This window comes from Lysinibacillus sphaericus OT4b.31 (assembly GCF_000392615.1).
Lineage (GTDB): Bacteria > Bacillota > Bacilli > Bacillales_A > Planococcaceae > Lysinibacillus > Lysinibacillus sphaericus_B.
In genome coordinates, this window is sequence record NZ_KB933398.1 from 3,325,048 (window position 1) to 3,440,390 (window position 115,343).

The 115,343-nt window shown below is 37.0% G+C and carries 111 protein-coding genes, 5 pseudogenes, 1 riboswitch and 1 other annotated feature (2 of these 118 only partly in view); of the genes and pseudogenes, 37 read left to right on the forward strand and 79 right to left on the reverse strand.

The features are described 5' to 3' along the window. From lon to H131_RS15310, 4 genes are all read right to left on the reverse strand, one after another. A protein-coding gene (gene lon, locus H131_RS15295; RefSeq protein WP_036130484.1) for an endopeptidase La crosses the window boundary here: on the reverse strand, window positions 1–763 show its 5' end (the start). Its footprint begins 1,562 nt before the window's first position; only the first 763 of its 2,325 coding nucleotides appear in the window; the start codon lies at window positions 761–763; the stop codon falls past the left edge of the window. Between the two features lie 225 nt (window positions 764–988). Then, window positions 989–2,260 (reverse strand): ATP-dependent protease ATP-binding subunit ClpX, encoded by a 1,272-nt coding sequence (clpX, locus tag H131_RS15300; protein WP_010860076.1) that lies wholly within the window; start codon window positions 2,258–2,260, stop codon window positions 989–991. A gap of 578 nt (window positions 2,261–2,838) precedes the next feature. Next, a complete protein-coding gene (tig, locus tag H131_RS15305) occupies window positions 2,839–4,128 on the reverse strand; it encodes a trigger factor (RefSeq protein WP_010860077.1) in 1,290 nt (429 codons plus the stop codon). Window positions 4,129–4,241: 113 nt separating this feature from the next. Further along, complete coding sequence (locus tag H131_RS15310) at window positions 4,242–5,231, reverse strand: DUF3196 family protein (protein ID WP_010860078.1); 990 nt, start codon at window positions 5,229–5,231, stop codon at window positions 4,242–4,244. Window positions 5,232–5,446: 215 nt separating this feature from the next. Here H131_RS15310 and H131_RS15315 point away from each other — a divergent pair, with 215 nt between their 5' ends. The 8 genes from H131_RS15315 (at window position 5,447) to H131_RS15355 (ending at window position 13,162) form a co-directional block, all read left to right on the forward strand. Beyond that, complete coding sequence (locus H131_RS15315) at window positions 5,447–5,911, forward strand: hypothetical protein (RefSeq protein WP_036130488.1); 465 nt, start codon at window positions 5,447–5,449, stop codon at window positions 5,909–5,911. Between the two features lie 454 nt (window positions 5,912–6,365). Beyond that, window positions 6,366–7,208 carry a DUF2785 domain-containing protein gene (locus H131_RS15320; protein ID WP_036130491.1) on the forward strand — a complete coding sequence of 281 codons (843 nt, stop codon included), beginning with the start codon at window positions 6,366–6,368 and terminating at the stop codon, window positions 7,206–7,208. Window positions 7,209–8,152: 944 nt separating this feature from the next. Next, window positions 8,153–9,067: a cytochrome aa3 quinol oxidase subunit II gene (gene qoxA, locus H131_RS15325; protein WP_010860080.1), complete on the forward strand. Its 915-nt coding sequence runs from the start codon at window positions 8,153–8,155 to the stop codon at window positions 9,065–9,067. Window positions 9,068–9,094: 27 nt separating this feature from the next. Further along, window positions 9,095–11,038, forward strand: coding sequence for a cytochrome aa3 quinol oxidase subunit I (gene qoxB, locus H131_RS15330; protein WP_010860081.1), 1,944 nt, complete (start codon window positions 9,095–9,097; stop codon window positions 11,036–11,038). Window position 11,039: 1 nt separating this feature from the next. Beyond that, complete coding sequence (gene qoxC / locus H131_RS15335) at window positions 11,040–11,639, forward strand: cytochrome aa3 quinol oxidase subunit III (RefSeq protein ID WP_036130494.1); 600 nt, start codon at window positions 11,040–11,042, stop codon at window positions 11,637–11,639. Next, window positions 11,639–11,920 carry a cytochrome aa3 quinol oxidase subunit IV gene (gene qoxD / locus H131_RS15340; protein ID WP_010860083.1) on the forward strand — a complete coding sequence of 94 codons (282 nt, stop codon included), beginning with the start codon at window positions 11,639–11,641 and terminating at the stop codon, window positions 11,918–11,920. Before qoxC ends, qoxD begins: the two co-directional genes overlap by 1 nt. A gap of 436 nt (window positions 11,921–12,356) precedes the next feature. Further along, on the forward strand, window positions 12,357–12,533 hold the full coding sequence (locus H131_RS15350; RefSeq protein ID WP_196228893.1) for a hypothetical protein: 177 nt from the start codon (window positions 12,357–12,359) through the stop codon (window positions 12,531–12,533). Continuing rightward, window positions 12,530–13,162 carry a DUF6612 family protein gene (locus H131_RS15355; RefSeq protein ID WP_230491858.1) on the forward strand — a complete coding sequence of 211 codons (633 nt, stop codon included), beginning with the start codon at window positions 12,530–12,532 and terminating at the stop codon, window positions 13,160–13,162. Before H131_RS15350 ends, H131_RS15355 begins: the two co-directional genes overlap by 4 nt. 426 nt (window positions 13,163–13,588) lie before the next feature. Here the strand turns inward: H131_RS15355 and H131_RS15360 are convergent, their stop codons facing one another. Further along, the gene (locus H131_RS15360; protein WP_010860084.1) at window positions 13,589–14,011 is read right to left on the reverse strand and encodes a universal stress protein; all 423 of its coding nucleotides are present in this window, start codon (window positions 14,009–14,011) and stop codon (window positions 13,589–13,591) included. 23 nt (window positions 14,012–14,034) lie between these two features. Next, window positions 14,035–15,099, reverse strand: coding sequence for a PQQ-dependent sugar dehydrogenase (locus tag H131_RS15365; protein ID WP_010860085.1), 1,065 nt, complete (start codon window positions 15,097–15,099; stop codon window positions 14,035–14,037). A 162-nt stretch (window positions 15,100–15,261) separates the two neighbouring features. Between H131_RS15365 and H131_RS15370 the strand changes: the two genes are divergently transcribed. Further along, window positions 15,262–15,468, forward strand: a complete 207-nt coding sequence (locus tag H131_RS15370) for a hypothetical protein (protein ID WP_036130503.1) — start codon at window positions 15,262–15,264, stop codon at window positions 15,466–15,468. 115 nt (window positions 15,469–15,583) lie between these two features. Then, on the forward strand, window positions 15,584–15,784 hold the full coding sequence (locus H131_RS15375; RefSeq protein WP_036130506.1) for a hypothetical protein: 201 nt from the start codon (window positions 15,584–15,586) through the stop codon (window positions 15,782–15,784). Between the two features lie 197 nt (window positions 15,785–15,981). Here the strand turns inward: H131_RS15375 and H131_RS25020 are convergent, their stop codons facing one another. The 3 genes from H131_RS25020 to H131_RS15385 all read right to left on the reverse strand — a co-directional run bounded on the left by H131_RS25020 (window position 15,982) and on the right by H131_RS15385 (window position 17,607). Continuing rightward, window positions 15,982–16,143 carry a hypothetical protein gene (locus H131_RS25020; RefSeq protein WP_196228894.1) on the reverse strand — a complete coding sequence of 54 codons (162 nt, stop codon included), beginning with the start codon at window positions 16,141–16,143 and terminating at the stop codon, window positions 15,982–15,984. A 227-nt stretch (window positions 16,144–16,370) separates the two neighbouring features. Beyond that, window positions 16,371–16,784 carry a YugN family protein gene (locus H131_RS15380; RefSeq protein ID WP_010860086.1) on the reverse strand — a complete coding sequence of 138 codons (414 nt, stop codon included), beginning with the start codon at window positions 16,782–16,784 and terminating at the stop codon, window positions 16,371–16,373. 613 nt (window positions 16,785–17,397) lie between these two features. Beyond that, window positions 17,398–17,607, reverse strand: coding sequence for a hypothetical protein (locus tag H131_RS15385; RefSeq protein WP_036130509.1), 210 nt, complete (start codon window positions 17,605–17,607; stop codon window positions 17,398–17,400). 281 nt (window positions 17,608–17,888) lie between these two features. Between H131_RS15385 and H131_RS15390 the strand changes: the two genes are divergently transcribed. Continuing rightward, window positions 17,889–18,893: a nucleoid-associated protein gene (locus H131_RS15390; protein ID WP_010860087.1), complete on the forward strand. Its 1,005-nt coding sequence runs from the start codon at window positions 17,889–17,891 to the stop codon at window positions 18,891–18,893. Window positions 18,894–19,092: 199 nt separating this feature from the next. Here the strand turns inward: H131_RS15390 and H131_RS15395 are convergent, their stop codons facing one another. Next, complete coding sequence (locus tag H131_RS15395) at window positions 19,093–19,566, reverse strand: ASCH domain-containing protein (RefSeq protein ID WP_010860088.1); 474 nt, start codon at window positions 19,564–19,566, stop codon at window positions 19,093–19,095. Window positions 19,567–20,113: 547 nt separating this feature from the next. Here H131_RS15395 and H131_RS23835 point away from each other — a divergent pair. Continuing rightward, complete coding sequence (locus tag H131_RS23835; RefSeq protein WP_080647678.1) at window positions 20,114–20,251, forward strand: YjcZ family sporulation protein; 138 nt, start codon at window positions 20,114–20,116, stop codon at window positions 20,249–20,251. 449 nt (window positions 20,252–20,700) lie between these two features. Here the strand turns inward: H131_RS23835 and H131_RS15405 are convergent, their stop codons facing one another. Next, on the reverse strand, window positions 20,701–21,225 hold the full coding sequence (locus H131_RS15405) for a DUF2812 domain-containing protein (protein WP_010860089.1): 525 nt from the start codon (window positions 21,223–21,225) through the stop codon (window positions 20,701–20,703). Window position 21,226: 1 nt separating this feature from the next. After that, a complete protein-coding gene (locus H131_RS15410) occupies window positions 21,227–21,538 on the reverse strand; it encodes a PadR family transcriptional regulator (protein ID WP_010860090.1) in 312 nt (103 codons plus the stop codon). Window positions 21,539–22,062: 524 nt separating this feature from the next. Between H131_RS15410 and H131_RS15415 the strand changes: the two genes are divergently transcribed. After that, entirely contained in the window at window positions 22,063–22,263 is a 201-nt protein-coding gene (locus H131_RS15415; RefSeq protein WP_010860091.1) for a cold-shock protein, read from the forward strand. Window positions 22,264–22,503: 240 nt separating this feature from the next. Here H131_RS15415 and H131_RS15420 read toward each other — a convergent pair whose 3' ends face one another. The 5 genes from H131_RS15420 to H131_RS24575 all read right to left on the reverse strand — a co-directional run bounded on the left by H131_RS15420 (window position 22,504) and on the right by H131_RS24575 (window position 25,095). Further along, window positions 22,504–22,704: a hypothetical protein gene (locus tag H131_RS15420; protein ID WP_036130517.1), complete on the reverse strand. Its 201-nt coding sequence runs from the start codon at window positions 22,702–22,704 to the stop codon at window positions 22,504–22,506. 433 nt (window positions 22,705–23,137) lie between these two features. Further along, the gene (locus tag H131_RS24570) at window positions 23,138–23,299 is read right to left on the reverse strand and encodes a YfzA family protein (protein WP_155242466.1); all 162 of its coding nucleotides are present in this window, start codon (window positions 23,297–23,299) and stop codon (window positions 23,138–23,140) included. Between the two features lie 306 nt (window positions 23,300–23,605). Then, a complete protein-coding gene (locus H131_RS15430; protein WP_036130519.1) occupies window positions 23,606–24,151 on the reverse strand; it encodes a BA5345 family protein in 546 nt (181 codons plus the stop codon). Window positions 24,152–24,264: 113 nt separating this feature from the next. Continuing rightward, window positions 24,265–24,492: a hypothetical protein gene (locus tag H131_RS15435; RefSeq protein WP_036130522.1), complete on the reverse strand. Its 228-nt coding sequence runs from the start codon at window positions 24,490–24,492 to the stop codon at window positions 24,265–24,267. 405 nt (window positions 24,493–24,897) lie between these two features. After that, on the reverse strand, window positions 24,898–25,095 hold the full coding sequence (locus H131_RS24575) for a hypothetical protein (protein WP_080647679.1): 198 nt from the start codon (window positions 25,093–25,095) through the stop codon (window positions 24,898–24,900). A gap of 398 nt (window positions 25,096–25,493) precedes the next feature. Here H131_RS24575 and H131_RS25025 point away from each other — a divergent pair, with 398 nt between their 5' ends. Beyond that, window positions 25,494–25,664, forward strand: a complete 171-nt coding sequence (locus H131_RS25025) for a hypothetical protein (protein WP_196228895.1) — start codon at window positions 25,494–25,496, stop codon at window positions 25,662–25,664. A gap of 656 nt (window positions 25,665–26,320) precedes the next feature. On the opposite strand, the gene H131_RS15445 is transcribed toward H131_RS25025, so the two are convergent. The 5 genes and pseudogenes from H131_RS15445 to H131_RS15465 all read right to left on the reverse strand — a co-directional run bounded on the left by H131_RS15445 (window position 26,321) and on the right by H131_RS15465 (window position 30,832). Beyond that, window positions 26,321–28,627, reverse strand: a complete 2,307-nt coding sequence (locus H131_RS15445) for a glycoside hydrolase (RefSeq protein WP_036130525.1) — start codon at window positions 28,625–28,627, stop codon at window positions 26,321–26,323. A gap of 75 nt (window positions 28,628–28,702) precedes the next feature. Further along, window positions 28,703–28,915, reverse strand: a complete 213-nt coding sequence (locus tag H131_RS15450) for a hypothetical protein (protein ID WP_036130528.1) — start codon at window positions 28,913–28,915, stop codon at window positions 28,703–28,705. A gap of 524 nt (window positions 28,916–29,439) precedes the next feature. Next, window positions 29,440–29,589, reverse strand: coding sequence for a hypothetical protein (locus H131_RS25030; protein ID WP_036130531.1), 150 nt, complete (start codon window positions 29,587–29,589; stop codon window positions 29,440–29,442). A 297-nt stretch (window positions 29,590–29,886) separates the two neighbouring features. Then, window positions 29,887–30,325: pseudogene (locus H131_RS25480) on the reverse strand (transposase); the annotation flags it as partial. Between the two features lie 183 nt (window positions 30,326–30,508). After that, window positions 30,509–30,832 (reverse strand): hypothetical protein, encoded by a 324-nt coding sequence (locus H131_RS15465; protein WP_080647683.1) that lies wholly within the window; start codon window positions 30,830–30,832, stop codon window positions 30,509–30,511. Between the two features lie 297 nt (window positions 30,833–31,129). Here H131_RS15465 and H131_RS15470 point away from each other — a divergent pair, with 297 nt between their 5' ends. The 6 genes from H131_RS15470 (at window position 31,130) to H131_RS15490 (ending at window position 35,205) form a co-directional block, all read left to right on the forward strand. Then, window positions 31,130–31,519: a hypothetical protein gene (locus H131_RS15470; RefSeq protein ID WP_036130534.1), complete on the forward strand. Its 390-nt coding sequence runs from the start codon at window positions 31,130–31,132 to the stop codon at window positions 31,517–31,519. Between the two features lie 370 nt (window positions 31,520–31,889). Next, window positions 31,890–32,009, forward strand: a complete 120-nt coding sequence (locus H131_RS23860; protein WP_080647684.1) for a YjcZ family sporulation protein — start codon at window positions 31,890–31,892, stop codon at window positions 32,007–32,009. A gap of 335 nt (window positions 32,010–32,344) precedes the next feature. Next, the gene (locus H131_RS15475) at window positions 32,345–32,890 is read left to right on the forward strand and encodes a GrpB family protein (RefSeq protein ID WP_010860094.1); all 546 of its coding nucleotides are present in this window, start codon (window positions 32,345–32,347) and stop codon (window positions 32,888–32,890) included. Window positions 32,891–33,201: 311 nt separating this feature from the next. Next, window positions 33,202–33,393, forward strand: coding sequence for a hypothetical protein (locus tag H131_RS15480; protein WP_036130536.1), 192 nt, complete (start codon window positions 33,202–33,204; stop codon window positions 33,391–33,393). A 485-nt stretch (window positions 33,394–33,878) separates the two neighbouring features. Next, window positions 33,879–34,079 (forward strand): tyrosine-type recombinase/integrase, encoded by a 201-nt coding sequence (locus H131_RS25485; protein ID WP_010860095.1) that lies wholly within the window; start codon window positions 33,879–33,881, stop codon window positions 34,077–34,079. Between the two features lie 340 nt (window positions 34,080–34,419). After that, entirely contained in the window at window positions 34,420–35,205 is a 786-nt protein-coding gene (locus H131_RS15490; RefSeq protein WP_230491859.1) for a hypothetical protein, read from the forward strand. Between the two features lie 31 nt (window positions 35,206–35,236). On the opposite strand, the pseudogene H131_RS24580 reads toward H131_RS15490, so the two are convergent. The 6 genes and pseudogenes from H131_RS24580 to H131_RS15515 all read right to left on the reverse strand — a co-directional run. Further along, a pseudogene (locus H131_RS24580) lies at window positions 35,237–35,320 on the reverse strand (SAM-dependent methyltransferase); the annotation flags it as partial. Between the two features lie 96 nt (window positions 35,321–35,416). Further along, window positions 35,417–36,529, reverse strand: a complete 1,113-nt coding sequence (locus tag H131_RS15495) for a response regulator (protein WP_010860096.1) — start codon at window positions 36,527–36,529, stop codon at window positions 35,417–35,419. After that, complete coding sequence (locus H131_RS15500) at window positions 36,529–39,585, reverse strand: hybrid sensor histidine kinase/response regulator (RefSeq protein ID WP_036130539.1); 3,057 nt, start codon at window positions 39,583–39,585, stop codon at window positions 36,529–36,531. The genes H131_RS15495 and H131_RS15500 overlap by 1 nt, the downstream gene beginning before the upstream one ends. 275 nt (window positions 39,586–39,860) lie before the next feature. Continuing rightward, a complete protein-coding gene (locus H131_RS25490) occupies window positions 39,861–40,268 on the reverse strand; it encodes an S-layer homology domain-containing protein (protein WP_230491860.1) in 408 nt (135 codons plus the stop codon). Window positions 40,269–40,282: 14 nt separating this feature from the next. Then, window positions 40,283–40,558: a hypothetical protein gene (locus H131_RS25495; protein ID WP_036130545.1), complete on the reverse strand. Its 276-nt coding sequence runs from the start codon at window positions 40,556–40,558 to the stop codon at window positions 40,283–40,285. Between the two features lie 222 nt (window positions 40,559–40,780). After that, the gene (locus H131_RS15515; RefSeq protein ID WP_036130547.1) at window positions 40,781–42,589 is read right to left on the reverse strand and encodes a methyl-accepting chemotaxis protein; all 1,809 of its coding nucleotides are present in this window, start codon (window positions 42,587–42,589) and stop codon (window positions 40,781–40,783) included. Window positions 42,590–43,394: 805 nt separating this feature from the next. Here H131_RS15515 and H131_RS23870 point away from each other — a divergent pair. Next, on the forward strand, window positions 43,395–43,541 hold the full coding sequence (locus H131_RS23870; protein WP_010860099.1) for a YrzI family small protein: 147 nt from the start codon (window positions 43,395–43,397) through the stop codon (window positions 43,539–43,541). A gap of 528 nt (window positions 43,542–44,069) precedes the next feature. Here H131_RS23870 and H131_RS15520 read toward each other — a convergent pair. Beyond that, entirely contained in the window at window positions 44,070–45,662 is a 1,593-nt protein-coding gene (locus tag H131_RS15520) for a HEAT repeat domain-containing protein (RefSeq protein ID WP_036130549.1), read from the reverse strand. Between the two features lie 675 nt (window positions 45,663–46,337). Further along, window positions 46,338–46,754, reverse strand: coding sequence for a group I intron-associated PD-(D/E)XK endonuclease (locus H131_RS15525; RefSeq protein WP_010860100.1), 417 nt, complete (start codon window positions 46,752–46,754; stop codon window positions 46,338–46,340). Between the two features lie 419 nt (window positions 46,755–47,173). Between H131_RS15525 and H131_RS15530 the strand changes: the two are divergent. Together H131_RS15530 and H131_RS15535 are read left to right on the forward strand one after the other, a co-directional pair. Next, a pseudogene (locus H131_RS15530) lies at window positions 47,174–47,897 on the forward strand (SDR family oxidoreductase). A 103-nt stretch (window positions 47,898–48,000) separates the two neighbouring features. Next, window positions 48,001–48,663 carry a hypothetical protein gene (locus H131_RS15535; RefSeq protein WP_036130551.1) on the forward strand — a complete coding sequence of 221 codons (663 nt, stop codon included), beginning with the start codon at window positions 48,001–48,003 and terminating at the stop codon, window positions 48,661–48,663. Window positions 48,664–48,742: 79 nt separating this feature from the next. On the opposite strand, the gene H131_RS15540 is transcribed toward H131_RS15535, so the two are convergent. The 6 genes from H131_RS15540 to rph all read right to left on the reverse strand — a co-directional run bounded on the left by H131_RS15540 (window position 48,743) and on the right by rph (window position 53,265). Continuing rightward, on the reverse strand, window positions 48,743–49,435 hold the full coding sequence (locus tag H131_RS15540; RefSeq protein WP_010860101.1) for a YqjF family protein: 693 nt from the start codon (window positions 49,433–49,435) through the stop codon (window positions 48,743–48,745). A 69-nt stretch (window positions 49,436–49,504) separates the two neighbouring features. Beyond that, window positions 49,505–49,663 (reverse strand): DUF2639 domain-containing protein, encoded by a 159-nt coding sequence (locus tag H131_RS23875; protein WP_010860102.1) that lies wholly within the window; start codon window positions 49,661–49,663, stop codon window positions 49,505–49,507. A 121-nt stretch (window positions 49,664–49,784) separates the two neighbouring features. Next, window positions 49,785–51,248 carry a protein adenylyltransferase SelO gene (locus H131_RS15545; protein ID WP_010860103.1) on the reverse strand — a complete coding sequence of 488 codons (1,464 nt, stop codon included), beginning with the start codon at window positions 51,246–51,248 and terminating at the stop codon, window positions 49,785–49,787. 159 nt (window positions 51,249–51,407) lie between these two features. After that, window positions 51,408–51,908 carry a metallophosphoesterase gene (locus tag H131_RS15550; RefSeq protein WP_010860104.1) on the reverse strand — a complete coding sequence of 167 codons (501 nt, stop codon included), beginning with the start codon at window positions 51,906–51,908 and terminating at the stop codon, window positions 51,408–51,410. A 12-nt stretch (window positions 51,909–51,920) separates the two neighbouring features. Beyond that, window positions 51,921–52,514: an XTP/dITP diphosphatase gene (locus H131_RS15555; RefSeq protein WP_010860105.1), complete on the reverse strand. Its 594-nt coding sequence runs from the start codon at window positions 52,512–52,514 to the stop codon at window positions 51,921–51,923. 1 nt (window position 52,515) lies between these two features. After that, window positions 52,516–53,265 (reverse strand): ribonuclease PH, encoded by a 750-nt coding sequence (gene rph, locus H131_RS15560; protein WP_036130554.1) that lies wholly within the window; start codon window positions 53,263–53,265, stop codon window positions 52,516–52,518. Between the two features lie 177 nt (window positions 53,266–53,442). Between rph and trhA the strand changes: the two genes are divergently transcribed. Continuing rightward, complete coding sequence (gene trhA, locus H131_RS15565) at window positions 53,443–54,084, forward strand: PAQR family membrane homeostasis protein TrhA (protein ID WP_010860107.1); 642 nt, start codon at window positions 53,443–53,445, stop codon at window positions 54,082–54,084. Between the two features lie 93 nt (window positions 54,085–54,177). Here trhA and racE read toward each other — a convergent pair whose 3' ends face one another. The 7 genes from racE to H131_RS15600 form a co-directional block, all read right to left on the reverse strand. Then, on the reverse strand, window positions 54,178–54,975 hold the full coding sequence (racE, locus tag H131_RS15570; RefSeq protein WP_010860108.1) for a glutamate racemase: 798 nt from the start codon (window positions 54,973–54,975) through the stop codon (window positions 54,178–54,180). Between the two features lie 10 nt (window positions 54,976–54,985). Continuing rightward, entirely contained in the window at window positions 54,986–55,438 is a 453-nt protein-coding gene (locus H131_RS15575) for a MarR family winged helix-turn-helix transcriptional regulator (RefSeq protein WP_010860109.1), read from the reverse strand. 74 nt (window positions 55,439–55,512) lie between these two features. Further along, a complete protein-coding gene (locus tag H131_RS15580; RefSeq protein WP_004226437.1) occupies window positions 55,513–55,734 on the reverse strand; it encodes a helix-turn-helix domain-containing protein in 222 nt (73 codons plus the stop codon). A gap of 194 nt (window positions 55,735–55,928) precedes the next feature. Continuing rightward, complete coding sequence (locus H131_RS15585; protein WP_010860110.1) at window positions 55,929–56,387, reverse strand: acyl-CoA thioesterase; 459 nt, start codon at window positions 56,385–56,387, stop codon at window positions 55,929–55,931. Window positions 56,388–56,810: 423 nt separating this feature from the next. Next, complete coding sequence (gene sdhB, locus H131_RS15590; protein ID WP_010860111.1) at window positions 56,811–57,590, reverse strand: succinate dehydrogenase iron-sulfur subunit; 780 nt, start codon at window positions 57,588–57,590, stop codon at window positions 56,811–56,813. 14 nt (window positions 57,591–57,604) lie between these two features. Beyond that, entirely contained in the window at window positions 57,605–59,350 is a 1,746-nt protein-coding gene (gene sdhA, locus H131_RS15595) for a succinate dehydrogenase flavoprotein subunit (RefSeq protein WP_010860112.1), read from the reverse strand. A 64-nt stretch (window positions 59,351–59,414) separates the two neighbouring features. After that, window positions 59,415–60,029 carry a succinate dehydrogenase cytochrome b558 subunit gene (locus tag H131_RS15600; protein WP_010860113.1) on the reverse strand — a complete coding sequence of 205 codons (615 nt, stop codon included), beginning with the start codon at window positions 60,027–60,029 and terminating at the stop codon, window positions 59,415–59,417. A gap of 272 nt (window positions 60,030–60,301) precedes the next feature. Between H131_RS15600 and H131_RS15605 the strand changes: the two genes are divergently transcribed. Then, window positions 60,302–60,736, forward strand: a complete 435-nt coding sequence (locus H131_RS15605) for a YslB family protein (protein WP_010860114.1) — start codon at window positions 60,302–60,304, stop codon at window positions 60,734–60,736. Window positions 60,737–60,890: 154 nt separating this feature from the next. On the opposite strand, the gene H131_RS15610 is transcribed toward H131_RS15605, so the two are convergent. From H131_RS15610 to zapA, 15 genes are all read right to left on the reverse strand, one after another. Continuing rightward, a complete protein-coding gene (locus H131_RS15610; protein ID WP_010860115.1) occupies window positions 60,891–62,117 on the reverse strand; it encodes an aspartate kinase in 1,227 nt (408 codons plus the stop codon). 368 nt (window positions 62,118–62,485) lie between these two features. Continuing rightward, a riboswitch (Lysine riboswitch) is annotated at window positions 62,486–62,664 on the reverse strand. Between the two features lie 40 nt (window positions 62,665–62,704). Continuing rightward, window positions 62,705–64,495 (reverse strand): excinuclease ABC subunit UvrC, encoded by a 1,791-nt coding sequence (uvrC, locus tag H131_RS15615; protein ID WP_010860116.1) that lies wholly within the window; start codon window positions 64,493–64,495, stop codon window positions 62,705–62,707. A gap of 87 nt (window positions 64,496–64,582) precedes the next feature. Continuing rightward, window positions 64,583–64,894 (reverse strand): thioredoxin, encoded by a 312-nt coding sequence (gene trxA, locus H131_RS15620; protein WP_010860117.1) that lies wholly within the window; start codon window positions 64,892–64,894, stop codon window positions 64,583–64,585. A gap of 133 nt (window positions 64,895–65,027) precedes the next feature. Next, complete coding sequence (locus H131_RS15625; RefSeq protein ID WP_036130560.1) at window positions 65,028–66,386, reverse strand: amino acid permease; 1,359 nt, start codon at window positions 66,384–66,386, stop codon at window positions 65,028–65,030. A 58-nt stretch (window positions 66,387–66,444) separates the two neighbouring features. Beyond that, window positions 66,445–66,678, reverse strand: a binding site (T-box leader). A 190-nt stretch (window positions 66,679–66,868) separates the two neighbouring features. Then, complete coding sequence (locus tag H131_RS15630) at window positions 66,869–67,846, reverse strand: electron transfer flavoprotein subunit alpha/FixB family protein (protein WP_010860119.1); 978 nt, start codon at window positions 67,844–67,846, stop codon at window positions 66,869–66,871. Window positions 67,847–68,211: 365 nt separating this feature from the next. After that, window positions 68,212–68,985, reverse strand: coding sequence for an electron transfer flavoprotein subunit beta/FixA family protein (locus H131_RS15635; protein WP_010860120.1), 774 nt, complete (start codon window positions 68,983–68,985; stop codon window positions 68,212–68,214). A 108-nt stretch (window positions 68,986–69,093) separates the two neighbouring features. Continuing rightward, window positions 69,094–69,867, reverse strand: a complete 774-nt coding sequence (locus H131_RS15640; protein ID WP_010860121.1) for an enoyl-CoA hydratase — start codon at window positions 69,865–69,867, stop codon at window positions 69,094–69,096. Between the two features lie 14 nt (window positions 69,868–69,881). After that, the gene (locus tag H131_RS15645) at window positions 69,882–70,463 is read right to left on the reverse strand and encodes a TetR/AcrR family transcriptional regulator (RefSeq protein WP_036131589.1); all 582 of its coding nucleotides are present in this window, start codon (window positions 70,461–70,463) and stop codon (window positions 69,882–69,884) included. Window positions 70,464–70,737: 274 nt separating this feature from the next. Continuing rightward, window positions 70,738–72,429, reverse strand: coding sequence for a long-chain-fatty-acid--CoA ligase (locus tag H131_RS15650; RefSeq protein ID WP_010860123.1), 1,692 nt, complete (start codon window positions 72,427–72,429; stop codon window positions 70,738–70,740). A gap of 869 nt (window positions 72,430–73,298) precedes the next feature. Beyond that, on the reverse strand, window positions 73,299–74,240 hold the full coding sequence (locus H131_RS15660) for a nuclease-related domain-containing protein (RefSeq protein WP_036130565.1): 942 nt from the start codon (window positions 74,238–74,240) through the stop codon (window positions 73,299–73,301). Window positions 74,241–75,032: 792 nt separating this feature from the next. Continuing rightward, the gene (locus H131_RS15670; protein ID WP_010860124.1) at window positions 75,033–75,446 is read right to left on the reverse strand and encodes a DUF350 domain-containing protein; all 414 of its coding nucleotides are present in this window, start codon (window positions 75,444–75,446) and stop codon (window positions 75,033–75,035) included. 170 nt (window positions 75,447–75,616) lie between these two features. After that, entirely contained in the window at window positions 75,617–77,983 is a 2,367-nt protein-coding gene (locus H131_RS15675; RefSeq protein ID WP_036130572.1) for an endonuclease MutS2, read from the reverse strand. 18 nt (window positions 77,984–78,001) lie between these two features. Then, window positions 78,002–79,711, reverse strand: a complete 1,710-nt coding sequence (gene polX, locus H131_RS15680) for a DNA polymerase/3'-5' exonuclease PolX (RefSeq protein WP_010860126.1) — start codon at window positions 79,709–79,711, stop codon at window positions 78,002–78,004. A gap of 218 nt (window positions 79,712–79,929) precedes the next feature. Next, complete coding sequence (locus tag H131_RS15685; RefSeq protein ID WP_010860127.1) at window positions 79,930–80,475, reverse strand: CvpA family protein; 546 nt, start codon at window positions 80,473–80,475, stop codon at window positions 79,930–79,932. A gap of 5 nt (window positions 80,476–80,480) precedes the next feature. After that, complete coding sequence (gene zapA / locus H131_RS15690; protein WP_010860128.1) at window positions 80,481–80,741, reverse strand: cell division protein ZapA; 261 nt, start codon at window positions 80,739–80,741, stop codon at window positions 80,481–80,483. A 136-nt stretch (window positions 80,742–80,877) separates the two neighbouring features. Between zapA and rnhC the strand changes: the two genes are divergently transcribed. Together rnhC and H131_RS15700 are read left to right on the forward strand one after the other, a co-directional pair. Next, window positions 80,878–81,804: a ribonuclease HIII gene (gene rnhC / locus H131_RS15695; RefSeq protein WP_010860129.1), complete on the forward strand. Its 927-nt coding sequence runs from the start codon at window positions 80,878–80,880 to the stop codon at window positions 81,802–81,804. Window positions 81,805–82,055: 251 nt separating this feature from the next. Next, the gene (locus H131_RS15700; protein WP_010860130.1) at window positions 82,056–82,565 is read left to right on the forward strand and encodes a helix-turn-helix domain-containing protein; all 510 of its coding nucleotides are present in this window, start codon (window positions 82,056–82,058) and stop codon (window positions 82,563–82,565) included. Window positions 82,566–82,773: 208 nt separating this feature from the next. Here H131_RS15700 and H131_RS15705 read toward each other — a convergent pair whose 3' ends face one another. The 4 genes from H131_RS15705 to H131_RS15720 form a co-directional block, all read right to left on the reverse strand. Beyond that, complete coding sequence (locus tag H131_RS15705) at window positions 82,774–84,744, reverse strand: methyl-accepting chemotaxis protein (RefSeq protein ID WP_051112154.1); 1,971 nt, start codon at window positions 84,742–84,744, stop codon at window positions 82,774–82,776. A 375-nt stretch (window positions 84,745–85,119) separates the two neighbouring features. Then, entirely contained in the window at window positions 85,120–87,537 is a 2,418-nt protein-coding gene (pheT, locus tag H131_RS15710) for a phenylalanine--tRNA ligase subunit beta (protein WP_036130579.1), read from the reverse strand. 12 nt (window positions 87,538–87,549) lie between these two features. Then, window positions 87,550–88,587, reverse strand: a complete 1,038-nt coding sequence (pheS, locus tag H131_RS15715) for a phenylalanine--tRNA ligase subunit alpha (RefSeq protein WP_010860133.1) — start codon at window positions 88,585–88,587, stop codon at window positions 87,550–87,552. Window positions 88,588–88,998: 411 nt separating this feature from the next. Then, window positions 88,999–89,763 carry a TrmH family RNA methyltransferase gene (locus tag H131_RS15720; protein WP_010860134.1) on the reverse strand — a complete coding sequence of 255 codons (765 nt, stop codon included), beginning with the start codon at window positions 89,761–89,763 and terminating at the stop codon, window positions 88,999–89,001. Between the two features lie 499 nt (window positions 89,764–90,262). Between H131_RS15720 and H131_RS15725 the strand changes: the two genes are divergently transcribed. The 3 genes from H131_RS15725 (at window position 90,263) to H131_RS15735 (ending at window position 95,340) form a co-directional block, all read left to right on the forward strand. Continuing rightward, a complete protein-coding gene (locus H131_RS15725; protein ID WP_010860135.1) occupies window positions 90,263–91,888 on the forward strand; it encodes a DNA cytosine methyltransferase in 1,626 nt (541 codons plus the stop codon). A 73-nt stretch (window positions 91,889–91,961) separates the two neighbouring features. After that, window positions 91,962–93,110 carry an FRG domain-containing protein gene (locus tag H131_RS15730; protein ID WP_010860136.1) on the forward strand — a complete coding sequence of 383 codons (1,149 nt, stop codon included), beginning with the start codon at window positions 91,962–91,964 and terminating at the stop codon, window positions 93,108–93,110. Further along, window positions 93,091–95,340 carry an AIPR family protein gene (locus tag H131_RS15735; protein ID WP_036130583.1) on the forward strand — a complete coding sequence of 750 codons (2,250 nt, stop codon included), beginning with the start codon at window positions 93,091–93,093 and terminating at the stop codon, window positions 95,338–95,340. The genes H131_RS15730 and H131_RS15735 overlap by 20 nt, the downstream gene beginning before the upstream one ends. A 96-nt stretch (window positions 95,341–95,436) precedes the next feature. Here the strand turns inward: H131_RS15735 and H131_RS25500 are convergent, their stop codons facing one another. The 3 genes and pseudogenes from H131_RS25500 to H131_RS15750 form a co-directional block, all read right to left on the reverse strand. After that, window positions 95,437–96,003, reverse strand: coding sequence for a GGDEF domain-containing protein (locus tag H131_RS25500; RefSeq protein ID WP_230491861.1), 567 nt, complete (start codon window positions 96,001–96,003; stop codon window positions 95,437–95,439). A gap of 423 nt (window positions 96,004–96,426) precedes the next feature. Continuing rightward, a pseudogene (locus H131_RS15745) lies at window positions 96,427–97,184 on the reverse strand (alpha/beta fold hydrolase). Window positions 97,185–97,366: 182 nt separating this feature from the next. Next, entirely contained in the window at window positions 97,367–98,716 is a 1,350-nt protein-coding gene (locus tag H131_RS15750) for an FAD-binding oxidoreductase (protein WP_010860139.1), read from the reverse strand. A 193-nt stretch (window positions 98,717–98,909) separates the two neighbouring features. Between H131_RS15750 and H131_RS15755 the strand changes: the two genes are divergently transcribed. From H131_RS15755 to H131_RS15760, 3 genes are all read left to right on the forward strand, one after another. Continuing rightward, window positions 98,910–100,328 carry a glycoside hydrolase family 18 protein gene (locus H131_RS15755; protein WP_036130586.1) on the forward strand — a complete coding sequence of 473 codons (1,419 nt, stop codon included), beginning with the start codon at window positions 98,910–98,912 and terminating at the stop codon, window positions 100,326–100,328. A 139-nt stretch (window positions 100,329–100,467) separates the two neighbouring features. Further along, window positions 100,468–100,626: a YfhD family protein gene (locus H131_RS24585; RefSeq protein ID WP_155242467.1), complete on the forward strand. Its 159-nt coding sequence runs from the start codon at window positions 100,468–100,470 to the stop codon at window positions 100,624–100,626. Window positions 100,627–100,638: 12 nt separating this feature from the next. Next, the gene (locus H131_RS15760) at window positions 100,639–100,830 is read left to right on the forward strand and encodes an H-type small acid-soluble spore protein (RefSeq protein ID WP_010860141.1); all 192 of its coding nucleotides are present in this window, start codon (window positions 100,639–100,641) and stop codon (window positions 100,828–100,830) included. A gap of 113 nt (window positions 100,831–100,943) precedes the next feature. Here the strand turns inward: H131_RS15760 and H131_RS15765 are convergent, their stop codons facing one another. The 3 genes from H131_RS15765 to H131_RS25505 form a co-directional block, all read right to left on the reverse strand. Then, window positions 100,944–103,115 carry a bifunctional diguanylate cyclase/phosphodiesterase gene (locus tag H131_RS15765; RefSeq protein WP_230491862.1) on the reverse strand — a complete coding sequence of 724 codons (2,172 nt, stop codon included), beginning with the start codon at window positions 103,113–103,115 and terminating at the stop codon, window positions 100,944–100,946. A 209-nt stretch (window positions 103,116–103,324) separates the two neighbouring features. Continuing rightward, window positions 103,325–103,762 carry an RNA polymerase sigma factor gene (locus H131_RS15770; protein WP_230491863.1) on the reverse strand — a complete coding sequence of 146 codons (438 nt, stop codon included), beginning with the start codon at window positions 103,760–103,762 and terminating at the stop codon, window positions 103,325–103,327. Continuing rightward, window positions 103,714–103,860, reverse strand: coding sequence for a hypothetical protein (locus H131_RS25505; RefSeq protein WP_230491908.1), 147 nt, complete (start codon window positions 103,858–103,860; stop codon window positions 103,714–103,716). Before H131_RS25505 ends, H131_RS15770 begins: the two co-directional genes overlap by 49 nt. 237 nt (window positions 103,861–104,097) lie before the next feature. On the opposite strand from H131_RS25505, the gene sspI reads away from it, so the two are divergent. Continuing rightward, window positions 104,098–104,307, forward strand: coding sequence for a small acid-soluble spore protein SspI (gene sspI, locus H131_RS15775; RefSeq protein ID WP_010860143.1), 210 nt, complete (start codon window positions 104,098–104,100; stop codon window positions 104,305–104,307). A 77-nt stretch (window positions 104,308–104,384) separates the two neighbouring features. Beyond that, the gene (locus H131_RS15780; protein WP_010860144.1) at window positions 104,385–105,764 is read left to right on the forward strand and encodes an FAD-binding oxidoreductase; all 1,380 of its coding nucleotides are present in this window, start codon (window positions 104,385–104,387) and stop codon (window positions 105,762–105,764) included. 145 nt (window positions 105,765–105,909) lie between these two features. Here H131_RS15780 and H131_RS24590 read toward each other — a convergent pair. From H131_RS24590 to H131_RS15805, 6 genes and pseudogenes are all read right to left on the reverse strand, one after another. Then, window positions 105,910–106,078 (reverse strand): annotated as a pseudogene (locus H131_RS24590) (IS5/IS1182 family transposase); the annotation flags it as partial. 324 nt (window positions 106,079–106,402) lie between these two features. Beyond that, window positions 106,403–107,248 (reverse strand): ABC transporter ATP-binding protein, encoded by an 846-nt coding sequence (locus H131_RS15785; protein ID WP_036130589.1) that lies wholly within the window; start codon window positions 107,246–107,248, stop codon window positions 106,403–106,405. Further along, on the reverse strand, window positions 107,245–108,246 hold the full coding sequence (locus H131_RS15790) for a FecCD family ABC transporter permease (protein ID WP_036130593.1): 1,002 nt from the start codon (window positions 108,244–108,246) through the stop codon (window positions 107,245–107,247). The genes H131_RS15785 and H131_RS15790 overlap by 4 nt, the downstream gene beginning before the upstream one ends. Window positions 108,247–108,260: 14 nt before the next feature. Then, the gene (locus H131_RS15795; RefSeq protein ID WP_036130597.1) at window positions 108,261–109,400 is read right to left on the reverse strand and encodes an ABC transporter substrate-binding protein; all 1,140 of its coding nucleotides are present in this window, start codon (window positions 109,398–109,400) and stop codon (window positions 108,261–108,263) included. Then, window positions 109,397–109,999 carry a hypothetical protein gene (locus tag H131_RS15800; RefSeq protein WP_036130599.1) on the reverse strand — a complete coding sequence of 201 codons (603 nt, stop codon included), beginning with the start codon at window positions 109,997–109,999 and terminating at the stop codon, window positions 109,397–109,399. Before H131_RS15800 ends, H131_RS15795 begins: the two co-directional genes overlap by 4 nt. 2 nt (window positions 110,000–110,001) lie before the next feature. Then, window positions 110,002–110,628: a hypothetical protein gene (locus H131_RS15805; protein ID WP_036130601.1), complete on the reverse strand. Its 627-nt coding sequence runs from the start codon at window positions 110,626–110,628 to the stop codon at window positions 110,002–110,004. Between the two features lie 230 nt (window positions 110,629–110,858). Here H131_RS15805 and H131_RS15810 point away from each other — a divergent pair, with 230 nt between their 5' ends. Together H131_RS15810 and H131_RS15815 are read left to right on the forward strand one after the other, a co-directional pair. Continuing rightward, window positions 110,859–111,491, forward strand: coding sequence for a hypothetical protein (locus H131_RS15810; RefSeq protein ID WP_036130604.1), 633 nt, complete (start codon window positions 110,859–110,861; stop codon window positions 111,489–111,491). Next, entirely contained in the window at window positions 111,491–112,099 is a 609-nt protein-coding gene (locus H131_RS15815; protein ID WP_036131599.1) for a hypothetical protein, read from the forward strand. Before H131_RS15810 ends, H131_RS15815 begins: the two co-directional genes overlap by 1 nt. Before the next feature lie 161 nt (window positions 112,100–112,260). On the opposite strand, the gene H131_RS15820 is transcribed toward H131_RS15815, so the two are convergent. The 5 genes in view from H131_RS15820 to H131_RS15840 are tightly spaced (at most 26 nt apart) and all read right to left on the reverse strand, a layout consistent with a single transcriptional unit that may run on beyond the window. Then, window positions 112,261–112,773 carry a GNAT family N-acetyltransferase gene (locus tag H131_RS15820; RefSeq protein ID WP_010860148.1) on the reverse strand — a complete coding sequence of 171 codons (513 nt, stop codon included), beginning with the start codon at window positions 112,771–112,773 and terminating at the stop codon, window positions 112,261–112,263. Window positions 112,774–112,790: 17 nt separating this feature from the next. Beyond that, entirely contained in the window at window positions 112,791–113,498 is a 708-nt protein-coding gene (locus tag H131_RS15825; RefSeq protein ID WP_036130607.1) for an amino acid ABC transporter permease, read from the reverse strand. A gap of 12 nt (window positions 113,499–113,510) precedes the next feature. Then, window positions 113,511–114,215 carry an amino acid ABC transporter permease gene (locus tag H131_RS15830; protein WP_010860150.1) on the reverse strand — a complete coding sequence of 235 codons (705 nt, stop codon included), beginning with the start codon at window positions 114,213–114,215 and terminating at the stop codon, window positions 113,511–113,513. A gap of 26 nt (window positions 114,216–114,241) precedes the next feature. Continuing rightward, complete coding sequence (locus tag H131_RS15835) at window positions 114,242–115,066, reverse strand: transporter substrate-binding domain-containing protein (protein ID WP_010860151.1); 825 nt, start codon at window positions 115,064–115,066, stop codon at window positions 114,242–114,244. A gap of 18 nt (window positions 115,067–115,084) precedes the next feature. Further along, a protein-coding gene (locus H131_RS15840) for a glutaredoxin family protein (RefSeq protein WP_010860152.1) crosses the window boundary here: on the reverse strand, window positions 115,085–115,343 show its 3' portion. It continues 20 nt past the right edge of the window; the window shows 259 of its 279 coding nt (coding positions 21–279); the start codon falls outside the window, past its right edge — the gene reads right to left on this strand; its stop codon occupies window positions 115,085–115,087.

Sequence of the window (115,343 nt, forward strand, 5' to 3'; positions counted from 1 at the left end):
TGCGTAATTCTGCAACCTCACCAGTTTTCCCTTCACGATCCCCTAGCTCTGTTTGAATCGCCTTCATTTGTTCACGTAGGTAATATTCTTTTTGCGTACGCTCCATCGATTGCTTAACTTTTGTATTAATTTTCTTTTCTAGATCAAGTACCTCTTGCTCATCATGTAGGCGGATTATTAAATGGTCTAAACGTTTTTTCACGCTTAGCATTTCCAATACTTCCTGTTTATCAGCGATCTTAATTGGCAAATGCGACGCAATAATGTCTGCTAAACGACCGGGCTCTTCGATGTCAGTAACAGTATTAATTGTTTCTGTGGTAATTTTATTGGAGGATTTTGCGTATCTTTCGAAATACGTTAACAACGTCCGCATTAAAGCCTGTGTTTCAACATCTTTATTTGCAGTTTCTTCCTTGACATCAATATCAACAACAGTATATTTTTCTAACGCTTGATAGTTAGACCATGTTGCGCGTGTTACACCTTCCACTAAAATACGAAGTGTACCATTCGGTAATTTTAGCATTTGCTTTACGTATGCCATTGTACCAACTGCATATAAATCTTGTTCTTCCGGCTGTTCATCATGCATTTCTTTTTGTGTTACCAATAAAATCAATTGGTCCTCTAACATTGCTTGTTCCAGCGCTGCTACAGAACGATTTCTACCCACATCAATATGTAACACCATCGAGGGGTATACTAAAAGTCCACGTAAAGGCAATAATGGTACATTTGTTGTTTTTTGTATTGTCACCATGCGGGTATTCACCTCCGTCAAAATTTTGTTTACAATCCCGCGTTACTAGTATGTGTCTAAATAATGGATTCACACTATCTAATCAAACGAGCCAAAAATTTCATTCATTTACAGTTGGCTTTATGTATGAATAAAAAGCTGACTGTCGATATGTGCGAATATTGCACAATCGAAGTCAGCTAAGTTACTCTTTATCTCATAACAATAGACAGCCAAGTCTGTTCATTATGCTGAAGTTTTTGTGTCGCTACCTTCATCGAGTTCAGTGCCATCTTCAAGAAGCAATTTCGGTTTTTCTTTATCCGTAATTGTTTTTGCTGTAATGATACATTTTTTCACGTCATCACGTGATGGTAGTTCGTACATTACTTCTAGCATTGTTGACTCAATAATTGAACGAAGACCGCGTGCACCTGTTTTACGTTCAATTGCTTCTTTCGCAATTTCAGAAAGGGCACCTTCATCAAACTCAAGCTCAACACCATCTAGCTCAAGCATTTTTTGATATTGCTTCGCTAGTGCATTTTTTGGCTCGGTTAAAATTTGTACAAGCGCCGTCTCGTTTAATTGTTCAAGACTGGCAAGTACTGGCAAACGACCAATGAATTCCGGAATAAGACCAAATTTCAGTAAATCCTCTGGAATCAGCTTCGCCATTAATGAGCCTTCATCCACTTCTACTTTATTTGGATCTGAACCGAAGCCAATTATTTTCTCGCCTTGACGGCGTTTGATAATAGATTCAATACCATCAAATGCACCACCTACGATGAATAAAATATTTGTTGTATCGATTTGTAAAAACTCTTGGTGTGGATGCTTACGTCCGCCTTGCGGTGGCACACTTGCAACAGTTCCTTCTAGAATTTTCAGAAGTGCCTGTTGAACTCCTTCACCAGAAACATCACGAGTAATCGATGGGTTTTCTGATTTTCGTGCAACTTTATCGATTTCATCGATATAGATAATGCCTTTTTCTGCACGTTCAATATCATAGTCTGCTGATTGGATTAATTTTAGTAAAATATTTTCTACGTCCTCACCTACATAACCAGCTTCTGTTAAAGAAGTAGCATCCGCAATTGCGAAAGGAACGTTTAATATACGCGCTAGTGTTTGAGCTAATAATGTTTTACCGCTACCAGTTGGGCCGATTAACACAATGTTCGATTTTGCTAACTCTACATCATCAATCTTACTATTCGTATTGATGCGTTTGTAGTGATTGTAAACCGCAACCGCTAAGGCTTTTTTAGCACGTTCTTGTCCAATTACATACTCATTTAAAATCGATAAGATCTCTTTTGGTTTCGGAATATCTTGGAATTCGATTTCTTCCTCTACACCTAGTTCTTCTACAACGATTTCAGAACAAAGCTCGATACATTCATCACAAATATAAACACCAGGACCTGCAACTAGTTTACGCACTTGTTCCTGTGGCTTTCCACAGAATGAGCATTTTAAATTGCCTTTTTCATCATTAAATTTGAACAATATGTTTCACCCCTATTCAAGCAACAATCTTACAAGATTATTGAACCATTATCAAATAAATTGACTGCATCAATTACGCTTCCGCCTAATTACGTCGGTATTTTGAATTTGTACTAGGCCTGTAAGACCCAAACCAGTTAGCCGCCTACATCGTATGGAAACAACACAATTAGCTAACATTCTAAAATAACACCTTCAAAAAACGTAATATCCGCTTGTGGCTTAACTTCATTCAGCAGGGGTTTGTTATTCATCATTTGATGGAAAACCCTTTGATATTCACTCCCACTATGAGCAGGTAGAATGTCTCGGTCTCGTATGATACTTATCGTTTGCAGTAAAGACAACTTTTGTGTAAACGATTCATTTTCGAGAAAATCTGCTGAATGAAGTTAAAATTTAGCATCGTGTGATAAGTCAAACAACAATACTATGTATAAGAAAGAGTATTAAGGCTCTTGCCTATCCCTTAGAGCAGGCTTTAGCTTAGATTTAAAAATTTATATGTGATAAAACAAGGCACGGTAAAATGCCGTACCTTGTGTCTTATAAATTCACTATCTAGTTACCAAAAAATCTTATTCAGTAATTTTAGCGTTTTCTACTAAAAATTCAACTGTTTTTTGAATTTTAATGTCATTTTCAAGAACTGCAGTGCCGCCTAAAGCGCCAGTAATTTGTTCTTTAGTCATGTTGAATTGAGCAGCCATTTTTTCTAATTCCGCTTCAATATCAGCTTCAGTTGCTTCAATTTTTTCAGCTGCAGCGATTGCTTCAAGTGTTAAAGAAACACGTACACGGCTTTCAGCTTCTTCTTTCATTTGACCACGTAAATCTTCTTCTGTTTGACCAGAGAATTGGTAATAAAGGTCTAAGTTCATACCTTGTGTTTGTAAACGTTGACCAAACTCTTGTAGCATACGATCAGTTTCAGAATTTACCATACCAGCTGGTACTTCGAATTCTGCGTTTTCTGCCGCTTTTTCCACTAATTCGTCACGTAGTGTAGCATCTGATTCTGCTTGTTTTTGTGTAGCAGTTTGCTCTTTAATTTTTGCACGTAATGCTTCTACGCCTTCTACTTCTGGATCTAATTCTTTCGCAAACTCATCGTTTAGTTCTGGAAGAACTTTTGTTTTTACTTCTTTTACAGTTACTTTGAAAGTAGCTTCTTTTCCAGCTAATTCTTCAGCGTGGTATTCTTCTGGGAAAGTAACAACTACGTCTTTTGCTTCGCCAGCTTTTAAGCCTACAACTTGCTCTTCAAAGCCAGGGATAAATGAACCTGAACCGATTTCTAGTGGATAGTCTTCGCCTTTACCACCTTCGAAAGCTTCCTCACCTACAAAACCTTCAAAGTCGATAACAGCTGTATCGCCTTCAACAATCGCTTCGTCTTCTTTAATTTCAAGTTCAGCTTTACGAGCTAATTGTTCTTGAATTTGTGCTTCTACTTCTTCGTCAGTTACTTCAACTGGAAGTTTCGCAACTTCTAAGCCTTTATAGTCACCTAGTTTTGGTTCTGGTTTCACAGTTACTTGCGCAGTGAAAGAGAAATCTTGACCATGTACAAAGTTTTCTGTACCAGAAATTTCTGGGTAGTCAACTGGCATAATACCAGCTTCATCAATTGCTTTCGAATACGAATCTGGTACGATGATTTCTAATGCATCTTGGTATAAAGATTCGATACCGAAACGTTGTTCAAACATTTTACGAGGCATTTTACCTTTACGGAAACCTGGTACATTAATTTGTTTTACAACTTTTTTGAATGCTTGATCCATTGCTGCGTCTACTTCTGCAGCTGGTACTTCTATAGTAAGAGTACCGATATTACCTTCTTGTTTTTCCCATTTTGCTGACATGTATAAATACCTCCAAATAAATAATCAAGTTTAAAATGTTAGACAATTCATTCGTAACTACGATTTTGACAACCATTTTAGTATATCATAGATGCGTATAGTTTCAACTTATTTCATACTTCCTGTAGTTCTGTTAGTTTTTCTAACAATTGTAAAAACTCGATGATTTCATAGTCCATTTCCTGTACCTTCCCAAGCATCGTTTGAACAAAATCAATATAACTATAGGCAATATCATCCGTTTCAAATGGATACCATTCAAACGGATACGTAACAATGGCATGCTTTGCCATTAAATATTGTACCATTTCTAGGGTCGATGGGTCTTGTTCTAATTTACTCTCGATAATTTTTTTCACTCGTCCATACTGAGGTAACTGATTAGGCAATGCTAATTCAGCCGGGTTGATGGCTTTTGACTGATCAAATTTTGTGACATTGAGTTCAATGGACACCTCTTGCTCCACAAGTAAAATTAACGCTAAGCTTTGTACAAATGGATGAATAGTAGGACTTTCAATAATAGCCTTGAGCGCCGTTTTTAACTGTCGTACGTTTGTATCCATTAAACGATGCAGACGCATAGACTGTTCATTTGGCGTTAACGAACTAAAATTGGCCAATTCATACTCTTGTTGTTCCATCAATAACTGTGTATCTTCTTTTTGTTGAAGATTTTTTGCTACTTCTCTATTCAAACTTTGTAAACGCTCAAACTTTTCAAGCTGTGCTGCTGGAAGTACATTTTCTTCAATGAGCGCAGAAATTAACGCCTCTACTTGATGATATTCCTTTAGCTGCATACAAATAGTTATATAGAGTTCCATTACTTCGACATACATCGAAGTACCCATTGCGAGTAATCCCTCACAAATCTCCTTTGCTTTCACATACGCCTTTAATTCATATAAAGCATACGCATAAGCACTTAATGCTACTTCATCTCCCTCCTCATATAAAAATGCCTTTTCAAAGCTTGCCACGGCTTCTTCGTATTGATAATTTTCTGCAAACATTTGGCCCTGTCGTATTAACATTTGGGCTGCGCCAGGAAAAACAACAACATTATCATGTTTAATGACATGACGCTTTCGTTTTGTCATTTTTCTCACCTCTTTACTTGTATTTTCTACGCAAGTCTTCTACTAAATAATTTAAAAATTACTCATTTTTTACAAAACATCATTGCTTTTACATTCATTTTTTGTAATAAATTGTATTATAATTAATTAAATTCATCATAAAAAATTTATTGGCAGGCCTCTTTCAACCATTCGGTCTGCATGAGTAAACAAGTTCTTCACAAGGAGTGGAATACATGCAATTAATGGATACAATCAATGAATTCGATAGTCGCATCTCCCCCGATTTCGAGGCACTATCTATTAGAGTTACTTCAATTACGACCGCGGATGGTCCGCAACAAGATTATCCGATTAATTTCGAGTTTTTCACACGCACAAAGATTGATATGTACACGCGCGAAGCCATCACGCATATCACGAGTATCCGTGGGAGCATTCCGGGTTCCATTTCGATTGGTCACCAACACGAATCACTTTTTATTATTCCCCAAAGCGTACACATTGAATGCAACTATAAGCTTCTACGTATAGATATGAAAGATATGCATCGTATTTTACAGCATGCCCAACCTAACATCCATTATAGCGAATGGATAATTGATGCGATAAAAAACGCAAATATTCTTGTGGATTTAAAGACAAATCACAACACAATTATTGAATGGCCACTTGGTATAAAAGCAGCCATTATTCTGTAAATAGGATGGAGCCGTCTAAAAAATCTTTCAAACAACGCCGTCTTCCTTTCATCAGGCAAGGCACGAGCCGCACTGCTTTCTATCTTCACTCCATGCTGGATCTCATGCTCTTGCTTTTCCTACTCCTGTCGCTACGTTCTACTCACGCTTTCATTTCAAATACGATTGGCAGGCGTCTACGTTAGATTTTTTCTTTTGTATCAACAAAATAGTAAAAGTAGGATGCCTTTAAACACATTGTTTTTACTTTGTGTACGCCCCTTTTATTTGTTGCAAACCGTATAGCAATTAGCTGTTCCCTTTTTACTGCGTTTCTATCATATCAACTTTCAATAGTTTCTGATATGCCCCTTGGTATTTTCACTCAATACTACTGTAAAATATCAACTTTCAATTAAATGTTTGCAAAAAGGCGGTATAATTATTAATAGTATTATCATTGGGGGCTTTTCATATGGATATCAAAGAAACATTACAATTATTTTCTATTAAGACACTTACTGAGCGCCAGGACTTTTTTTTAATAAAAGGCGATTGGCTCTTACAACAAATGTTGACGCATATTGGCTCAACCGACGCAACGCTTCGCGATCATCTTATTCATCGCACATTCATTGACTTACTCAGTGACAACTTACTGAGCCCACAGCAATTACAATTTTTGTTTGATACTGCGACAACTGAGGATTTTTTATACTTAAACATTGGTGAAACATTTTCAGATAGTGTGTTTACACGTTCATTTTCGGCTTTACTTGTGGCAAATATACTCGCAAAGGATGCTGAACAACTTACTTTAAATGATGAAAGTTTACAACAATTCTTTAAAAAGATCGGACGTTATCTGTTATTAGAGCAGGACACACGCGGACAGGTTGAAGGCAAAGGATGGGCACATAGTATTGCACATGGCGCTGATTTAGCAGCTACAACTATTAAACATCCGAAGTTTGACTTACACCACGCACCTTCTATCCTCCATGCACTAAAGCTAACAACTTGGAAAGATACTGTCTATATCAACGATGAGGAAGAACGCTTAGTAAACATCATTGAGGCATTACTGAATCGTAGCTATTCCGAGGAAGCATTAATGGAATGGGTAGAACAAGTTTTCGACAAATTTGAAATGCATTTAATGACTCAAGGCTATAACCAGCTTTTTTTTAGCGGACGCACCTGCACACTAAATGTAATGAAAACATTGTACTTTGCCCTAAAAATGAATAATCAAGCAGCAAAGCTTCAAAATATCATTTATGGACAAGTCGCTAAATGGTTGAAGCTTGGCGCATAATTGACTATAGTGGCTATTTAAAAAGAACAACTTGTGTGTTAGGCATATTCCTAGCACACAAGTTTTTTATATAAATAAGGTAATAAACCGTTTAGACTACTGCAAATCGTATTTGCAACAAAAGTGCAACGTCCGCTACAGGAAACACGAGACCCAGTAGTGAGCATAAGCACATGCTTCCGTTCGCGTCTTGCCAGAGAAAAATGCCAACCTGACCAATGCTATTATTATCACCCCTCAAATATAAACCACCTATAATTTGGATGATAATGAAATTATATTAACATAATTATTACTTACATCCATATTTACCCTTTTCCTCCTTCCGACAATAGATATATTACCCTTTACATCCCCAAAAACTGTCTTTTTACATACTCCTTTTTTTAAAAAAACACAACTAAATTGTATTGAATGTCTAAGCATGGCGATGATTTTATTACAAATCAACGTCTAAAATGTGAAACAAAACTTTTCACAAAAAAAATGTTTACTTAGCTAAATTCGATAAACCCAGTGTTTTCAACGTTTGCACAGTGTTTATTTTATTTAACCTGAAAATACCAATGGTGAAATAACAATTTTTGTTCAAAAAATGTTCATATTCACACCCTATTGGTCATTCAAACTATAACAAAATAATTTTTTTCCTGAAGAATCGGGCGTATAATCCAATGTGCAAACAACGACAACTTGTGACCATCGACAGTTACTAACTGTCCTTTTGTGGTTGAGCAAATCATTGTCATTGCAATCGCTTGCACTAGACCATTCAAATACTAGATTTTACGTTTCATATTGAACCATGCCATTGTAAGTGCACATGTATTTGAATTGGTACATCAGATAAAAGAGGTGACCTCAATATCCACTATTTGTAAATGTGCATATATACTACACCACATGAATTTTATGAATAGCCGTTTAATAGGAAGGAGTCAAACATGAATAAAAAAATAAGCTTAATGTTTTTAGCATTCGGCGCTCTTGCGATCCTTGCTGGTTGTGAACCACTTACAATTTTCGATCCAAAAGGGCCAAATGCAAAAACATTATCAGACACAATTATTTTATCCATTATTACAATGGCCGTTATATTACTAGTCGTGTACGTGCTTTTGGCATTTATGCTAACAAAATACCGTGCATCAAAATCATCTGCTGATTACGAGCCTCCTCATGAAGAGGGTAGTCATCTACTTGAAATTACATGGACAGTTATTCCAATCATTATCGTAGCATTCCTAGCAGTTGTTACTGTGAAAACGACAAGTACAGTTGAGACAACACCCGAAGGTTATGATAATAAGGAGCCACTTGTTATTTACGCATCTTCTTCAAACTGGAAATGGCATTTTAGCTATCCAGAAGAAGGCATTGAAACAGTAAACTATGTCAATCTACCAACTGACCGTCCAATAGAGTTCAAACTTTACTCATTCGGACCTATTACAAGTTTTTGGATTCCACAGCTAGCTGGTCAGAAATACGCTATGAGTGACATGTTGACAACTATTCACCTGGCAGCAGATGAGGTTGGTTCTTTCATGGGTCGTAACTCAAACTTTAGTGGACGTGGATTTGCGGAAATGGAATTTGAAGCCCAATCTATGACACAAGCAGATTTCGACGAATGGGTTACTGATGTAAAAGCGAACGAAAAACCATTAACTGAAGAAAAATTTAATGAGCTATTAGCAGCTGAGCACGTAGGTCGTTCAAGCTACTCATCTACTCATTTAGAATTTAGTCCACCGCCTATGGAACATGGTGACATGGATATGGATGGCATGGATCATGAACAGATGGACCATTCAACTGATTCACACAAAGATTCCGAATCAACACATTCACATTAATTTTCAAATCTGAAAGGAGCGCATCCTATGAGTATGGAAGAAGTATTCCATCCAATGCAAGAACCGATGATTTTAGCGGCAGCTATTAGCATCGTTGTTGGTGCAGTTGCTATCGTAGCAGGCCTTACGTATTTCAAAAAATGGGGCTATTTCTACAAAAATTGGCTATCAACCGTTGACCATAAAAAAATCGGGATTATGTATATCGCCGTTGCACTTTTAATGCTATTCCGCGGTGGTATCGATGCACTATTAATGCGTGCACAAACAGCGGTTCCTGATAACGGACTTCTTGATGCACAACATTATAATGAAATTTTCACAACACACGGTTTAATAATGATTTTATTTATGGCAATGCCATTCGTTATTGGTTTAATGAACGTTGTCATTCCACTGCAAATTGGTGCACGTGACGTTGCCTTCCCACGTCTAAATGCAGTCAGCTTCTGGCTATTTGCAGCTGGTGCTGGCTTACTGAACCTATCATTCATCATCGGTGGTTCACCAGATGCAGGTTGGACTGCCTACTTCCCACTATCTGGCACAGAATTTAGTCCGACTGTAGGGAACAACTACTATTCTTTAGCACTACAATTATCAGGGATTGGTACGTTAATGACGGGTGTTAACTTCATCACAACGATCATTAAAATGCGTACACCTGGTATGACATTAATGAAAATGCCAATGTTTACTTGGTCGATTTTAATTACAAACGTTATTATTGTATTCGCGTTCCCAGTGTTAACTGTTGCGCTAGCACTAATGATGTTAGACCGTCAATTCGGCACAAAATTCTTTGCTATGCAAGATGGCGGTATGGATATGCTTTGGGCCAACCTATTCTGGGTTTGGGGACATCCTGAGGTTTATATCGTTATTCTACCAGCCTTCGGTATATTCTCAGAGATCATTGCAACATTTGCACGTAAAAACTTATACGGCTATAAATCAATGGTTATGAGTATGGTTGTTATTTCTTTACTATCATTCTTAGTATGGGCCCACCATTTCTATACAATGGGTCACGGCGTTATGGTAAACAGTGTCTTCTCTATTACCACAATGGCGATTGCTGTACCGACCGGGGTTAAAATATTCAACTGGCTGCTCACGATGAGGCACGGTAAAATTCAATTTACGACCCCAATGCTTTATGCACTTGGCTTTATTCCGATCTTCACAATCGGTGGGGTTACAGGGGTAATGCTAGCAATGGCAAGTGCCGACTATCAATATCATAATACGATGTTCCTAGTTGCCCACTTCCACTATGTATTAATTCCAGGTACAGTGTTCGGGGTACTTGCAGGTTACCACTACTGGTGGCCAAAAATGTTCGGTTTCCGTTTAAATGAAAAAATAGGTAAATTAGGCTTTTGGTTTATCGCAATTAGCTTTAACGTGGCATTCTTCCCTCTATTCATCTTAGGTTTAGATGGTTATGCACGTCGTATGTACACATACTCAGAGTCAACAGGCTACGGTCCACTAAACATGCTATCGTTTATTGGTGCACTTGGTCTTGCAGTCGGCTTTGCGTTTATCGTTTATAACATTTACTACAGCTGGAAACATATGCCGCGTAACGAAAAAGCAGATGTTTGGGATGGTCGTTCATTAGAATGGACAACGCATTCTCCAGTACCTGAATACAACTTTGCAGTAGTTCCCACTGTTACACGTTTAGACGAGTTCTGGTTTGCGAAAAAAGAAGGCCGCGATATTACTGCTGGTAAAATTGAAAAAATCCATATGCCTAACAACTCAGGGGCACCGTTCTGGATGAGTGGATTCTTCTTCCTTGCAGCATTCTTCGCTGTATTTAATCAATGGATTCCAGCCATCCTAAGTATGCTAGCTGTATTTGGCTTTATGGCTTATCGTTCATTTGAAAAAGATCATGGTCGTTATATTTCTGTTGAGGAAATTAACGAAACTGAGAAACGTTTGAGAGGTGACAAATAATATGAAAATCGATTCTTCACTTCCATTAGAATATAGTACAGAGGAAAACCGTCTAAAAATCTTTGGTTTCTGGATTTTCCTCGGCGCCGAAATCGTGTTATTCGCCACACTCTTTACCGTCTATTTTACGCTTCACAACCGTACAGGTAGTGGCCCAACTGGCGCAGAAATTTTCGAGTTAACACCAGTATTACTGGAAACATTTTTACTTTTAGCAAGTAGTTTTACAATTGGTCTTGGCGTACATGCTATGCGTCTTGGCAATAAAAAAGCAATGATGACATTCTTCATCATTACACTTGTGCTTGGTCTTGGTTTCTTAGGTATTGAGATTGATGAATTTGTTACTTATGTACATGAAGGTGCGACAATTACTACAAGCGCATTCTTATCATCATTAATGACTTTACTTGGTACGCACGGTGCCCACGTAACATTTGGTTTCTTCTGGGGCGTTGCAATTTTAATCCAAGTAGCAAAACGTGGTTTAAACCCACAAACGGCTAACAAAGCGTTTATCTTCTCACTGTACTGGCATTTCCTAGACGTTGTTTGGATTTTCATCTTCAGCTTCGTCTACTTGAAAGGACTGATTAGCTGATGAAGGAATTATTCCCAAAACAACATGTGATGGGCTTCGGCTTCTCACTTTTACTAACACTTGTCGCGTTATCTGTTATCGCATTTGACATGTCTTACACAATGGCATTCGCTATTCTACTAGTGACTGCTCTTGCGCAAGCAACAGTTCAATTAGTATTATTCATGCACATCGGTGAATCTGAAGACAAGAAAACGTTATATACAACGATTTTATATTCTGTATTCGTAGGTGTCGTAACAATCCTTGGTACATTATTTGCCATGATCTGGGGTTATTAATCATTAAAGGTCGCGAAAATGCTTGTCATTTTCTCGGCTTTTTTTCTTTTCTAAGATTAATATTTTCTCCATTTAACCCGACATTATACAGGAATACAGGATGAAAGGAGACAATACAAATGACTTCAAGTGTAAATTTATGGCCTACTATTCCTAGCCTTAGTACAAGATTATCACCAACAAACAAAAACGCAGCAACGACTAGTGACTTTACTACTTATTTGTTACATGCAACTGCTGCTCTCAATAAAACAAGCTCCACTTCTAACAGCATAGACGCACTACTATCTGAAGCTTACGAGCAGAATAAAACCAGCTCGACTTCGCTTTATAATTTGTTTGGTAATATGTATGGGCATTCCATACCTCGACGATGAAAACCCCAACAATGTCCGATTACCTACAGAACACTTTTCAACCGCAGCAGTTTAAAACATTGTCAATGGCACAGGACAAGCTACAAACACAAATGACGAATTTCGCCGCAACTGTCCATGAAAACAGTCCTCTCTTTGTCCAACAAAACCTTGCAAAAATGAAAAACAATATTGCCCTATTAAATGACTACTTAGCACAGCAAACAGATACAGCAATTAATAATAGTACTCTGTGACTGCACTAATAAGTAGTCCTTCTACAAGCAATCATATAGTAGATGTCCTGGCTCCGCATTGTCGCACTACAATGCCTGATATGTTTGGCGAAGGCACTGAAAAATCCGATATGCCAATTGAAATGTATATGAAACAAGATCAAGGCTTCTTTATGAAGGATGTGGCATCTGACAGTTGGTTTAAGTTACCTAACGAAAAATTTGATGACATTCTAGACCAAACAGCTTCTTCCGCTGATGCAAAACAACAATTACAACAACTTAAAGAATATATTGATGATTTCACATTCGAACAAAATGACGATGCATATGTACTAACACTTAAATCAAAAGGTGATCGTTTTAAAGATCTAATTGATTCACAAGTTCAAGAGTCTATACAGGGGCTTGGGCTTGAAGAAAATCCTCTAGATAACTTAACAATTGATAAAGTGAACTACGTGCTATATATCGATAAAGAAACGTTCGATACAACAAAAATGGATATGAATTTTGACTTCAAAATGAAAGTTGAAGACGAAGAATTAGCGATGACAACGAAGTCAGTGATTACCTATACTGATTTCAATCACCTTAAAACAATTGATATTCCACAAAATATTATCGATAATGCAACTGAGCCACAATAATCGAAAACAGCCAGTTTCCGAGATTTCGGGGACTGGCTTTCTTTATCGAAAATTTATTATTTTTTCAGATGACTATCTACTGTAATAAACCAGTCTTACAGAAGTATAAACGCTCTTATCATTTACTGTAAGCAATGTTGAGTAGAATGCTTTATCCCATTTTGTCGACAATGTGTATACATTATCCGTATGGAAGAAATAATCATTTACCAACTCACTTACTAATATATTCCATAAAATCACAACGAATAAAGTCAATTCAGTCCATTAACTCTTACTTCCTGCTGAAACAATCGCTGATAGCATTGAACTGGTCTTTCCTAGTTACGTGCAATGATGAAATACATTTATTCGCTTTATTATGTAAAAAAGAAAAAGTGCTTTAACCCTGTTATACAGGATTTAAAGCACTTTTTTATAAAACTATTATCGAACAATTAGTACATCACATTTAGCTAGACGGACGATGCGTTCTGCTACTGAACCCAGTACCATTTTTTCTAATTGATTTAACCCTGTAGCACCACATACAATTAAATCAACATCAGGTAGTTGTGTTAAAATGCCCTTTGGAGAACCTGTTTCTACAACAACTTCTACATTTGTTACACCCGCAGTTTGAGCTTCATTCTTTATTTTTTCGATTTTGATGAGGTTTTCCTCTTTCAGTTTCTCAGCATACTTCAAGTCATAAGCGGTGATAGCTCCAAATGATTTCGTGTCAACAACATTGACCAATTGTAAAGTAGCCCCACCCTCCGTTGCTATACTTACAGCGCGTTCATAAGCCTTTAGTGATTGTTCTGAAAAATCAATCGCTACTGCAATTCTTGTGTAATCCTTCGTCATCATAATCCTCCTCGTAAATTAGTTTAATGTCTTAATGGAATTCGATACAATTTGTCGTCATTTTCCAGTGGAATACCCCGTCCATCTCTATTATTGCTAATAAAATACAGGAACTTTCCATCAACTAGTATATCTCGAATCCTACCTAGTCCACTAATTATTTTTCTTTGTTGACCCGTCTCAACATCAAATTCCAAAATTGCCGTTCCTTTTAATGTGGCAACATACAATTTACCGTCATAATAATCCATACCTGATGGCGCCCAAGTAGTGTTGCTTCCTGATGTAAACAGTGGAGCAATCATGCCCTCTTGTTTCTCAGTACCTTCGATAATCGGCCAGCCATAATTGTGGCCCGCATCAACGATGTTTAGCTCATCATTTGCAGTATTGCCGTGTTCACTAGCGTATAATGTACCATCTGGCGACCATGCCAGGCCTTGAGGATTACGATGCCCATAACTATATACATAAGAATTTGGAAATGGATTATCACTCGGTATAGATCCATCTAAATTCATTCGCAAAATTTTCCCTTCCAGTGTGTCTCGGTCCTGTGCTCTAGATGGACTCAGTGCATCTCCAACAGTTGCATACAGTTTGCCATCTGGCCCAATCTTAAGCCTTCCTCCATGATGATACGTGCCACTTTTAATATGATCGAGGAGCAACTGCTCTTCCTTCCAGTAATTGTCTTCGAGCCTAAATGTACTAATCCGGTTAAATTGTTTGGCGCCATCTACATACGTATAATAAGCATATGCTCGATTCGATTGTGGAAAGTCTGGAGCAAGAGCAAACCCTAATAATCCTGCTTCTGAAGCTGTCGCAAGGTCTTTTTCGAGTTTCACATGTTGCCTCTCTATTTCACCATTTGCTATCTTCACTATAGTTCCCGGTCTTTCTGATAAATAAAATGTATCGTCTACTTTTTCAATCGACCATGGTATTTTTAGTTTATCTGCGATAACTTCTACTTCTGTATTAGACATCTCTATAGCACCATGATTATCTTTTTGAGGCTCTTTGCTAATACACCCTACTAGTAAAAACAGGGTCAGCATCGTTAGGACAAAAACTTTTTTCAACCACTATCACTCTTTTCTTTAATTTGATTATCCTAGAACACTTTCTTTTACCCAATTCATTCATGGAGCCTTTACTTCCTCATTAAATTCCAATAAACTGTAAATAGCACTAAGTGTCGTACCACACTAAATCAAGTTAAACCCTAATGGAGTGATTGGACAATGGAAAGATTCGACATGAATTTTCAACATAAAATCGTCAAAATTTGGTTTTTAATTGTGCTGCCCATGCTTATTTTATCCATTATCTTCAAGTTACTGTTCCCGATTGAAAAAACTTTTTTCATGACAGTGATTCTTATTATAACAGTGGTGAGTCATTGGATTTGGGCTATATGCTATGCCAAAAAACGAGTTCGTCCTCATTAAAGAATTCACATGAAACTAAGTACAAGGTGTCTCTTATGGAAGAAGTAAAAGTCGTCTATGCATTAATCAAAAATATCGATAATGAAATTCTTATGGTACATAATCATGAAGGTCATTGGTCGCTACCTGGTGGAAGGTTGAGGCTGATGAAACACTAATTGAAGCGGGTATAGAAACTATAAAATTGCCAGATGAAATTACTCAAATCGAATGGGCATCTATTGAAACGGCCAATCAACGAATGTCTTATTATTCAGGTGGAGTTGACAAACTTTTAAAAAACCATACCCTTTATAGCAACCAAGGAACGATTTAACATGATTTACTGTTGGCGGAGATGTTAATCATAGTGAGCTATGAAAAAGCATCATATAGACGAAGATAATTGGTGAATCCCTAGTGTTGGAAATAAGACTATCATTTGAAGAAACGGGCATAGTGGTTATTACCTTAAAATTGTTCGGTATCTATTCTGGAAAAAACTTATTTAAAGGCAAAAAAAAGAAGAAGACGTCACTCAGGCGCCTCTTCTATTATACTAGCAAATTCTAAAACTTCGCCTTCAGCCTTTGTTTTTTCAAGAACTTCTAAATACTCTTCTTTTCTGTCGATGAGTCGTTCATGTTGCAATTTTTGGTACGAAAATAGAAAGTCATTACTAACTGCTTTTCCCATAAACTCACCTCATTTAATAGTATTAATTAACCCTATTATAATATTGGTAATATTTTCTGACAATTAGTTTTTAACTTTTGATTATATTGAACCAATTTTAAAGAAGGTCAAAAGACTTGAGGTGATTAAGCTAAGTTCGCTATGTACTTTAAGCATTTTTCATTTTTCTACATGCAAAAAGCCACACTTCAATAAAAGTGTGACCCTCGGAATGCCAATGATTTTTCTTAGTGAAAAAATGGTAGCATTTTTTCTGCTACTACCTTTTCGCCAGCATGCACCCACTTACTTTTATTGTGGATCTGAGCATCTTTATCAAGAGGCGTTTGAAATTGACTAGCGCCCGTAGCTTCTAGCAATGAACCCTCATCATAATCTAATCCTATATTCGTCACATGTTTGATGACAAAAGGGGTTTGGAAGCGAATCTGCGCATCATAAAAATCCAACTCTCCCTCTGTTACGATAAAAGGTACCCGCAAATAGATAGTTTCGCCTCCGTCACGCCATAAAACCGTATCGAAACTCCCTTTGTCATAATCCCAATTACCTCCAATTGTAAAACCTTGTCCTTCAATGTGATCACGTAAATATCCAAATCCTATTTGTTTTCCAACAATATTAGATTCAAATTGTAACAATTGTATTTCCCTCCTTATGTTCGATTTCAGTCTAACCTTAAAAAGAGAAATACAAACCATTACACTTATATTAAAAGAACCAGTTTTTCAAAAAAGGTCGGCTCCTCGATGTCCTTATGTTTAAAACCTGAAGTAGCATTAAAATACATTAAATTGAATCAATTTCATAATTCACTTTTATATATCAATACAGGCGGACGCTTCCCGCTAGAGTCGCCACCTTACGCTCCTACAAAAAATGTTCGTGTTCTTTATAGAAAAACTATTTATGATATTAATTCAATTATGTACTTATTAAATAAATACACTTAAACTATAATTATTATAAGTCCGGCGTGAATACAAAAAGTGAATTATTTCGAAGGAGTGTTCATTTATATGAAAAAATATTTTTTAAACATGTTTTTATTATTATCTTTATCATTACTTCTTGTTGGATGCGGAAATAAAGATGTTCCTTATGACTATGAATATGATAGATAAATTTGCTTTTCATTTATGCAATATAATAAGTTTTCCCATGCCATCACCAAAAGCAGAGACATCCATTGTAATATTAAAGGCCCTGACTCCAAAACTAAAAAAAGTCACGCTCATTGAACGTGACTCGTTATCATTTAACTTTTATTTTTTCTATTTCAGCAATATACGTAGCTTCTTCATTAATTTTGATATAGTGATTTTTTGATTCCTTATAATAGCCTTCTTTTTTCAAATAGTCTTTTAGTTTCGATTTCTTCACAAATAGTTTTTCATTTACCTTCTGTTCACATTGTTGACCATCTATCCCTTTAGTAATGAACATTATATAAATTTTTGTCAATTTACATTCCCCCCTCAATTAATTACGGATATTTGATTAAGAAAGTTTCAAAAAAATTCAAAATTATCCATTACCTCAACAGACAATCTTATGCATACATAAACCTGTAACCAATTGTTTCAAACCAACATTTCTACATCTTTCACTGCTTCCTTACTAAGGATCCGTTGTAAATTTGGAGAATAAAAATCCAATCATTACCACAATTAAAAAGCATGAAAATATTGTACGGGTTGTGGTATGGTAAATTATCTACAACTAATGATTAGAAGGTGAAGACCATGCTAGAAGTAAGTGACAGTAAATTAGCACAGTATGTCGTACATCAAGTAAGTGATACGCTTGTTTTAGGAGAAGAGGCATTCTCTCAGCCAGAGGTCATGCTAGAAGCAGCCTTTACGCAATTAGCGTTTAACAAACTCGATTTGGAGCAGCAATACGAATTTTTCCACGAAACGGATATTGGATTAAATGAAGTGTATACATATGTGAAGGCGATATTTGATTCAGAGAATAGTTTCCTTGAACAATCACAGCATATCGCTACCCACCTACATAGTGCATCTGGGCATCCTCATATTAAAAGTGGCGAATTATTTATTGGGTTATTTGAAAATTGTTTAATGTCTACAGATGTCAAAAAAGTCATTGCCATTGTAAAAATCGATGAAAAAGAAATATTTTTAGATGTGAAAAACGAGCAAAATAAAATGGTTGTGAATGGCATCGACGGTATTAATGTTAAGAAAATCAATAATTTAGCTGTCATCGTGGATATGGGGGCAGACGAAGCACCTGCTGTCTTTATGAAAACGAAAAAGAAAGAAGATGTAGTTTACTGGCAAGAGCGTTTTTTAAAAATTAAGGTAGCAGATGAACATTATCATAAAACAAATTTAGCATTAGCAGAATGTAAAAAATATATTTTAAAAGAAGAGAGTTTTACGAATACCGAGAAATTGGGGTTTTTAAACAAAACGCTCGATTACTTTAGAAATGAAGAAGAATTCCAGGTAAATGATTATATGGACACGGTATTCGACGAGGCCGATCCTGTACAAAAAGATATTATCGTAAATTCGGTAAAACCCTACGAAACAGTCATTTCCGAGAGCGCGATTGCTAAGGCGGAAAAAAGTTATAAACGGAAAATCAAACTCGATTCCAACATTGAAATTCAAGTTAACGTTCGTGATATTGAGCAAGTGCATGAACTGATTGAGGTTGGCTATGATGAAACAACCAATCGAAAGTTTTATAAAATCTATTTCCAAGAAGAAGTTTAATCAAAAAAACATGTTAGAATTCCGCGACTCACATGAGGTTCTGGTTAGTTGTGTAGTAGCATCGCAATTTTCTTTTTCTAAAATATTCTAAAAAAACACCGCTTTTTACACCCTTATTATTTAAGGATTTAAAGCGGTTATTTTTTGGTACAACCTTTAACTTAGGTTGTATAGTTTACACATTTTATTTTTCTTCAATTTATTTCTCATCTTTATAGATATTCATTACCTTAAACGTTTGACAAACGAGTAATATGTCCGGAGTAAAAGGAAGTCCGTATTGACTTAACTCCCAAGTGAAAAATTTAACATGCTCACGATACCAATAATCATAGCTTAAATCCCCTTCACCCTCAGACCTTGCAAAATCATTTGTTACTTCATTCATTTTAACTAATTCGACCTTGGTATATTTTATAACTGCTAATGGATTATTGTCTCCATCCAATACAATATCGTACTGTCCAACTTTTTGAATTTCTTCTTCTTCCAGCTCATATACACAATGTGCAGCGCATGTTCCTGTTTTAATTCCATTAACAACTAAACTCCCTAAGCCATCTCCCATTTCTTTGGAACCATCTCCAAACATCCATGCGTCTGGAACACTCATGTTTAAGTCATTTTCGCTAGCGTACTTACGCCAATATTCTTCTATCTTACTAACTGACATTAGTCACTTACCCCCTTGATGTTAAATACGACTGAGTATAACACGATATTTCAGAAGAACAAGCAATACAACTACTTTTTCAAACATTAAACCATTATACTTTCTGCAAATTCCACATTCGCATGATTTGTGCATGTTTATTGTACATATGTCCGCATGAGTAACCAAGCTCACCTGCAATCGTTTAGCGTGTTTTGGCTTCCACAAGCTTGCGATAAAGGATTTTTTATTCAAGTCCAATACAATGTACAGATGAGTTTTTAAAAATCATAAAGGACATCCTCTTTATGAGCATGGGCTACACCTACCTTATTTGTAATCTGCTGTATTAGCATTGTCATACGCTGTGGCTCTTTTATTTTAAATGGCAAACACCTAGTAGTTACACGTATATACCGCATAATATGGTAGTGTACCTAGTTCAAATAAAGTTTTTATTTTCCATCTTCAATTAAAAACACACCCCCAAGGTTATCGGTCACTTCTATTTTAGGAAATGACCTTTTCTATCTTATTTGCAATAGTTATAAAAGGAGGGGATTTTTTCATGGGAAATCAAGGCTATGGTTATGGATATAGCTATGGTTATGGGTGTGACAGCGGTCATGGTAATGATTCAACATTCGTTCTTATCGTTGTCTTATTCATTCTGCTAATTATTGTTGGCGCTAGTTTCATGTATTAATTTAAATTTCTATTTTAGAAATACAATACCCTTGCTTGTTGAATAGGGTCACTTTCACCCGAGTGACCCTTTTATTAGTTTCCAGGAACAGTGTCTAAAAAACCATCATGCTCTTCGTGCTTTAAGCCACGTTTCACCTTTTTAGAAAAAAGGAAAAATCCAGCAGCCTAAGTAGTGAATTAGTTTTTGGCTGAACTTGACACTACTTCAATACAATATACTAAAGAAACCAATTCAAGTTATGCCGTACGGATTAATAACTGCGAATTCAACATTAAAATGTGTATGACTCACCGGCATCAGGTACTAAAACAGTAGAAGCTAGCCCATTTTCATTGCATCTTCTGTAAATCCTTCAATTGTGAAGCTTGCATAATACCATCCTTAAAAGCATATGAGCTAGTTGTAGCTTATATAGCTAAAATTACCCATTTAAGGCTCCATCTATATCATTTCGTTCGATAAGAATGATAGTACGTAGCCATTAAGGTCATCGCCATTGGTACAGCCAATACAATTGATAGCATAAAAACAACTAAAAAAATCGTACTTAATTGTCCTGAGCTTATTACGTGTAACACATAGCTCACAATTAGAATTGTCACACTAATAACAACTGCCGGAATAACGGATTTTCTAAGTCTTTTTACTTTATCTAGCTTCGATTCTAAATCGGTGTAAATTGGATTTGTACCTGGCGTTGCTTTAAATAAATGCATATTATAACTCGAACATACATATGTCCAACCTGCCATCTCAAATATTTCAATATATTCCTCTAGCTCATTATCCGCTAAACTTCGTACATCAAGGCTAAAAATAACATCCTCAGCAGGGCCTTTTTCCAATTCGTAGCCCATTTTTTTAAACCTCTTTACAATCCATCCTTTTGCTGCATACTTTGTCAATACCTCTAAATCTTTTTTCTCTGAAAAAGCTATGCCGTTGGATGTAATATATTTTGTTTTTCTCATTTTAATCCTCCCCTAATCCATTTTCAGCAAACGTTAACATCGCTTTACGTCTTTTAATATCTTGCCTTAATACCTCTCGCCCTTTATCAGTTAATACGTATACTTTTCTGCGTGAATCTGAATCATCAATTAACTTAATATAAGATTCATTGATGAGCTTTTTTATAATTGTATAAAGTGATGCTGGCCCAATCACTACTTGAGAATCTGTCAACTCCTCAATCACACTCATGACTGCATATCCATGTCTAGGTTGTGTAAATCCCGCCATAATATAAAACACGGAATCGGTTAATTGCTCCAAAGATTTCATTTTTCCACCTCTTTATATCACTTTATGATATATCTAAAAACAATGTATCATAAAGTGATATATTCAACAATAAAAATTCAAAACCATTTAATTTTTGATTCCAACAAAATTACAATTTCATTTAATTGGACACCTAACGACAGTTGTTTTTACGTATTCGTTTGTCATTTCGTGAACATGTTCGATTAGACTGACAGCACTTTTCTTGTAGCAGATGCTCTTGGAATTGCCGTATTAGCATTTCCATAATAGGGGCTATCGAAGGTGTTCTTGATGCTGAAATATCTTCCTAATTGAACATATTAACTACGAATGTACTGTTGATAAATAATAATTGAAGTTTGCACTAGACAAACAGGACTTTTCGATATATACTGAATGTAATAACATCGTTTGCAAGAAAGCTATGAATTCACATATTACAAAGAGTAATCGTGTTTTGTTAGATACTTTTTGTAATATGTGAATTTTTTTCTTTCGATGAAATATGATATTATTAAATACAATTAATGGAGGTCATTTAAATGACACAAGGTACAGTAAAATGGTTTAACGCAGAAAAAGGTTTTGGTTTCATCGAAGTTGAAGGCGGAAACGACGTATTCGCTCACTTCTCAGCAATCCAAGGTGACGGTTTCAAATCACTTGAAGAAGGTCAAAAAGTTGAATTCTCAGTAGAAGACGGCCAACGTGGACCACAAGCTACAAACATCGTAAAACTTTAATTTTAATGATGTAACCATACAAAAAGAGGCACCCTTTCATTAGGAGGCCTCTTTTTTATATAAGGAATTTAGATTGTAATGAAGTTACTGGTTATTACATTCCCCTTCAATGCTATAGCAATAAACGGAAAATGAAGTATTTACAATAGTACAAGTACATAGATTCAATTGTGTTTTTATATCTAATTCATCATTGTTATAAAGCCTTCTAACTAATGAATATTGAGAATAGACATGAAGTTAATTTGCCAACCCTTGGTTATATTCAATCCACTTTTCCATTTCCCGCTCCACTGCTCGATTTTGCCATTCAAACCAAAGGCCCGAACATTCATTACAATGACTGTCTACTCCACTTTTTTGATGCTTATCTTTACATGTAAATAAAGTTTTTTTACGACAGCTATAGCAGTAGATTTCTTTGTCTTTATAAAATTCCATAACTATCAACTCCTTCATTTTACACCTATTTATTTCCGATTTTGCTATAAGTTATTCTACATTACACAATATTACATGAAGGATGATGAATAGCATGAAGATTTTTTATTTTTTTTTCATTTTTAATGAAAAAAGAAACAGCACCACAAACCCTTGATAAAAAAAGGATTTGTGGCGCTTTTTAGTTTGTTCAAACGCTTGTTCTACGAAAATGAGGTATTCCACCCCCGATCGGTTAGGTTACTATCAATAATAAATGCGATATTATCAAGACTTTAGACAAATTACGTACTTGGTCCAAATTTAACCTTCTAGGCATTATTATTAAGCGTTTGGATCTAATAGTTTAAAAGGTCACCTAGTGAGTTTTATATAATAGTTCCATCAGCTAAGGGGTGATCCATTCAGTAAAGAGCTTCGAGTCCAAAACCCATCATCCTATCCTGGCAAATAATTTATCACTATCGTTTATGTTTGGCTCTAGGGAAGTACCATCAACGGTGATAAAGATCAATTGAACAATTAAAAATATACCAAGGATAATTATCCAGCGTTTTGCTAGATTAATATTATGATTTTTTTCCGTGTCAGTCATTTGAACACTCCTCCTCCCATGCTTCATTATTTTGAGTTACTCTAACTTGATGATCCTGGAGTTGAAAACCACATAGCTAATAAAATCAACCAAATTACTGCTATACCTATAATTAAACGCTTCTCCTCTTCTATTAATACTTCACAGGAAATACATTCCCTTGTTCATCCCTCCACAATTCATAATTAGCTCTGGTGAATGATGAACCAGACCTTCCAAGGCATAAAAAAAGCACCCTTATTTTGATCTGACCCAAAAAAGTTAGACATATTTAGTTAGATTGGTGTCTAACTTTTACGGGGCAGATCATTTCTCGGATGCTTTAAGAAGTTCTTCAAAGTATAAATCTATGTTTGCTGATGCATATTTCCTTAAAAAATACCAACCAACAACCAATATACTTAAGACGATTGTGTACCAAAATTCGAAATTTGACATATTATTTGAAATCGAGTTGAAATATACGATTAAAAAAGCTCCACTAAAACTTGAAAGCACTGACCCAACCTCGTGTTTTTTAGAAAGAAGATATCTGTATCGTTCTTTATAATGTTCGTTTTTTTCTTTAGACAAAAGATTATCAACCTTTATTTCATCTTTAAAATATTCTTCCCAACCATTTTTAAATATTCTTGGGATAACCCAACTTATTAAATGGTGTATTTGATTAAAGAAATAACCTAATGGAACTCCTGCTAAAGTTACAAAAGTACCTAATACTAGTAAATTCTTATTATAAATTGTACTTGTCAAATGCCCACCATATAATATTAATACATAAGGTGTTAATGACAGTAAAAAAATCCATCCAGGAATTCCCCATCTAATTAAATATTTTGTTTCAAAATTCATAACAATGTCCCCTTTCACACTAATCATAATATTAATGGGACAATATGTCATCATTGGGAATATAAAACACAATAAAAAGCCACACCTTTTTAGATGTGGCTTAATACATTGGATCAATCAAATGTTAAAATATCTTGTTCTGCTACTACCTTATAAACATCTTTAGTTCTAATTAAAATCGTTTTATAATTTTCTGTTTCAGTAAATGAATACCAGGACTTCTCATTGAACCCATTAGAAATTTCTTCTGTAAATGTTTCTTGTCCAATATTAGTCTTGATTTTATATTCTTCTTCACGATTTTCGTCAAAGTAAAACTTCACTGTATATTCATACTCCATTAGTCAACACCTCCATTCTACCTACATGATAGTATAAATGGAATGTATTGTAATTATACAAAGAGACTACCTATTCAGTAGCCTCAATTGCTTGTTTTCAGGAAACACGTACAAGCGAAGTGTTTATTATTGTAATGAAATTTTACACCGTATTTCTGCGCGCTTTTTAATACTACTATCATATAACGGATTTTCAATAGGTTTAATAGAGACAATATAGAGTATACTATATTAATCATATGGTATTGAAACTAAGAAATCTCTTTATTTGAGCATGTTTAGCATAGATATATTAGGCACTCTAATCTTCCGCAACTTGTTCGAGTGTCTTATCTTCAACATATTTATCGTAAATAATTTTTTGTTCGATACCTTTAAATTTAAGAATCATTTTTTTCAAATCATTCATTTTTTGTGCAAGCCGTATTCAATGACTTCGATTCGTTCTTCTAACCTTGCACCATCTGATTCAGCTGTAAGCTTGTACTTTGCTAAATCACCATGTCCCCATCTTTTCAATTCGTTTTGTGAGCGAATTAAATTATGTTCAAGGTCTGTGATTTCATCCTCAATTCTTTGGTAATCTCGCAACCATTCGTACATGTACAGCACCTACCTTAATTGTTAATTTACTTAATTTTGAATCGTAGCGTCTAATCACAGTACGGTTTTTTCGTGCTATAATTTACATAAAATACATATCGGGGTGATTCAAATGACATTCATAAGAAAATACTTCTATATTGTTTTCTTCGTAACACTGTTTTTATTTTCATCTATTTGGGATTATTTCAGTAATGGTAATTTGTCTTGGCTTGAAAATTTTCTTTTTTCCTTATGGGTAATAATTTTTTATGCGATGGCAAAATTACTATTGAGTAATAAAAAATATGAAAAACAATAACCAAGTGTCAGTACATGAATCAATTCATAGTTCTAAAAACTTCCTAACTATGTTATCCTTTCACAATTCAATATTCCAAATATCAGGAGGTGTCAGGATGACTCTAAAGATTGTTAAAACTCTTTTATCTATCGTTCTTGTGTTCATGTATTATTTGGGCTTTTGGACAGCTAACTCTGCTACAAAAATTGTGTTTTTCTTTCTTATGATCGTCTTTATTTTCGAAGTAGGTGTTGAAACTGGTAAGAAGCACAGGAACAATATCTAATAGGAATATTCTATATTTTTTATCAACTAATCTCAAATATATTTAATTGATGCTGGCGCTCTGTGTTTTGGGGATTGCGTCATAACAGCTCGTGTTTTGATGTAGCAGCTTCCGTTGTGGACATCTTTGTGATTTTGCTCCAAGCACTTAATATGTCATTGTATAAATTGCTATCGTAACCACTTAAAATGACGAATCCTTAAGAGACTAGAGCCCTTTGTTCAATTGCTATTCAGCCGGTTGTTGCTCGACTTCATCACTGTTCATTTGATTGTCAGGAACCTTGTGTAATATCTATGTATTAACTTTTAAATACTTAATCGAATCTAATCGAAAACCCCAAAAAGAACAGACGCTCAAAACCCTTACGTACCAAGGATTTCAAGCGTCTTTTACTCTTCATAAAATCATCTAATTTTATATTTTATACTTATTACGTCCCAGGAGGACATACTATAATGCTAATATATCAATGGTTAACGTATGGTTAACGTATAAAATGTTTACCTTTTGTTTACCTACTTTTTTAGACCACCCATCACAATGGATTAGCTACTTCTATGTTTTCTTGTAAACTATTCCTTAACGTTCAGATTCAGCCTCTCGGAAGATTGTCTCAAGGAAAATTAGCAGTTAAACTATTGCGAATTTCACGCTTACTTTTCCGGTGAATAGATAGTATTACTATTTCCATCAATAATTAACACTGATTTTCCTGATATTGTCTCGCCTTGATAGTTAAATTCATCATCTGAAAAATTTGCTACTACACTTAATGCTTCACCATATTCAGTCATTTGAACAAGTCTATCATCTGATATAATTTTAAAACCTGTCATTTCTTCCGTTATTGCTTTTTTGCTGAAATTTGACCATACCTTTGAATGCCTTACAATTGTTTCTTTATGTTTTTCCCACTCGTGTTTATCTATATGATATAAAGGAGGTACATTATAAAGTATCTCATACAACATTCTATTTGTTATTTCATCTGTAAATTTTAAGGTTCCCCATCCCCACCAATGAGATGTGATCACTGAATCGTTGTAAACCAACTTATACAATGGGATCGTGTAGTTTGGATCCAAAAATAACTTCTTGTACTTATCCTTTAGTGAAATTTGTTTAGAAAACATTTCGGGCACTCCACCATTACTCGAATAGTATCTCCCTACATAATACTCACTTTTTTTGTTTTTTGCCATATCCTCGTCCATCCAAGAAAATGATGGCGTTTCTATTCCATGTGCAAAGGCAATAGATTTGTTAGCAAAATCATTTCCGCCCTCTGTTCCTACTACCATACCCCATTCTTTTTGCAGATACTCCATTCTCTTAATCCTAGCCTGGATATCTTCCTTTTCAGTAGTAATATGTTCTGGCGAATAGTCATCAAAGATTTCTCCAGTGCCATCTGTGTCTAAAAACCATGAGTTAAATGCTATGCCCGTATTTAAAATTGAAGTTACTCTTTCTTTTACACTAGGCATTGCAAGCGTCGGATTCAACTTTCTCCCTGCACCTTGGAATCCTTCAATCTTGTTTCCATTTTTATTTGTTACAGTTGCATTCTTGTAAAGTGAAGCATCCTTAAACTTAGCAGTTTCCCACTTCTCTTTACCTGGTTCATGGATTGAATGATATGAATCATAGGTACCAAATAGATAGCCGAAGTCTTCTGCTTCTTTAACTAACTCTGGTTTAATGAATCCTTCCTGCCAATCATCCAAGCCGATCCACATATTTTCTAACCCAGAATCCTTCATGTCCTTTATCACATCTACAGTATTAGCATCTGCCCACTTCTTTATTGGGTCAACTACATCTTCAAGTATGCTTTTTAATAATCTCTTATTTAGGTCAATTAATTCAACGGGATTTAAATTTTCTATTCCCGTGTTTAACAGCCTCTGAGTTTCTTTATCTGTTTCAGTAAATACTTCCGGATTATAGAATTCTTTTAGTTGCATTACGGCACTTAAGCCTTTTATTATTCTATTCTTAGTGTATTTGTCTACATAATCTAAGCTATTTAAATCTTCAAAAGCCGATGAAAGCTCTGATTCATCCTCAACATTAGTAGTTAATAGCCCCTGAATCCATAATCTCAGTTTTTCGGGAAAACTTTCTCTCAGTTTTGCCCATTTTATATTTTCTTCTGAAATCACAGTTCTGTCCCAAAAATAAGCATGAGGTGCGCCATAAAGCTTTTCAATATTACTATTTTCTTTAGCCTTATCCGCCAAGCTTTTGAAGTCTCCCTGTTCAATCAAATAATTTTTATAGGTCTTTGCAACATCTACTGGATTTTTTTCCGTTAAATATATTCTAAAACCGTATTCCTTCTCTTCATTAATAGTTGGAAACTCATGATTAAAAGTAAACTCAATATCATTTTCTGTATTATAAACAATTTCACTATTATAAGGATTTTTAATTATATATACTAGCGAATAGTCACTTTTATCAACTGCAAAAAATTGCATAGATAAAGCCTCAATTACTTTCATTTTTTCTTCACTTAAGTAATTTTTCCAAATAGAATCATCGCTTGGAATATACTTCCCTTGATTTAATGGGAGCATATATCCATCACCTTTCACTTTTGGCCATGCAAACATGTTGTCTTCATCCTTGCTGGATTTTAAGGTTACATCAACATACTTATCTTTTTTTACGATATCAACCTCAATTTCCTGTTCTAAATAGGTCCAGCTAATGTTATCTCCACTGTCTGTTAAATTTGAAACTTTCATTTTCCCCAATGGTTCCGATACCTTCTCAGTAAATCCATTGGACTCCACCTCAAACGCAAGTGTCTCAGGATCCACACTAAAGTTAAAGTCTAAATTATTTATTTGTGACTTAACCTCTCTACCTGTACTAATTTTTTCTTTCGTACATCCCGTAAGAACGCTTGTTAATATTGCAGCAATTAACATGATTGATAGAATTTTTTTCATGTAACACACCTCCATACTTAGAGTAATAGCGGTGTGTTACACGAATGTCACAAAAAAACTCTAACCTATTATTTTTTAATTCAAACCCAAAAACCAATTTTTTAATTCTTCTTTAGCCCATCTAATATCATATTGCCATGTATAAAATAAATCTCTCGACTGCTTTAGTTCTTTTTCATCATTATCCCATATATACTTAGCTATTAAAATTATACTTGCTGAACCTTGATTAAATCTTAAGGCTTCTACCACTAATTTTTGTAAGTCTTCCTTAAATAATATGTTCAAAACAACTCCTCAGATAATATTTGAAATTTTTTCTCTAGATCTTTTTGCTTGATGTTTTGGATTTTTTCTTATATGCCTTAGGATTATATATAACATGCTTTGAAAATACAACTGATGTTTATTCCATGTTCCGCAATTATCAAGCAAATTGTCTAATATTAACTTGTAGTGATAATTTTATTATCTGCTTAAATTAATACAACAATTAATATAGAAAGCGCCTTATTTTCTCTTTCTACTTCAATCATACTGACTACTTTATTTGAGAATAATGTAATCTCGGCAATCCCATACTTTCTCTCAGTTAAACCATCACTCAAATATACAAAACGCTTCGTATTAAACTATAAGGAATATGTTTATTTTTCACACCTACAACACGTAAAATTGTGCCACCATTTACATTAGGTTTCACTATCGTTTTAATAGTAATTGGCTGTTTAAACTCTATCATTAATTGAAAAAAAGAACTTCGAATAAGAAAAACATAGGGAGATTTTAGTCTTCCTATGTTTTCATTCATATTATTTATCTGTTTGTTTTAGCTTTTTTTTCAAATACTCCGCACGTATTTTTTCAATTTGCTGCTTTTTATCAAATTTGGCAGGCTTGTGTTTTTCATGATACTTTGCCACAGCCACCTGACCTTTGGTATCCAATTGATATTTCCCCACTTTGTTCACCTACTTTTCTTGTACTTTAAAGAGAATCTATTCAACAAAAATAATATACCTTATTTTACTGAAGTAAACCTTTTTACTTTATTAGTGTACTACCTAACCTTGCATATATCAGTAAAAACTTAGTAAAATAATTCATAGCCAAATGGTATTCATTATACTTATCTTTACGACCTTAAATTTGTTGATTCATTTTAAAGTCATCAATCAAGTCGCTAATTTTAACTAAAACAAAAAATCTCTTCCAGTTATTTATTATAAATGGTTTGTCAACACTAAACTGGACAAAAATTATAAGGTCTGTTGCTTGAATTCCACTGGAGTTAAATAGCCTAGTGTTCCGTAAATTCGAATGTTATTGAACCAATGAACAGCATCATCAAGTTCAAGAGCGAGCTGTTCAAGAGTAGAGAAATGTGTTCCGTTAGCGAATTCTGTTTTAAATACCTTAAACATCGCTTCAGCCACGGCGTTAAGGGCATCCTTTCATGCTCAGGGATCGCTGGATTCCGAATGTTTCTAGGGCTTTTGAAATGAGCTTATTTTCATACTCTTTTCCTCGGTCTGTATGAAACATTTGAATGTCGTTCAAGTTACCTCTAATACTTACTAGCGCTTGATAAACCAGCTCTGCTGTCTTATTTGCACTAGCACTACGGCCAATGATTTCACGATTGAAAAGGTCGACAAATAAGCATACATAATGCCATTTTGTTCCGATACGGACATATGGAAATCACTCACGATGACAGAATCCCCAAATGTTTTGGATTATAAAAGCCCTCCACAATTGATGTGGAGGGCAAATTCACAAGTTACTTCTATTCAATACCTAACATTTTTTTCGATTGTTGAATTGCTAGATTTTTCAAAACATCGAATGAAACTTTAGCAATTTCTAATCCTTTTTTAGCTATTTGCCTTCCACATGGTGATTGTACAATATCTGATTATCTAATCCTCTGAATGTATTTATCAACTTTTTCATACTTTCCAAGTCGTTCATTTTCTGTGCTAATTCACGTTCAGAAGCTTCGATAATTACTTCCAACTGTGCTCCACGGCTTTCAGAAGTTAATTTTATTTTTGTTAAATCACCATGTACCCATCGCTTTAATTCTTTCTTGTTACGTTCGAGAATAAATTCGATGTCTGCAATTTCATCCTCTAATTTTTGATAGTTTTTGAGCCATTCGACATGTGCAGCACTACCTTGTTTGTTAATCATATTGTTCATTAGTTTACTGTAGCGTGTGACGGCGCTACGGCTTTTTTATTTTTAAATTTATTCAAAGGCAATTCACTATACAAATATAGCTATTACATCATATTAATAGTAAGGTAAAGCTAATTTAGTCTTGCACCTCCGAAACTTTTTACTAAGGGTCACTTCTATCCCAAGTGACCCTGTTTTATTGTCTTATCTCACAAAAATATATTTTTTAATGCCTATAGTTGAATGGTTTAACACCCCACTCCTTCTATACAGCTAACATATTATACATTGTAGAATAGAAGAGGAGGTGAATATAAAATGGCATCATTTGAAATTGGCTCGAGAAGTCTTTTCAATTTTCGAAACGAACGCTTTTTCCTATTAGTTGAAGATGAAATTACAGTTCCAGATAAAGGTGTGGAGATTGATCCAGTTAATATATATGAGATTGACCAACAAACTTTCAATTTTATCAGAGATGAAGGAGATACACCTGTGGTTGTACCAGTTTTTCAACTTCCAACTGTACCACCTGGATTTGAATTAGAACGAAAATGTATTTTTACAGTTGATAATGCCTATTTTGTAATCTATGATTTAGAAAATGGAACTGATACCAATGTTTTATTAAGAATCAGTGCAGCTTTATTTAACTCATTGAGAAATTCTGGTGTTCGTGAATGTATTCCTCAAAATTTCATTAACTAAATGTTATTGCCCTTTTAAATGTAAGGGTACAAAACAAGCGACCAATTTTATTGGCTGCTTGTTTTTTATTTTGAAGGTATTTATGTATGTTTAACACTTCAAAATAAACGACTTAATTATTACTAGACAGCAAATCAATTATCTTTAACTTTAATTACACCCACTAATTCACGTGGGCCTGTATTAACTTGTTTAACTATCATCTTCCACATAAATCCCCCTCCTTTTTACTGCACAAATTTCTTTCTGATACGACTACCAATACGTAACATGATTATCTATTTTTCAAAAGAAAATATTGATTAGATAAATACCTCCTCTCCTTTCTACAACTAACATATTATAGATAATAGAGAGGAGGGAAGTTATTATGTCTCAAGATTATGGTAGTGATTATAGCTCTAATTCTGGTTCGAAATTCGCCCTAATTGTGGTTCTATTCATTCTTTTAATTATTGTCGGCGCTAGTTTTATGCATAAATCGTATTAACATTTCCAATTTTTTATTATGGTCATAGATGTTTAATATAAAAAATCCACAATTAATAATCGCCAAAACTTCTGATGCTCATAATTATTCTTGCACTTTCAAATTTTTACTAAGGGTCACTATTCCTCCAAGTGACCCTTTTATAGTTTCTTTACTCATATTGTGCACTAATAACCTACCTTTAAATACTCTTTAAGTTGGGTCCTTGACTATGCATATTTAGCATTAATATCTCTCTTCTACATTACCGACTCACTAGGTGCCTTCGCTAGAACTAGGTCCTTTTTGATAATATTCTTAATAGTGTTAAAATTATCTAAAGGAGGTTGTTTTAAATGGATAAAAATAATAATCCAAATGGTTGGCCAATATGGGCGAATGAGTCTGTAGAAATAGTAACGGCAAATCCTGATTGGCAAGACCAAGGGCGACACGAAGAACAACATCTTTATGATCTTCTTAACCCTTATGGTATAAGCGAGGTAATACATATAGGAAGTACATCCATACCTGGTCTACCAGCAAAACCTATAATTGATTTAATGGCTGAAACAGACTCATTTGATAGAGTAGAAGATATATCAACAAAATTGGCTGAATATGATTGGCATTATGTTAGCCCAGAATTAGATGAAAGACCTTGGAGAAGGTTCTTTGTAAAGGTTAAAAACAATAAGCGTGTTGCTCATTTGCATTTGATGGTTAAAGGAAATGAGCGATGGGAGCAACAACTTTTATTTCGCAACCGTTTACGAGAAAATCTACAATTAGTTTGTGAATATTCAACGCTTAAGCAAGGGTTAGCTAAAAGGTTTAACCAAGATAGAGAATCATACACAAAAGCTAAAACAGAATTTATTAAACAGGTTTTAAATAATTAAAATTTCATTTCATAACTTACATTAAATAAATGTGAACAATGTGAGAACCATTGATAATATCTATTTACCTGACAAACCGTCTCCCCAGTGTTAAGCTGGGGTTTTTGCTTTGCCATAATGTATAGGAAATCTTAATTTGCACACATTAATCTTGAGTGTATCGCACGCACTTTTAAGGCTGTGGCGTTGGTTGACCGTCGCGGCCTTCCCGTTATTTACTTATATCACTTCCAGCCCAGTGACCCTTAAATGGTTTCTTTTCTATTCTGTGCTATTTTTTATACTATAAATTACATATAGAGGTGCTTTAATTGACTACATTCGGAAAATACTTATATATCGCTTTCTTTGTGACACTGTTTTTATTTACAACGGTTTGGGATTATTTCAAAAATGGTAATTGGGCTTTGCTTGAAAATTTTTTCTTTTCCTTTTGGGTAGCAAGTTTTTTATTCATGGCATTGCTACTTAGAAGTAAAAAAGATGAAATGGAAAAAAATTAAAAAACTGAAGCTGATTTGATTTTCTTTCAACTAAGCAACCCCATTACGTTGCTCCCATTTTTTCAAAAGACACATCCCACGCTTTCTTAATGTGCCAGCCTTCTTTAATGTAATGCTGCACCCATTCGTTTTTGTAAGGCATAATGACGCTTCCTTCACATTTACCACCACTACCACCACGTTATTCTGATTTAACCTTCTCAATTCTTGCTTTAAGGCATACATGAGAGAGACTTTTGTTGTCGTTTTTGATGATCTAAAGCTTCACCTAGTACCTTTTGAAATTCCCTCATGTCCTCAAGAGGTACTGGTTTCGGTTCATTAAAACACGACCAATCCGAACGAACAATTGCGATGACTGAATTTATAAAACTGATATTAGCTACACCTGAAAATGAAAACAATTTAGTTTTTTATCGACAATCAGTTATAAAGCAGTAACAAACGAAGGTGCTAAAAAATTATTACGAAAAACTTTAGATGCATTGGAAATTGAACATATTTCGAATCACGGTTTACGTCATACGCATGCAAGTGTTTTGATTTATAAAGGTACTAATTTTCATTCAGTTTCAAAACGTTTAGGACATTCAGATATTCAAACAACACTCGACCACTACGCACACGTATTAAAAGAAATGGAAGAACGAGGTGAAGAAATTGCAATCAACATTTATTCATCTTAATTTTTTTCACCTTGTTTACATTTTGTATACCTAATTTAATTTTAATATATTATTCTATGCGATTTTCAAAATATCTACAAAAACAGAAAAACGCTCAAAACCCTTACGTGCCAAGGATTTCAAGCGTTTATTACTTTTCATAAAATCATCCAATTTTATGCTTATTACGTCCCAAGAGGACATACCATAATGCTGATATATCAATGGTTAAAGCATACTAAACTGCTTCGTTAGTAAAAAAGCGTTTCAATTTGTTATAAAAACGCACCCGTTACTTTAATAACTAATCTTACGAATAACTCCCTTGTAAAAGCAGAAAATATGGTGAGGTGATTAGAATATGTTAAAAACAAAGATTGGTTATATTATTTGTTTTTCGATTATTATAAGCTTATTTGTTTACAGTAAGTCCATAAATACAAAAGCGATGGAGTTATCCTTCTCGCAATCGAATAGTGATAAAAGTGAACATAAACGAATTCAGGAATTGGAACAACGTTTAGATAGCCTCGAACCACCTGAACCTACCACTATTCTTGACTCACCTTTCCCATTTAAAAAAGGAACAGAGGTGCATTTCCCTACCGATGTCATCCCCATTTCAGAAGTGTCAAAAGAAGGAACAAAAATTCCTTTCAAAGTAATAAAAAGCGAACCGAACTACATTAGACCAATATATGAAGAACAATGGCATAGCACATATGGGGGTGGGAGATGGAGCTATATTCCTTCTCGAATACACTATGCTCTTCACCGCATATTCCCTTTTTATGCCATCGGGATTTCTGCTGAATTTAATTTTCAACAGGAAGTAGGTATTGTTTTTCCTACTGATATAAATGAAACAGACCTTGACCTGTATATAGTTGTTTTTCAAACAAATATCACAGATGTTTATACAAAAGGAAATCAAGTTGTTGTTGTTGGGACACCTAAACGAACAGGAGTAGAAGTTATAAACATTAAAACAGCAAATATACACCCGAGTAATAAGGAGAAGTTTTTGTTAATTCAGTTAGCAACTAATGGAGCTGAACTTGATTATTCTTTAATTAGTTATCAACCACCCGATTATTGGTTAAAGCAAAAACAAAGAAATGAACGTGAAAAATCTAAAAAAGAGTGAGCCTTTGCCTTATCAAGTAAGTTGATAAGGCAAAGTCATTATAGGTTATTCCACTTTCACGTAAGGTTGTGTAATCCTTAAAAAAAGTTGAATTATCGTAAATATTTTGCTTCATTTTTTTACTTCCCCGTACAGTTTGATTTTGGACAAAAATCACGTCAAAAGTGAAAAAGTGAGCATTGAAGATGAAAGCAGTGATTAGCGTAACTTTCTATACGCGTATCATGTATTCTGCATAAATACTCTTGATATTATCTGGCACTGGCACGCCTAACTCTTCCTGTAACTTTTGCTGGATCATATCAAAACATTGTGTACAATCTTGTTTTTTATTTTTCTCGATTAAAAATTGCAAGAGCAAAAACATGTATTGCTCATTAAATTCATCGAGCTCTAGCATTTTTTGTAGGCAATTTAGTTTTAGTAATGGATTAATTTCATTCGTATGGGCGATATACATTTCTAATAAATGTAATACGCTGTGTTTTAAGCGAAGTTGTATTTGAATCGCCCAATGATATTCTTCCTCCGCTAAAAAATCATCTTCATAGCAATTTAATAATTGTTGCATTGCTTGTTCATCATAATGCTCTCTTTCTAACAACTGTACTAGTTTCTCATAATCACTATCAATTTCGATATTTAATTGATAGTGATTATTTACTAATAGAATCGGATTTTCACTACCATTTTGCTTCAAAATTTTGCGTAATTGATAGATGGATGTATGTAAATTAGCCCCAGCTTTCTCTAGCTCTGCTTCTGGCCATAATTCTTCCATAATTACAGTATTTAATAGCGGCTTATTCCGATTAAACCATAAATATAAAAACAATTCCTTTACTTTTCTTGTACGCCATTTCACAATTTGCTGTTGGACATCTAATAGACGAAAGCTACCAAAAGTATGTGCGTACATATGTAATTCTTTTTTTTTAGATTGCATTTCTTGCCGTAGACTAAATACTTGCTGTGCTTTTGTCACTGCCTTCAATAAACGGTTTTCTCGAACTGGCTTTAATAAATAATCTGTTGCTTCTACGTCAAAAGCATCTACAGCAAACTTCGCATGGGCTGTCACAAAAATAATTTGCATACTTGGATATTTAACTAGTAACTTTTTGGCAACTTGCAACCCATGAACGTCAATCATCTCCATATCTAAAAAAACGACATCTACTCGTTCTTTTTCAAAAAGAGCAAATGCATCCCTTACATTTGTATACGTACCTTTAATGCAAAACGTAAATTGTGTAAGCTTTTCTAGCATAATTCTTAACACATCTATTGCCATTTTTTCATCATCAATTATGACTATATTCACTATGCATCACCTTCTGGTAATAGAATAATAACAGTAGTTCCTTTACCTTCTTCACTATATATACGCAAACTGGCATTTCTAATAAGCTTAAATTTTTTCAACGGATTCGTAAATCCAATACGTGAGTTTTCTTCATTTACTAATCGTTGCAACTTTTCTTCTGAGATACCGACCCCATTATCATAAATTTTAATACGTATAAATTGACCTTCTCGTTGCACACTCACCTCAATAGTACCACCTTCTTTTTTCTTCGAAATCCCGTGAAAAACTGCATTTTCAACTATAGGCTGAATTGATAATGCTGGAATCAAAGATTGAATGGACTCATCAATATCATATGCAACTGTAAGACGATCACCAAAGCGCATTTTTTCAATATAGAGATATGCTTTTACAAGGTCTATTTCATCTTCTATAGAAACCATGCTGTTACGATAATGGACATTCAGCTTGGCACGGAAATAGGTTGCTAAACTGTATAACGCCTCTCGTGTATTTTCTATATCTGTATAGCTTAAGCCGATAATCGTATTAAGTGTATTGTAGACAAAATGAGGAGTTACTTGCGCATATAAATAATTCATTTCATCCTCAATCGCATCAATGGAAGATTGTCGAACTGCTAGTAATGATTGAATACGCACTAGTAATTCATCCATCGCAATCGGTTTTGGCAGATAATCATTTGCCCCAACCTGTAAAGATAACACTAAATCTGAATGCTGCATAATTGCTGTTAAAACAATAATCGGTAATTCCAACGTATCGTATTGTTTTCGTACTTGTTTGCATAATTCATAGCCTGACATACCATTCATCATTAAGTCGACTAACATGCAATCTACTTTATGTTTCTTTATATAACCCATCGCATCAAACCCATTATCTACCCCAATAACGGTATAGCCTTTTTGAATTAATGCGTCCACTAGTACTTTTATATTCACATGATCATCATCAACAACGAGTATGGTTTTGTCATTACCTTTATGCAATAAGGGTAAATCTAGCTGTAGTATAGTATTTTCTGCTCGATTGCCCATCTGTTGTTGTGTTTCAATATCTAGTTTTTCGAGTGTGGCAAGTGGCACCGTAAAAGTAAAAATTGTTCCAACACCTAATGTACTTGTTACATGAATTTCCCCATTTAACTGTTCTACTATATTTTTTGAGATACTTAATCCTAACCCAAGTCCCCCACTATTTTTACCTTTCTTTACTTGATAAAAGGAATTAAAAATTCGATCTAAGTCTTGTGACGGTATACCAATTCCAGTATCGCTTACTTGTATTTCCATATAATCATTACGTACACTAGCTAAGACTGTAATTTGTCCATGTTTTGTATGTTGCAGAGCATTATAGAGTAAATTATAAAGCACTTGTTTCAATCGTAATTCATCTGTATACATATGGGGTAAATTAGAATCTACTACACTCATTAATCTTATGGATGTATCACTCGACATTAAACTACGAATTTCCTCAATTACTTCATTAATTACGCTTATCGGAACAACACGAGGGATAACACGAACTTCTCCGGTCATATGATTCGAAGAAATCAATAAATCCTCTACTAAATAACCTAAACGTTGTGCGACATTATGTATTAAAATGACATTTTCTTGTTGCTCACGCTTTAAAGGTCCTTGTACACCTTCCATTAACGATTTGGATATATTTAAAATACCATTTAAAGGCGTACGTAATTCATGAGACGTTTTCAATAAAAACTCATCCTTCATTTGATTATGCATCAATAGCTCTTCCGATAACGCTTGAACTTTCTTAAAAGATGTATTTGCTCGGAAACTAAGCAGAGATGCAAAACTATATAGTGTAAAAATAAACAATAATTGTTCACTATAAACCATAGGTATATCAAAAATGTAATACATTACTATTAAAAAAGTATAACAAGTAAGAGATACTAAAAGAATTAGAATATAACGTGAACCTTCTACACCTTTCATAAGCACACGTAATAGCACAAACACATTATAAAGCCCAACAGGAATAAAAATTACTGCAAAGATTATTTGTGAAAGAACTAGATTTTCTACTGGTATAATCATACTATTTTTTGTAATCGGGTTGTAAATCCCATAGATAAAAAAAAGGAAACCTAATAAAATACTAATAATATAAATTGCTTTTTTCCTCATAAACTCCGGATACAAATAATAGAGAAAAAATGCTAAACAAGCATCGACAAGTGGTAAAATCCCTAATTGCAAACGCAATTGTTCATTTATATTTAAATAAGGAAAAATAAGTAAAAATATTTTTTCATTAGTAAACGACATGTACAGTCCGAATAATATAGTGAATAACCCCAAAAACAATTCTTCTTTACGTTTCCGATTTTGACTATACGATATAATATAAATCGCACCGAATACAATATAACCAATACATACAAACGATTCTGCTAAAATTTTCATGCTAAAATCTCTTTGAATAGCTTCCTTTGTTCCAAACTCAATAGGAAAAGTTATACCAGATTTTGGATAATTATAATTTCCGACATGAATTACAATATCAAGCATTTGATTCTCACTTTTTGCAAACACCGTATATTTATCATCATTTTCGAACTTAAAGTCCTTTAAGGTTTCACTCGGATTCCCCATACTACCTACAACTTCTCCATTTATGAAAACACAGTTAGATTGGCGAATTGAACGAATGTATAATCCATATTCCCCTTCAATTGGTACATTTATCTTAACATGATATGTTCCTACAGTAAGTCCTTCCTCATTTGGTTCTACAAAACTATTCCAGGTAGACGGAACCCCAATTGGTATTTTCTTGCTCTCATACGCATCAAATGAATCACTTGACGATATTAAGATATTTGGATAGAACGACCATTCTCCATCCAATTTTAAAATAGTATTTTCTTGTAGTTCTTTTTCTTCAATTGTAACTATCCCATTCTGCGCAATCCGCTGACTACTACTAACAAAATAATCTCCATTGCCAACAAAAAATACGATAATAAATAGCATGATAATGGTCACAGTAATGCTAATATTTTTTTTCACTATCACGCCTCCCCTACTTGAACACAATTATGTATAACATCAAACTATCAGTTTGTTAGAATTAAATCCATTATGCAATATGACTTTCACCTGTATTTCTAATATCGGTCCCCTTACGCATCCTATCATAGGTCTGTTAAACAAATTCTGAACAAAACCATATTGTAAATGCATCGACTAGTATGGATTACTATCACTGATTTTAAGTTATTATTATCACTTTACTCTTTTTAAATATGCAAGCAGGCTAAGGAAATCCGTAGCCTGCTTGTTGTTTATTCAGATAACTGCTCTGCACTATCTTCATTTATATAATACGAATGATTTTTCGCTGCTTCTTCAATCTCTTTAAATGCCCAGTGCGTTGCTTTCACATCTGGGAAGCTTGGCGTTGTAACACCGTTTAATGGACCACGTTCGAACATACGGTTCATCATAACAACTGCCTGTGCACGTGTTAAATGTTGGTCTGGCGCGAAGCTTCCGTCTTCGCGGCCATTAATGATGTCTGCGTTGCGGTTTGCCTCGATGATCCATTGTGCCCAGTGTCCATCTATATCATTAAATGTAATGTCTACATTTTCTTGAATGTCCAGCTGTTTAAAGTTCGCTGCGACTGTTGCCATTTGTGCACGAGTGATGTTTTCACTTGCACGGAAATTGCCATTTGCATCCCCGTTCATAATGCCTGCTTCTTTCACAAATGCTCTGGGATGACAACCTTTTTTTCGCCATCTGAATGTTCAATGAACACTGCTAGACGCTCTAAAAATACTTTGCGCTCAGCTGGATCAGTTGAGATTGTCACACCTCTTAATGGTAGTGTTATAACGATTGGACGATTTGGCATGTTCGTTTCAATAGTCATTAGACGTGCTACTACGCGTACATCATTGCTTTGTAGTGTCTCACGTACGACATTTTCCACTCTTGCGCGCTCTTCAATCGCATTGCGCTCGCTCTCCTTTTTCACAGGTACTCTAAGCGGAAGTAGAAGTTGTCCTTGATTAAATATATTAAAGAATTTCTCGTAAAATAAAGGAACCCTGTAGCTTATCGCAAATTCTCCGATGTGCTACAGGGTTCTCTACGTATTATAATATAATATCTAAAATAACTTCCTTTCTCATCCTATGTACCATCACTTGTGGTACGGTTCACCGTAACTAGTCTAAGTGCGGTTTTAACTAGTAACCTACTTTACACGGAAACGGTCAACACTCTGTTTCAATTCATCCGCCAGCCCATAAAGCATAGCTGCAAAACTGGCTACCTCTTGCATGGCTGCAAGTTGTTCTTCTGATGAAGCGGCGATGTGAGCGGAGTCGGCTGAAGATGAATCTGCGATACCCTCCAGCACTGTTAGTGAAGCCGCAACTAACTCACTTCCTGATGACAGTTGTTCCGAAGCAGCAGATACTTCGTCAATCTGATCGGACACTTTCTGTATCGACTCCACGATCGAACTAAATGTTTGCCCTGCCTTATTCGCAATGTGTGTACCTGCCTGGGCTTCTGTCATTGATTTATCCAAAGAAACCACTGTTTTACTCGTGTGATCGCTGATGCCTTGGAGTATGTCAGTTATTTTCTCCGAAGAGATTTTGGACCGTTCAGCGAGTAAACGAATTTCTTGAGCCACAACGGCAAAACCTTTACCATGCTCACCTGCTCGCGATGCCTCAATCGATGCGTTAAGTGCAAGCAAATTGGTCTGATTAGCAATGCTACCTATTAATGTAACCATTTCACTAACTTGATCGCTTAATTTCTTCAGTCCATGGATTGCTTCGACCGATGTTTTCAAGTTTTGTTCAATTGTGCTCATTTGAGCAACTGTTGTTTCTATATCCTTCAATCCTGCATTTGCGCTATCTGCTGTAACCGAAGCCAATTCTGAGACGACGGAGGATGCATCTACGATTCTATGAATACCCATTCCCATTTCCTTCATTGATTGTTGACACTCATTAGTATGACGAAGTTGTTCATCGAGCCCAACAGCAATGTTTTGAATGGCACCTGTGATTTCTTGTGTAGCTGCTTCGGTCTGGGCAGCGCTTTCTTGCAATTGAGAAGAAGATACAGCAACTTCATTCGAAGAATTTTGTATGTTATGGGTCAATACCCGAAGTCCGCTAATCATCTGATTAAATGAACTTGCAGCCTTACCAATCTCATTATGGTTCAGTACAGGAATTTCAACGGTTAAATCGCCTTTCGAAGCATGTTCAGACACTTCAGCTAAACGTGCAAGCGGGCGCAACATTTTACGAAGAATGAATACAACCAACCCGATTAACATAAGTACAAAAAAAATACCAACCGTGATATTCGTCCATAGAATCCGTTGAAGTTCCTTTTTAACAATCCCGTAATCGAAATCGACACCGAACAACGCAACTGGTTTCCCGCTTCCGTCATTAATCGGCGCTAAATACGAGATGAAAGTTCCACCTTCATCAGTGTAAACATCAGTTAATGTGCTACCGTTTCTCATTGCATCTTCGTAACTTTTAAGAAATTCCGAATCTATTTCATATAACGTACCTAACTCTTCAGCATATTCAACTGGATCCCGTCCATATTCTGAGTTATATAAGTATTCTTTGTCATCCTTCTTGATAATGTCCGGTGTTAATAAATAGACATCCACTACCATATGATTGGAGTTCATAGAATTCAAAATATTGGGGAGTTCCTCGAATGGTTTTCCCTCCAATGGTTGATGCTCAAGAATTGTCTTCGTTGCTTCGGCAACAAGAGGTTCATTTTGTTGAGTTATGGATTTGAATACTTTTCCATATTCATCAAATTGGCGAAAATACGCCCCACGTTGATCGCGTATGGACAGGGAAATCATTAATCCGATTACGATAATTATGAGGGCGGAGAGAAATAACGAGCTCGTAAATACTAAACTTCTAGATTTTGCTTTTTTAGAGCGATTAGTTGTCCTCCTGGTATTTAATAATTTTTTTCTTCCAATCAAGGGAAAACCCATTTTCATTACACCTTCTATTTTAGCTTTTATCTATAATAATACACATAGTTGCGATTAGATTCCCACTTCACGCAAATATTGTAATCCTTTTTATTGTGGTTGAGGGCTTAATATTCATAGTAATACACTGTTTCAAATCAACCAGTTATACATAAATTATACAATTATAAAATATTTGGAGCAAAGTTTTTTTTACTTCTCCCTTTATCCCTCGTATGTTCATCAAAGTTAGCAGCAAAGGTTATTGAGCTATATTAGAAAATAATTTAAATTTTCTTTACTTGAATTTTCGCTGTCGGAAAGAGCCAGGGTTTTCTATGATTGTCCTTAAATTTAATAATTCTAAACCATTTCTGAAATCCCTGTCTTAATAATAATTATGTTTTTTGGCTTTAAGTCTTCTATATCTTCTATTTGCTACTCCGAAAAAATCAAGTAACTAACAATGTAAAGCAGCAAAGAGTTTTTCTAGTAATTAACACAATCAGGAAAACTTAGTAAAAGATGTTTACAAACAACTTAAAGATAGATATACTTACAAAGCAAACAAAAAATTCTTAAGGAGGTCGAATGAAATGATCGTTATCGTTAAATTGATGTCATTGGTAGTTACAACTTCAGTAAAAATGAAAATCACACATTCGACCAGATCGGAATGGATCGCTTAAGGTTTTTTTGTAATTAAGCATACCCATACCGCAGGGAGAAGTGTGCCCCTGCGGTATTTTTGTGCCTTTTTTCACCGTAGGGGAGTCTCTCTACGGTTTTTTTCATTTTTCATGGTAATTTAAGGAGGTGATAATAAATGATATTAAACATTTTTGCTCTCACGATAACTATTACAAAACGTGAGATCTCTCTTGAGAAAGCACTTCATAATGAAAATGCGAAAAAAATCTTTGAGGAGAACCGAAGAAAAGTAGAAAATTATATTCGTATTCGTCTATATTAATTTTGTTAATTAAAAAACATGAAAGGTGGGAATTGAAATGATTTATATGATCAAAAGACATCATGCAGTTTTATGGGTGGAGAAAGACACAGCCACCAGATGAAGTAATATAAAGTGACAATATAGCTATTTAATTTTATAATCTCAGTAAAGCTAACCCGTTCTAATCTAGGACGGGTTGCTTCAGGAGGTATTTTGCACTTTTTTAAGCGATATTTTACACATACAAAATGATGTAGTTTAAGAAAATGCGGAATTACAATGTTAGGGAAATTCTAATTCTAAAAAGCGTAATTCCTTAAAATTGAATTTGGCAATTTTTAGATTAATTCCATTATTCTGCCCCGTTAGCCATCCATGTAGCGCAAAAACAACGCCCGATTGTTGAAGATCATGATAATGATTCCTACCTTAGCTTGTTAAACTTACACTCCCCGTTAGAAAAAGTGAAATTCATAACAAACACTTCACAATAATTAGTTCTGGATACTTTAGGAAATAGAACTATTATAAAATTAATTAAGTTTATCATTGAAAACCTTTTATACAAAATTCAATTTCACTTACGTCGCTTTTTTCTAATTCACTACCATACTTTGATAATGTGTTCCTAATTGAAACAATTTGGTTCTTAGTTGGCAAATCAAAAGTACGATTAAAATTTACTATCCAATTAATAAAATTGGTTTTCCCTAATCTTGAGATTTCACTTTCTTCCTCATTCACATAAAACTCTATAATATAGATTATTGCATCCCATTTCGAAAGTGAACTTAGCAAAAGAGCAATATTATATTTTGTATGTTTGTAATTCGTCTCGGTATACAAACTATATAATTGTTCCTTGATATCCTTATAATAAACTGTCGATAATGACCTTCTTGCAACTTTAGATATTCCTTCATCTTTATGATCAAGCAATCCAACAAATTCTGCCTTATGATTTTCTCCATCTAATAATGATATTGCACGGATAGCAGCCTTAACTATTGAAACATTACTATCATCTAAGTATGGAATTATTAACTCTACATGATTTTTCTTACCTACTTCTCCTAATCCTAATAAAGCCCCCCGAACCAATTGATAAGACTTTAACATTCGTATGTAATAAGAGGCGAAGTCGGATTTATTTTGTTTACTTAATAGGAATCTTGCTATTGACCTAATCGTACCACTCTTATCTAATAGTGCATTTTCTAGTTCTTTGATGCTCTCATCTGGAAAGAAAGAGAAATATTTCTCTAATACTTTTGCCCGTATCATTGGAAATTTGTCCTTCTTTAAAGTTGGGTAATATAACTTAAATTCATCAACACTAATATCACTTATTAATTCATTAAACAGCAAGAGACGTGGATGAGGTTCTTTTTCTAGTTTTAGATATTTTAAAAGTAGTTCTTTATTATACATTTTTGAAGATATAATGACTCGATAACAGAAATATCTTATCTTACCAAAATTAGATTTAGTACCTTTATCTAAAAAGGGAAATGACTCCTTTTGAGATAAAATATGAACCACCTGTTCAAAAATTTTTCTGTTATCATTTCTATTTGTATTCTTTAACTTAAATACTAATGGAAGGTTATTTACAATATTATTTACATATGAGTGTTTTAAACGACGCTCAACATATTTTTTAGCCGTATCCCTTACCTCTGTAACCCAATCGTTACATCTTATAAGCAAATAGGACAATTCTTTACCTGAATCATGCTGATCTAATAAATGAAGTGCTTTTTCTCTAAAGTATCCGCTTGGATGAAAGCTACATAAACCTAGAATCATTAATCTCACTTCTTCAGTCATATCGGTTGTTAATAAATTCTCTGGAGATTCAGTTTTCCAATCATATGACCAATCCAATGAAGACCGCTCTCTAAACAAATTATCAAGCTTTGATAATTCAAGAATGTTTAATGATTGAACATAGTCATGAAGAACTTTTGCTGTTCTAACTTTCAATTCATTAGAACTGGTTAATAATAACTCAAAAATTGCAGGTATTCGTGATACTTCATATTTGCCAGTAACCTGTAACATTTCTTCTATATAATCTTTTGAATAGCTGTCAGCAGGATAATATGCTTGTTTCCTTTTAAAAAATCCCCAATTCAACTCAGTTTTTCCTCCTTTCTATGCCAAATAGACTTCTTTTAATATACTGCCCATTAATTTAAGTGTAAACCTATACAATCTCTTCACTCAGAACAATTTTCTTTAAACGCCTTGTTCAACAATATGGTCCGTTTGTTGAATAAATTAATTCACATTAATAAATGCATTTATTATTTTTCAAACGACTAATCAAACTTTAATACAAATAATCAAACTTTCATCGTGAAACTGCCCTTTCTAGGAACACTATTTAAATGATTAAAAAAGAATTGATTGATTAATAAAAATTAATGAAATATGGGTTGCCTTGAAGCTGCTCGGCTAATTGTATGCAAATAGTTACACTTAACCTTTTTGCGGCTTAGTTCAATAACAGTCACGAAACGATTTAGTAATACCTTTTTTGTGTAGAAAATGTGTAGAAACTTTTCTTTTTCTATCCTTTTCTAACGTATTCTCAAAAAAAGGAAAAGCGCCTCAAACCCTTGATGTTAAAGGATTTAAAGCGCTTTTCAGTTGGTTCAATCTTATTCTATCTGAACCTTGATACGTCCCAGGAGGGATTCGAACCCCCGACCGACGGCTTAGCTTACCACTATAGTTTTCACTACCTGCATCTGCAGTTTGCTGGTCTGGACTATAACTTCACCATTTCAGGTGCGACACGTTTAGTCTCTACGGAACCTCACGATAATCACTAGCGTATTTAATATGAGCTAGTTGATTATTCTTTGGTATCTCTACCCTCAAGTTTAATGATTTATTATGCAATTTCTTCGGGTTAAAATAATAGCATTCATCCGTATTTGGACAATAAACACAATATACGTCTATTTCATCCTTATTTACATCAGTTGAAACAATACCTTTTGTATTTGAATAAACTGAACGGAATCTAATTTCTAGAATTTCTTTAGAACTTACTTCCCTATATTTAACCTGCACTCTTTTAAAAACGCCATTCTTATAAATAACTAAATCAAAAGGTGCATGTTCAGTATGAGGTAGTAAAATCATATAACCCTTTGTATATAAATCGACTTGAGCCTTCAAGACTCCTAAATCTCCCTCAGTTTTCGTGTGATGATCCATAAGATATTCACTACTTTCGGAAAATCGTAAGTTTCCTCGGTATTACCATCAGCATTATCTGTTAAGGCTTCACCGATATGGTGTCGTCCACTTTATAGGTTCTCTTTCCCTATAAAGGCTCCTATTATACTTAAAGGCCGTTGCTCTATCCTGCTGAGCTACTGAGACATGGTTGTTTTCCGATAGAAAGAATCTATTTGAAAGACAATATTTATTATATGTGCTTTTTAACATAATGTCAACATGAATTTTACTTTGAAGGGAAGGATTACCTCGCTACTACTCTACATCTATTCATTATATGATTTCCTATCTCATATTATTCCATCTGCAAATAGTCATTTCCCGATAAAACAACTATTTTTTTGCTAAAATAACTAACAGCAAAAAATTGGAGGAATAACAATGCAGTTGTCGTTATTACTGGCGGTGCGCAGGGGATCGCTAGAAGCATAGCGCTTGCCTATGCAAAAGGTGGAGCGAGCGTTGTTGTGGCTGATATTAACTATGAGACTAGCCATCAATTCGAAAAAGAGTCACATACGCTTGGCTATCCTGCTTTATTTGTGCAAACGGATATTACGAAAGAACATAACATCGTTGCTTTGATGCAGAAAACGGTGGATCGTTTTGGGACCATTCATATCTTCATTAAGAATGCAGCCAATTTTCAACATGTCTCTCCTTATGATGTAACGATGGAGGCATGGAATGAGGTGATTCAAACGAATTTAACGAGTGTCTTTTTCTGATCGAGAGAGGCCGCAAAAATTATGCGTTCCAATGAACAAGGCGGTTCTATTGTGTCTATCGCCTCTACACGTGCTAACATGTCTGAACCTCACACGGAGGCCTATGCAGCAACAAAAGGTGGAATTGTGGCTTTAACACATGCCATGGCACGTTCATTTGGACCAGATCACATTACAGTCAATTGTATATCACCTGGTTGGACCTGAAACAAGCGATTATGCAAAACTGCGTGCGATTAATCATGAACAGCATCTAACAGGTCATGTTGGTACACCTGAGGATATCGCTCTACCTTGTCTTTATTTGACGAACCCAACAAATCGTTTTGTAACAGGTACTAACCTTACCGCCGATGGTGGCATGATAAAGAAAATGATCTATGAAGAATGACCAAAAATGCTCCTTTGATGGTTAAAGAATCGTTCCTTTCACACTTGGACGTATCACCGAGTATTCTACAGTAGAACGAAGAATTTAAAGGAGTGAATAAACTGTGTTCCCATACTCAAACGGATATTTTGTAAATCCTTTACAGGCTGCCTATACATCTCCAACAACGCAATATACAGCACCGATACGATACTTTTTAAATCAGCACAATGACTACCGTCGTTGCATCAGTACAGCCGAATCCGATTTTATGGCAATGAACCGACTGCTGTGGATGGAACATGTCAATTGGACGAGAATGACCATTATCAGCATTGTCTTTGGCTTGCCTGATTTACCCTTCGTGCAAGAACGACTCTTACGGAATGCGACTGACTTAGGAAATTGCCTCCGTCCGTTTTATGGCGACCAAATTGCAGATCGTTATGCTGCACTTATTAAAGAGCACCTTGTCCTTGCGGCACAGCTAGTAACTGCAGCGGTGAAAGGTGATACAGCAACGGCAGAAGTGAAAGAAAAAGAATGGTATCGTAATGCAGATGACATCGCTTCATTTTTAAGTCACATCAATCCGTACTTGAGTAAGGAAGATGTACAAAAAATGTTTTATACCCATTTAGCTTTAACGAAAAATGAAGCCGTTTCAATGATTCAGAAAAACTATCAAGCAGATGTACAAATTTTTGATGAGATAGAGGCTCAAGCACTCGCCATGTCAGATATGATTGCCAAAGCAATTGTCATGCGATTTTGTTATCGCTTTTAATTTAATGGCATTTTGAATGTCAAAATAAAGAAAATACCAGGTTCATCGACAATGAGTAATTGTTCGTGACCTGGTATTTTTACGTTTCCACTATAGGTGGAAAAATGCGAGCTGTTCTACTTTTAGCATAATGGGCAATTGGTTGATTGTCTTGTTTGCTATTGTTTATAAAAGGCGCCATTGTATTCGTTTCAATAAAAGCGTTAACTCGCTGTAAACGCCATGGCATATGACTAATATCGATGCGAATTAAATTCTTTTTCCCCCTCATCCATGAATGATAGCGCTCAACTAACCACGTTTCAAATGCATGGCTTTTTATCTCTCCAGCAATGGGCTCGAATGTAACATGAAACGATTCGTTCACTTTCGAGTTTCGGTAGTGACTAAAAAAAGAAAATGCATTATCTATCCTGCTAAAAGTTATTTCTGCATGGCGATAAGGCAAAAAATGACCTATTGAAGAAATTTGAGCAATAAATGCACTACTTACATCTGAGCTAAAGAAATAGATTCCTTTCCTCTCTCTATAAGTCACATACGTACGGACATTTATTTGTAGAAAGGAACTTATTCTAAGAAAAGGAGGCATAAATCGTAATCTATTTCCTTTTACTTTAAAGAGTACGATGCCAAGCCATGCTGTATCATCATAGAGGTCAAGGTGCAATTCTTTTGGAATATGCTGCTGTAATTCATGTGACTGTAACGGCCAATGCAGAAATACTACATCATGCCATTGTTGCGTTATTACCCATGGTTTCTTCGACATAATGCAACGCCTCCCTGTTGAATCTAATTATTTCCAATAGGGGAGCCGTTCAAACTTACTACGATTTAATTATTCCGTATCCACCTGCTCATTTTCCACATATCGGTAATATAAATTACGTAATTCTGATTCTTTAAAAAGCCCTAAATGCATGCGCAATTGCGGATGTAATTTAATTCCTTTTGCTCGTAATTGCTGGACAAACCAACCTTTTGAATATTTATGCACCTTTTACAATCTCCTTTTCTCTTATTCATACATAGCGTATGCGCAGGAATGATGTGAGGTGACCTTCTTACGCCCCATGAACAAATAAAAAAACGAAGGGAAGTCCCCTCGTTGTGAATGATTATGTGCCGCAAAAAGTTTGATACGGACAGTCTGTTGGTTCTGGCAATGTCGTGTATTTCTCCTGCTTGGCAGAATCTACAAATGGATTTGCAAGAACCACAAGTAATCGTTCCATTACACTATAGTCATCATGTTCAACAGCCGCTTCTAATGCCTCTTCGACTCGATGGTTGCGAGGAATTACCGCAGGATTATTGTCTCGCATTAACTGTTGACAAGTCGCTTTAGATTCCTCTTGTCTGTCGAGCCTTGCCAACCACTTGTTGTACCAGTTTTCAAATTCTTTAATACCAAACAAGACCGTGTCCTCCATTTTATCCAGGGTTAATGCACGAAATGTATTGGTATAGTCTGCCCGATGCTGTTGCATTAATCCAAGGAGTCCTTCAATAAGAGATTCATCCTGTTCCTCTTCGTTAAACATCCCTAGTTTCGCGCGCATTCCTGATAACCAATTCGTATAGTACAGCTGCGGATATTGTTGAATCGCTTCCTGCGCTAGATTAACAGCTTCTTCTGGATCCTCATGGATTAGGGGTAGTAGCGTTTCAGCAAATCGAGTTAAATTCCATCCGCCAATTTGTGGTTGATTACCGTATGCATATCGCCCTTGTCTATCAATAGAACTAAATACTGTTGCAGGGTCATAGGTATCCATGAAGGCGCATGGACCATAATCAATTGTTTCGCCACTAATGGTCATATTGTCTGTGTTCATGACCCCATGAATAAAGCCAACCAATTGCCACTTCGCAATGAGTGAAGCCTGACGCTTAATTACTTGCTGAAGCAGATATATATAGCGGTTTGGGACTCCGTTAAAATTGGGAAAATGACGCGCCAACGTAGTATCAGCTAAAATTCGCATCTCCTCTTCATTACCCCACTGTGCTACATATTGAAAGGTACCGACACGTAAATGACTGCTGGCAATACGTGTTAGAATGGCTCCAGGAAGTTCCTTTTCACGGATTATTGATTCACCAGTAGTCACCACGGCCAAACTACGAGAAGTAGGAATACCAAGTGCATGCATGGCTTCGCTGATGATATATTCTCGCAGCATCGGTCCCAGTGCTGCTCGGCCATCGCCACCTCGAGAATAGGGTGTTCTACCTGAACCTTTAAGTCCGATATCGAACCGATCCCCGCTAGGTGTTATTTGTTCACCTAGTAAAAGTGCTCTACCATCCCCCAACATATTAAAATGTCCAAATTGATGCCCCGCGTAAGCCTGTGCAAGTGGCAATGCACCATCCGGAACCTCATTACCAGCAAGCATCGCTATACCAGCTTCACTTTGCAACGAATCACTGTCCAACCCAAGGGCCTGTGCCACCGAATGATTAAGCACGACCAAATTCGGTGACTCCACAGGATTTAGACTGAGTGCAGTATAAAAAGTGTGCGGTAGACGAGCATAACTATTATCAAAATTCCAACCTATTTTGTTTTTTGTCATCTTATCTCCTTTAGTTCTTTTTCTTTTATTTTTCTACTTAAACATAAATCAATCCGTGGACATACTTTCCAAGAGTACAATCCTGCATAAACACAAAAACGCTTAACTTTCTATTAATTAGAATTTTAAGCGTTTTTATGTTGTTCTAGTTCATGATTATTACCGCACAAATTGATGTGAAGAAATACAATCGTTGTCATCTGTTAAAAAATTCACTTGGAAATACGCATCGCTAATTTCTACTATTGCAAAGCTTTTTTCCTTGCGACCACGTGGTTTTAATAAACTACCTGGATTAATAAACAGCACACCATCAATCATTTCAGCACCTAAAATATGAGAATGACCGAAACAGGTGATTTGCGCAGCGACTTCCTTTGCACGATAGGACAAAGACAAAATGGATGTTTTGACATTGAATAAATGACCATGTGTCACAAAAAATGCCACGTCGCCCACTTCAAATACCACTTCGTCTGGAAATGCTTTTTCTGCGTCACAATTACCTCGTACTTTTTTCATGCCTGTTAATGCGGTATGTGAAAAAGCAAGCTCACTATCCCCACAATGAATCACGGCATCCGCATTTGGATAAAAGCCACGAACTTTATCAATAACAAGACTGTCGCCATGTGTATCGCTCATAACTAAAACTTGCATGGATATCACCTCTTACTTTATAAGATTTGGCAATGTTTCCTTTAGCTTACGAATTGCATTTCCACGATGTGAAATGGCACCCTTTTCTTCTGCTGTTAACTCAGCCATCATGCGCTTTAAGCTTGGTACGAAAAAGATTGGATCATAACCGAAGCCATTTGTGCCACGTTTTTCGTGGGCAATCATACCTTCACATGTCCCAAATACGGTTGTCGTCTCAAAATTCGGACCTGCAATGGCGATGCAGCAGCAAAACCGTGCAGTTCGTTTTTCATCTGCAACACCCTGTAAATTCGCCAGTAACTTCACCATATTGGCCTCATCATCATGATCACCAGCGTAACGTGCTGAATAAACCCCTGGCTCACCATTTAAGGCATCTACTGCTAAGCCACTATCATCTGCAATGACAATTGTGCCTAGTGCTTTTGCCAGTGCCTCTGCCTTTAAGACTGCATTTTCTTCAAAGGTAGTGCCCGTCTCTTCTATTTCCATGTCTGGTGCAACATCAAACATCGTCACCACTTCATAACCAAGCGGCCCAAACAGTGCTTCAAAATCTTTGGCTTTTCCTTTATTTTTTGTCGCAATTACAACCTGTGTCATCTTAGCAGTCTCCTCCTACTTTGTTCGCTAGTTCTCCAAGTACTTCTTTTTGTAGTACGATCAATTCTTGAATACCTTTTTCACCTAATGCAAGTAGTTCATTTAACTCTTCTCGGGAAAATGTTGCTTCCTCGCCAGTACCTTGTAATTCTACATAACGTCCTGCCCCTGTCATAATGATATTCATATCTACAGCTGCTGCAACGTCCTCAACATAGTTTAAGTCTAAAATAGCACCTTGTTCCTCCACAATTCCAACGCTTGTGGCAGCTAAAAAATCGGTGATTGGGAATTTAGCGAGTTGTTTTTCTTCTGCAAGTTTGGCAATCGCCTGTGTCATCGCTACAAATGCCCCTGTAATCGATGCCGTACGCGTCCCTCCGTCTGCTTGAATTACATCACAGTCAATCCATACTGTACGTTCGCCAAGTGCCTCTAAATCGACGATAGCACGTAATGCCCGGCCAATTAGACGTTGGATTTCCATAGTTCGCCCGTTCACTTTGCCACGAGACGATTCGCGTGGCGTTCGCTGCGCTGTGGCACGTGGTAACATCGAGTATTCGGCTGTAATCCAGCCTTTTCCTTGTCCACGTAAAAAACCTGGTACTTTATCTTCAACTGTTGCCGTACAAATAACTTTTGTATTTCCTACTTGGATTAATACTGAACCTTCAGGATGCAGTAAATACTCGCTATCCATTTTTACAGGACGCATTGCATCCACAGTTCTACCATCATATCTTGTCATAATTTTTCGTGCCTCCTAAAATCTTTCGCGCACTTATTTTATCATATTTTACATCGATAAGACGATTAACTCTCTGCAATATATGATATTTATCATATAGATTGTATTACACTTTCTTCTACAATCCATTTTATTGTTCTGTTATAGTAAGGTGAATAAAGGAAGAGGTGACGGGTCATGCCACAATCCGCGGTTGAACAAAGTAGTTATACTATTAAGGAAGAGTTTTGGAACGCCCTAACGCATGGAGTCGGTGCATTTTTAACAATTCCTGCTACCCTTTTATTAGTTCATAAAGCATTAGTTTCCGGTTCAACAACAGAACTCATTAGTTACATTATATTCGGCATTTCAATGTTCTGTTTATACTTAGCATCCACGCTATATCATTCCATTCCAACACATAAAGTATTACTAAAAAAACTAGATCACAGTTCCATATTTTTATTAATTGCAGGAACGTATACACCAGTTGCTCTGATTGCTGTTGGTGGACAGCTAGGCTTGACCATTTTTATTATCGAATGGGTACTCGCAATCATTGGTATCGTCTTAAAACAATTTTTCGTTTATCGCTTTAAGAAAGTTTCATTGCTTGTCTATATTGGTATGGGGTGGCTTATTGTATTCGTCTATAAACCATTAGTCACGTATATTTCGTTCGACGGCTTTATGACACTTTTAATCGGGGGCATTTTTTATACTGCAGGCACATTCTTTTATAAAAACAAAAAAATCAAGTACAATCATGCAATTTGGCATGTTTTTGTCATGGCAGGCAGTGCAGCGATGTTCGTAGCTGTGTACTTATTTATTTAAAGTTGAACCCTAAAACGGACAGTCTTACAATCTGTTCGTTTTTGATTTTGGGAAATAAAAAATCAGCCCAGCTTTCATAAGCTAAGCTGATTTTTATTTTAATGAAATACGTTTTATATCGAGTGTACCTTGCTCGAGCCAATTTTCTGCAATCGAACGGAAAATCGGTACAGAACCAGTTGCATAAAATTTATGAGCAGGCACAGCATCTGAATCTGCTAAAGTGCCATTATACGCAAGCATTTCTTGAACATCCTTTGCGGTTTCTTCCGCAGATGATAGCACGAAAACATCTTCTCCAACGGCAGCTTCTATTTGCTTTTGCAGAATTGGATAATGCGTACATCCTAAAATCACCGTATCAAATTGTTCATTTTTCAACGGTTTTAAACCTTCTGCGATTAATTTATTGGCAAATTCACCTTTATATTCGCCACTTTCTACAAGTGGAACGAATGTTGGACAAGCTAATGGAATGATATGTGTTGACGTATTCAGTGACACCAAGGCTTCCTCATACGCCCCACTTTTAATGGTTCCTTCAGTTGCAAGCACAACGACTTCATGTCGCTTCGTTTTCTTTACAGCTGCACGTGCGCCAGCATTAATAACGCCTAGTACCGGAAAAGGCATATTTCTTTGTAAACTTTCGAGTGCTACTGCAGTCGCTGTATTACAAGCAATGACGAGCATTTTGATATTCATTTTCTCAAGTGCTTTTGCCATTTGCCAAGTAAAATTCCGTACTTCTTGTCGAGTTCGTGGACCATAGGGACATCTTGCTGTATCACCAATATAATAAATCGTTTCGTTTGGTAATCGCTTCATTATTTCCTTTGCTACGGTTAAACCGCCTACTCCTGAATCAATAACGCCTATCGGGGCATTCATACTTTCCGCCTCAATCCTGTTTCATGTGTACATGTAGTTTTTGTAAATAGCTCGATAATTGCCCGACCTCTTGTTCATTAAACCCAACAAGCATCTCCTGCAAATACTGCTGTCTTTTTTCGATAACTTCTTGTATTATACGTTCGCCCTTTTCGAGAAGATGAACAACAACAACACGACGATCATTATCGTCACGCACACGCTTGACTAATTCATTTTTCTCCATCCGGTCCACTAAATCTGTTGTGGTACTAAATGCTAAGTATAAACGGTTTGACAAGTCGCCAATTGTAATATCACCAAGCTCTTCTAACCACTGTAATGCAACAAATTGTGGCGGCGTAATCGCATATTGTGAAACAATCTCTCTTCCTTTTTGTTTCACAATGGCCGCTATATAGCGTAATTCCTTTTCAACCGTTGCAACGGTTTCAGGTGAGTGCTTTGTTACTTCATCCGACATATAACTATTTCACTCCTAAAAATACGTTGAATAGTTCTATTTTGTCGTTTTTTTCACGAAATAGCAAGTGTCCATTAGTCTAATTTGAATTCTTCTAAGCGTAACAGCTCAATTAACGCCTGAGATCGATTCGTTACACCTAGCTTTTGAATTGTATTGGAAATGTGATTTCGCACTGTTTTTTCACTAATACCAAGTTGCTCTGCAATATCCCTCGTTGTTTTTTCAGCTAATAAAAGCGCAAATATTTCACGTTCTCGGTTTGTTAAAAGAGAACGATGATGAGAGCCATTCATTTTCAGTCACACCCTCCTCCCCCGCACGTATTGTAACTTATGTTAAGGAACGAGGAGCGGTGACGGCTATTTTCATGATTACCACGTGTTTGCACAAAAAATTTGGAAGTTGCTTCTATAAATTCGTTAATAATCATGTAATTGCACATCTTCATCTTCAAAATTGCCTCTCCAACAAAACAATCAGTAGAAAGTTAAATGACTGCTAAGGATGCTAAATGTTCCTTTTCTTCCTCAGAGATTGGTACACTCTTTCCTGTACGGGGATCCATTTGTACAACTGTACCACGTCCTGTGAAGCAAACTTCATCCTTTTGATTTTTAGCTAAGTAATGAATATCTATAGATGAATTACCAACTTTCGCTACTTTGGCAAAAACACGAAGGACATCGTCAAAGAAAACTTGCTTTACATAATCACATTGTAAATCAGCTACTATCGGAATGCCTTTCACACTTTCATCTATTTTTGACGGCATTAGTACACCTAGATGATGAAAATAATCGATACGCGCTTGTTCAAAATATGTAAAGCTAACTGTATTATTCATATGACCGAACATATCTGTTTCTGAAAAACGCACTCGTACCTCAATAAAAAATGAAAATTCCTGTGCCCACTCCTGAAAATCTCCAATATAACTTGCCTTCATGTTGTTCATCCCCTTTTTATTAATTCGCCTTCATGTTATTTAGCTGCATTGACTACAGCTAAAAATAATTTTTGTTTTAAAGTAGTCTTCAGCGTTGAGTGCGTGTCTATAAACCATTTATGCACTGGAACACTTTTTAACTATATGAATCTATTCTTACATACTTAGAAAGTGTTACATAAGCGTTGACCATGACATCCGCGTAAAACAACATCTTATAACAGTAGGTCGTAACTCATGCTAATTAAAGTTAAAATGAATACAAATTCATTATATAGGAAGAAACTTTATTAGTATAGAAAGAATCTGATATTTCAGTGTTTTATTAAGGAATTCCCTCGTTTTATCCTTTACTTTCTAAAATATAGTATAAATAAAAACTCCCCTACACAATTTGTGTAAGGGAGTATAGCTTGTAGTCAATTAGTCAACAAAGTGGTCAGAACCGAAGAAGTTGCGGAACATTTGCACTGTAGTTGCACGGTTTAAAGATGCGATAGATGTTGTTAAAGGAATACCTTTTGGACAAGCAGCTACACAGTTTTGTGAGTTACCGCAGTTAGCAAGACCGCCGTCACCCATAATAGCATTTAAACGCTCGTCTTTAATCATTGCACCAGTTGGGTGCGTGTTGAAAAGACGTACTTGTGATAATGGTGCTGGTCCTATGAATGAAGCTTTTTCAGACACGTTTGGACATGCCTCCATACATACACCACAAGTCATACATTTAGATAATTCATAAGCCCATTGACGTTTACCTTCTGGCATACGAGGACCTTCACCTAAATCATACGTACCATCAATTGGTACCCATGCTTTAACTTTTTTAAGTGCATTAAACATGCGGTCACGGTCAACTTGTAAGTCACGAATAACTGGGAAAGTTTTCATTGGTTCAAGACGAACTGGTTCAGTCAATTGATCAATCAGTGTTGAACAAGATTGACGCGGACGTCCGTTGATAACCATTGAACATGCGCCACAAACTTCTTCTAGACAGTTCATGTCCCATGCTACAGGCGTTGTTGATTCACCAGAAGCTGTAGTAGGATTTTTTTGAATTTCCATTAATACAGAAATAACGTTCATACCATGACGATAAGGAACTTCGAATTTCTGCCAGTAGCCATTGCCACCTTGTGTATCTTGACGTAAAATTTCAACTTTTACCATTCTTCCAGTATTAGCTGCGATATCCATAATTCTTAGCCTCCTTAAGCAGAGTAGTCACGTTTACGTGGTGGGATTAATGAAACGTCAACTTCTTGGTACGTGATAATTGGCTCACCCGTAGTTGGGTCAAATTTTGCCATAGTCGTTTTTAAGAAGTTTTCATCATCACGTTCTTGGAAGTCTGGTTTGTAGTGCGCACCACGAGATTCGTTACGTAGTAGGGCGCCTTTTGTCATTACTTTCGCTAGGTAAAGCATGTTTTTCAGTTGACGCGTAAAGTGAGCACCTTGGTTACTCCATTTTTGCGTATCGTTGATGTTGATGTTTTCCCAACGTTTTAGAAGATCATCAAGTTTTTTCAATGTATCTTCAAGTTGGTCGTTGTAACGTACTACTGTCATAGTAGCTGTCATCATTTCACCAAGCTCTTTATGAAGCAAGTAAGCATTTTCTGTGCCATCCATTTTCATGATCGCATCCCACTTATCTTGTTCTTCTTTTACGCGTGCATCATATACTTCTTGTGGAATATCTTCAGCATGCTTTTTAAGGTGTTTTACGTAATCTACTGCGTTTGGACCAGCAACCATACCACCATAAATAGCAGATAATAATGAGTTTGCACCAAGACGGTTTGCACCATGTTGAGAGTAATCACATTCACCTGCAGCAAATAAGCCAGGAATTTCAGTCATTTGGTTGTAGTCAACCCATAATCCACCCATTGAATAGTGAACTGCAGGGAAAATTTTCATAGGTAATTTACGTGGATCATCGCCTACGAATTTTTCGTAGATTTCAATAATACCACCAAGTTTAATATCTAATTCATGTGGATCTTTATGAGAAAGATCTAGGTATACCATGTTTTCGCCGTTGATACCAAGTTTTTGGTTTACACAAACGTCAAAAATTTCACGTGTTGCAATATCACGTGGTACTAAGTTACCGTATGCAGGATATTTTTCTTCAAGGAAGTACCAAGGTTTACCGTCTTTGTAAGTCCAAATACGTCCACCTTCACCACGAGCAGATTCTGACATTAGACGGTTTTTATCGTCCCCTGGAATTGCTGTTGGGTGAATTTGAATGAACTCTCCATTCGCGTATGAAGCACCTTGTTGGTAAACGATAGAAGCAGCAGAACCTGTATTGATAACAGAGTTCGTTGTTTTACCGAAGATAATACCAGGGCCACCAGTCGCCATGATTACAGCGTCTGCGCGGAATGATTTAATTTCTTCTGTACGCATATCTTGCGCAACGATACCACGACAAACGCCGTCAGGATCGACTATTGCACCAAGGAATTCCCAGTGCTCATATTTATTAACTAAACCAGCTACTTCGTGAGAACGAACTTGCTCGTCTAGTGCGTATAGTAATTGCTGACCAGTTGTTGCACCAGAAAAGGCTGTACGGTGCATTAAAGTCCCACCGAAACGACGGAAGTCAAGTAAACCTTCTGGTGTACGGTTGAACATTACACCCATACGGTCCATTAAGTGAATAATACCAGGGGCTGCATCACACATACCCTTAACTGGCGGTTGATTCGCTAGGAAGTCCCCACCGTATACTGTATCGTCAAAGTGAATCCAAGGAGAATCCCCTTCACCTTTCGTATTAACCGCACCATTAATTCCGCCTTGCGCACATACAGAGTGTGAGCGTTTTACAGGAACTAATGAGAATAAATCAACTTCAGTACCAACTTCAGCTGCTTTAATCGTTGCCATCAGACCGGCTAGACCGCCGCCGACAACAATTATTTTGCTTTTCGCCATGATTATTTCTCACTCCTCTTAAAAAATTGCAATGATTGCATGTCCTCTTTTAGTTTTCACGTACTTACACAAAAGCTAAAATTGCAGCCACACCCATAACACTTAGAATTACGAAAATAATGTTTGTTACATAAGTAGCAATCTTTTGAGCCTGAGGAGATTGTGTAATACCCCAGCTTACTAAGAATGCCCATAAACCGTTTGATAAGTGGAAAGTTGCTGATAAAATACCAACAATGTAGAATCCAAGCATGAATGGATTTGCAACAATATCTGCCATCATGTCATATTCAACGTGCGCTCCAAGTGCTTTTTGAATACGAGTTTGGAAAATGTGCCATGCAATGAAAATCACTAGGAATACACCAGTGAAGCGTTGTAATGAGAACATCCAGTTACGGTATGTGCTAAAACGACCTGTATTTGGTGTAGCTGTAAAAGCAATGAACACACCATAGAAAGCGTGGAACATTAATGGGATATAAATAATTACCCATTCCATTAGCAACAATAGAGAATGTGGAACTAATTCCATCGCCCCTGTTGCATCATTGTAAGCTTCTTCACCGCCAACAGCAGTGAAGTTTAATGACAAGTGGAACGCCAAAAACAAACCTACTGGTATGACACCAAGTAGAGAATGTAAGCGGCGCCATAAAAACTCTCGATCTTTCGACAAGACTGTTACCCCCCTTAGTACTTAAAATAGCACAACAAAAGAAGTCACCATTTTGTAAATGAAACTTCATTGACTGTGTATTTCATCATGGTACAATATTATGACATGTTTATTGTACTCTCAAGAGCTACGAGCGTCAAGGCAACTCGGAGTTTTTAATAGCCCTTATTAAAGTAATAATCTAGTACATGATGCGTCATTTTTTCTCGAAAAATCTATCTTTACTTTATCACTACCAAATTATAAGAAAATTCTAAGAAAGAAGGATATCAATGTTAAATACTCCATCTCCTACAATCTCATCATTTGGGTATGAGATAATTCGCGATCATATTCTATCTTCCATTCTTGGTAAACATGAAGATGAAGTGCTTTATTGGGCTGGAAAAGAGCTTGCTCGGAAGTTCCCCTGTAAAAGTCAAGAAGAACTTATCGCATTTTTCGCAGATGCCTGCTGGGGTACTCTAGAACTTACGAAGGAATCAAAGGATGGACGTATCTTCCATTTAACAAATGAGCCAGCACTTTTACAGCTTAGAAATCGAAGCTTTCGACTTGAAGCAGGATTTATAGCGGAGCAGATTCAGCAAGCAAAAGGCTATTTGACTGAGTGCTATGATGAAAAACGCGAAAAACAACAGCTTATAATGTTTACCGTCAAGTGGGATGTGAAGGAACGTATCATGAACACCATTCCGACAGAGTAATCGAATAAGGATTGTCATTCCATTAAATGGTGAATGGCAATCCTTTCTTACTTTAATATCACTATCAGCACTGTCTGAATATTCACTAAAGTTACAAATTGTTATAAACAAATTATACAGAATGCGTCCTTGATTTTCGACAAACCCCCATTATCTACACTTGAAGCGCTTCAGCTAAATTAAACTCCGCATGTAAAGCATTAGCTGCTTGAATCATATCGTCCTGTGGTACGACTACGGATACTTTAATTTCTGAGGTACTTACCATTTTCACAGGGATGCCCTCACGACGTAACCGATCAAACATACGTGCAGCAACACCTGGGTTGGACGCCATTCCCGAGCCAATAATCGAAACCTTCGCTAGGCCAACTTCAAAATCAGCAAAGCTAAAACCCAATGATAATTTACTATTTTCTAAAACGTGGAGAGCTTGTGCAAATTCCTCTTTCAAAATCGTAAAGGATACTGACGGCTTTAAGCCATCAATAATAGCTTGTACGATAATATCTACATTGATGCGATTCTCTGCCAGTACCGTAAACATACCTGCTAAGGATGCATCAGAATAAGCATCATACCCGACTGTTAAACGAATAATGTCTGATTCAAAAGCAACACCACGTACGATTAAATTTTTTTCCACTTCAACTTCCTCCTTTAATAAGGTACCTGTCACATCCTGCTCACACGAACGAATAATGACAGGGATTTGGAACTTCTTCGCGAGTTCCACTGCACGTGGATGTAAAATATGCGAACCTAAATTTGAAAGCTCTAACATTTCATCATACGAAATTTCCTTTAACTTTTTCGCGCCTAAAATATGATTGGGATCTGCTGTATAAACGCCTTCTACATTTGTGAAAATATCTACTCTTTCAGCATTGATTGCTGCAGCGATGGCAACCGCTGTCGTTTCCGCCCCACCTTTACCGAGCGTTGTAATATTCTGAGCCCCATCAATGCCTTGTTCACCAGCAACTACTACGATTTGACCCTGCGCTAAATGTTTTTCAATACGATTGACAGCAACGTCTCCAATACGTGCGTTGCGGTGCTTGGCATCAGTTAGTAAGCCTGCCTGCCAACCTGTTAAAGACACTGCATCATAACCTGCTTCCTGAAGAGCAATCGCACATAACGCACTTGCGACTTGTGAACTTGTTGAAAATAGTACATCCAGTTCACGCTTTGAAGCATCGTCCGATAAATCGCGAGCCATCTTTGCTAACTCTTTTGCAGTACGTCCCATTGCTGATGTCACAACCACTACATCTAGTCCACGATTTTTTTCGGCAACTGCCTTTTTTACGAACTCCTGAATACGATCTGTTGACGCTATCGCTGCTCCACCAAATTTTAGTACAATTCTCGTCATCGTTATCATTCTCCTTCTAACTCATTTACGCCTCAGTATAATTTGGATACGGATTGTGAATTGTACTGACAAAAGTCATCCCTATCAACTGCCACCTGTGCTCTAGCCAATACGAAGTTAAACACTTAGCTGTCGATACAAGTATCCTGTTGCTTTCGCTCAGATAGCTTACCGCAGTGAGCGCCGATTTTAGCGTACAATCCGCAACTGTATCTCCGCAGTCTAGCAAACCATTTTGGTATTCATCACCCACTTTGAGAAAATGAGGATACATGAATGATGTAAAAGAAACATGCTGGGAACATCAAAAAGGCAGCCCCACATAATGTGAGAGCTGCCTGCAACATGTACAATATAAAATCTTGCGCATGTGTGATAGCTCTCCGAAACATCAAGAATCGACAGTCTTACATCTCTTAAATGCAAAACCAGTAAAGTATCGGAAACAACGATACTCCACTTCGGCAAGCTTCCCTTTCGCACATCATCAAAGGGTTTGTCCACCCTCCAATATGCTACTATTTAACCTTGCACCTCTATCATCACTAAAATAGTGAATATAAACTTATATTTACGTTAGCATATGTCTAGTCCTTTGACAATGCCTCTTGCTGAAAATAAGCGTAAATATTACTTGCTAAATTAACGGGCATACCCGCTTCTTGTAAGGCGAGCTCACTCGCCTCACGTATTTTCTTCACCGAGCCAAAATGCTTTAGCAACTGTTGTTTTCTCTTCGGTCCAATACCCTCAATTCCATCGAGTACCGATTGGATCGCATTTTTCTCGTGCTGTTGTCGGAGGAATGTAATCGCAAAACGATGCACCTCATCCTGAATACGTTGTAATAAATAAAAGCCGTCGCTTGTACGTTTTAACGCTATTACTTCTGGAGGATCCCCAAATAAAAGCTGTGATGTATTGTGCTTATCATCTTTCGCTAAGCCAGCAATTGGCATGACTAGGCCAAGCTCATCTTCTAACACTTCTCTCGCAACTTCCATTTGCCCTTTACCACCGTCAATCAGTACTAAATCGGGCAATGGCAAGCCTTCCTTTAATACTCTTGTGTAACGACGACGAATCACTTCCTGCATTGCACCATAGTCATCATGCTTTGCAGCAGTGCGCGTTTTGTACTTACGATATTCTTTCTTAGCTGGTTTCCCATCAACAAACACAACCATTGCCGATACAGCATCTGCACCGTGCATATGACTATTATCAAATGCCTCAATGCGTAGTGGCGCAGATATGCCCATTGCCTCACCGAGTGCCTCACACGCACCAATCGTTCGCTCTTCTTGTCGTTCAATGAGTTGGAACTTAGCCTTAACCGCAATTTCCGCATTTTTTGTCGCCAACTCGACCAGCTCTTTTTTCTGACCACGCTTTGGTGTAAGCACCTTCACAGCAAGTAAGTCCGTTAAAATTGTTGCATCAATGGACTGCGGAATAAAAATTTCTTTTGGCTTAATATGCTCAAGCTTCTCATAAAATCGCCCAACAAATGTTAAAAATTCTTCCTCTGCATCCTGGTAAATCGGAAAAATCGAAACATCTCGCTCAATCAGTTTGCCCTGTCGCACGAAAAAGACCTGCACACACATCCAGCCCTTTTCTACCGCATAGCCAAACACATCTCGGTTCGTCGTATCACTCGACACAATTTTTTGCTTTTGCATAACTGTATCGATATGAGCAATTTGATCGCGGAATTCCTTCGCTCGCTCAAACTCTAGATTTTCAGCTGCCGCTAGCATTTTCTCTTCAAGTTCTTTTTTTACAGCTTCAACCCCACCATTTAAAAACTTCGTCATATCCTCAATCATATCGTGATAAATTTGTGCATCAATGTCTTTCACACAAGGTGCTATACATTGTCCCATATGATAGTACAAGCAAACTTTGGACGGTAATTGCACACATTTTCTGAGTGGATATAAACGATCAAGTAGCTTTTTAGTTTCACTTGCAGCGTATGCATTTGGGTATGGGCCGAAATACTTCGCCTTATCTTTTTTTACCTTTCGAGTCGTAATAAGACGTGGATTTTTTTCATTTGTAATTTTTAAATATGGGTATGTTTTATCGTCTGTTAGCATGACATTGTATTTCGGATCGTGCAGTTTGATGAGATTAAGCTCTAAAATAAGTGCTTCTAGGTTTGACGACGTCACAATGTACTCAAAATCCTCAATTTCGCTAACGAGGCGTTGTGTTTTCCCCTCATGTGTCCCCGTAAAATAAGAGCGCACTCGGTTTTTAAGTATTTTGGCCTTTCCTACATAAATAATCGTGCCTTGCCTATCCTTCATCAAATAGCAGCCAGGCTGATCTGGTAAAATGTCAAGCTTGCGTTTGATTAAATCATTCATCGCCTACCTGCCTCCCCTTTTCTTACATTATATAACGAAAAAAAGCCAAGCACATCTATAGATGGCCTGGCTTTCCTTTACTACTTATTAAGCGTGTTTAGCGATGAAAGCTTCTAGCGCTTCTTTTGGTTGGAAACCAACAGTTTTGTCTACTAACTCACCATCTTTAAATAACAGTAGTGATGGGATAGACATAACTTGGTATTGCGCTGCAGTACCTTGGTTGTTATCTACGTCTACTTTTACGATTCTAGCTGCGTTCCCTGCAGCATCCATTTCTTCAAGAACTGGTCCAATCATTTTACAAGGCCCGCACCAAGCAGCCCAAAAGTCTACTAGTACTAACCCTTCTTTAATATCATCTTGGAAAGTTGCATCTGTTGCATGTACAATTGCCATTTGAAATCCTCCTTAATCTTACTATGCTTGTAGTATAGCATGGATAAATTCACTTGAGCGAACAATCTGCCTTGACTGCATAATTTATGAAAAACAAGTATAAAAGAGTCGAAAAAGGCATTATGTTGAATTATTATTTAGCCGAATTTCCTTGATAACGTCCCTTATATACATAAGTTAAAGTAATAAAAATGTAAATGGCTAATGTAATACCTGTTACGATAATAGATGTTGTAAAAATAATGCCAATCAGAATTGCACTTAAGGCGATAATTGCTATCCAAGTTGTATAAGGAAACCATTTTACCGCATAAGCACTTGTTTTTTCTGGCTGTTTTTTACGTGATTTCACATGCGCAATCGCAATAATTAACCAAATAAATAACACAGTGTATCCCAGTGAACCCATCAGAAAGTCAAAAGTTTTGCTTCCGGCAAATAAAGAAATGATTACGCCCATATATAAAGCTAACGTACACATCAATATAGCATATACCGGCACTTTCCTTTTCGATAAATGAGCAAAGATTTTAGGAATACGCCCGTCCACAGCCTGTGTATATAGAACGCGTGATGAACCATAAAGGCCAGAGTTCATAGATGAAATAATTGCGAGTATAACAACAGCGTTCATAATATGGTCGGCCCCTGGAATACCAATCATTTTAAATACCATTACAAACGGGCTTTCTGATACGCCATTTACTTCATTCCAAGGAATTAAGCTAACGATAATGAAGAAAGGCAGTAGATAGAAGGTCACAATACGTACTAATGTACTGCGCACAGCTTTGGGTACTACTTTCTCAGGATTTTTCGTTTCAGCTAACGTAATACCAATAATTTCAGTACCACCATAAGAGTAAATAACCACAAGCATTGCAGCTATTAGGCCCGTTGAACCGTTTGGAAAGAATCCACCGTGCTCCGTTAAATTAGAAAAACCAACAGCTGTATGATTGCCAAAAGTAACAAGCAATAAAACTAATCCTGCTATGATAAACACCACAATAACGGTAATTTTAATTAAGGCCAGCCAATATTCTGTTTCTGCAAAAACTTTTACTGATAATAAGTTAATGGCTGTAACTAACACCGAGACGGATAGGGCAAGTATCCAAATCGGATAATGTGGCAACCAATATTGAATGAAAATGGCCGCAACTACGGATTCCGCCGCAATATTTAACACCCACATTTTCCAATAAATCCAATCTAGAAAATAAGCTGGATACTTTCCTAAAATTGATTGTACTAAATCTCTAAACGTTCTGGCCTCATGATTACGAACGGCCATTTCTGCTAAACCTTGCATAACAAATAATAGAATAATACCACCTATTAAGTAAGCAAAAAGTACTGACGGCCCTGCCATATCAATAGCTGCACTGCTCCCTTTAAATAACCCTGCACCAATGGCACCACCTAAAGCCATCATCGTAATATGACGTGAGGTCATTGTTCTTTGTAATTTCTGGTTGTCTTTTTCCATTTCCTTACCTCCTAAAATCAAAAAAGGCATATCGTCTGTTCCTTCATTATCAAATGAAAGAAGAGACGATATGCCTAAAGCAAACCGCGGTACCACTCTAATTGGTTCTATAAGAACCCTACTTAAAAACCTTGTAACGAAGGTTAACCGTCAAACAAATAGAATAATCTGTTAATTCTATTTATCTTACCACTCCTAGGCAAGTTCAAAGTCTTATTGGACTGCGTTGCACCATCCCGCAGCTCTCTTCACCAAATAATGAGCTTTTACTACTCCTAATCTTTGCGTTTCAAAACATTATTATTGAAAAATTTAATTATTATCCATCACTATACGGCCTTATATTAATTGTGTCAATATTTTATTTTGCAATAATTTTCAAAACCACTACAGACTTGCTCAAACATTAAGCTAAACGATGAATTACACAAAAAAAGCAGGGAAGATAAATCCTCCCCGCGCAACATGTATAAAACGACTAATTATGCATTCACTTTTAACGCTTTAAATTCCTCAATCAGAAGCGGCACTACTTCGAATAAATCGCCTACAATCCCATAATCTGCAACTTTAAAGATATTTGCCTCTGGGTCTTTATTAATGGCAACGATTACTTTTGAATTCGACATACCTGCTAAGTGTTGGATTGCTCCAGAAATACCAGCTGCAATGTAAAGATCTGGTGTTACAACCTTACCAGTTTGACCAATTTGTAGTGAGTAATCACAGTATTCGGCATCACATGCACCACGTGAAGCACCGACTGCACCACCAAGTAAATCTGCTAGTTCTTTTAACGGTTCGAAGCCTTCTTCAGATTTCACACCACGTCCACCAGCAACAACTACTTTCGCCTCAGAAAGATCTACACCTTCTGTAGATTTACGAACAACCTCTTTAATGATTGTACGTAGGTTAGTAATTTCTACAGCTACAGCAGACACATCACCTGATTTACCCGCTTCTTTTTCTAAAGGTGCAATATTGTTTGGACGAATCGATGCTAACACAACGCCATCTTTTATTTTTACCTTTTCAAAAGCCTTACCAGAATAAATTGGGCGAATGAATACTACATCATCACCAGCACCTTCAATTGTTGTTACGTCAGATACAAGACCTGCTTGTAATTTACTTGCAATTTTTGGTGACAAGTCTTTACCATTCGCTGTGTGTCCAAACACGATACCAGTTGGATTTTCTTGTTCGATTACAGCTAGTAAAGCTTGACCATAGCCATCTGATGTATATTGTTTTAAATGTGGATGTTCCACTGTTACAACACGATCAGCACCATACTCGAATAATGGACCTGTAAGATTTGCTACAGCATCCCCTAAAAGAACACCGACAACTTCGCCGCCATCAGCGATTTGTTTGGCAGCAGCAATTGCCTCGAAAGATACGTTACGTAAGCTTCCTTCACGAACTTCACCTAATACTAATACTTTTTTTGACATAGTACATTCCCTCCGTTACCCTCTAAGATTCGATTTACATCATCAACTACACCTTGGCATTTGTCATTCAGATTCTAAATTGTATTTAGGCCTGCACAAGGACCGGCTTGATGTCGATCCTTTCGGTATAGCCACAAGTCATGGCGTTGGAAGCAGTGTAGATTAGTTAGCCGATATCGCTTGAAAGCAATGTATGTAGGCTAACACCCTAAATGGATTCCTTTTAAAATCTGTAACACCCGTCCAAGGCTTGATCTTCATTCATTTGGTGTTGGAAACCCACTGCAAAACTCTCTTCATGTGAGAGTCCTCTGTAGCTGATGCTATGCTTTCGCCACAAAATATGCTGAATGAAAATAAATGACTTAAACTACTTTTGCCTCTGTATGAAGTAGGTTTACTAGCTCCTTAACTTGTGCAGAAAGTTCGCCTTCAAGAATGCGTCCTGCAGCTTTTTGAGCTGGTAAGTAAATGTCTACTGTTTCTACTTTTACTTCTACATCATCTTCATCGATATCTAAATCATCTAACTCAAGCTCTGCAAGCGGTTTCTTTTTCGCTTTCATGATACCTGGTAAAGATGGGTAACGTGGCTCGTTTAAACCTTGTTGAGCTGTTACTAAAAGTGGTAAAGATGTCTCAATTACTTCTGAATCACCTTCGATATCGCGCACGATTTTTGCAGATGTGCCATCAATTTCAAGGTTTGTAATTGTTGTTACATAATTGATGCCTAATAAATCAGCCACTCGCGGCCCTACTTGACCAGAACCACCATCAATGGCAACGTTACCTGTTAAAATAAGGTCTGCATCTTTATCTTTTAAATACTCAGCTAAAAGGTAAGCTGCTGCATTTTGATCTAATTCATCTATATCATCTTCTGTATTAATAAGCACCGCTTCGTCAGCGCCCATTGCTAGAGCCGTACGTAATTGCTTTTCAGCATCTTCGCCACCAATTGTGACAACGGTTACTTTACCGCCTGCCGCATCACGCACTTGGATAGCTTCTTCAATTGCGTATTCGTCATAAGGGTTAATGATGAATTCTGCGCCATCCTCTTGAATTTTCCCACCTGAAACAACGATTTTTTCTTCTGTATCAAAAGTACGTTTAATTAATGCAAAAATGTTCATAAATCCATACCTCCTGAAACGTTTTTTAATTTCTAAGTAAACTTATAAATATTATATATTTTCAGTATCGATAACCCCCTTAAGTTTGCTATCGATACTGATGGAATACTATTTGCCAGTAAATACAGGCTCACGTTTTTCGATAAATGCTTGAATACCTTCCTTAGCATCTTCAGTAACAAATACCGTACCAAAGGATTCAGCTTCTACTTCAATACCTTCATAGAATGAAGCCGGCTTAGCGTATTGCAAAGCTTGAATGGCTGCTTTTAAAGCAATCGGACTCTTTTTGGCAATTTTTTTCGCAACCTTTAATGTCTCTTCGAGTAAAGCTTCATCTGTAAATGCTCTGTTTGCTAAGCCCCATTGTACGGCTTCTGAACCTGAAATAGGCTCACTTGTAAACATCATTTCTGCTGCTTTCGCAACACCCACATAACGTGGTAGACGTTGTGTTCCACCAAATCCTGGAATAAGACCGAGTTGTAGTTCAGGCAATCCTAATTTCGCAGATTCCGTCACAAAGCGCATATGGCAACTCATTGCTAGTTCAAGTCCACCACCAAGTGCTGCACCGTGAATTGCTGCAATAACTGGCTTTGAAAATGTTTCAACACGTTCAAATACTTGTTGCCCATTGCTTGCTAATTTAGTGAACGCTGCGCCCGATTCAACTTCTGTAAACTCCTTAATGTCTGCACCCGCTGAGAAGAAACGGCCTTCACCATGAAGCACAAGAACACGGACAGTGTCATCGTTTTCTACGGCATCTAGCACAGCATTTACTTCTGTAATGATTCCGCGAGATAATGCATTTGCTGGCGGACGAGCAATCGAAATAATTGCTACGCCATCTTCAACTTTCCAACTTAGAAATTCCATTTCTCCACATCCCTTTACGCTTTAATGCCGTTCAGGATTAACGCCTGAACCTTTGGAACCTGTTCTATCAAATCGTATCGATAGTCATTCATAACCCACGACGTAATGGTTTCATCAATGGTTCCAAACACCATTTGACGTGCCAAGCGTACATCCATCGTTTGATTGAACTCACCTGATAGCATGCCTTCAATTAAAATTTGATCAAGCAATTGTAAATACTCTCTTAATACTGCATTGATCTTTAGTCGTAAATCTTTATTTGATTGTCGAAGTTCTAATTGTGTGACAGTTGCTAGGTATCGATCAGTCGCTAGAACATTAAAATGATTTTCAATCATTCGTGAAAGCTTGTCTCTCGACGTACTTCCATTTTCTATTATATCTTGTAATGACTCTACAAAAACAGCCATTTTTTCATTAAAGACAGAAATTAATATATCTTCTTTATTTTTAAAATATAAATAGATTGTTCCGTCGGCCACCCCTGCCTGTTTGGCGATTTTCGATACTTGCGCTTGGTGATACCCATTTTCTGCAATAACGATGACAGCTGCATCAACAATTTGCTTATACTTAGGCTTATCTCGTTTCACTTTTAAATCACCACCTAGAAAAAACATACCCACGCCTACTTACATTCCTATCAGCAACAATGCAGGATTCGACTAAGCTGTAACTTATTGTCTATCCACAAAAGTTGAAGAACTTGAAATGAAGGTACATATACACTTTTATCAGCGTATTAAAACATTATGGAGGATGCGGCGTGATTACCTATAAATAAAAAATATGAAAATATGAATGGTCATTCATTCATATTTTCATATTATATTCTACATCCACGCTTGTCAATACTTTATCACGTAGTTATTTTGCTTCTTTAGTCGCCATTTTTGTTTTTTCTTCTTCCACTAATGTACGACGTAAAATTTTACCGACCGCCGTTTTCGGTAGCTCATCTCGGAACTCGTAATAGCGCGGTACTTTAAAGGAGGCTAAATGTTGTCGGCAATATTTATTTAATTCGTCCTCGGTAATCGAATATCCTTCTTTTAATACAATATAAGCTTTTACCGTTTCTCCGCGGTACGGATCTGGAATACCTGCTACCACGCATTCCTGAATTTCTTCACGTTCGTATAATACTTCCTCAACCTCTCGAGGATAAATATTAAAACCACCCGCAATAATTAAATCCTTTTTTCGGTCGACTACATAGAAAAAACCATCTTTATCCATATAGCCTATATCACCCGTTAAGAACCAGCCATCTACAAACGTCGCAGCCGTATCTTCAGGACGATTCCAATAACCTTTCATGACTTGTGGCCCTTTCACTGCGATTTCGCCAACCTCACCTACCGGAAGCTGCTCCGTATCACCAGTACGTAGAATTACCGAATCGGTATTCGGCCAAGGCAAGCCAACAGAACCGATGACACGTTTACCCCAAATAGGTGTCGCGTGCGTAACGGGAGAGGTTTCTGTTAAACCATAGCCTTCCACTAGCTTGCCTCCTGTTACTTCTTCAAACCGCTCCTGTAGCTCGACTGGCAATGAAGCAGACCCACTCAGACATGCCTTAATAGACGATAAATTGTACTTCGCAATATCTGGATGATTTAATAGACCAATATAAAGCGTAGGTGCACCTGGGAACAACGTTGGTTTTTGTTTATCAATCGTTTTCAAGGCTGTTTCTGCATCAAATTTCGGTAGCAGCACCATTCTATTTTGCGTGAACACCGATAACAACATCACAGTTGTCATTCCGTATACATGAAAGAACGGAAGCACGCCCATAATCGTCTCTTCCCCATGTACACATTTATACATCCATGCATCGCACATTGTCGTATTGGCAATTAAATTTTTATGAGTCAGCATTACACCTTTTGGGAAGCCCGTCGTACCTCCTGTATATTGCAACAATGCTAAGTCTTCTTCAAAATCAAACGGAATATCGATCATTTTCACGGGCGCCGATCGCATGATTTCTATAAATAAATGATTTTGTCCGCTATGCTCAACCTTCACACTAAAGCCAAATTGCTTCTTTTGAATAAAAGGATACACTAAGTTTTTCGGGAATGGTAAGTAGTCTTTAATTGCTGTTACAATGACGTTTTCAAGAGCCGTTTCTTTCATGATTTTCATCACGCGTGGATACAATATATCCATTACTAAAATAACTTTCGCTCCCGAATCAGCCATCTGATATTGTAACTCTCGTTCAGTATAAAGTGGATTTGTCTGTACAACAACTGCCCCCGCATACATTGCTCCATAGTAAGCAATCACACTTTGTGGTGTGTTTGGTAGCATAATAGCCACACGATCACCTTTTTCCACCCCAAGTGATTGTAAATAGTTTGCGAACCTTAGTGCAGACTCATATAGCTCGGTGTACGTCAAATCCTTACCCATGAAATGAATCGCAACTTTGGAAGGATTCTTTTTATAGGCACGTGTCAAAAACTCTTGCACAGGAATTTCCTCAAACGTTAAAGACGATGGTACTTCTTCAGGATAATTTGCTAGCCATGGTTTTGCTGTCATACGTCCTCTCCCCTTTGTCCCAAACTTTGTAAATTCTTATTTTAATTATAATGAAAAAGGAATACAGTTTCAAACACAAAATAGAAAATAAATGTATTTTCGATTAATTATTATGCAATTAACAACATTTTTATGACAACACCATGAAGGAGATTTACGTTGATCCCCCTTATGAATACTCATTCATTCTTACTTTTTTATGCAAATGCTATACCTAAAATTTCTATAGTCGAAAAATAATTATTTAAGCGAGGGAATAATATTATTAAGAGAATATTATTAGAGAATGGTAGAATTGTGCGATATGGCCGATGCTTCGATGTGGTGTCTGCGCACTGTGACGTAAAAATGTAAGCGATGACTGACTGGATATGAGCAGCGGTTGTACTACCCGAGCGGTAACTGACTGTCTGTACCTGAGCGATGCTTGTGGCTACCCGAGCTCTTGTGTCTACCTGAGCGGTAATGGGCTTTACCTGAGCGATTCTTGTGGCTACCCGAGCGGTAATGACCTTTACCTGAGCGGTTCTTGTGGCTACCCGAGCGGTAATGACCTTTACCTGAGCGGTTCTTATGGCTACCCGGGCGGTAATGACCTTTACCTGAGCGATTCTTGTGGCTACCCGAGCGGTAATGACCTTTACCTGAGCGATTCTTGTGGCTACCCGAGCGGTAATGGCCTTTACCTGAGCGATTCTTGTGGCTACCCGAGCGGTAATGGCCTTTACCTGAGCGGTTCTTGCAACTACCGGATCGTTACTGAACTTCACTAGCGATGCTTGCGATACTCGAGCGATTCTGAGCTTCTCCTGAGCGTTACTTACGACTATCCGCGCTATTCACAGGTATCTCTACTCAACTCCATTACTCTAAAGTTGATACATCATTTGATTATTGTGCCCTTCTCTCCTCTTGCAATAGTCTTGTAGTATTCTTTTGGCAATATGTCTATTTGATGTTTCTAAAAAATGACGTGCAGTTTCTGTATTAATTTGATTACCAATTAACAACCGGTAATCATTTAGTGCCTGACGATGCGCTACTTTATCATATGTTTTACAATGTGGGCAAAACCAGTTTTTCTTCAATCGAATTAGCTTTGACTGGGAACAATGACGACAATAAATGCCACGTTGAATAGTTTGGGGGTCAATTTTATAGTAAGTACACAATGGGGGATTTCGATATTCATGATGATTTGTCAATAAAAGATTGGCAATTTCAACAGACATAATTTTTCTTTGCGATTGCTTATTTAAGATATGTTCTCTTAGAAAATAAATCAGTTCTCGCATCATTAAAACTGGAAATTTCCCATCTTCATTGTGAATATCTGCGTTATTGAATGGAAAAACAACGACGCCAGTCACTTCAATTTCAAGCTGCTGTTGTTTAAAAAATGTATCCAAACCCAAAACATATTCCTCTAGTTGGATTTCTGGATGATTAAAAATATGTCTATCTCCGTTTTCTAAGGTACGCACCATACGACGTGGTTTACGCTTAAGATCGATACGACCGCGGATATTTTTGCTTTCAATAATAATAACGTCATAGGGGGTAATGACCACAATATCTAATTGTATAGGCATAGGTGTCGTAAAAGTAATATTGTGCAAAATATAAATTTCAATTGAAGGAGCCATCTTTTGTAGCTGTTCTATAATTCGTTTCTCTCCTAAATCGCCAGCCTCTAGTTGCTGCAGATCTTGTATCACCTTACTATAGTGTGAATGATTTATCTCTAAACGTTGAACTAATGCACGAAGTCCATGGACCATCGCTGCTTCCTCAAAAGGTTTTAATATCAATCGAATACCTCCTTTTTTGCCTCGACTATAGCATCTTTTTTTACCTTTGCCTATAGCTTTTTTCAAACTAATATTTTGACCCTCTCAAATCTATGGAAATATCAATTTTATAAGAAGTCTATGTAAAACTGCATAATGGCAATTGAATATAAAAGAAACCGTTCTGTACTGAGGTTTCAATAGGTAACCAAATCGCGTTACTACTATACACCAGCGTTGCAGATTAATTAGGCTATTACCTGAGCGGTTCTTGTGACTTCCCGAGCGGTAATGGCCTGTACCTGAGCGGTGCTTGCGACTTCCCGAGCAGTAATGGACTGTACCTGAGCGGTTCTTGCGGCTACCCGAGCGGTTCCGACCTTCACCTGAGCGTTACCTGCGACTACCCGAGCGGTAACTGGCTTTACCTGAGCGTTACCCGTTACTACCCGAGCGATAACTGGCTTTACCTGAGCGTTACCCGTTACTACCCGAGCGGTAACTGGCTTTACCTGAGCGTTACCCGTTACTACCCGAGCGGTAACTGGCTTCACCTGAGCGTTACCCGTTACTACCCGAGCGGTTCCGCGCTTCACTCGAGCGATCCGGGGCCATGATTTGATACTGACCTTCACCTGAACGATACCTACAACTCCCTGAGCGGCGCTAGCCTGCAGACAGATAAAAACGCATCCTCAGAAAGAGGATGCGCTTTTCAATTTAAATAGTCAACATATAGTAGACACCGACTAATAAAAATGCGATGCAGACAACAATTAGTATTTTCGCTAATTTTTCCATCTCATTAAACTCCTATGCAATACTTGCCCCAATAACGAACGATAGACCAACTGAAATGGTGAAAGAAATGAAGCCAACCGAGCGATTGTCATTTGCAATTTCCTGATCTACATTAAAACGCGGTGTCATAAATTCAAATAAGAAATAGGCCACGATCAATAATGTAAAACCAAAAAGTCCCCATCCAATCATTTCGCTCAATGTACTGTGGCGTGCAATCGAGTAGCGAAAAATATTACAAATCCCTAATATCTTCCCACCAGTTGCCAGAGCCACTGCAACATTTCCATTTTTAATTTCTTCCCAATTTTTATATTTCGTAACGACTTCGAACAATGCCATCGAGACGACTAAACATAAAACAACAACACTAAAATATCCTGCTGTTTCGATAATTGGATATCGCCAAAAGCTAGAATTTAGCATTTTCTCCGTCCCCTTTACTTCTGATATTCGTACCTCGTACCATGTGCTAATCGTCGCTTCTGTCTTTTCAACGTCTGCAAATACAGTTATCAAGACTCCTCTTAGTTAACGTTTTGTCCATGCAATAGCTTAGCAGCGACTACAAGCAAGTACGAATACACTTTTCTCATCTATTTCAATTCTACGACCGTGACCCCAAAGCCACCTTCCCCTGTCTCACCAAAGCGGAAGGATTTTACACGTTTATGCTTTTTCAAGTAGCTTTGAATACCTTGACGTAACGCACCTGTTCCTACACCGTGGATAATGGATACTCGCCCATAGTTTGCAAGTAGCGCATCATCTATATATTTTTCAGTACGCATAATTGCATCCTCAAATCGCTCACCTCGTAAATCTAACTCTAACTTCACATGGCTATCGCGGTTCTTCACGCCCGCAACTCGATGAATAGGTTCTTTCTCAGGCTTAATGTATTCAAGGTCACCGTCTGCAATTTTCATCTTCAAAATACCCATTTGCACAACCCATTCAGACTCCGATACTTTTTCTAGTAAAGTACCTCGTTGTCCATAGCTTAACACCTTTACCTCGTCCCCGACAACTAAGTTTTGTGCACGAGCCTTTACTTGAGCTGCTTTTTTTAGCACTTTATTGTTTTCGAGCGGTGTTGCATCCTCCAAACGTTTGCGCGCTTCAATAAGTTCATGTTCTTTCACAACTTGATTAGCGTTCTTACGCATATCTCGAAGTTCTGCAATGATGGTTTCTGCCTCTCGTTTCGCTTCATCGACAATTTTACGTGCTTTTTCCTTTGCTTTTTTGTCGAGTGCTTCTTTACGCTCTTCGTAGGATTGTAGCTTGTCCTGTAGCTCTTTTCGTAAGACTTCCGACTCTAAAAGTAAATCATGAGAGCGTTCTGCATCATCCTCTGATTGGCGTCGCGTCTCTTCAAGGGAGGCAATCATCGACTCAACTTCATGGCGGTCAGTGCCTGTGAAACTTTTCGCACGATCAATAATGGATTCAGGTAAACCAAGTCGGCTTGAGATTTCAAACGCGTTAGAGCGACCAGGCACACCTATAAGTAAGCGATAAGTCGGGCTCAGTGTTTCAATATCAAATTCTACACTTGCGTTTGCCACACCTGGACGATTGTAGCCGTATGCTTTTAATTCTGGGTAGTGTGTTGTTGCCATAACACGTGCTCCACGACCATGTACTTCATCTAAAATTGAAATTGCTAGGGCTGCCCCTTCTTGTGGATCAGTTCCTGCACCTAATTCATCGAAGAGAACCAGTGATACGTGGTCAAATTTTTGCAAGATATCAACAATGTTCACCATATGAGATGAGAAGGTTGAAAGTGATTGCTCAATCGATTGTTCGTCCCCAATATCTGCAAAGAGTTGCTCGAACACGGCTAGCTCTGAGCCATCTAGAGCTGGCACTGGTAAGCCTGCCTGCGCCATTAATGTACATAAACCGACTGTTTTTAAAGTAACGGTTTTACCACCTGTATTGGGTCCTGTAATGACAATTGCTGTAATGTCTTTACCAAACTCTATGTCGTTTGCGACCGCCGTTTCAATTGGCAGCAGTGGATGGCGTGCTCGCACAAGTCGAATATAGCCGTCCTTGTTCATTTTAGGCATCGTGCATTTGTTTGCTTGACCGTATTTACCCTTGGCTAAAATAACGTCGATTTCACCTAATATTTTTACTAAATTAAATACATCGGGTGCAACTTCCTCCACCATAGCACTTAGAGCAAGTAAAATGCGTTCAATTTCAGCTTGCTCCTTCATTTTGAGACGATGAATTTCGTTATTCGCTTGCACAACCGAATCTGGTTCGATGAAGAGCGTTTGACCAGAAGACGATTGGTCATGCACAATACCACCATAATGATGGCGGTATTCTTGTTTGACAGGAATTACAAAGCGGTCATTACGAATCGTCACGAGTGCATCAGAAAGCATTTTAGTGGCATTGCTACCACGTGTAAGGCTTTCTAGTTTAGAACGTACTTTAGCCTCTTCTGAACGGAGTGATTGACGTATAGTGCGCAGTGTTTGACTTGCTGAATCTAATACAGTGCCATTGTCATCAATACAGTTATTAATCTCATGTTGCAAACCTGTTAGTACTGGCATCGCTTCTTTTTTAGCAATGAAATGTGGAATCTCTATAACTTCATCTGATTCTATATCCTCGATGAAATTGCGCAGAATACGACTTGCTCGAATCGTACTTGATATTTCCATTAATTCCAGCGCTGACAACATGCCACCGATTTGTGCGCGTCTTGCCGCAGGGCGTACATCGAAAATACCGCCCATTGGCACATTACCTTTAACTCGTAAAATGGATAAACCCTCATCCATTTCTTCTAGTAATTGTACTACTTTTTCAAAGTCCGTTTGTGGCACAAGGTCATCAATGGCTGACTTGCCTATTGATGACGTACAATGTGTTGCAACTTGTTGGCGTACTTTATCATATTCTAGTGTTTTCAATGCGCGTTGTGCGATCACTGAGAACACCTCCTCAACCTATTTATTTCGTCGAATGAACGCCTCGAACTGTTCACGCGTCCATGTATTGACAATCATATCTTTTTTCAACCATGCTTTATTTGCATAGCGTACGCCAATATCCATAAAGCGTAAATGCGCAATATCATGTGCATCGGTATTGATTGCTACAGGTACACCTGCTGCTACTGCCATTTCTAAATGCTCGACACATAAATCAAGACGATATGGATTAGCATTTAACTCTAAAATTTTACCATACTCTTTCGCCCATGCAATTAACTGCGCCATATCTGGATTATAGCCAGCTCGATCCTCAATAATGCGACCTGTTGGATGGGCAATCATATGGACATAAGGATTTTGCAACGCTGTGTGTAACCGAGCCATGATTTTATCCTGTGTTTGTGTGAAACTAGAGTGAATCGAAGCAATGACGAAATCTAACTCTTTAAGTACGTCATCATCAAAATCTAGCGAACCATCTGGTAAAATATCCATCTCAGTTCCTGCATATAAATAGAAGTCTGGATGCTCTTCGTTAAACGCTTCAATCTCTACACGTTGTTTCATAAGTCGTTCAGGCGTTAAGCCATTTGCCACCTTTAAATACTGCGAGTGATCGGTAATAACGCTGTATTGATAACCTCGTGCTTTTAATGCTTCGCCCATTTCCGCAACCGAGTACGCTCCATCCGACCAAGTTGTATGCATATGCAAATCCGCTACAATTTCGTCAAGCGTTACTAAATCCGTAATTTCATCTGTACGGTCAAACTCCGTTGTTCCCGTACGTAAGCTAGGTGGAATAAAAGGTAAATCAAAATGGGCAAAGAATGCCGCTTCGTCCGTAAATGTCAGCACAGAACCATCAGACTGTTCTACACCGTACTCACTTATTTTCTCACCACGTGCCTTTGCAATTTGACGCATACGTACATTATGGTCTTTTGAGCCTGTAAAATGATGCAAGGCTGTTGCATACTCTGCATCCTTCACTAATCGAAAATCAACACTAACTGGCTCATCTAAATCTAAAACGACAGAAATTTTCGTATCACCGGCAGCCACTACCTCTTGTATTACGAGGGCACGCAGTAATTTTTCACGCACAACCTCAACTGCCTCCGTCACTACGATAAAATCGATATCTTTACTCGTTTCTGAAGCGCGACGGAAACTTCCAGCAACTGAAAAACGTTCCACTTCTTCCATACTACCGAGAAGTGCTTCAATTTGTAAAACGACAGGCTCCAATTGCCAAATCGGCAAACGCTCCGAACGATTTGCAAAGTTCGCAAGCTCTTTTAAAATCTTTTCTTCTGTTTTTGCTGCAAAACCTGCTAGCTCGCGTACCTTACAAGCCTCACATGCCGCCTTTAAGCTTTCTGCTGAGTCGATGCCTAGCTCTTGATGAAGCTTGGCAATTTTTTTGCCACCTAAACCTGGTAACTTCAGTAACGGCAGTAATCCTTTCGGTACGATGTCTTCTAATTCTTTTAACAGGCTCGATTCACCTGTTGCTATAAGATCCTCAATAACTGCAGCTGTGCCTTTACCAATGCCCTTAAGCTTCGTGACATCTTCCATTTCACTCAGTGAACGCTCGTCCCCTTCAAGTGCCGCCGCTGCTTTTCGGAAGGCAGAGACCTTGAATGGATTTTCACCCTGTAATTCCATGTATAATGCTATTTTTTCTAGTGTACGAATAATCGTTTTTTTGTTCATTGGTAATTCCTCCTATCGTAAAAACACTTCCCTCAAGTCCGAGAGAAGTGCATAGTTTGCTATTGCCTATCCATTACACCAAGGCACAGTTGTACCTGTCACTTTGCTATCGGTTCAAAAAACATCTTAGAAGATGCTTCGTACTTACACCGCTTTCTCACAGAATCAATGCGCACTCACTTCGAATGACGCCCGATACCAGTTAGAAATTCTCAGCTTTATGATGAGTGGAGATAAATATACCACCAGTTTTGGAACATCTTTGTGATAATCGGTGTATGCTCCAGTATGAGTCCGGATAACAACGACTTCGACATTAAATTTTGAATCATATCAATTGGCAACAATGCCAGAATATACAAAATAATAAACATAATTAAATAATTTTCAATCATGCCAAAAAGTGCTCCAAGCCAACGATTCATTGTACCTAAAACAGGTAAATAGGCAATAAAATCAAATATAGATGCCACAATTTGTAATGAAATCTTCACCGCAAAGAAAATAACCGCAAACGCAACTATACGGTAAAACGTGCGATCTAAATCCAAGCTATCAATAACTACTCCAAGACTTCCGGAATCTGTTACGCCCGGATATGGCACCCAAAACACAAATTTCTGTGCTAATGGCTTATAATAGATATACGCAACAATCAGGGCAACTACAAAGCTGACAATATGCATCATTTGTACGATAAAGCCACGTTTTGCCCCAACAATTAGTCCAACCAATAGCACCAATAATATAATTAAATCTAGCATTCACTTCAACCCTTTAATTTTTTCAATTCTTCTTCTAGTATTTCCATTTGCTCTTTTAAGAGTAAATAATCGTGCACCGTATTTACTGCTGTTAGGACCGCTAATTTCGCGCTATCAAGTGAGGGATTATGTAAACTCATTTCGCGCATACGGTCATCAACAATCGAAGCGACAAGTCGCATATGTCCAATAGATTCAGAGCCGACCATTTTATATGTATGACCATATATTTCCACAGAAATTTTATTCTTTTCTTGATTTTCCATAGTCGCACCCTCCAATAAAATCTTTTTGCTCACGATTTTATTCAGTAGTGAGCAACGTCCACACAAAAAAGCTATTTATTATCATACCATGAAAGGTATAAAATTGTGAACAACGAGGACAGAAAGGAACGATTAAATGTCAAATATTGTACTTTTAATTTCAACAACTATGCAAAAAGAGGTAATCTCTTTTTACGCAAGCAATTTAGTAGAACGTAAAGCACCCGGGGTGGTATTCGCTGCCAAACTATCGGATACAGCCATCACTTTGTATAAATCAGGTAAATTAATGTTTCAAGGAAGCGGGGCAGATCGAGAAGCGGCACGTTGGGGTAGCGCCCAAATTGCCAATACTCCTAAATCATCATCTATTGGAGCAAAGGGTGACGTGCTACCAGACGGTTTTGCTTCAATGTCCGTTCTAGGCTCTGACGAAACGGGTACTGGCGATTATTTCGGACCCATTACAGTTGCAGCTGTTTATGTGCCTGCTTCGAAAATTGAATTAGTGAACGAGCTTGGCGTCAAAGATTCCAAAATGCTAACGGATGACTATATGCGCCGTATTGCACCAGATTTACGGGCTGCATGCGTCCATAGCGTACTTATATTGCGCAATGAAAAGTATAACGCGTTACAGGCAAAGGGCTACTCACAGGGCAAAATGAAAGCAATGATGCACAATAAAGCGCTCGGACATACACTGTCTAAAATGACACCTGAAAAGCCTACACATATTCTCATTGACCAGTTTGCAGAACGCGGGGTTTACTACAATTATTTAAAGAATGAACAAGAAATTGTGCGAGAAAATGTGTTGTTGTCTACCAAGGCCGAACAGCTTCATGTTTCCGTTGCAACTGCTTCCATCTTGGCACGTGCCGCTTTCTTAAAGGAGATGGACCGACTAAGTGACCTTGCTGGCGTTGAACTGTTGAAAGGGGCTTCTAGCAAGGTGGATGCATTAGCTGCACGTATATGGCGTGGACAAGGCGAAGAATTTTTACGTTCCATCACTAAATGGCACTTTGCAAATACAGAGAAGGCGAGGAAAATAAAATAAAGTTTACTTGTTCAGAAAATGCATTCATGCATTCTCCCTTATAAGATTTTAGGCAGAACTTCGTTTATTCGCCAAAATTAAAAAAAAGGGCCTAGCCTATCTAAAAAGCCCTTCAAACAATAACATCTGCCTTTCTTTATGGTAAAAATAGCATACTTGGATACCACTAAGCATGTTATTTTTACTTTTGGGACAGGTGAACTGCCCCTAAATTGTTAGACACCAAATCTAACGATTTAGGGGTGTTTTTTATGGCTAATTTTACTGCCGAGGAGAAAATATTTATTGCTCGTCTTTACCTTGAGGGGAAACATAGTTATTTGGAACTTCAAGATTTATTTAAGGTTTCTTATCAAATGATTCAAGGTTGGGTCCGTTTATATCAAGTACAAGGAGAAGAGGGATTTAAGAAATCCTATACAAGTTATTCTGCGGGATTTAAAATGGATGTACTTAATTATATGAAGGAAACGGGTACATCCTCCTACGATGCAGCGGCTATCTTTAATATATCTTCTCCATCATTAGTTCGAACATGGCGGATAAATTTTAATGCTGATGGATTCGATGCCCTTATTCCTAAGAAACAGAGGCGAATAGCCATGAAAAAAGAAACGCAGAAGGTAAAATTAGTAGAAGGTTCAGTTGAAGCGCTTGAAGAACGAATTAAACAACTAGAAATGGAGAATGCCTATTTAAAAAAGTTGAATGCTTTAGTTCAAATGCAGGAAAAATTACATCCAAAATCAAAGCGCAAGTAATTTATGAACTAAAGGTAATTATTGGACACTGCAAAGTCCAAAAATGGCAGAAGATAGTTGCTCGTAGCGTACTAAACTTATTAATAGGGGCTATTTGGTACGAATATGTCTGATAAAATGTCAAAAGGTATTCGGAATGTGATCATTTCGAATACCTTTTGTCATCAAACTGACAGGTGTCACATCATTGTAGACACCCTTGTTTTAATTATTCGTATTTAAATTGCTGAATCGATTGTTGGAGATTGTCAGACATTTCAGCAAGTGCTTCAGCTGAAGATGCGATTTCTTCCATCGTGGCAAGCTGTTCCTCTGTTGCAGCGGAAATGTTTTGTGCGCTTGCTACGTTTTCATTTGTACGTTCCAGCACAATTTCAATTCCATTTGCCACTTCGTCAGAGTGAAGTGAAATTACCTTCGCTGCTTGTGAAATTTCTCCAACTTCTTTTGTCACTTGTTGCACATTACTACGAATTTCTCCAAACGACTGCCCTGCAATAGTCGTCACTTCGATGCCTTTTACAACCTCTGCTGTCCCAATGGCCATCGACTCGACTGCTAGCTTCGTATCCTTTTGAATATAAGAAATAATATCTTTAATTTGCAGCGTTGACTGGGCTGACTGTTCAGCTAACTTTCTTACCTCATCGGCAACGACTGCAAAACCTTTGCCGTGTTCACCTGCTCGAGCCGCTTCTATCGCTGCATTCAATGCCAATAAGTTTGTTTGGTCAGCAATTTGCGTAATCGCTTCAACAATGTGGCCAATTTCTTGTGAACGAGTACCTAATGTTTGAACAGTGTCTTCAAGCGCGTGAACCGTTTTTTGAATGATTTGCATCTGCTCAATAGCTGTTTGAATAGTCTGATCACCTACAACCACTGCATCCATCGATTTGTTGGACATGACATTGACCGTTTCAGCCTTGTGTGAAATGTTTTGAATCGATGAAGACATTTCTCGAACAGCATTTGTACTTTTATGGATGATTTCGGCTTGAGAATCAACAGTTCCGGCAAATATCTGGATTGACTCCACAATTTGCGTAGTGGCCCGCTTATTTTCGTCTGTGCTTATTGTAAGCTGTTCTGACGATGAAGTTAGCAGGGTTGATTTTTCACTAACGTCACGAACAACCTCACGTAAGGAGCTAATCATTTTGTTAAATATACTAGCCAATTTACCATACTCATCATTAGTGTTCATTTCGATAAAATTACGTAAATCTCCATCACCTACCTGCTCAGCGACAGTAGCCAGTTGTTTCAGTGGGCGGGTAATCGAACTGATGATAAAGCCACCAATTACTCCACAGATGACTAAAGCGATCGCAATTACTAGCAAAGTTGTAGTGAAGATTGGTGCTGTGACAGCTGATACATCTGCCATAGCCATGGTGCCGATAATTTTCCAACCTGTTAGTTTATTCGTTACAAAGAATACTTGGTACTCCTTGCCATCTTCCTCTATATTAAATTGGCCTTCATTCTTGGCTTCCATCTCTTCTACATAGGAATCTTTGAGCGACTTCCCAACTTCTGAGAAGGGATCCGCGATACTAACATTGTTGGCGTTTACTAATGAAGCATAGCCGTTTTTACCAATTTTCACCGTATTTACAAGCTCAGAAATTCCCTCTAAATTCAGCCCAATCGAAATAACCCCTGAACCGTCTTTTAAGCCAGCGGAAACTGATAATATTAATTCTCCTGTAATAGTTGATTGATATGGATCAACCATAACACTCTTACCTGGTGACTCTATTGCCTTTAAATACCAAGGTCTCGTAAATGGATTATAATCTGGTTCAGACTCGGCATATGGAGAACGTAAAAATTTGTGCCCTTCCATTGCTAAATTGACAACGGAAACACTGCTATGTAGCGCATTATATTTTTCTATTTCCTTTAATAGCTCGGCATCTTGCCAATCCTTATTAAAATAAGCAGCCAAATATTCGGCATCATCAAGGATGGGTGCTATTTCTTCTGAAATTAATGAATTTAATAAATCTACATTTTCGCGTGAGTTCTTACTCAATTCTGCTTGATATTGATTGGCCGCCTTCATGTATGACAATGTTCCAATTGCAAAACTTGGAATTAAAAGCGTCAATGTAAATGCCCATATTAACCGAGCACGCACGGATAAGTTTCCTCGTTTTCGATGATTTTTCAAAATGCTTATCTCCTCTTACTAAAATTTTCTATCCAGTTTCTACTATACACACAATAAATACGTTTGATTTATTTTTTGTTATTTCTAAATATTATTAAAAACTAAAAATGTACTAGTTTACTGAATTAATATCAGAAATAGTTTTTCTATAAGAAACACGAACATTTTTGCTAGGAGAATAAGGTGGCGACATAACGAAGGAAGCGGATCGGTGCTTGCCCGTCCGCTTGTAGCGGAATATACCTATGTGGTAGGAACAATTACTTTATTTTCTTTAATAATATTCGCCTTTATTGATATGAAAATTAATTCATTTAAACAAATAAAAAAGCTGTCTCAATGATACTGAGACAGCCTTTGACTTATAATTTAAATTTAACGTACTTCTGTGCCTTCAATTGTAGCGATGGCTTTTAGTACTTTATTGTGTGCTGCAACAACCTCTTCGTCTGTTAGCGTACGCTCTGGATCGAAGTACGTTAATGAGAAGGCCACTGATTTTTTGCCAGCTTCCATTTTCTCACCTTCGTACACATCGAATACACGGATGTCTTTTAACAGTTTCACGCCTGCTGAACGAATAACAGCAACTACTTCTCCTGCCGCAGTTACACTATCCATCACAAGTGCGATATCACGCGACATAGCAGGGAAGCGTGGCACTGGTTTATAACCTAGAGGTGCTTCGTTTGTAGTAGCGTCAAGTAAGGCCACTAAGTTCATTTCCATTACGTACGTATCTTTTACACCCCAAGTTTTTTGCTCAGCAGGGTGTAAACCACCAATAATGCCGACATGTTCGCCATCTAGTAGGATGCTTGCTGTACGACCTGGGTGTAGACCATCTACTTGTGCTTTTACGAAGGAAATACGTTCAGTAAGACCAAGCTTGCTAACAACACCTTCAACAATTCCTTTTAACACGAAGAAATCTACTTCTTTTTTCTCACCTTGCCAAGCATGGTCTAACCATTTACCCGTTAGAACTGCTGCTACATGCTCTTCCTCAAAAGGTTGACCTTCTGCTGCTTGACCAAGGAATACAGAACCAACTTCATATAAGGCCACACTGTCCGCTTTACGTGCAACGTTATATGCCGCAGCCTCAATTAAATGTGGAATCAAGCTTTGACGAAGCGTTGAACGTTCTTCACTCATTGGCATTAATAAACGCGTTACCGATGCTGCTTTCAAAGCAAAGCGTTGTGATAAGGCTTCTGATGTTAATGAATACGTTACTGCTTGGTATAGTCCCGCACCTTCCATGTAGTTACGTACAACGCGACGGTTTGCTTGGTAAGGTGTAAGGCTACCTACTTGGTTTGCGCCTTCTAGTAATGTCATTGGAATTTCATCGTAGCCATATAGACGTGCGATTTCTTCCACAATATCTTCTTCAATTTTAATATCCTGACGACGTGTTGGCGCATCAATGATTAATAATCCATTTGCCGCCTCTACGCCAAATTTTAAACGCTCTAAAATTGACAGCATATCTTCTAATGAGATTTTCATACCTAGACGCTCATTGATAAAATCTGGTGAAACAACGACACGTGCTGGTGTTTTGTCTAATTCGTCCACGATGCATGTGCCTTCTAGCACTTCTCCACCAGCTAATTCAGCAAGTAATGCCGCAGCGCGTTCAGCTGCAGGTACAACGCGATTTGGATCGACACCTTTTTCAAAGCGTGCTGATGCATCTGAGCGTAGTCCTAAGTTACGAGAAGTTTGACGTACTGTTAAACCATCGAAGTAAGCAGATTCAATGACAACTGTTGTTGTCGTTTCTGTTACTTCAGAGTTTGCGCCGCCCATTACACCTGCAATAGCTACAGGTTCTTTGCCATTTGTAATCACTAAATCAGTCGCTTTTAATGTACGCTCCTGATCGTCTAAAGTTGTGATTTTTTCACCTTCTGTCGCTTTACGCACGACAATTTCACCGGTTGCGAGGCTATCATAGTCGAATGCATGTAACGGTTGACCATACTCCATTAAAATATAGTTCGTCACATCTACAACATTATTATGTGGACGTACACCCGCTGCCATTAAACGGTGTTGTAACCACATTGGTGATTCTGCTATTTTTACATTTTTCACGACTTTTGCCACATACATCGGATTTGCTTGTAAATCTTCTACGCGAAGTTTTAACACGTCCTGTGCTTTTTCAACTGCTGTGTTGTATGCGATTTCTGGATATTTTACTTCTTCAGAAAGGATAGCACCGACCTCGTATGCTACACCTAGCATTGAAAGTGCATCCGAGCGGTTTGGTGTTAAACCAAGCTCTAACACCGTGTCACGTAAGCCTAAAAGTGCAAGTGCATCAGCACCCACTTCTGCGTCCGCTGGTAACACATAAATGCCCTCTGCATAAGCTTTTGGTACAAGCTTGCCTTCAACACCTAGCTCTTGTAATGAACAAATCATACCATTCGATTCATGACCACGAAGTTTTGCTTTTTTAATTTTAATGCCACCTGGTAAATGAGCACCTGGGCGAGCAACGATGACTTTTTGACCTGCATCAACGTTAGGCGCACCACAAATAATTTGTTGTGGCTCTGCTTCACCAACGTCCACTTGGCAAATATTTAATTTGTCTGCTTCAGGATGTTTTTCTTTTGATACGACATGGCCTACAACGACTTTATCCATACCGCTCGCACGGTCGATTACTGCGTCTACCTCAATCCCAGAACGCGTAATTTTTTCTGCTAACTCTTCTGGCGCTAAGTCCTGTGTGCTGACATAATCTTTTAACCATTCTAATGATACTAACATTTTTTGTCCCCCTTACGCCTCTGTTCGCTCGAATTGTGATAAGAAACGTGTGTCACTTGTATAAAAATGACGAATATCGTCGACACCGTATTTTAACATTGCTATTCGCTCTGCACCGATACCGAATGCAAAACCAGAAACTTTCTTCGGATCATAGCCAGCCATTTCAAGTACATTTGGATGCACCATACCTGCACCTAAAATTTCAATCCAACCAGTCCCTTTACATACGTTACAGCCTGAGCCACCGCATTTAAAGCAAGAAATATCCATTTCAACAGACGGTTCTGTGAATGGGAAGAAACTTGGACGTAGACGAATTTCACGTTCTGCACCAAACATCTTTTTCGCCAATGTATCTAAAGTACCTTTAAGGTCACTCATACGAATATTTTCGCCAATTACTAAACCTTCAATTTGCATGAATTGGTGAGAGTGCGTAGCGTCATCATTGTCACGACGGAACACTTTCCCTGGACAAATAATACGAATCGACTCACCTTTTTTAGCTTCCATTGTACGTGCCTGAACAGGAGACGTATGCGTACGCAGTAATATTTCCTCGGAAATATAGAACGAATCCTGCATATCACGAGCAGGGTGTCCTTTTGGTAAGTTTAATGCTTCGAAATTATAATAATCCTTCTCAACTTCAGGCCCTTCTGCAATTTCGTAGCCCATGCCGATGAATAAATCTTCAATTTCTTCAACGACACGTGTTAACGGATGACGGTTGCCGACTTTAATTGCACGACCCGGTAATGTGACATCAATCGACTCACTTGCTAATTTTTCAGCAATCGCCGCTTCTTCCAAGACAGTCGCCTTTGCTTCCAGCACAACTGTAACATTTTCACGAACCGTATTGACCAAAGCCCCCATTTTTGGACGTTCCTCAGCAGATAATTTACCCATCCCTTTTAATAAATCAGTGATTGGTCCCTTTTTCCCTAAATAGGCTACACGTACATCATTTAACTCTTTTAAGTTTGCTGCCGCTTCAATTTTCGCTAGCGCTTCTTGCTCTAAGTGCTTTAATTGCTCTTCCATGTGTTGAATCCTCCTTGTTCATGTAAATGCCCGCTTGCGCGAATGACACAAAAAAACCTCGCCCCTATAAAAGGGACGAGGACATATTCGCGGTACCACCCTAGTTATTGCACGATAAAATCCGCACAATCACTTCATTGCCATAACGACTCGATTGAAGCCGGCATACCTTTACAGCATTTCGCTGGTCCCGGTAGCTGCTCGCGGGCTGAATTCAAAACTGCATTGATACGGCGCTGGCTCTCAATCTCCGGCCTACGCTCCCTGTCGTCCATTCACAATCTTTACTACTTCCCGGTCAAAGCATTTCTTTATACATGATTACATTTAAAAGTGATTATACAATAATTAGCCGTTGCATTTCAAGGGTGATATGCCCGTTCTCAGCGATATTTACCGTGCTATCAGCAATTACTTTACAAATCCGTACAAAACTATCCCTGTAGCAACAGCTACATTTAATGATTCAGCTTGTCCAAGTATTGGAATAACGATATTTTGATCTGTCATCGCTAACAGCTGTGGATGGATACCACTACCTTCATTACCCATCATGATAGCAAAAGCACCGTTATGTTGAATATCACTGTACAAGACAGCATCCTCATCCAGTGCCGTTCCAAACACAGGCACACCATTGTCCTGAAGCAAATCAATCCAATCCTCTAAATCCCCACGCACTACAGGTACATGAAAATGTGAGCCCTGCGCAGAACGCAGCGTTTTAGGATTATATAAATCAGCACACCCCTTGCCAAGTATAACTGCGTCCAAACCTGCCGCATCCGCTGTACGAATCATTGTTCCAATATTACCCGGATCCTGCACCGCATCAATTAGTAACACCTTACGCCAAGAAGCCATCGTCTCTTCTTCTACAGCTGGCTGCTTACAAACCGCAAATACCCCCTGAGATGTCTCCGTTTCAGCAAACTCCTTCACCACAGCCGCTGTCACTTCCACCATTGACACATCATCAATCGGCCAGAGCATCGGCAAATCGACACCCTCACGCACAATTAGCTGTAGTACTTGTTCGTTATTTTTCAAAGCTTCCTCTACCAAATGGAAACCTTCAACTATAAATTCACCAGAACGCTCACGCTCTTTGCGTGTCGCCGCTAATTTCTTCCAATATTTCACTAACGCATTTTGCGTAGATTCAATTCTCTTCATCGTTCCTCGTACCGCCTTTTTCCTATTTACTGCTCTTTATTATACCTTAGAAAATGGAGAATTTCATAGTCGTGGAGAAAAAGCTGTTTTCAACACTAATAACAATTTGTTAATTACAGACCTTGCTATGATTGACCAATTGAGTTAAATACCTACATATTAGCATTAACTCGATGCCATATGAGAGAAAATAAGAATCCTTTACTCGAAACCTAATTGCATACTTTATTATATTTATACATCATATATATTTATATCTACATATGAACAATGTTAAATACCTTCTCAATCTACTTCTTAGAAGTATCTTAACTATAAGAAGGAATCAAATACGTAAATAAGCTACATTACAATGTTTAATAAATACCCTAATAAAATCAGCAGTACCTTTATGGCATAATTAGTTTTAAGCAAATTTGACAATCTCACAATATAAGTTATATTTAAGATTTATAATATTATTATACATAAAGATTTTTTAATTAAAGGAGAATTTTTTATGAAAGTCGTAGATTTATTCTGTGGAGCTGGCGGATTTTCAGAAGGTTTTGAAAGAGCTGGATTTGAAATAATTAAAGCATACGATATATGGACGCCGGCTATTCTAACTCACAATATGAATCATGGCGATGGTAAGAATCCTGCTCTTAAAAGAGATGTATTTGAAATATCAATGTTAGATGATGACGAATTTGAAAAAGCTATTCCAGATTCTGAGGTAATAATTGGTTCCCCTCCGTGTGTTTCTTTTTCTAATTCAAATAACTCTGGTAAAGCTGATAAAACTAACGGTATAAAACTAATAAACGCCTTCCTAAGAATAGTTGCGAGAAAAATGTTTAAGCCAAAAAGCAAACTAAAATATTGGGTAATGGAGAATGTTGCAAACTCAGAAATATATATGAAAAATGAATACTCAATGGAAGATTTAGAATGTTGTCATTTAGGAGACCATACTTTAATTATTCCTAACAAAAAGGTATACAACATGAAATATTTTGGCGTACCAACAAATAGAAAGAGATTTATATGTGGGAAATACCCACAGCTAAATAATTTGAACGATGAGGAAAATCTAATTGTTTTAGAAGACATTTTTAACGCATTAGGTTCCCCAAACCCTGATGGCTATTTAGGTGAGAAATTTCATGTAATTGATCCTACTTATAAAATAAAAATAAAAAGTTCTGAATTAACAGATCATCACTATATTAAAGAAATACCTGAATTTGAATGGAAAAAGGCAAAAAGACAAAAAGAAGATAAAGGTTATATGGGGAAAATGGCTTTCCCAGAAAATGAAAAAAATCCTGCAAGAACTATTATGGCTACACTATCTGCCTCTTCCAGAGAATCAATGATCTTCTCTTTTGGGGAAAATAGGTATCGTTATCCAACAATAAGAGAAGTCGCTACACTTATGTCATTTCCTATTGATTTTAGATTTTATGGAGAAAGTGATACGGCTAAATATCGTATGGTAGGCAATGCAGTAACTCCGAAGTTTGCATACGAAATTGCTAAATGTATACGAGAAGAAAATTTTAAAAATAGAGAAATCACAGATAAATTTAGTATAAAAAAAGTCTTTAATGAACATATAGAGTTCAAAAATTTAAATGGTAATATCTTTCCTTTGAAAATAGAAAAAGAAAAGAAAGCGGATGCCAAATTCTGTCACCACGTTCCCTACTTAATTGAAAATGCATACCGTGTAGAATTAAGTAACTCCTTTGAATTAGGAGAAATATATTGGAGAGTAAAAATCCATTATTCACAAGGAAAAAATGCAAAGTTATTTGAAAATGTTTTTATTTCTATTGCTAATTTTAATGAAGAATTAATCTTTAAAATGTATAGATTCGTGAAAGATATATTGCTTAAGATTTCAAATTCGCATGAATTACAAATAAATTATAGTAAAACAACCAAGGATAGAGCTGGATTAATGGGACCGGATGAATTACTGCTGAAAGTCAAAGAATTTGTAAATTATTTAGATAATGAAGAAATACACATTAATGAAATTGGAAAAAAAGTTTCTATTAAAATCGCTGTTGCTTATTTTCTTTTAACTCATATCATAAATAAATTAAACACTACAATACCAAAAAAATGTAAATAATGATAATATTATTTTATACTAAAAATATTAGGTATTATAACTATATTATGTAATATTTAAGGGGACTATAGTATTGAATACAAATATTATTGAAAATAAAAAAGGCTTTTCACCAGTATCAGAATTTATAAAATCTATTGTTAGAGTTACTAAAGAGTTTGAGGAACAGAGTAATATTGTATATAGGGGGGAGGGTGAGAACCATAAACTAACTGCTTGCCAACCAAATTTGTTTAGACAATATGATTTGAGAACTTCTCATAATATAGAATTAAATATTTTAGATAGCATGAAATCTAAAGGCTTAGTAGAAACAAATTCTTATTTTGAGATGGCTATTGAAGCTCAACATGGAGGATTTCCAAGTCGACTTCTAGATGTTACATATAACGCTCTTGTAGCTTTATTTTTTGCTGTTACCCCACATTATAATAAAAATATTGATGAAGATGATAACAAAGATGGTCTAGTATATATATTTAACATACCTAAAATGTACTCGCCTGCTTCAAACGATATTCATGATTTATACAAAGATTTATTGAATGATAATTCACCCCTAAGAAAAGAGGAAGTATTTGCTACTAGTCATAGACTATTAGACCATGCATCCAAAAATCAAAGAATTATTGCTCAACAAGGAGCTTTTATTTTATTTTATGGAAATTCTTTTTATCCTTTACCACATCATTTAAGAAAAGAAATTACTATAAAAGCAGGAGCGAAAAGCAGAATTCGAGAAGAATTAACATCGTTATTTGGCATACATACAGGTTCCATGTATCCAGAATTACCCAACAACGTTTCAGATATTCTAAGTAAAATAGATAAAATTAGTAAATTAACATTTACACACACTAATGAAATTTTAATATGTATTGAAAATTTAAAAAGTGCAAATTTATCGACATTGAACAATTTTACAAAAAAACACGAGGAATATAAAGATTATATTGAAAAAATTAAAAAATTTGATGAAATATTTGAAGATAATATATTATTCAAAGAATTATTTGAAGAGTTTCTAGATAGACAATATAAATTAGTAGATTTTGATAATTTAAAGCAATATATATCTAATTATAATATTTTTCTACTGAATTTTTACGATTATACGAATAATCGATATTTTATTGAAGCTGTAAATATTAATGAAATTTTAATTGATATGAATCTAATCAATAACATGGAGATGAAAAAAAATGACAATGCAAATTACTAGTGATGAAATCTATCAAAAACAAACTATAGAAAAATTTGTTGAAGATTATTTAAGACATGAAAATATGGATGAAATATCAATTGAAAACGGAAAAAATATATATCTTTATGAAGAAGATATTTTCATTTATACAAGTTATTATAAAAATTGTGAAGAAACGAAGAGAAATATTACAAAAATAATTGAAACGGCTGATTTTAGCCTTACCAAAATTCCACAGGTTTCAATTCTAATTATTACTAATAGCGTAAAAGAAAAAATAGAGTTAACAAATAATCCAGAAATTGATACTTTCTTTAAAGATATAAATAAAAAAATTAAAGAACGTTTTGATTTAAGAAGTATGCCGAAGAATAAAATAAAATTTATATACAAAGTTTTAGTAGTACCCAATCAGTTTACTAAACATTCAATTAATATAAAAAGTCGTATTAAAGCAACAGAGGTAAGTGGTTTAGACACCCCAAAAACAAACGGGAGAGTATTTACAGTAAAATTGTATGATTTAGTTGAGCTATATAATAAAGTTGGGGATGAATTATTTAAATACAACTTAAGAATTGGTATAGATGACCAACTAAATGTTAATACAGAAATTTTTAAAACATTGAGTTATAATCCAGAAGAATTTTGGTTCTTAAATAATGGCATTTCTATGATTCTTTCTCAAGAATGTTTAGAAATGCGTCAATATAATTCAATCGAACTAACAAACTTATATAAAAATAACAATTTAAATATTTCTATTATAAATGGCGCTCAAACTATTACTGCATCAAGTAAATTTTTTTATAATAATTTTTTAAAATCTGATTATGATAGATTAATTAAACTTATAGACAGAGATACAACTGTATGGGAAAAGATAATAAAATCGATAAATAAATCGATAAATAATAACTGTAGTATAGATGAAACAACAATTAATTTAGCCATCTATGAAGCATCAAAAATAATTGAGATAACTTCCAATGAAAATTTAAAAGAGTGGTATAATTCTTTAAAAAGAGATTCTGATATATTAAAGCAGATAGTTAAAACTATTATTGAGTTTTTAAACCCGAAATTCCTTGAAGATACCAGAAATTCGAATAAAATCAATGAAAGTACAGAATTTTTGTTTAATACTATTAAATCTGGATCTATTGCATTAAACAAGGCCGCGGAGAACGCACATGTTATCCTTAGAGTAATTTACTATCAAGAAGATGAGAGTAACAAAACCTCAATTACAAATTTAACAAGTAAAATCACTGTTGCACTTAACAGACAAAAACCTATAAAATCCCAAGATATTTCTCTAGTTTCTTGTTTTGTGCAAAATGTAAATGCCTTAAGTTCAGGTATAATTAATCAAGAACATTTAAATTCGGATGTTATATTTGAAATTATTCGTAGAGGAGAAATTGAATCTACTGCTAATTATAAGTACGATTTAGCAAATTTAGTACGAATATTAGTCTCAATTTTGGGTCAAAATCCTGGTGCTATTAAATCAACAAAAATTGAGGACTTATTATCTATCAAAGAAAAATCAGAACCTTCAATTAATAATTCAACAATATCTGAAATAATATCTTTTAAAAATAATACTATTTTTAAAGATTTTATTAATAATTATTCATATGAAAGTGAAGAATTTGACAGTAATACTTTTATATTTGAATTCCAAAAATATTATTCATTTGTTAATACAGCTATGTTTCTAGACCTCAAATTAAAAGAACAATTTAAAATTTTGAGTAAGGAATCTAAAGATAATACTATAAAAAAATTCATTTCTCAATTGAATTTAAATGAATTACTTAAAAATAAAGCTATTATTAATAATGATGATTTTACAGATAAATTTTACGCTTTAGTTAATTATGGTAATTATTATCTATTCAGTTGTTGGTTTTACGAACTTTGCTTCAAAAGTACTTTCACTTTAAACGACAGTAAAATTGTTAAAGAAATGAATTTAGAAAATCCGGATTTTGGAATAATCGATTACAATTCACCGATATTTAAAGATGTTGGTATAAACAAAAATAATATAGTAATGTTTATTATTGAATTTATCGAATTTTGGGATTATTACATGGGTGCACATTTAAAAGTTAATAATCCAAAAGAATGGTACTTAGCGAAATCTTTTAAAAAGAATGATGATAAGATTATTCAACTTTACTTTAATTTTAAGGAATTCCTATCAAATTCATCAGCTAAACTGGGGCCAACCTCTTAGCACTAAATTTTTACTACCTTAAAAATTAACCCCAACCGTTTGAGTATTACTTCAAACGGTTTTTTCTACTAAAGTATTTAATATAAAAAATTATTTTTAAATACAATCCCCACAATGTGTCACCCGATTCCGACCATTCTCCTTCGAAGCATATAGAGCTTGATCGGTCCTTTTCAAAATCGTAACATCGGTATCTTCAGTAGTCACCGTCGCCACACCGATACTTACAATGATTCCGTCAATTTGCCACTGAGCCTGCTCAACGGCAAGTCGTATTTGCTCGGCAACAGCGATCGACTCATCAATATCTGTGTCAGGCAAAATTAGGACGAATTCTTCTCCGCCATAACGAGCGACTATGTTCCCAACACGCGCCTGCATTTTTAAAATTTGTGCTATTTGTGCAAGCACTTCATCACCTACTTGGTGCCCGAACGTGTCGTTCATCCTTTTGAAATGATCAATATCTAAAATCAAAAGGGAGAAGATTGTTTCATTCTTGTCATACAATGCAAAATGCGCTTCTATTTTCTCTTGGAAGAACCTTCTATTTTTCAAACCTGTTAGCTTATCAGTAACGGAAAATTCTACTAAAGAGGCATTTATTTCAAGCAAATCTTTTTGTTTTTTCTCAATTTCAAAATGAATTTGCTCCAATTTCACTAGAGCTTGGTCTTTTTCTACATAAGCAGCTTACATTTGCTTTTTTAGCTGAACGTAATTCTAATTCATAGTCAATGCGCTTTTTCATCGGTACGACAATACAATCGATATTTTCTGTCTCATCCTCCCAAATCTTTTTACCATTTAGCAGAAAAGGAACGGTCATGCCCTCTCGATGTCAAACTGATAAACAGTTCTTCCCCATGAATTAAGACTAATAGTAGGGTAGAAAAGTTAGCCTATTTGGCGTAGACATGAGTAATTCGATATGCTTATTCAACAAATCCGCCAGTTCATAGCCCATCAAATCTAAGAGGTTTAATTTACCTCTATTATCAGTCCTTCATGTTGAGATGGAGATAAAGCCACATGGCGCATAGTTTAATCGTTTATCCATTTATTTCGATTATCCTTTCTAGTTCCTTAAAGGAATTCGGTGATTAAATGAATCTTTTCTTCTGGATGGCTAATATGCGGATAATAGCCTTTTGCCTCCATTAAATCGCAATGTACTATTTTTTAAATGACTATGTAAATACTCTCCTACCTCTATCGGAACAATACTATCATTCGAACTTTACATAATAAGAATAGGCACATTGCTTTAGATAAGTCTCCTCGATGATCCGATAAGAATGTGACTTCTGCAAATTCTCTTGCAATGACTGGATCCGCTACTTTAAAAGTCTGCTCTAGCTCTTTTGATAATTTTGGAGACTCCGGGTTATTCATAGCAATTGGAGCCGAATGGCTAGCCCATCCTGAAAAATTCATTTCCACCATATCTAGTAATTCTGTAATATCACTGTGATCAAATCCACCGACATACCCCTCTTTATCATTTAAATAAGATGGTGAAGGTCCTATCATAATTAATTTTTGGAAATAATTTGGTCGATCGATGCAAGCATCCCAATCATTGAACTTAATGAATGGCCAATAAAAATTACATCTTTAAATTTCATTGACTCAATGATATCTAGTACATCCTGCATATAACCTTGAAGAGAATGATATTTTGTTGATTCGTAGACGTTTAAATCTGAATTCCCGGAGCCCACATAATCAATCAAAATAATTTGGTATTTTACCTCAAATGCAGGTGTAATAAATCGCCACATATTTTGATCACAACCAAATTCATGTGCAAAAATAACTGTTTGCTCCCCTTCCAAATATATGTAATATCTCCATTCTGACGATGAAGACGATAATTATCAAGTGAAATCAGTATTATTCGTCGTCTCTCAACTTCAGAAATGTGAAATCAAACAGAAAAACAGAAAGCCAAAATTTCTCTCAGCTTTCTGCTCCTTCTAAAATTGTATGCAAATTGTGTGCGTGCCAGGCACCCTCAAAACCCTCAAATCCACTTCCTAACAGGCGGGATACTTTGAGGAAAATGAAACACATTGAATGGATCATATGTCGTCTTGATTTCTCTAAGTCGTCTGAAGTTTCGTCCATAATATGCGGTAGGCCAATCTTTTATATTGCGATCAGGAAAATTCACGTAATCACCAGCAGTGTAAGGCGATAATGCTCGTCTCAAGTCTTCGATCCATTGAATGTTTTGTTTTTCTTCTTGTGGCTCTTCCCATGTAGTTAGGTATTCTTGGGCAATGAGGGCATTTCTATAAAAATAGGCAGTACGACTTGGCGCAACCTGGCTTACTGCACCTCGGAGCGATTGGTGCCAAATTTCAGCATTTCTATTTGGCGCGTTAGCTAAAAATTCTTTCATTCTTCTGATAGCCGCGTGTGGAAAAGGTTTTTCAATAAACGAACCCGACCTTTTGCGAAGTGCAGGTTGATTGCCACTTGGGACATCGAAAAATCGCACAGCTTTGATGTAAGGGGCGTCCTTTATCCATACACTTGTCGGTGAACCAGTCCTCCTTAAAGGGCGAAGGAGTTTTTTTAATTCATGTGCTGAACCAACAAACTCGCCTTGGGCAACAACTTCACCCACTTCCTTTGATTTGAGCTCAATCTGTGAGGTCAAGCGTTCGTCTGTATAAGGGGCCCACTTCTGCCATGCATCAAAGGCGAGCTCAAAATCTTCCCAGCCCCACGTGATTGAGAAAATAGACACATCTGAAATAGGATGGAGCTTAAATGTCAGTGCTGTGACAATGCCGAAATTCCCGCCACCTCCCCCGCAGCAAGCCCAAAATAAATCGCTGTTCGAATGGTTGTTTGCCTTTATAAGTTCTGCTCCTAAATGACCACTTGCGCCGACCATTTCAATTTCCAATAAATTATCACAAGTAAGCCCAAACTGCCGTGATAGCATACCAATTCCCCCACCGAGTGTTAAGCCAACGACTCCGACACTGCTTTCGGTTCCTGCTGGGATGGTCATGCCATATTCCCATAATTCACGATATACTTTCCCTAAATCAGCCCCTGCTTCAATTCTTGCTGTCATGTCTTTCACATTGATAGTTATTGCATTCATGTCACTTACATCAATAACTATGCCTTCATTCACTAGAGAATAATTTTCATAGCTATGCCGACCGCTCCTTATTCGAAATGGTTCATTGTTTTCCCTAACCCATCTTAATGCATTTACTACATCTTTTGTATTTTGACAAAATACAATTTTACTTGGGAATTTTGCAATGCTTAAGTTGTTATTAATCCTAGCCTGTTCGTAATCCGGATCACCAGGGGTAACAATTCTTCCTGTTAGCTTTACCTTCTTCAACGTACAACTCCTTTCTCAAATGATGCCATGTGCATGTACTATCCTATGCACAGCATTGGGAAAGAAATATGAATTTTGAAATTTTTAAAAGTATAAAACGTTACTGTATATCCTTTATTACGCATCAGATAAATACTCATTTTATAGCCTTTTACATATGATGCACTAATGAAACTACTTTGGGGGTGTCTTGATGATTATACATGTGGTGAGCACCGGTGAAACACTTTGGCAAATTGCGAACCGCTACGCTGTCCCACTCAATACGATTGTCCAATTAAATGCGTTACCCAATCCAAATCAATTGATGGTCGGTCAATCACTCGTTATTCCTTCGCCTTATACAACGCACATCGTTAAAAGTGGCGAAAATTTAGGGACGATTGCACAACAATATGGTGTGCCCGTTCAATTGCTTATCCTAGAGAATCATCTAACAAATCCAGATAACTTAACGCCTGGAACAAAACTAGTTATTCCACCAATTACGCATATTGTGCAACCTGGGGAGACATTATCACAAATCGCCAATCGCTATGGTATGACCGTTGAAACTTTAGTTTTAGAAAATGGCATCACAAATCCAAATATGATATATGCGGGAATGCGCTTAATTATTCCAAGAGCGAAACCTACAATTGAAGTAAATGCTTATACGTATCAGCCGAGTGAAGAAGCGGTTAATTCTATTGACGCCATAGGCAATCTGCTTACTTATTTTAGTCCCTTTGCTTATATGATAAAGGAAGATGGATCATTACAGCCCATAAATGATAAAGCCATGATAGACGCTGCTATTTCAAAAAATATTATCCCTATGCTAACCATTACAAACTTCTCTTCTACAGAAGCAGGTTCCAATTTAGCGCATGTAATTTTATCTAATGCGGCATTAAGAGAGAAGGTAATAAATAATGTGATGCAAGTGATGCAAGATAAGGGCTATAAGGTGTTAAATATTGATTTTGAAAATGTCTTACCAACAGATCGGGAAAATTACAATCTATTTCTACAATTAGCTGTTGACCGTCTTCACCCGAAAGGATATTTAGTTTCGACTGCTCTTGCACCAAAAACAAGCGCCAGCCAAACTGGAACATTATATGAAGCACATGATTATGAGGCACACGGGAGAATTGCGGATTTTGTGGTGTTGATGACGTATGAATGGGGCTATCGACTGGGTCCTCCACAAGCTATTTCGCCCATTAACGAAATGAGGAAAGTTGTGGAATATGCCCTTTCAGTAATTCCTGCTGAAAAAATATTTTTAGGTTTTCAAATTTATGCCCGAGACTGGATTCTGCCACATGTTCAAGGGCAAGAAGCAGAGACATTTAGCCCTCAAGAAGCAATCAGTAGAGCAGCAAAATATGGCGCAACCATTCAATATGATATGACTGCTCAATCTCCTTATTTCCGTTATGTTGATGAACAAGATAGAAATCATGAAGTATGGTTTGAAGATGCCAGAAGCGCTCAAGCGAAGTTCGACATGGTTACACAATACAATCTTCGTGGTGTCAGCTATTGGGCACTAGGTTTCCCTTTCCCACAGAACTGGGTATTATTAAATAACGATTTCTCGATTATAAAACAATACAAAACATAATAATCCTTTTTATTATTGCACAACAACTTAAAATGTATTTGCAAATTGCTCTTCACTTTTCTTGTCCAATATTTGCCCATGATAAAAAATCCGTTTCAATGCCATATTAAGATATATCAAATGGAAAGGAGAATGCAACATGGGAAGAGATAATAAGCAAGGGCAAAGTAACAACAAAGGTTCATTACCTCAAACGCCAAAAAACCAAAAAATCGCGCCAGACAAAGTGAAAGAAGAGTTTTCGCAAGAGTTTACGGAGCTTATTAATGCAGTAACTAAAAATAAGCAAAAAAAATAAGGAGGGCTTCGATTGGAATATCAACGTGCGCAAGAAATTGTCGCCTCTTCATCAGAATATGAAGTAACATACAACGACGTTTCTGTATGGATTGACAAGCTTCACGATGATGAAAAAACAGCAACTGTGCATTTACGACGCTCGTTAGAAGAACGATCCGAAGTCGATATTTCAGAATTAAAAGAAGAATACCTCGTACATTAATAACATCATTTGTCTAAACCCTAAAATAAACGAGCACGCAATTTTAAATTTTGCGTGCTCGTTTTGCGCATCGTTTCAAGGGAATTATTGTAAATTCTACTTATTGTCGGTTTTCAAATAATATATTCCTCAACATATTTAAACTGCCCTAGAATCTCATCTGCATGACTATGTAATTCATTAAAGGTTGCTGTTAGTTGCTCAGCGGCAATTGGCTTACTAAATAAATAGCCCTGGATATAATCACAACCGCCATCAATAAGGAATGCAAGCTGAGCCACTTCCTCAATTCCCTCAGCAACTACTTTTAAGCGTAAATGCTTGGCCATTGAAATAATCATGGAAACAAGTGCTTCATCGTTAGGATCATGCTGAATATTACGTACAAAGGCACGATCGATTTTCAGACAATCGATGGGGAAATCTTTTAGGTATGAAAGCGACGAATAACCCGTACCGAAATCATCGACTGCAATTTGAATACCAAGTGCTTTAAGTTCATGAAGCAACTGTGTCATTTGATCGATATTCATCGTCATACTTTCTGTAATTTCTAGTTGTAAATAATGAGGCTCTAACTTTGTTTGCTGTAAAATCCCCTTAACCATTTGCACCAAATCCTGCTGGAATAACTGTCCGAGCGATAAATTGACTGCCACCTTCATTTGTGGCAGACCCTGTGCTTCCCACGTCTTTGCTTGGCAACATGCTGTTTCTAATACCCATTTTCCAAGAGGAATAATAAGGCCGGATTCTTCTGCAATCGGAATAAACATATCAGGTGGTACAAAGCCTCTTGTTGGATGGCGCCAACGTACAAGTGCCTCCACAGATTCAATGTTACCTGTTTTCAAATTTACTTGTGGCTGATATTCCAGATAAAATTCATGATTTGTAAGTGCCTTATGTAGTTCTTGCTCCAGCATGATACGATCTGCCATGCCGTTAGACATACTAGGGGTGTAAAAAAGAAATCGCTGTGGGATTTGGCTCGCCTCACGCATAGCTAACTGCGCATGCATCAATAATTCCTCTCCTGAGCTACCATCTTCATGTAGCGCAATACCAATATTTAAATTACCATTTAGAGAGAATAGCTGTACTTGTAATGGCTTATCCATAGCATTTTTTAAGTTAAAGCAAAATTGCAACAGCTCTTCTTTTGTCCGAACATGATCAATATAAACGACGAACTGACCCTCACGTAGTTTTGTCGCAAAGTAGTGTGGAGGTAAAATCGCTTGGATTCTTTCCGATACGAGCTTCATCATTTTATTGGAATAACTAATCCCGATAGATGCACTAATCGCTGCTAATCGATCAATTTCAATTGCGATTACTGCTTTTTGCTCTCTATCTGTATGCAAATCTTCCTTCAAGATTTTCAGCAAAAGACGCTCGTTTGGTAGTTGTGTAATATCATCATGATAGGCTTGAAATCGTAGTTCCTGTTGCGAGTGTTCAAGGTCTTGTTTAATCTGCAAAAGTTGCTGATAAGGCTTTTCAACCGATGTATAATATATCGCTTTTAAAATCAGATAAAACGCATAAAATTGGAAAATAAGCGCTGAAAAGTTCCAAATTTCATTTGGATATTTCCCAATAACAAATAAAATATCACTTAAAATTAAGTAAAATGCCGCACTAATTAGCCACATGACTCGTTTAGGTACTTTTTTATAATACTTACATAGAATATATATCGTTATACCTTGCAAAATCGCTGCTAATAGGTGAACCTTATCAAGTGCGATATACACCCAGGTATCTTCTTCAATAAATGGCTGTAAAATCATCGGAGGTCTAGACAAAATAATAAGTGCACACGTAACAAATAGTAAGGAAACGCCATATGTATATACTCGATAAACCATCGTTAATCGTTTTTTAGCTTTTAAAATAATAAACAATACACCTATTGCCAAACATAAACGCATGAGCAGATGTAACCACATGTTCATATAAGAGCTTTGCATAGCATTTGCCCCTAATATAACAATGTTTGCTATCTCTAAAAGTGCAATGATAAAAAACAAGCTACCTATGTATAATGTTTGATTTGATAATAAGTGTGAAAATACTAGCCAAGAATGAATGGCAATTGCCATTGTAAAAACAACAATCAGTATTTGCATAACTAAATTTAAATATATGTAACTTTCTTCCGTATAAACTCTGTTGAGCTGATTCCCGTAACCTAAGAGAGGTATTAACAATAGTAATGGTAATGCTATATACCATATCTCTTTCTTGTCTAACTTTTGATGATTACTCCTTTTCTCCAACACTAACCCTCCATACCCTTTTGAACCCTAATACTAGTATGTATCACTCGAAATAAATAGGTAATTTCATCTATTAAAAAGAAATAAAGCTTTTAAAATTGTATATTTCTTTGACTTCTTACAAATCATAGCATTTTTTTTGGAATTTGTATGCAATTATTATAAGTATGCTAATATTCAATTTATTTAGATATTAGCATACCTATATCTCATCGTTCTTCTTTAGAAGCTAAAAGTTGACGAAGTTTTATCATCAGTCTTACACGTCTTTTTTTGACTGCTACAACGGACAACTGTAGTTCACTTGCTACCTCTTCATAGCTATAATCCTCCAAGTAAAAAAGAACTAACAATTTTCTTTCCTCCATTTTTAATTGGAGCATTATCGTTTCTAACAAAGCCGACTCTACCTCGTGATCAACTTGCTCCTCACGTATTCGGTATGCATTTAACGTCTCATCATCCATCGGCGCAAATTGCTTTTCAATACGTTTTTCTTTTGTTAACTCCTTCATGATTTCTCCTCTCACTGTCGTATAAATATAAGAAGAAAATAGCCCTTTCGCAGGGTCAGCTTTTTTCCATGCCTCCCAAACCGCTATTGCAGCAATATGTCGATAATAGTCAAAATCTTTGTAAATATACACTTCAAAAAAATAGACGTAATCATTGGCTGCACTAATTCTAATACTTTTTCAAATGGTAGCTCTGGTGATAGGAGTTGCTTTTCATGTTGTTTAGACATTTTTTATCCTGCCGACTGTGCACAATCCGTTATTCCTAGGTGATACTATCGTAGCCATTCATAATGAACGCGTCGAACAGCCATTTTGCTGAAATCCCCCATATGATATATAAATAGCTGTTTAACTAACTACAGAAATATAGGGTGGAAATTTCCCAAATCCTAAGTTTTGCTCTGATTTTTATACATATTTCTTGAATCGATGGACAAATTACTAATAAGGAGGCGAAGAATTAGATGAATTTTCAAATAAGAGATGCGATTACAGCCAATGTACATGGACAATCAGCAACAGAAATTAAGGATATTGTTGTAGATGCTATTGAACGCGGCGAGGAACACTTACTACCAGGTCTCGGTGTATTTTTTGAGAAGTGGTGGCAACAATCTAGTACTGCTGAGCAGGATGAATTCGTACAAAAGCTAGAAAAAGTCTTTGCACACTAATTTTTTATAATCAGTTCATTCCATTTCCAATAAACGCGTGATAAATTAGATTTATCTGAAAGTTTGGAGGGATTGGAATGTCTGTTGCTGTAGAGTTAATAGTAAATCAACTAAGAAAAGTGTTATTGGATGAGCAAGTATCAACGAACGAAACGGTGCGGGAGCTACATGGGAAAGATGAATCCCATCACGCAATGAGCATGCCAGACATCGTTGTTTTTCCGCGTTCTACAGCGGATGTCAGTGCCATCTTGAAAGTTGCACATGCCGAGCGTATACCAGTCGTACCATTTGGCGTGGGCTCAAGCTTAGAGGGCAATGCGATTCCAATTGCAAGAGGAATCTCCATCGACTTCTCTGAAATGAATGCCATTTTGGATATTCGACCAGAGGATTTACTCGTTAAAGTACAACCTGGTGTGACACGTGCACAGTTGAATAAGGAATTAAAAATACATGGGCTTCAGTTCACTGTAGACCCTGGTGCTGACGCTACACTTGGCGGCATGGCAGCAACAAATGCAAGTGGAACGACCGCTGTACGTTACGGCGTGATGCGCGATCAAGTACGTGATTTAGAAGTTGTACTCGCAGATGGCACAGTTATTCATACAGGTAGTTTGGCAGCAAAATCTTCTTCTGGTTATCACTTGAATGGCTTATTTGTCGGTTCTGAAGGTACATTAGGTTGCTTTACCGAACTAACTTTGAAAGTCTACGGTATACCGGAGTTTGTGACTGCTGGTCGTGCAGTATTTGCGACAGTCGGCGATGCTGTCAGTGCAGTTGCCACATTATTACAAGCAGGCATTTCAGTTGGACGCGTCGAACTTGTTGATGAGGCTTCTATAACACAAGCAAATATTTATAATGAAACATTTTATAATGAAAAACCAACATTATTTTTAGAATTCCACGGAAATGAAGCGGGTATGCAGGCTGATATCGAATTTGCAACAGAAATTTTTGAAGATTTTCATTGTTTGACTGTTGAATTTGAGCATGACAATGCCGCACGCAACAAACTTTGGGAGGCACGTCATTCGCTGGCCTATGCCTATATTCATGCCTTTCCAGGGAAGAAGCTCATGTCGACAGATGTATGTGTGCCAATTTCAAAGTTAGCTGAAACAATTTTATATGCTCGTGAACAACTAGATGAAGTTGGACTGGCAGGAGGAATTGTAGGTCATGTGGGTGACGGTAATTTCCATGCCCTGTTGATGTTAGACCCAAGTGATGTTGAGGAACAGGCGAAGGCCGATCGTTTTAACGAACATCTCGTGCAATATGCATTGCTTCGTGGCGGCACATGCACCGGTGAACACGGTGTAGGTATCGGAAAAATGAAATACCAGGCAACGGAGCACGGCGCTTCTTTACTGGTCATGAAGAGCATCAAGGCAGCTCTTGACCCAAACAACATCATGAATCCAGGTAAAATTTTCTCAATGTGAAGTTATGCTTGGTCTAGAATCATACTTTTTTTAAAAGATTGTCCACAAAAGGTATTCGGAATGTTCACATGCCGAATACCTTTTGACATTTATCAAAAATAGTTGTTACAAATAGCCCTTATTAACGACAGTAGTACGCGACTTGATTCAGCCCTTCTTGACGTTTTGCCTCATAATGCACGCGTTTCCTTGTGCACGATTTTCTTTTCAAATTTACGCTTGTTCGCACTCACTTTGACATGTGTCAAATCAATAAAGACATGGTCAGTGCTCCATAATCCTTGATCCGCAATTTCTTTTAAGATGCGATAGAAGTACACTATTTGATTGGAGCGCAGGCAACTTCTGCGGGAATAGCATGAGCGAAAAGGCCCCACAGGAGCCCTCGCGACGAGGAGACTGAAGCCATGCCCGCGAAAAGCGCCCGCCGTAGCGCAAATCAACGGTTTCATATAGTTACTTCTATTTGAAAAGAAAAAATACAGTAAACAAACTCCTTTTTTTAGTTTGTCTACAGTCTGATGGGGCTGACCCAAAAGTAAAAACAACATACTTAGAGGTGTCCAATCATGCTATTTTTTACCCTATAGGAAGGCGCACATTATTGTTTGAAGGACTTTTTAGACAGCCCCACCTTTTTATTGAAAATCATTAAAACGGCAATTACTAAAATCACGTTCTGTGCCTAGTGCGCGAGGTACCATTGTTTCAACGAGATAATCCTCTTCCTCATAAATAATTTTCTTCAGCTCAATGCCGAAAAACTCCTTCATCTGGGATTCCGTCATCACTTCTTGTACATTACCATAAACAATGCCCTTTTCTTTCGCTGTCATCATTACCTTGTCAGCAAGGTAAAATGCATGATTCGGATAATGCGTATTAATGATGCACGAAATACCGCGTTCCTGTGACAATTGCTTAATGGTTTGCAAAATCACAATTTGCTTTTGTATATCCAAATGTGATTCTGGCTCATCTAAAATTAATACCTCCGGATCAGACACAAGTGTACGTGCAATCAAAGCCAACTGGAGTTCACCCCCACTAACTTCATTGCATGATTTCTTCGCAAGATGCAAAATACCAATCGTATCAAGTGCTACATGTGCTGCTGCCATATCCTTCGCTGATGGCTGGGCCAGTGTACTAATGTAAGGTGCACGCCCCATGACAACAAGCTCCTCCACCGAAAAGCCGAATACCATTTTATGTGCTTGTGGCACATAGCCAATACGCTTCCATAGTTCTTTTCGTTCCAGTGAAGCAAGAGGTTTCCCATCAATCAATGTCTTTCCTTTTTTCCAATCAAGAAGCCCTGTAATACATTTCAACATCGTTGTTTTTCCTGCACCATTTGGTCCAAGAATAGCCATTATCTCACCAGGCGCTAGGGTGAAATTTATATCCCTTGCGTATAATTGAGGAAATTTTTTGCGGCGTTTTTCATAATAATAATTACCATCCACTACTTCTATTTTCATCCCCAGCCACCTCCTGAACGGCGTAATAAGTATGCGAAGAACGGTGCCCCGATAATCGCTGTCAGTATAGACAACGGAATTTCTGTTGCTGTTAATGAGCGGGCTAAATCATCAATAATCAATAAATAGACACTTCCAATCGCAACAGACACAGGCAAAACATATTGATTGTTATTGCCAACAAGCATACGTGCGACATGCGGGATAATTAAACCGACCCAACCAACAATACCTGCGACAGCGACAGATGCTGCAGTAATAAGTGTCGCACCAAAAATTACTACCCATTTTAAACGTGCCACTGGAATCCCCATTGATTTTGCCTCATCCTCTGGCAATGTTAAAATATTCAAACGCCAGCGAAGTAAATATAATAGTAGAATACCAATTAAAATAAGTGGACCACCAATATATAAATCTTGATACGTCGCTGTTCCCAGACTTCCCATAAGCCAATATGTAATCGCTGGTAACTTTTCTTCCGGATCCGCCATAAATTTTGTTAGGGAAATCAACGCATTAAAGAGCGCGGATGTTACAACACCAGCTAATACGAACATAAAAATAGGTGCATTTTTCTTTGCACCAGCTACTAGAAATGTAAAGCCAATTGCCCCTAGCCCAAAAATCAAGGCCATTACTTGCGCTGTGAAATTTTGCCCAAATAATAAAATCCCTAGTGATGCCCCAAAACCAGCCCCCGCCGAAACACCTAAAATATCAGGTGATACAAGGGGATTACCAAACATGCCTTGAAAACCTGCACCCGCAATTGCTAATCCTCCGCCAATCAGAAGGGCAAGTAAAATACGAGGTAACCGAATATTCATAACGACCGTTTCTTCCATTTGTGTCCAAGTTTGTTCTATCGGGAACACTTGCGAAGTAAGGATTTTTAAAATATGCTCAAGCCCTACCTCGAAACGGCCAACGCCAAGAGAAACGATTGCTACCACAATGGGCAGCAACCATAACAATGCAACTTTCCATTTCTTCATCTAACCATCAGTCCTTAATATTTCGCCGCGTCAGAAGAAGGATTTAATACCGAATGAATTTCTTCGTCTGTTACGTCAAATTCATAAAAATCTTTATAGTACGTTTTTATTTCATCTTCAATCTTATAGTCAAATAGTGTTGGGTGGTTTTTTTGTGCCATCCATTTTAACATTAACGGTGCATCACCACTTGGTGGGAACCAGCGATATATGCCCAGTGGAATCTTATACACTTTACCGTCTTGTACAGCTTTAACTTCACTCCAGTCCTGGCCATTCACCTTATTTTCAAGTAAATCTACAGGCTGAGTCTCTGTAAAGTTTGTTATGTAAATAATATCTGGGTTCCATGCGTAAATTTGCTCCATATTTACTTCTTTTTTTCCTTGTATATCATTTTCAGCGACGTCCACCGCTCCTGTTGCATTCAACCATTGATTGCCAAAGAAGTTTTTCCCGCCAACTGTGATTGATTTATCATTATGCATAAACAAAATGAGCGCACGTGGCTTGTCCTGTGTTACGACGTCTTTTAATTTTGCATCGAGCTTTTCCTGTACTTTTTTGCCTTCTTCTAAGAAACGGTCAGCACGCTCGGTTGTTCCTGCCATTTGACTTGTTAATGTAAGCCAGCTATTGAATGTTGCCAATGGTTCAGCGGCCGCAGCATCAATCGCTTTTACAGCGACAACGGGAATACCTGCTTCTGTTATTTTGTTAATAGAATTCTCATCTGTGGCAATTTCTACGTATAATTGCGGATTTACTTTCATTAATTCTTCAACATTCACTTCACCATTTTGGATGAAAGATGTTTCAGCCTTTAAAACATCTGGTGAAATTTTCGCTAAAATTGAGTTTTGCGCTGCATTGTAGGAGTTGGGATGCATGCCTACAATCTCTTTTGTAGAATTTGTCGCTACATACCAAGTAGAAAAGTAAGGCAAAATTCCGCCAGTAACCACACGTTCGATTGTGCCCGGCACAGTTACTTCTCTTCCAAGTTGGTCTGTCACAATTTTCTCTTCAGCTGTTGTTTGTACTTCAGATGTTGATGATTCTGCTGGTTGTTTCGTCACTATTTCTTCTTTATCGCCGCAAGCAGCCAACATTGCGGTTAAAGCTAATGTTGCTAAAAACCCATATTTCTTCATTGTCCTTCTTCCTCTCTTAGCCATTTTGCTATACCGTGTAAAAACGGTCTTGATTGATCGATAAATCCAAGTCCGATATGAAACATCGGGTCAAGTGTCGTTACGACTAATTCACCGTTAAAACTTACGTTGTCTACATAAAACAGGGAACGTCCATCAGGAATATCGAGTAATGACTGGGCTCCATCTGGTGCTAGAAATGAACCGTGATAATGCCATTTCATATCACGAAGTGCTACGTATTTAAACAAAGGGTGTGTCTTGTTTTGTTCTTCCATTGGTAGGTCACCACCATCTTGAACCCACCAACTAAAATTCACTTCCGAATCCACCCAATCTATTGTAGGGAACCAATTGTCTAACACCTCGCCAAAAATAATTAGCCTCTTGCCCGATTCAATAAACGATAAAAATTGTGACTGATAGCGCTTTAAATGTGGAATATCTAAACGGCACGATAAAATCAGCGTGTCGTAATTTGCTAAATCATAACGATGTAGTTCACGAATATGCAAAATATCATCATACAAATACTTAAATTCTTCCTCCGCAAAAAAGCGATTTTGAAATGGTAGTCCATTCGTTACTATACCGATCATTGTCATTCCTCCCCTTTCGCTTTATTACGCTTATATTCCTGTCGTATGAATGCAAGCATTTGCACACTTAATTTGCTCGATGTATTATCCTCATCAATAAAGACCCGATAAATATCCGTCCCTGCACCTGCCAAAATTGTGCCATTTGTTGAATCATGGTCGACATAGATAATCACTGCTCCGCTTTGATCGGTTATAAGTACCTCGCCATGCAATGGGATGTTTTCAAAATATCCACGTGAAAAGAAACCGCGTACACCTTTCCGATAGTTAATGTCATACGCATCAATGTCTGCGAATATTGGATGCATAGGTTCTGTAATGATAATTTCGCGATCCTTCAACGGAATCGGGGAACGTTTCCAATTAGGCACACCTGTTAACCAAGGTAATGATGTCTCCGTTAACGAGAAAATTACCCCACCCTGTTTTAAATACTGATCGAGCAATATTTTTTGTTCTAGCAAAAATTGTTCCTCTACTAAATTGGTAATAATTAACCCAGCATATGCACGTAAATCCGCATACGGTAAATCGTATAAATATAAAAATGTCAATCCGCGTCGTCGATCCTCAGCTGACAGCCTTGCAAATTGAATATCAATGCCAACATAAGCAATTGGTTTCAAAACATCCCCTACTTTCTTTATGTAAAGTTATTGAAAATGATTATCATTTACAGTAAAATATATATCACAGTATATTGATAATGATTATCATTGTCAATGTAATCTCTATATTCCCAATAAATTCAAGGCATATTTTTGACATAAATAATATTTATAGTGCATCCACAATATTTTTTTAATATTATTTATCACTGAACGAATACCTATTATTTTTACAAGGAGGAAATAGGATGAGCATGCCATTTACAATGCTAAAGCTAGACCCAGGAAACGCTTTTGGTGTTAATGGTCGTATGCAGAAAGATACAGGGAGCGAAGCAAGAATCGTAGAACAATACGATTTTGCACAGAAGGATTTAAACGAGATAGATGTGCTTATTATTCCAAACTTTATTGATCAGGAATTTTTATTTACGCAACGGGAAAAAATAACTAGCTTTTTAGCACAGAAAAAAATCGTTGTGTACTGTGGTCATTTATTCCGTGAGTGGTTACCAGGTTGTGGACCATTCATGCCACAACTTATCCGTAATTTTAAAGATTATGAAGTATTTCCAACTGCACAATCCACTATTTTCGAAGGTGTAACAACGGCAGATATGACGTTTAAAAAAGGAGTTGCGGGCTTCTTCGCACGCGGTTATCACCATGCACCAGCAAACGCAGAAATTTTACTAACATTTGCGAATAATAAGCCTGTTACATATGTGGACCGTTCTTCAACTAACGGCACAATTTTAGTTCATGCAGGACGTGATTTACTCGGTTATGCTGACGAAAACAAAACGACCGACCGCATTCGCCCGCAGTTTTTAGCATGGCTCGAATCGGAAGTACAAGCTTTAAAGGAGGAAGGAGAATGATGAGAAAAATCGGTGTTATTTACAGTGGCAATGAATCCCATTATCGGACATTCTACGAACCAAAATTCAATCAATATATTACAAAACTAATTTATCATCCGGATTTTTTTGCAACAGACATCGAAGACCTAGACGTACTCATCGTGCCATCACAACTAAACTACAAACTCTTACTTGCTAGTGTGACAAAAATTCATGCATTTGCCGAGAACGGAGGCATTATTGTCGCTTTCGGACCACAGCCATGGAATTGGCTACCGTCACAGAGGTGGGAGGAACGTCCGACAAATTTCTGGTGGTGGCTAGAAAAAGATGCTTCAAGTGGCTTAGTCCTACAAAACCCAGCACATCCATTATTTAATGACTATTTAACATTAGCTGACTGTACTTGGCATCAACACGGTGTTTTTTGGCCGCCTGAGCACTCGGATATTTTAATTTCAACAGAAGATGGTGCTGCTGTCATGTACGTAGATACTCATTCAACCTGCGGAACGTGGATTATTTCAACGCTTGATCCAGACTTCCATTTTGGCTCTTACTTCATGCCAGCAACAGAACGGTTCTTTGAAGGCTTCTTCCCTTACTTAGCATACGGGACCATATAAGTGACGAACGATACTCAAGTTTGTCTCAAATCGCTATTACACTTAAACAAATCATGATTTCCTATCGTAGCGACCAGCTATCACATGCGTTCGGTCAAGCTCCTCCAAATTTAGACATTGAAAACCCGCTGACAACGACCCTCTCAGCGGGTTTCTGTTTCTTACAAATCATAACGGAAGCTTTTCACTATTTTATCACCTTTATTAAAATCCTTTGACACATCACGTACAAAGCCCATGGATAAATAAAGTTCAATGGCAACTTGCATTATATCACCAGAATGTAAATACAATACCTGATCTTGTCGACTACGTGCAAAGGCAAAACTTTCGTGCAATAATTTTTTTGCGATGCCCTGCCCCCTACCATTTGGATGCACGCCTAATAAGCGTACAATAGTAGACTCAATGCCTAGTTCTGGAAGTCCGTATGCTTTCTCCGAATTTGTAAATAATTGCAGTCCACCTAAAATTTCATTACTACGCTTTGCTACTAAAATGGTCTCCGCATCAGGATTACCAACCGATGTCCGAATATCACTTAAATACTGTGCCCAATCCTCTGGTTTATCATATTCTTTTTCATACTGTGCATAACTCTCCACCAGCACCTCTAAGTACCGTGTATGATCTTCCTTGCGCAAATGTTCAATAACAATTTCAGCTACTGCCATATACAACGCTTCCTTTTCTAAATGCTGCCCTTACTATAAGCAGTCACTCTTTTTTCAATACGGTGTGCAATCCATTCCATAACTGCTGACACACCCCAGTAAATTAATCCCACTGCAATAAATGCCTCTAAAAATTTTAAATTAACGGATGCCACGATATTGGCTACTCCCGTTAACTCCTTTATCGAAACGAAAAATGCTAATGACGTCGCATGTAAAAAACCAATAAAAACATTCGTAAAGTTTGGAATCGACTGACTAAAAGCTTGTGGCAATATAAAACGTCGCATAGCCTGCGAAAAAGTTAAACCTACAGCATATGCCGCTTCAAGTTGCCCCTTTGGTACAGCTAAAATACCCGAACGTATAATCTCTGAGGCATACGCTCCAGCGCTTAATGTCAGTGCAAATAACACGAAAAATAAAATAGGAATGGCATTTGCATCGACATTGATTTTCAAGGCTTGCGCGACAGCATCCACTACAATTGGTAGCCCAAAATAAATCAGCATAATATGCATAATAATTGGTGTGCCTCTGAAAAAGGACACATAAAAATTTAATATTGGCGCGAGAATTTTTATATTTTGAATCCGTACAAAGGCTATCACTATGCCTATTAAAATGCCCAAAACTACAGGTGTAAACGTCATGAACAAGGTTAACGGCAGCACTTTACAAATTTCCTGTAAAGCCTCAAAAATAAAAGAAATGTCAATTGTCAAAGTCAAATCCCCCTAGTTCGTCGCTACTTCTTTCTGCATATAGCGATTGAGATAGCGTTCATTACTATTTAATATCTTTTCTAGTAATAAAACGATGATATAGTACACGATGGAGAGTGCCAAATAGATTTCTAGTGCCCGAGTCGTGGAGGCAATAAGCGTTTCTCCACGTCCCACCATATCCATAACCCCAATCGAGAAGGCAAGTGAGGTATCTTTCAATGAACTAATCATTGTGTTGGCCATATTCGGAAAAGCTACACGAATCGCCTGTGGTAGCACAATACGTATAAAAGTTTGCGAACGGCTTAAGCCAACTGAATAGGCTGCTTCTATTTGACCGCGATCAACCGTTAATATAGCTGCTCTAAAAATTTCTGCAAATGCTGCTGCGTTGCTGCATGTATACGTAATAATGACAAAATAAATGGCATCCATCCTTGTCACATCGATGTGAAGGATTTGTAATAGTGCTGGTATGCCATAAAACACTAAAAACAACTGCACCAGTATCGGCGTCCCTCGAATATACGATATATAAATCGATGCAAACTGCTTCAAAACAGGTATGTGAAGCAGTTTCGGTATAGCGATTACTAGACCGAACAGCATCCCAAAAAGAATCGAAAAGATTAATATTTCAAGTGTTATGGGCAAATACCGAAGCAATGTCGGTAGTACGTTCGCTATTAGCATGAAGTCGAAATCATTCGCCATCCTTCCTTCACCCTTTCCTGTTTTGCTTAGAAATCGACTGAGTAATCGTCACCTAACCATTTTTTACTTAACTTACTTATAACTCCATCCGCCTTTAACTCTCTAATGGCTTCGTCAATACGCTCCTGTAATGGCACCGCGTCTTTATTAAGTAAGAAATAAACTTTGGAATTTAATAATGCGTCACCTACGACTTTTTGTTGGGCTTCATTGTTTTCGTTATAGTACCTTACCGCAAATGGCGTTGTAATGATCGCATCGATACGACCACTTGCAATTTGGTTATTGACATCTGCTGAACTAGACGAATAAACAATATTTACACCTAAATCATGCTCTTTATTGTATTTTTCAAGAAAGACAGCCGAGTTACTCGTCGCTGAAACATTGACACTTTTTCCTTTTAAATCATCAATGGATTGGATTTCACCGTTTTTCTCATTTACCGTTACCTTTAATGGAAATACATTATAAGGCTCCTTGTTGAATAAGAACTTCTTCTCTCGCTCACTATTGACTTCCATTTGATGTGCGATAAAATCAATTTTTCTTGTTTCTAAACTTAGTAGTAAATTAGAAAATTCCATTGTTTTAAATTCAATTTCATATTCTGGTAGTTTTTCATCAATAGCACGAACAAGCTCGACATCATAACCTGTTAAGTTTCCTTTATTATCTAAGAAACATATATTTGGAAATTGCGTCCCAGTACCCACAATTATTTTTTGAACATCTTTTCCCTCTTGTGCTGACTCATTTTTAATCGCACCTCCTTGTATCTCCTCGGCACTTGTACAAGCTGTTAAAAGGAAGGTAAGCACTATTGTTAAATAAAGCGATAATTTTTTCATACAATTCCTCTTTTCGTGTCAGATATGCAAAGCCACACTATCTTCAAGCGCTGCCTTTAAATGCTCTAGCCCTATTTCCGTTACAGCTTTGTATACACCATTTTTACTTGAGCCAATTTCTACTATCGGCACATAGCGTACACCGTATTTCGTCTCAAGAATGTCTCGAAACGCATCATTATGTGTCACATCTACTGTTTGATAAGGAATCTCTTTCTCTTGTAAGTACGTTTTTACTTCCTCACAATAACTACAACCTTGTTTTGACCACACTACT

What these genes read in the sequence shown, in the direction of transcription:
- tig (WP_010860077.1), bottom strand. Translation starts at nt 4,128, where the DNA reads ATGTCAGCAAAATGGGAAAAACAAGAAGGTAATATCGGTACTCTTACT.
- H131_RS15310 (WP_010860078.1), bottom strand. Translation starts at nt 5,231, where the DNA reads ATGACAAAACGAAAGCGTCATGTCATTAAACATGATAATGTTGTTGTT.
- H131_RS15315 (WP_036130488.1), top strand. Translation starts at nt 5,447, where the DNA reads ATGCAATTAATGGATACAATCAATGAATTCGATAGTCGCATCTCCCCC.
- H131_RS15320 (WP_036130491.1), top strand. Translation starts at nt 6,366, where the DNA reads ATGGATATCAAAGAAACATTACAATTATTTTCTATTAAGACACTTACT.
- qoxA (WP_010860080.1), top strand. Translation starts at nt 8,153, where the DNA reads ATGAATAAAAAAATAAGCTTAATGTTTTTAGCATTCGGCGCTCTTGCG.
- qoxB (WP_010860081.1), top strand. Translation starts at nt 9,095, where the DNA reads ATGAGTATGGAAGAAGTATTCCATCCAATGCAAGAACCGATGATTTTA.
- qoxC (WP_036130494.1), top strand. Translation starts at nt 11,040, where the DNA reads ATGAAAATCGATTCTTCACTTCCATTAGAATATAGTACAGAGGAAAAC.
- qoxD (WP_010860083.1), top strand. Translation starts at nt 11,639, where the DNA reads ATGAAGGAATTATTCCCAAAACAACATGTGATGGGCTTCGGCTTCTCA.
- H131_RS15360 (WP_010860084.1), bottom strand. Translation starts at nt 14,011, where the DNA reads ATGACGAAGGATTACACAAGAATTGCAGTAGCGATTGATTTTTCAGAA.
- H131_RS15370 (WP_036130503.1), top strand. Translation starts at nt 15,262, where the DNA reads ATGGAAAGATTCGACATGAATTTTCAACATAAAATCGTCAAAATTTGG.
- H131_RS25020 (WP_196228894.1), bottom strand. Translation starts at nt 16,143, where the DNA reads ATGGGAAAAGCAGTTAGTAATGACTTTCTATTTTCGTACCAAAAATTG.
- H131_RS15390 (WP_010860087.1), top strand. Translation starts at nt 17,889, where the DNA reads ATGCTAGAAGTAAGTGACAGTAAATTAGCACAGTATGTCGTACATCAA.
- H131_RS15395 (WP_010860088.1), bottom strand. Translation starts at nt 19,566, where the DNA reads ATGTCAGTTAGTAAGATAGAAGAATATTGGCGTAAGTACGCTAGCGAA.
- H131_RS23835 (WP_080647678.1), top strand. Translation starts at nt 20,114, where the DNA reads ATGGGAAATCAAGGCTATGGTTATGGATATAGCTATGGTTATGGGTGT.
- H131_RS15405 (WP_010860089.1), bottom strand. Translation starts at nt 21,225, where the DNA reads ATGAGAAAAACAAAATATATTACATCCAACGGCATAGCTTTTTCAGAG.
- H131_RS15410 (WP_010860090.1), bottom strand. Translation starts at nt 21,538, where the DNA reads ATGAAATCTTTGGAGCAATTAACCGATTCCGTGTTTTATATTATGGCG.
- H131_RS15415 (WP_010860091.1), top strand. Translation starts at nt 22,063, where the DNA reads ATGACACAAGGTACAGTAAAATGGTTTAACGCAGAAAAAGGTTTTGGT.
- H131_RS15420 (WP_036130517.1), bottom strand. Translation starts at nt 22,704, where the DNA reads ATGGAATTTTATAAAGACAAAGAAATCTACTGCTATAGCTGTCGTAAA.
- H131_RS24570 (WP_155242466.1), bottom strand. Translation starts at nt 23,299, where the DNA reads ATGACTGACACGGAAAAAAATCATAATATTAATCTAGCAAAACGCTGG.
- H131_RS15430 (WP_036130519.1), bottom strand. Translation starts at nt 24,151, where the DNA reads ATGAATTTTGAAACAAAATATTTAATTAGATGGGGAATTCCTGGATGG.
- H131_RS15435 (WP_036130522.1), bottom strand. Translation starts at nt 24,492, where the DNA reads ATGGAGTATGAATATACAGTGAAGTTTTACTTTGACGAAAATCGTGAA.
- H131_RS24575 (WP_080647679.1), bottom strand. Translation starts at nt 25,095, where the DNA reads ATGTACGAATGGTTGCGAGATTACCAAAGAATTGAGGATGAAATCACA.
- H131_RS25025 (WP_196228895.1), top strand. Translation starts at nt 25,494, where the DNA reads ATGACTCTAAAGATTGTTAAAACTCTTTTATCTATCGTTCTTGTGTTC.
- H131_RS15445 (WP_036130525.1), bottom strand. Translation starts at nt 28,627, where the DNA reads ATGAAAAAAATTCTATCAATCATGTTAATTGCTGCAATATTAACAAGC.
- H131_RS15465 (WP_080647683.1), bottom strand. Translation starts at nt 30,832, where the DNA reads ATGAACAATATGATTAACAAACAAGGTAGTGCTGCACATGTCGAATGG.
- H131_RS15470 (WP_036130534.1), top strand. Translation starts at nt 31,130, where the DNA reads ATGGCATCATTTGAAATTGGCTCGAGAAGTCTTTTCAATTTTCGAAAC.
- H131_RS23860 (WP_080647684.1), top strand. Translation starts at nt 31,890, where the DNA reads ATGTCTCAAGATTATGGTAGTGATTATAGCTCTAATTCTGGTTCGAAA.
- H131_RS15475 (WP_010860094.1), top strand. Translation starts at nt 32,345, where the DNA reads ATGGATAAAAATAATAATCCAAATGGTTGGCCAATATGGGCGAATGAG.
- H131_RS15490 (WP_230491859.1), top strand. Translation starts at nt 34,420, where the DNA reads ATGTTAAAAACAAAGATTGGTTATATTATTTGTTTTTCGATTATTATA.
- H131_RS25490 (WP_230491860.1), bottom strand. Translation starts at nt 40,268, where the DNA reads ATGAACGGGGATGCAAATGGCAATTTCCGTGCAAGTGAAAACATCACT.
- H131_RS15515 (WP_036130547.1), bottom strand. Translation starts at nt 42,589, where the DNA reads ATGGGTTTTCCCTTGATTGGAAGAAAAAAATTATTAAATACCAGGAGG.
- H131_RS23870 (WP_010860099.1), top strand. Translation starts at nt 43,395, where the DNA reads ATGATATTAAACATTTTTGCTCTCACGATAACTATTACAAAACGTGAG.
- H131_RS15525 (WP_010860100.1), bottom strand. Translation starts at nt 46,754, where the DNA reads ATGGATCATCACACGAAAACTGAGGGAGATTTAGGAGTCTTGAAGGCT.
- H131_RS15540 (WP_010860101.1), bottom strand. Translation starts at nt 49,435, where the DNA reads ATGTCGAAGAAACCATGGGTAATAACGCAACAATGGCATGATGTAGTA.
- H131_RS15545 (WP_010860103.1), bottom strand. Translation starts at nt 51,248, where the DNA reads ATGACAAAAAACAAAATAGGTTGGAATTTTGATAATAGTTATGCTCGT.
- H131_RS15550 (WP_010860104.1), bottom strand. Translation starts at nt 51,908, where the DNA reads ATGCAAGTTTTAGTTATGAGCGATACACATGGCGACAGTCTTGTTATT.
- H131_RS15555 (WP_010860105.1), bottom strand. Translation starts at nt 52,514, where the DNA reads ATGACACAGGTTGTAATTGCGACAAAAAATAAAGGAAAAGCCAAAGAT.
- rph (WP_036130554.1), bottom strand. Translation starts at nt 53,265, where the DNA reads ATGACAAGATATGATGGTAGAACTGTGGATGCAATGCGTCCTGTAAAA.
- trhA (WP_010860107.1), top strand. Translation starts at nt 53,443, where the DNA reads ATGCCACAATCCGCGGTTGAACAAAGTAGTTATACTATTAAGGAAGAG.
- racE (WP_010860108.1), bottom strand. Translation starts at nt 54,975, where the DNA reads ATGAATGCCCCGATAGGCGTTATTGATTCAGGAGTAGGCGGTTTAACC.
- H131_RS15575 (WP_010860109.1), bottom strand. Translation starts at nt 55,438, where the DNA reads ATGTCGGATGAAGTAACAAAGCACTCACCTGAAACCGTTGCAACGGTT.
- H131_RS15580 (WP_004226437.1), bottom strand. Translation starts at nt 55,734, where the DNA reads ATGAATGGCTCTCATCATCGTTCTCTTTTAACAAACCGAGAACGTGAA.
- H131_RS15585 (WP_010860110.1), bottom strand. Translation starts at nt 56,387, where the DNA reads ATGAAGGCAAGTTATATTGGAGATTTTCAGGAGTGGGCACAGGAATTT.
- sdhB (WP_010860111.1), bottom strand. Translation starts at nt 57,590, where the DNA reads ATGGATATCGCAGCTAATACTGGAAGAATGGTAAAAGTTGAAATTTTA.
- sdhA (WP_010860112.1), bottom strand. Translation starts at nt 59,350, where the DNA reads ATGGCGAAAAGCAAAATAATTGTTGTCGGCGGCGGTCTAGCCGGTCTG.
- H131_RS15605 (WP_010860114.1), top strand. Translation starts at nt 60,302, where the DNA reads ATGTTAAATACTCCATCTCCTACAATCTCATCATTTGGGTATGAGATA.
- H131_RS15610 (WP_010860115.1), bottom strand. Translation starts at nt 62,117, where the DNA reads ATGACGAGAATTGTACTAAAATTTGGTGGAGCAGCGATAGCGTCAACA.
- uvrC (WP_010860116.1), bottom strand. Translation starts at nt 64,495, where the DNA reads ATGAATGATTTAATCAAACGCAAGCTTGACATTTTACCAGATCAGCCT.
- trxA (WP_010860117.1), bottom strand. Translation starts at nt 64,894, where the DNA reads ATGGCAATTGTACATGCAACAGATGCAACTTTCCAAGATGATATTAAA.
- H131_RS15625 (WP_036130560.1), bottom strand. Translation starts at nt 66,386, where the DNA reads ATGGAAAAAGACAACCAGAAATTACAAAGAACAATGACCTCACGTCAT.
- H131_RS15630 (WP_010860119.1), bottom strand. Translation starts at nt 67,846, where the DNA reads ATGTCAAAAAAAGTATTAGTATTAGGTGAAGTTCGTGAAGGAAGCTTA.
- H131_RS15635 (WP_010860120.1), bottom strand. Translation starts at nt 68,985, where the DNA reads ATGAACATTTTTGCATTAATTAAACGTACTTTTGATACAGAAGAAAAA.
- H131_RS15640 (WP_010860121.1), bottom strand. Translation starts at nt 69,867, where the DNA reads ATGGAATTTCTAAGTTGGAAAGTTGAAGATGGCGTAGCAATTATTTCG.
- H131_RS15650 (WP_010860123.1), bottom strand. Translation starts at nt 72,429, where the DNA reads ATGACAGCAAAACCATGGCTAGCAAATTATCCTGAAGAAGTACCATCG.
- H131_RS15670 (WP_010860124.1), bottom strand. Translation starts at nt 75,446, where the DNA reads ATGCTAAATTCTAGCTTTTGGCGATATCCAATTATCGAAACAGCAGGA.
- polX (WP_010860126.1), bottom strand. Translation starts at nt 79,711, where the DNA reads ATGAACAAAAAAACGATTATTCGTACACTAGAAAAAATAGCATTATAC.
- H131_RS15685 (WP_010860127.1), bottom strand. Translation starts at nt 80,475, where the DNA reads ATGCTAGATTTAATTATATTATTGGTGCTATTGGTTGGACTAATTGTT.
- zapA (WP_010860128.1), bottom strand. Translation starts at nt 80,741, where the DNA reads ATGGAAAATCAAGAAAAGAATAAAATTTCTGTGGAAATATATGGTCAT.
- rnhC (WP_010860129.1), top strand. Translation starts at nt 80,878, where the DNA reads ATGTCAAATATTGTACTTTTAATTTCAACAACTATGCAAAAAGAGGTA.
- H131_RS15700 (WP_010860130.1), top strand. Translation starts at nt 82,056, where the DNA reads ATGGCTAATTTTACTGCCGAGGAGAAAATATTTATTGCTCGTCTTTAC.
- pheT (WP_036130579.1), bottom strand. Translation starts at nt 87,537, where the DNA reads ATGTTAGTATCATTAGAATGGTTAAAAGATTATGTCAGCACACAGGAC.
- pheS (WP_010860133.1), bottom strand. Translation starts at nt 88,587, where the DNA reads ATGGAAGAGCAATTAAAGCACTTAGAGCAAGAAGCGCTAGCGAAAATT.
- H131_RS15720 (WP_010860134.1), bottom strand. Translation starts at nt 89,763, where the DNA reads ATGAAGAGAATTGAATCTACGCAAAATGCGTTAGTGAAATATTGGAAG.
- H131_RS15725 (WP_010860135.1), top strand. Translation starts at nt 90,263, where the DNA reads ATGAAAGTCGTAGATTTATTCTGTGGAGCTGGCGGATTTTCAGAAGGT.
- H131_RS15735 (WP_036130583.1), top strand. Translation starts at nt 93,091, where the DNA reads ATGACAATGCAAATTACTAGTGATGAAATCTATCAAAAACAAACTATA.
- H131_RS15755 (WP_036130586.1), top strand. Translation starts at nt 98,910, where the DNA reads ATGATTATACATGTGGTGAGCACCGGTGAAACACTTTGGCAAATTGCG.
- H131_RS24585 (WP_155242467.1), top strand. Translation starts at nt 100,468, where the DNA reads ATGGGAAGAGATAATAAGCAAGGGCAAAGTAACAACAAAGGTTCATTA.
- H131_RS25505 (WP_230491908.1), bottom strand. Translation starts at nt 103,860, where the DNA reads ATGTCTAAACAACATGAAAAGCAACTCCTATCACCAGAGCTACCATTT.
- sspI (WP_010860143.1), top strand. Translation starts at nt 104,098, where the DNA reads ATGAATTTTCAAATAAGAGATGCGATTACAGCCAATGTACATGGACAA.
- H131_RS15780 (WP_010860144.1), top strand. Translation starts at nt 104,385, where the DNA reads ATGTCTGTTGCTGTAGAGTTAATAGTAAATCAACTAAGAAAAGTGTTA.
- H131_RS15785 (WP_036130589.1), bottom strand. Translation starts at nt 107,248, where the DNA reads ATGAAAATAGAAGTAGTGGATGGTAATTATTATTATGAAAAACGCCGC.
- H131_RS15790 (WP_036130593.1), bottom strand. Translation starts at nt 108,246, where the DNA reads ATGAAGAAATGGAAAGTTGCATTGTTATGGTTGCTGCCCATTGTGGTA.
- H131_RS15795 (WP_036130597.1), bottom strand. Translation starts at nt 109,400, where the DNA reads ATGAAGAAATATGGGTTTTTAGCAACATTAGCTTTAACCGCAATGTTG.
- H131_RS15800 (WP_036130599.1), bottom strand. Translation starts at nt 109,999, where the DNA reads ATGATCGGTATAGTAACGAATGGACTACCATTTCAAAATCGCTTTTTT.
- H131_RS15810 (WP_036130604.1), top strand. Translation starts at nt 110,859, where the DNA reads ATGAGCATGCCATTTACAATGCTAAAGCTAGACCCAGGAAACGCTTTT.
- H131_RS15815 (WP_036131599.1), top strand. Translation starts at nt 111,491, where the DNA reads ATGAGAAAAATCGGTGTTATTTACAGTGGCAATGAATCCCATTATCGG.
- H131_RS15820 (WP_010860148.1), bottom strand. Translation starts at nt 112,773, where the DNA reads ATGGCAGTAGCTGAAATTGTTATTGAACATTTGCGCAAGGAAGATCAT.
- H131_RS15830 (WP_010860150.1), bottom strand. Translation starts at nt 114,215, where the DNA reads ATGGCGAATGATTTCGACTTCATGCTAATAGCGAACGTACTACCGACA.
- H131_RS15835 (WP_010860151.1), bottom strand. Translation starts at nt 115,066, where the DNA reads ATGAAAAAATTATCGCTTTATTTAACAATAGTGCTTACCTTCCTTTTA.